The 113982-nt window shown below is 67.0% G+C and carries 103 protein-coding genes (1 of these 103 cut by a window edge); 51 read left to right on the top strand and 52 right to left on the bottom strand.

From position 1 onward, the window contains the following. The 4 genes from lspA to murJ all read right to left on the bottom strand — a co-directional run. A protein-coding gene (gene lspA / locus V9K91_RS12055; protein WP_095363398.1) for a signal peptidase II crosses the window boundary here: on the bottom strand, positions 1 to 142 show its 5' portion. Its footprint begins 377 nt before the window's first position; 142 of the gene's 519 nt are visible here — the first part of the coding sequence; it begins with the start codon at positions 140 to 142; its stop codon lies off the left edge, out of view. Beyond that, positions 142 to 2973: an isoleucine--tRNA ligase gene (ileS, locus tag V9K91_RS12050; protein WP_336442828.1), complete on the bottom strand. Its 2832-nt coding sequence runs from the start codon at positions 2971 to 2973 to the stop codon at positions 142 to 144. The genes lspA and ileS overlap by 1 nt, the downstream gene beginning before the upstream one ends. Then, positions 2970 to 3917: a bifunctional riboflavin kinase/FAD synthetase gene (locus V9K91_RS12045; protein ID WP_093533087.1), complete on the bottom strand. Its 948-nt coding sequence runs from the start codon at positions 3915 to 3917 to the stop codon at positions 2970 to 2972. Before V9K91_RS12045 ends, ileS begins: the two co-directional genes overlap by 4 nt. 75 nt (positions 3918 to 3992) lie before the next feature. Next, entirely contained in the window at positions 3993 to 5597 is a 1605-nt protein-coding gene (gene murJ, locus V9K91_RS12040) for a murein biosynthesis integral membrane protein MurJ (RefSeq protein ID WP_068850200.1), read from the bottom strand. 116 nt (positions 5598 to 5713) lie between these two features. Between murJ and rpsT the strand changes: the two genes are divergently transcribed. Beyond that, entirely contained in the window at positions 5714 to 5983 is a 270-nt protein-coding gene (gene rpsT, locus V9K91_RS12035) for a 30S ribosomal protein S20 (protein ID WP_017354922.1), read from the top strand. 130 nt (positions 5984 to 6113) lie between these two features. Here rpsT and cgtA read toward each other — a convergent pair whose 3' ends face one another. The 3 genes from cgtA to rplU all read right to left on the bottom strand — a co-directional run bounded on the left by cgtA (position 6114) and on the right by rplU (position 7897). Next, positions 6114 to 7163: an Obg family GTPase CgtA gene (gene cgtA / locus V9K91_RS12030; protein WP_070209176.1), complete on the bottom strand. Its 1050-nt coding sequence runs from the start codon at positions 7161 to 7163 to the stop codon at positions 6114 to 6116. Positions 7164 to 7303: 140 nt separating this feature from the next. Further along, entirely contained in the window at positions 7304 to 7564 is a 261-nt protein-coding gene (gene rpmA / locus V9K91_RS12025; protein WP_019184517.1) for a 50S ribosomal protein L27, read from the bottom strand. Between the two features lie 15 nt (positions 7565 to 7579). Then, positions 7580 to 7897, bottom strand: a complete 318-nt coding sequence (rplU, locus tag V9K91_RS12020; protein WP_068850193.1) for a 50S ribosomal protein L21 — start codon at positions 7895 to 7897, stop codon at positions 7580 to 7582. Positions 7898 to 8163: 266 nt separating this feature from the next. On the opposite strand from rplU, the gene uvrA reads away from it, so the two are divergent. Further along, positions 8164 to 11169: an excinuclease ABC subunit UvrA gene (gene uvrA, locus V9K91_RS12015; protein ID WP_306989421.1), complete on the top strand. Its 3006-nt coding sequence runs from the start codon at positions 8164 to 8166 to the stop codon at positions 11167 to 11169. Next, the gene (locus V9K91_RS12010) at positions 11169 to 11576 is read left to right on the top strand and encodes a thioesterase family protein (RefSeq protein ID WP_306989424.1); all 408 of its coding nucleotides are present in this window, start codon (positions 11169 to 11171) and stop codon (positions 11574 to 11576) included. The genes uvrA and V9K91_RS12010 overlap by 1 nt, the downstream gene beginning before the upstream one ends. 245 nt (positions 11577 to 11821) lie before the next feature. Here the strand turns inward: V9K91_RS12010 and V9K91_RS12005 are convergent, their stop codons facing one another. Beyond that, entirely contained in the window at positions 11822 to 12280 is a 459-nt protein-coding gene (locus V9K91_RS12005; protein WP_336442938.1) for a copper chaperone PCu(A)C, read from the bottom strand. Between the two features lie 34 nt (positions 12281 to 12314). Here V9K91_RS12005 and V9K91_RS12000 point away from each other — a divergent pair, with 34 nt between their 5' ends. From V9K91_RS12000 to V9K91_RS11985, 4 genes are all read left to right on the top strand, one after another. Continuing rightward, positions 12315 to 13094, top strand: coding sequence for an enoyl-CoA hydratase/isomerase family protein (locus V9K91_RS12000; protein ID WP_336442829.1), 780 nt, complete (start codon positions 12315 to 12317; stop codon positions 13092 to 13094). 43 nt (positions 13095 to 13137) lie between these two features. Further along, on the top strand, positions 13138 to 14046 hold the full coding sequence (gene tesB / locus V9K91_RS11995) for an acyl-CoA thioesterase II (protein WP_068850178.1): 909 nt from the start codon (positions 13138 to 13140) through the stop codon (positions 14044 to 14046). A gap of 6 nt (positions 14047 to 14052) precedes the next feature. Continuing rightward, a complete protein-coding gene (locus V9K91_RS11990) occupies positions 14053 to 14568 on the top strand; it encodes a pathogenicity-like protein (RefSeq protein ID WP_336442830.1) in 516 nt (171 codons plus the stop codon). Between the two features lie 297 nt (positions 14569 to 14865). Beyond that, positions 14866 to 16080: an RNA polymerase sigma factor gene (locus tag V9K91_RS11985; protein WP_336442831.1), complete on the top strand. Its 1215-nt coding sequence runs from the start codon at positions 14866 to 14868 to the stop codon at positions 16078 to 16080. 68 nt (positions 16081 to 16148) lie between these two features. Here V9K91_RS11985 and V9K91_RS11980 read toward each other — a convergent pair whose 3' ends face one another. After that, a complete protein-coding gene (locus tag V9K91_RS11980; RefSeq protein WP_336442832.1) occupies positions 16149 to 16730 on the bottom strand; it encodes an EF-hand domain-containing protein in 582 nt (193 codons plus the stop codon). Positions 16731 to 16885: 155 nt separating this feature from the next. On the opposite strand from V9K91_RS11980, the gene V9K91_RS11975 reads away from it, so the two are divergent. Together V9K91_RS11975 and V9K91_RS11970 are read left to right on the top strand one after the other, a co-directional pair. Beyond that, positions 16886 to 17641 (top strand): arginyltransferase, encoded by a 756-nt coding sequence (locus V9K91_RS11975; RefSeq protein ID WP_336442833.1) that lies wholly within the window; start codon positions 16886 to 16888, stop codon positions 17639 to 17641. Positions 17642 to 17678: 37 nt separating this feature from the next. Continuing rightward, positions 17679 to 18884, top strand: coding sequence for an endonuclease/exonuclease/phosphatase family protein (locus tag V9K91_RS11970; protein WP_095363406.1), 1206 nt, complete (start codon positions 17679 to 17681; stop codon positions 18882 to 18884). Positions 18885 to 19121: 237 nt separating this feature from the next. Here V9K91_RS11970 and purT read toward each other — a convergent pair whose 3' ends face one another. Continuing rightward, positions 19122 to 20309 carry a formate-dependent phosphoribosylglycinamide formyltransferase gene (gene purT / locus V9K91_RS11965; RefSeq protein WP_336442834.1) on the bottom strand — a complete coding sequence of 396 codons (1188 nt, stop codon included), beginning with the start codon at positions 20307 to 20309 and terminating at the stop codon, positions 19122 to 19124. Between the two features lie 111 nt (positions 20310 to 20420). On the opposite strand from purT, the gene V9K91_RS11960 reads away from it, so the two are divergent. From V9K91_RS11960 to V9K91_RS11940, 5 genes are read left to right on the top strand one after another with little or no spacing between them, the layout of a single operon-like run. Next, positions 20421 to 21290: an SPFH domain-containing protein gene (locus V9K91_RS11960; RefSeq protein ID WP_095363408.1), complete on the top strand. Its 870-nt coding sequence runs from the start codon at positions 20421 to 20423 to the stop codon at positions 21288 to 21290. A 2-nt stretch (positions 21291 to 21292) separates the two neighbouring features. Continuing rightward, on the top strand, positions 21293 to 21472 hold the full coding sequence (locus tag V9K91_RS11955) for an Arc family DNA binding domain-containing protein (protein WP_068850155.1): 180 nt from the start codon (positions 21293 to 21295) through the stop codon (positions 21470 to 21472). Next, a complete protein-coding gene (locus V9K91_RS11950) occupies positions 21469 to 21645 on the top strand; it encodes a DUF4177 domain-containing protein (RefSeq protein ID WP_083214084.1) in 177 nt (58 codons plus the stop codon). Before V9K91_RS11955 ends, V9K91_RS11950 begins: the two co-directional genes overlap by 4 nt. 22 nt (positions 21646 to 21667) lie before the next feature. Then, a complete protein-coding gene (locus V9K91_RS11945; protein ID WP_306989438.1) occupies positions 21668 to 22189 on the top strand; it encodes a PH domain-containing protein in 522 nt (173 codons plus the stop codon). 9 nt (positions 22190 to 22198) lie between these two features. Beyond that, positions 22199 to 23002, top strand: coding sequence for a M15 family metallopeptidase (locus V9K91_RS11940; RefSeq protein WP_210131649.1), 804 nt, complete (start codon positions 22199 to 22201; stop codon positions 23000 to 23002). An 18-nt stretch (positions 23003 to 23020) separates the two neighbouring features. On the opposite strand, the gene V9K91_RS11935 is transcribed toward V9K91_RS11940, so the two are convergent. The 5 genes from V9K91_RS11935 to V9K91_RS11915 form a co-directional block, all read right to left on the bottom strand. Then, a complete protein-coding gene (locus V9K91_RS11935; protein WP_336442836.1) occupies positions 23021 to 23695 on the bottom strand; it encodes a DNA-3-methyladenine glycosylase in 675 nt (224 codons plus the stop codon). 1 nt (position 23696) lies between these two features. Next, complete coding sequence (locus V9K91_RS11930) at positions 23697 to 24068, bottom strand: DUF423 domain-containing protein (RefSeq protein WP_095363411.1); 372 nt, start codon at positions 24066 to 24068, stop codon at positions 23697 to 23699. Positions 24069 to 24151: 83 nt separating this feature from the next. After that, complete coding sequence (locus tag V9K91_RS11925) at positions 24152 to 25231, bottom strand: SRPBCC family protein (protein ID WP_068850143.1); 1080 nt, start codon at positions 25229 to 25231, stop codon at positions 24152 to 24154. A 264-nt stretch (positions 25232 to 25495) separates the two neighbouring features. Further along, positions 25496 to 26137 carry a response regulator transcription factor gene (locus V9K91_RS11920; RefSeq protein WP_068850140.1) on the bottom strand — a complete coding sequence of 214 codons (642 nt, stop codon included), beginning with the start codon at positions 26135 to 26137 and terminating at the stop codon, positions 25496 to 25498. Further along, positions 26137 to 27330 carry a sensor histidine kinase gene (locus V9K91_RS11915; RefSeq protein WP_336442837.1) on the bottom strand — a complete coding sequence of 398 codons (1194 nt, stop codon included), beginning with the start codon at positions 27328 to 27330 and terminating at the stop codon, positions 26137 to 26139. Before V9K91_RS11915 ends, V9K91_RS11920 begins: the two co-directional genes overlap by 1 nt. A gap of 137 nt (positions 27331 to 27467) precedes the next feature. On the opposite strand from V9K91_RS11915, the gene V9K91_RS11910 reads away from it, so the two are divergent. Genes V9K91_RS11910 through V9K91_RS11890 form a run of 5 tightly spaced genes read left to right on the top strand, consistent with a single transcriptional unit; the run spans position 27468 to position 30493 of the window. After that, a complete protein-coding gene (locus V9K91_RS11910) occupies positions 27468 to 28064 on the top strand; it encodes a GNAT family N-acetyltransferase (protein WP_095363412.1) in 597 nt (198 codons plus the stop codon). A gap of 13 nt (positions 28065 to 28077) precedes the next feature. Further along, positions 28078 to 28854, top strand: a complete 777-nt coding sequence (gene minC, locus V9K91_RS11905) for a septum site-determining protein MinC (RefSeq protein ID WP_068854585.1) — start codon at positions 28078 to 28080, stop codon at positions 28852 to 28854. A gap of 35 nt (positions 28855 to 28889) precedes the next feature. Then, complete coding sequence (gene minD, locus V9K91_RS11900) at positions 28890 to 29699, top strand: septum site-determining protein MinD (protein ID WP_068850128.1); 810 nt, start codon at positions 28890 to 28892, stop codon at positions 29697 to 29699. A gap of 2 nt (positions 29700 to 29701) precedes the next feature. Then, the gene (gene minE / locus V9K91_RS11895) at positions 29702 to 29962 is read left to right on the top strand and encodes a cell division topological specificity factor MinE (RefSeq protein ID WP_068850125.1); all 261 of its coding nucleotides are present in this window, start codon (positions 29702 to 29704) and stop codon (positions 29960 to 29962) included. Positions 29963 to 30010: 48 nt separating this feature from the next. Then, positions 30011 to 30493: a hypothetical protein gene (locus tag V9K91_RS11890; RefSeq protein WP_095363413.1), complete on the top strand. Its 483-nt coding sequence runs from the start codon at positions 30011 to 30013 to the stop codon at positions 30491 to 30493. A 257-nt stretch (positions 30494 to 30750) separates the two neighbouring features. On the opposite strand, the gene V9K91_RS11885 is transcribed toward V9K91_RS11890, so the two are convergent. From V9K91_RS11885 to V9K91_RS11875, 3 genes are all read right to left on the bottom strand, one after another. Continuing rightward, on the bottom strand, positions 30751 to 31992 hold the full coding sequence (locus V9K91_RS11885; RefSeq protein ID WP_068854583.1) for a DUF819 family protein: 1242 nt from the start codon (positions 31990 to 31992) through the stop codon (positions 30751 to 30753). An 85-nt stretch (positions 31993 to 32077) separates the two neighbouring features. After that, positions 32078 to 34141, bottom strand: a complete 2064-nt coding sequence (locus tag V9K91_RS11880) for a S9 family peptidase (protein ID WP_336442838.1) — start codon at positions 34139 to 34141, stop codon at positions 32078 to 32080. A gap of 132 nt (positions 34142 to 34273) precedes the next feature. Beyond that, on the bottom strand, positions 34274 to 36244 hold the full coding sequence (locus V9K91_RS11875) for an oligopeptide transporter, OPT family (protein WP_336442839.1): 1971 nt from the start codon (positions 36242 to 36244) through the stop codon (positions 34274 to 34276). Between the two features lie 158 nt (positions 36245 to 36402). On the opposite strand from V9K91_RS11875, the gene V9K91_RS11870 reads away from it, so the two are divergent. The 3 genes from V9K91_RS11870 to V9K91_RS11860 all read left to right on the top strand — a co-directional run bounded on the left by V9K91_RS11870 (position 36403) and on the right by V9K91_RS11860 (position 42403). Then, positions 36403 to 37551, top strand: a complete 1149-nt coding sequence (locus tag V9K91_RS11870; protein WP_306989453.1) for a heparan-alpha-glucosaminide N-acetyltransferase domain-containing protein — start codon at positions 36403 to 36405, stop codon at positions 37549 to 37551. 279 nt (positions 37552 to 37830) lie between these two features. Further along, entirely contained in the window at positions 37831 to 39588 is a 1758-nt protein-coding gene (locus V9K91_RS11865; RefSeq protein ID WP_336442840.1) for an oligopeptide:H+ symporter, read from the top strand. A gap of 139 nt (positions 39589 to 39727) precedes the next feature. Further along, positions 39728 to 42403 (top strand): autotransporter outer membrane beta-barrel domain-containing protein, encoded by a 2676-nt coding sequence (locus tag V9K91_RS11860; RefSeq protein ID WP_095363416.1) that lies wholly within the window; start codon positions 39728 to 39730, stop codon positions 42401 to 42403. A 43-nt stretch (positions 42404 to 42446) separates the two neighbouring features. Here V9K91_RS11860 and V9K91_RS11855 read toward each other — a convergent pair whose 3' ends face one another. From V9K91_RS11855 to V9K91_RS11845, 3 genes are all read right to left on the bottom strand, one after another. After that, positions 42447 to 44396 (bottom strand): S9 family peptidase, encoded by a 1950-nt coding sequence (locus V9K91_RS11855; protein WP_095363417.1) that lies wholly within the window; start codon positions 44394 to 44396, stop codon positions 42447 to 42449. 82 nt (positions 44397 to 44478) lie between these two features. Beyond that, positions 44479 to 46467 (bottom strand): prolyl oligopeptidase family serine peptidase, encoded by a 1989-nt coding sequence (locus V9K91_RS11850; RefSeq protein WP_336442841.1) that lies wholly within the window; start codon positions 46465 to 46467, stop codon positions 44479 to 44481. Positions 46468 to 46629: 162 nt separating this feature from the next. Next, positions 46630 to 47265, bottom strand: a complete 636-nt coding sequence (locus V9K91_RS11845) for a LysE family transporter (protein WP_068850096.1) — start codon at positions 47263 to 47265, stop codon at positions 46630 to 46632. Positions 47266 to 47398: 133 nt separating this feature from the next. On the opposite strand from V9K91_RS11845, the gene V9K91_RS11840 reads away from it, so the two are divergent. The 13 genes from V9K91_RS11840 to V9K91_RS11780 all read left to right on the top strand — a co-directional run bounded on the left by V9K91_RS11840 (position 47399) and on the right by V9K91_RS11780 (position 61822). Continuing rightward, positions 47399 to 48304, top strand: coding sequence for a LysR family transcriptional regulator ArgP (locus V9K91_RS11840; RefSeq protein ID WP_068850092.1), 906 nt, complete (start codon positions 47399 to 47401; stop codon positions 48302 to 48304). 87 nt (positions 48305 to 48391) lie between these two features. Beyond that, positions 48392 to 48979, top strand: a complete 588-nt coding sequence (locus tag V9K91_RS11835) for a hypothetical protein (protein ID WP_095363420.1) — start codon at positions 48392 to 48394, stop codon at positions 48977 to 48979. Positions 48980 to 49117: 138 nt separating this feature from the next. Continuing rightward, positions 49118 to 50815: a malate dehydrogenase (quinone) gene (gene mqo / locus V9K91_RS11830; protein WP_336442842.1), complete on the top strand. Its 1698-nt coding sequence runs from the start codon at positions 49118 to 49120 to the stop codon at positions 50813 to 50815. Between the two features lie 322 nt (positions 50816 to 51137). Then, positions 51138 to 53312, top strand: coding sequence for a TonB-dependent siderophore receptor (locus V9K91_RS11825; protein ID WP_095363422.1), 2175 nt, complete (start codon positions 51138 to 51140; stop codon positions 53310 to 53312). Positions 53313 to 53438: 126 nt separating this feature from the next. Continuing rightward, positions 53439 to 55082: a malonate decarboxylase subunit alpha gene (mdcA, locus tag V9K91_RS11820; protein ID WP_336442843.1), complete on the top strand. Its 1644-nt coding sequence runs from the start codon at positions 53439 to 53441 to the stop codon at positions 55080 to 55082. A gap of 11 nt (positions 55083 to 55093) precedes the next feature. Then, entirely contained in the window at positions 55094 to 55414 is a 321-nt protein-coding gene (mdcC, locus tag V9K91_RS11815; RefSeq protein ID WP_210131669.1) for a malonate decarboxylase acyl carrier protein, read from the top strand. Next, a complete protein-coding gene (locus V9K91_RS11810; protein ID WP_210131671.1) occupies positions 55411 to 56319 on the top strand; it encodes a biotin-independent malonate decarboxylase subunit beta in 909 nt (302 codons plus the stop codon). Before mdcC ends, V9K91_RS11810 begins: the two co-directional genes overlap by 4 nt. Continuing rightward, positions 56316 to 57026, top strand: a complete 711-nt coding sequence (gene mdcE, locus V9K91_RS11805) for a biotin-independent malonate decarboxylase subunit gamma (RefSeq protein ID WP_093533227.1) — start codon at positions 56316 to 56318, stop codon at positions 57024 to 57026. The genes V9K91_RS11810 and mdcE overlap by 4 nt, the downstream gene beginning before the upstream one ends. After that, entirely contained in the window at positions 57019 to 57690 is a 672-nt protein-coding gene (gene mdcG / locus V9K91_RS11800; RefSeq protein ID WP_336442844.1) for a malonate decarboxylase holo-[acyl-carrier-protein] synthase, read from the top strand. The genes mdcE and mdcG overlap by 8 nt, the downstream gene beginning before the upstream one ends. Next, the gene (gene mdcB, locus V9K91_RS11795; protein WP_336442845.1) at positions 57687 to 58532 is read left to right on the top strand and encodes a triphosphoribosyl-dephospho-CoA synthase MdcB; all 846 of its coding nucleotides are present in this window, start codon (positions 57687 to 57689) and stop codon (positions 58530 to 58532) included. Before mdcG ends, mdcB begins: the two co-directional genes overlap by 4 nt. Next, positions 58529 to 59449 carry a malonate decarboxylase subunit epsilon gene (gene mdcH / locus V9K91_RS11790; protein WP_336442846.1) on the top strand — a complete coding sequence of 307 codons (921 nt, stop codon included), beginning with the start codon at positions 58529 to 58531 and terminating at the stop codon, positions 59447 to 59449. Before mdcB ends, mdcH begins: the two co-directional genes overlap by 4 nt. 88 nt (positions 59450 to 59537) lie before the next feature. Beyond that, positions 59538 to 60893: an SLC13 family permease gene (locus V9K91_RS11785; RefSeq protein WP_307107295.1), complete on the top strand. Its 1356-nt coding sequence runs from the start codon at positions 59538 to 59540 to the stop codon at positions 60891 to 60893. Between the two features lie 209 nt (positions 60894 to 61102). Beyond that, a complete protein-coding gene (locus tag V9K91_RS11780) occupies positions 61103 to 61822 on the top strand; it encodes a GntR family transcriptional regulator (protein ID WP_336442847.1) in 720 nt (239 codons plus the stop codon). 42 nt (positions 61823 to 61864) lie between these two features. On the opposite strand, the gene V9K91_RS11775 is transcribed toward V9K91_RS11780, so the two are convergent. The 9 genes from V9K91_RS11775 to V9K91_RS11735 all read right to left on the bottom strand — a co-directional run bounded on the left by V9K91_RS11775 (position 61865) and on the right by V9K91_RS11735 (position 72042). After that, entirely contained in the window at positions 61865 to 63127 is a 1263-nt protein-coding gene (locus tag V9K91_RS11775) for an MFS transporter (RefSeq protein WP_337308190.1), read from the bottom strand. Positions 63128 to 63192: 65 nt separating this feature from the next. After that, on the bottom strand, positions 63193 to 63849 hold the full coding sequence (locus tag V9K91_RS11770; RefSeq protein WP_249833911.1) for a protein N-lysine methyltransferase family protein: 657 nt from the start codon (positions 63847 to 63849) through the stop codon (positions 63193 to 63195). A 151-nt stretch (positions 63850 to 64000) separates the two neighbouring features. After that, positions 64001 to 64729: a DNA-formamidopyrimidine glycosylase family protein gene (locus V9K91_RS11765; RefSeq protein WP_249833910.1), complete on the bottom strand. Its 729-nt coding sequence runs from the start codon at positions 64727 to 64729 to the stop codon at positions 64001 to 64003. Further along, positions 64722 to 65450 carry a DUF72 domain-containing protein gene (locus tag V9K91_RS11760; protein ID WP_336442849.1) on the bottom strand — a complete coding sequence of 243 codons (729 nt, stop codon included), beginning with the start codon at positions 65448 to 65450 and terminating at the stop codon, positions 64722 to 64724. Before V9K91_RS11760 ends, V9K91_RS11765 begins: the two co-directional genes overlap by 8 nt. A gap of 12 nt (positions 65451 to 65462) precedes the next feature. Then, positions 65463 to 65897, bottom strand: coding sequence for a pyridoxamine 5'-phosphate oxidase family protein (locus V9K91_RS11755; protein WP_093533219.1), 435 nt, complete (start codon positions 65895 to 65897; stop codon positions 65463 to 65465). An 82-nt stretch (positions 65898 to 65979) separates the two neighbouring features. Further along, a complete protein-coding gene (locus tag V9K91_RS11750) occupies positions 65980 to 67359 on the bottom strand; it encodes a hypothetical protein (RefSeq protein WP_336442850.1) in 1380 nt (459 codons plus the stop codon). A 2-nt stretch (positions 67360 to 67361) separates the two neighbouring features. Continuing rightward, positions 67362 to 70421 (bottom strand): TonB-dependent receptor, encoded by a 3060-nt coding sequence (locus V9K91_RS11745; RefSeq protein ID WP_336442851.1) that lies wholly within the window; start codon positions 70419 to 70421, stop codon positions 67362 to 67364. 71 nt (positions 70422 to 70492) lie between these two features. Continuing rightward, positions 70493 to 71554, bottom strand: a complete 1062-nt coding sequence (locus V9K91_RS11740; protein ID WP_095363428.1) for a FecR domain-containing protein — start codon at positions 71552 to 71554, stop codon at positions 70493 to 70495. After that, complete coding sequence (locus V9K91_RS11735; protein WP_068850044.1) at positions 71551 to 72042, bottom strand: sigma-70 family RNA polymerase sigma factor; 492 nt, start codon at positions 72040 to 72042, stop codon at positions 71551 to 71553. Before V9K91_RS11735 ends, V9K91_RS11740 begins: the two co-directional genes overlap by 4 nt. Before the next feature lie 173 nt (positions 72043 to 72215). On the opposite strand from V9K91_RS11735, the gene V9K91_RS11730 reads away from it, so the two are divergent. Further along, on the top strand, positions 72216 to 72536 hold the full coding sequence (locus tag V9K91_RS11730) for a metalloregulator ArsR/SmtB family transcription factor (RefSeq protein ID WP_093533216.1): 321 nt from the start codon (positions 72216 to 72218) through the stop codon (positions 72534 to 72536). A gap of 22 nt (positions 72537 to 72558) precedes the next feature. Next, the gene (locus tag V9K91_RS11725) at positions 72559 to 74007 is read left to right on the top strand and encodes a DUF2867 domain-containing protein (protein WP_336442852.1); all 1449 of its coding nucleotides are present in this window, start codon (positions 72559 to 72561) and stop codon (positions 74005 to 74007) included. Here V9K91_RS11725 and V9K91_RS11720 read toward each other — a convergent pair. The 3 genes from V9K91_RS11720 to V9K91_RS11710 all read right to left on the bottom strand — a co-directional run bounded on the left by V9K91_RS11720 (position 73979) and on the right by V9K91_RS11710 (position 76169). After that, positions 73979 to 75103 carry a metallophosphoesterase gene (locus V9K91_RS11720; protein ID WP_336442853.1) on the bottom strand — a complete coding sequence of 375 codons (1125 nt, stop codon included), beginning with the start codon at positions 75101 to 75103 and terminating at the stop codon, positions 73979 to 73981. The two genes, V9K91_RS11725 and V9K91_RS11720, sit on opposite strands and share 29 nt — an antisense overlap. Positions 75104 to 75222: 119 nt before the next feature. Continuing rightward, positions 75223 to 75672, bottom strand: a complete 450-nt coding sequence (locus V9K91_RS11715) for a DUF1801 domain-containing protein (RefSeq protein WP_336442854.1) — start codon at positions 75670 to 75672, stop codon at positions 75223 to 75225. Positions 75673 to 75710: 38 nt separating this feature from the next. After that, positions 75711 to 76169, bottom strand: a complete 459-nt coding sequence (locus V9K91_RS11710) for a DUF1801 domain-containing protein (protein WP_336442855.1) — start codon at positions 76167 to 76169, stop codon at positions 75711 to 75713. Positions 76170 to 76351: 182 nt separating this feature from the next. Here V9K91_RS11710 and V9K91_RS11705 point away from each other — a divergent pair, with 182 nt between their 5' ends. Both V9K91_RS11705 and V9K91_RS11700 read left to right on the top strand, forming a co-directional pair. After that, positions 76352 to 76921, top strand: a complete 570-nt coding sequence (locus V9K91_RS11705) for a TetR/AcrR family transcriptional regulator (RefSeq protein ID WP_320458811.1) — start codon at positions 76352 to 76354, stop codon at positions 76919 to 76921. Between the two features lie 58 nt (positions 76922 to 76979). After that, positions 76980 to 78095, top strand: a complete 1116-nt coding sequence (locus V9K91_RS11700; RefSeq protein WP_336442856.1) for an MBL fold metallo-hydrolase — start codon at positions 76980 to 76982, stop codon at positions 78093 to 78095. A 16-nt stretch (positions 78096 to 78111) separates the two neighbouring features. Here the strand turns inward: V9K91_RS11700 and V9K91_RS11695 are convergent, their stop codons facing one another. Continuing rightward, on the bottom strand, positions 78112 to 78495 hold the full coding sequence (locus tag V9K91_RS11695) for a hypothetical protein (protein WP_157771700.1): 384 nt from the start codon (positions 78493 to 78495) through the stop codon (positions 78112 to 78114). A gap of 87 nt (positions 78496 to 78582) precedes the next feature. Further along, positions 78583 to 79188, bottom strand: a complete 606-nt coding sequence (locus V9K91_RS11690; protein ID WP_068850019.1) for a hypothetical protein — start codon at positions 79186 to 79188, stop codon at positions 78583 to 78585. Between the two features lie 94 nt (positions 79189 to 79282). On the opposite strand from V9K91_RS11690, the gene V9K91_RS11685 reads away from it, so the two are divergent. Then, complete coding sequence (locus V9K91_RS11685) at positions 79283 to 79720, top strand: hypothetical protein (protein WP_336442857.1); 438 nt, start codon at positions 79283 to 79285, stop codon at positions 79718 to 79720. Positions 79721 to 79789: 69 nt separating this feature from the next. On the opposite strand, the gene V9K91_RS11680 is transcribed toward V9K91_RS11685, so the two are convergent. Then, complete coding sequence (locus V9K91_RS11680; RefSeq protein ID WP_336442858.1) at positions 79790 to 80845, bottom strand: LacI family DNA-binding transcriptional regulator; 1056 nt, start codon at positions 80843 to 80845, stop codon at positions 79790 to 79792. A 96-nt stretch (positions 80846 to 80941) separates the two neighbouring features. Here V9K91_RS11680 and V9K91_RS11675 point away from each other — a divergent pair, with 96 nt between their 5' ends. The 5 genes from V9K91_RS11675 to V9K91_RS11655 are packed head-to-tail and all read left to right on the top strand — an operon-like array spanning position 80942 to position 85576. Further along, positions 80942 to 81994 carry a sugar phosphate isomerase/epimerase family protein gene (locus V9K91_RS11675; protein WP_336442859.1) on the top strand — a complete coding sequence of 351 codons (1053 nt, stop codon included), beginning with the start codon at positions 80942 to 80944 and terminating at the stop codon, positions 81992 to 81994. 26 nt (positions 81995 to 82020) lie between these two features. Continuing rightward, complete coding sequence (locus V9K91_RS11670; protein WP_093533204.1) at positions 82021 to 83238, top strand: nucleoside permease; 1218 nt, start codon at positions 82021 to 82023, stop codon at positions 83236 to 83238. 12 nt (positions 83239 to 83250) lie between these two features. Then, positions 83251 to 84375 (top strand): Gfo/Idh/MocA family oxidoreductase, encoded by a 1125-nt coding sequence (locus tag V9K91_RS11665; protein WP_095363436.1) that lies wholly within the window; start codon positions 83251 to 83253, stop codon positions 84373 to 84375. A 19-nt stretch (positions 84376 to 84394) separates the two neighbouring features. Further along, positions 84395 to 85261, top strand: a complete 867-nt coding sequence (locus tag V9K91_RS11660) for a sugar phosphate isomerase/epimerase (protein ID WP_217536729.1) — start codon at positions 84395 to 84397, stop codon at positions 85259 to 85261. A gap of 18 nt (positions 85262 to 85279) precedes the next feature. Next, positions 85280 to 85576 carry a cytochrome c gene (locus V9K91_RS11655; protein ID WP_249833896.1) on the top strand — a complete coding sequence of 99 codons (297 nt, stop codon included), beginning with the start codon at positions 85280 to 85282 and terminating at the stop codon, positions 85574 to 85576. Between the two features lie 7 nt (positions 85577 to 85583). Here the strand turns inward: V9K91_RS11655 and V9K91_RS11650 are convergent, their stop codons facing one another. The 5 genes from V9K91_RS11650 to V9K91_RS11630 all read right to left on the bottom strand — a co-directional run bounded on the left by V9K91_RS11650 (position 85584) and on the right by V9K91_RS11630 (position 90390). Beyond that, entirely contained in the window at positions 85584 to 86324 is a 741-nt protein-coding gene (locus V9K91_RS11650) for a DUF1080 domain-containing protein (RefSeq protein ID WP_336442860.1), read from the bottom strand. Positions 86325 to 86335: 11 nt separating this feature from the next. Then, positions 86336 to 86911 carry a gluconate 2-dehydrogenase subunit 3 family protein gene (locus V9K91_RS11645; protein WP_320458801.1) on the bottom strand — a complete coding sequence of 192 codons (576 nt, stop codon included), beginning with the start codon at positions 86909 to 86911 and terminating at the stop codon, positions 86336 to 86338. Then, the gene (locus tag V9K91_RS11640) at positions 86911 to 88596 is read right to left on the bottom strand and encodes a GMC family oxidoreductase (RefSeq protein WP_210131721.1); all 1686 of its coding nucleotides are present in this window, start codon (positions 88594 to 88596) and stop codon (positions 86911 to 86913) included. The genes V9K91_RS11645 and V9K91_RS11640 overlap by 1 nt, the downstream gene beginning before the upstream one ends. Positions 88597 to 88627: 31 nt before the next feature. Beyond that, positions 88628 to 89422: a TIM barrel protein gene (locus tag V9K91_RS11635; RefSeq protein WP_095363453.1), complete on the bottom strand. Its 795-nt coding sequence runs from the start codon at positions 89420 to 89422 to the stop codon at positions 88628 to 88630. Between the two features lie 359 nt (positions 89423 to 89781). After that, positions 89782 to 90390 (bottom strand): nucleotidyltransferase domain-containing protein, encoded by a 609-nt coding sequence (locus V9K91_RS11630; RefSeq protein WP_249833892.1) that lies wholly within the window; start codon positions 90388 to 90390, stop codon positions 89782 to 89784. Positions 90391 to 90504: 114 nt separating this feature from the next. On the opposite strand from V9K91_RS11630, the gene V9K91_RS11625 reads away from it, so the two are divergent. Beyond that, the gene (locus V9K91_RS11625; protein ID WP_141236230.1) at positions 90505 to 91020 is read left to right on the top strand and encodes a hypothetical protein; all 516 of its coding nucleotides are present in this window, start codon (positions 90505 to 90507) and stop codon (positions 91018 to 91020) included. A gap of 47 nt (positions 91021 to 91067) precedes the next feature. Here the strand turns inward: V9K91_RS11625 and V9K91_RS11620 are convergent, their stop codons facing one another. Next, positions 91068 to 91304: a hypothetical protein gene (locus V9K91_RS11620; protein WP_336442861.1), complete on the bottom strand. Its 237-nt coding sequence runs from the start codon at positions 91302 to 91304 to the stop codon at positions 91068 to 91070. Between the two features lie 223 nt (positions 91305 to 91527). Then, complete coding sequence (locus V9K91_RS11615; protein ID WP_095364659.1) at positions 91528 to 92097, bottom strand: single-stranded DNA-binding protein; 570 nt, start codon at positions 92095 to 92097, stop codon at positions 91528 to 91530. Positions 92098 to 92337: 240 nt separating this feature from the next. Between V9K91_RS11615 and V9K91_RS11610 the strand changes: the two genes are divergently transcribed. Beyond that, positions 92338 to 92895: a hypothetical protein gene (locus V9K91_RS11610; protein WP_336442862.1), complete on the top strand. Its 558-nt coding sequence runs from the start codon at positions 92338 to 92340 to the stop codon at positions 92893 to 92895. Positions 92896 to 92952: 57 nt separating this feature from the next. After that, positions 92953 to 93987, top strand: a complete 1035-nt coding sequence (locus V9K91_RS11605; protein ID WP_176472707.1) for a LacI family DNA-binding transcriptional regulator — start codon at positions 92953 to 92955, stop codon at positions 93985 to 93987. Between the two features lie 5 nt (positions 93988 to 93992). Here V9K91_RS11605 and V9K91_RS11600 read toward each other — a convergent pair whose 3' ends face one another. From V9K91_RS11600 to V9K91_RS11570, 7 genes are all read right to left on the bottom strand, one after another. Beyond that, positions 93993 to 95045 carry a DUF5694 domain-containing protein gene (locus V9K91_RS11600; protein ID WP_320458800.1) on the bottom strand — a complete coding sequence of 351 codons (1053 nt, stop codon included), beginning with the start codon at positions 95043 to 95045 and terminating at the stop codon, positions 93993 to 93995. Between the two features lie 92 nt (positions 95046 to 95137). After that, complete coding sequence (locus V9K91_RS11595; protein WP_336442863.1) at positions 95138 to 96868, bottom strand: ATP-binding protein; 1731 nt, start codon at positions 96866 to 96868, stop codon at positions 95138 to 95140. Next, positions 96858 to 98357, bottom strand: a complete 1500-nt coding sequence (locus V9K91_RS11590; RefSeq protein WP_095364655.1) for an ATPase domain-containing protein — start codon at positions 98355 to 98357, stop codon at positions 96858 to 96860. The genes V9K91_RS11595 and V9K91_RS11590 overlap by 11 nt, the downstream gene beginning before the upstream one ends. A gap of 128 nt (positions 98358 to 98485) precedes the next feature. Next, positions 98486 to 98866, bottom strand: coding sequence for an SseB family protein (locus tag V9K91_RS11585; protein WP_093535608.1), 381 nt, complete (start codon positions 98864 to 98866; stop codon positions 98486 to 98488). A gap of 73 nt (positions 98867 to 98939) precedes the next feature. Further along, the gene (locus V9K91_RS11580; RefSeq protein WP_336442864.1) at positions 98940 to 100661 is read right to left on the bottom strand and encodes an alpha-amylase family glycosyl hydrolase; all 1722 of its coding nucleotides are present in this window, start codon (positions 100659 to 100661) and stop codon (positions 98940 to 98942) included. Next, positions 100661 to 102148: an MFS transporter gene (locus tag V9K91_RS11575; protein WP_336442865.1), complete on the bottom strand. Its 1488-nt coding sequence runs from the start codon at positions 102146 to 102148 to the stop codon at positions 100661 to 100663. Before V9K91_RS11575 ends, V9K91_RS11580 begins: the two co-directional genes overlap by 1 nt. Then, positions 102145 to 104346 (bottom strand): Six-hairpin glycosidase-like protein, encoded by a 2202-nt coding sequence (locus tag V9K91_RS11570; protein WP_336442866.1) that lies wholly within the window; start codon positions 104344 to 104346, stop codon positions 102145 to 102147. The genes V9K91_RS11575 and V9K91_RS11570 overlap by 4 nt, the downstream gene beginning before the upstream one ends. A gap of 256 nt (positions 104347 to 104602) precedes the next feature. Here V9K91_RS11570 and V9K91_RS11565 point away from each other — a divergent pair, with 256 nt between their 5' ends. Together V9K91_RS11565 and V9K91_RS11560 are read left to right on the top strand one after the other, a co-directional pair. Continuing rightward, the gene (locus V9K91_RS11565) at positions 104603 to 106669 is read left to right on the top strand and encodes a glycoside hydrolase family 97 protein (RefSeq protein WP_336442867.1); all 2067 of its coding nucleotides are present in this window, start codon (positions 104603 to 104605) and stop codon (positions 106667 to 106669) included. Between the two features lie 254 nt (positions 106670 to 106923). After that, positions 106924 to 109677, top strand: a complete 2754-nt coding sequence (locus tag V9K91_RS11560; RefSeq protein ID WP_337308189.1) for a TonB-dependent receptor — start codon at positions 106924 to 106926, stop codon at positions 109675 to 109677. A gap of 258 nt (positions 109678 to 109935) precedes the next feature. Here V9K91_RS11560 and V9K91_RS11555 read toward each other — a convergent pair whose 3' ends face one another. Then, positions 109936 to 111549: an alpha-amylase family glycosyl hydrolase gene (locus V9K91_RS11555; protein WP_320458792.1), complete on the bottom strand. Its 1614-nt coding sequence runs from the start codon at positions 111547 to 111549 to the stop codon at positions 109936 to 109938. Positions 111550 to 111743: 194 nt separating this feature from the next. On the opposite strand from V9K91_RS11555, the gene V9K91_RS11550 reads away from it, so the two are divergent. After that, entirely contained in the window at positions 111744 to 112742 is a 999-nt protein-coding gene (locus tag V9K91_RS11550; protein ID WP_093536772.1) for a polyprenyl synthetase family protein, read from the top strand. An 83-nt stretch (positions 112743 to 112825) separates the two neighbouring features. Here the strand turns inward: V9K91_RS11550 and V9K91_RS11545 are convergent, their stop codons facing one another. Beyond that, on the bottom strand, positions 112826 to 113620 hold the full coding sequence (locus V9K91_RS11545; RefSeq protein ID WP_320458790.1) for a dienelactone hydrolase family protein: 795 nt from the start codon (positions 113618 to 113620) through the stop codon (positions 112826 to 112828). Positions 113621 to 113982 lie beyond the last annotated feature (362 nt).

Here is a 113982-nt window from a genome sequence, read left to right as displayed (position 1 = left end):
AGAAGCCGTCGATGACGGCCACTGGCTGGAACTCGGGCAGGCTGGACAGCACCCAGGCCTTGCTCCACTGGTCGAGGATGATGATGGCGGCCGACAGCACCAGCCACACCAGCGCGCTCGGGCGCGGACGCGGGGCGGCCATCAGAACCACTTCCTGTCTTCGCCGGCACCGTCGACGTTGCTTGCGCAACGACCGCACAGTTCCGGATGGGCGGCCACGCTGCCGATGTCGGCACGGTAGTGCCAGCAGCGCACGCACTTCTGCTTGGTGGTCGGTTGGGCGCTGACGAACACCTCGTCGGTGGTCGCCGGGCGCACGCTGACATCGCCACTGATGAACAGGAAGCGCAGTTCCTCGGCCAGCGGCTGCCAGCGCGCAGCGGTTTCCTCGCTGGCGGCGACGGTGATTTCCGCTTCCAGCGCGGCGCCGATGGCACCGTTGGCGCGCATCGGTTCAAGGACCTTGGCCACCTGCTCGCGCAGGGCCAGCAGCTGGTCGAAATCGGCAGCGTTGATCGCGGCATCGGCCGGCAGCGGCACCAGGCTTTCGTACCACGTGGCAAACAGCACGTTTTCCTTGCGCTCGCCCGGCAGGTAGCCCCACAGCTCATCGGCGGTGAAGGTCAGGATCGGGGCGATCCAACGGGTGAACGCTTCGGCGATGTGGTACATCGCGCTCTGCGCCGAACGGCGGCCGCGCGAGTCGGTCGGCATGGTGTACAGCCGGTCCTTGGTGACGTCCAGGTACAGCGAACCAAGGTCCACGCTGCAGAAGTTGAGCAGCAGCTGCACGATTTCGGCCATGTTGTAGCCGGTGTACGCCGCCTTGATCTTCTCCTGCACCTCCCAGGCGCGATGCACGATCCAGCGGTCCAGCGCGACCATGTCGGCCGGGGCCACCAGGTGCTGGGCGGGATCGAAACCGTCCAGGTTGCCGAGCAGGAAGCGCGCGGTGTTGCGCAGACGCCGGTAGGCGTCCGCGTTGCGCTTGAGGATTTCCTGCGACAGCGACATTTCGTTGCTGTAATCGGCCGAGGCGATCCACAGGCGCAGGATGTCCGCGCCCAGGGTCTTCATGATGTCCTGCGGCTCGATGCCGTTGCCCAGCGACTTGGACATCTTGCGGCCCTTCTCATCCACGGTGAAACCATGGGTGAGGGACTGCTTGTAGGGCGCGTGCTTGTCGATGGCCACGCCGGTGAGCAGCGAGGACTGGAACCAGCCGCGGTGCTGGTCGGAACCTTCCAGGTACAGGTCGGCCGGCTTGCCGAAGCCACGCTCCAGCAGCACGCCTTCATGGGTGACGCCCGAGTCGAACCAGACATCGAGGATGTCGGTGACCTTCTCGTACTGCGCCGCTTCATCGCCCAGCAGTTCGGCGGCGTCCAGCGCGTACCAGACGTCGATGCCGCCGGCCTGCACGCGGTCGGCCACCTGCTGCATCAACTCGACGGTGCGCGGGTGCGGCTCGCCGGTTTCGCGGTGGGTGAACAGTGCGATCGGCACGCCCCAGGTGCGCTGGCGGCTGATGCACCAGTCCGGGCGGCCATCGACCATGCTGCCGATGCGCGCCTTGCCCCAGCTCGGGAACCAGCCGACGTTGTCGATGGCGGCCATCGCATCGCTGCGCAGGTTGGCCTTGTCCATCGAGATGAACCACTGCGGGGTGGCGCGGAACACCACCGGCGTCTTGTGGCGCCAGCAGTGCGGGTAGCTGTGCACGATTTCCACGAACGACAGCAGCGCACCGGAGTCGCGCAGCACGTCCACGATCAACGGCTGCGCCTTCCACAGGTGCACGCCTGCCAGCACCACCTCGCCGGCCGGCGGGGTGGACGGCAGGTACACGCCACGGCCATCCACCGGGTTGATCTGGGCGGCGGTGTAGTTGTCCATCAGCCCGTACTGCTGGCTGACCACGAAATCTTCCTGGCCGTGGCCGGGGGCGGTGTGCACCGCACCGGTACCGTCTTCATCGGACACGTGCGCGCCGTTGAGCAGGGGGATGTCGCGCTGCGGGTAGAACGGGTGGGCCAGCAGCAGGTTTTCCAGTGCGGCACCGGCGGCATGGCCGTGCGCGACGACGTCTTCCACGCCATAGCGGCGCAGGGCGCGCTCGGCCAGGCTGGCGGCGATCACCAGCCAGCGACGCTTGCCGGCATGGGCCGGGCCTTCGACCAGGGCGTACTGGATATCCGCGCCCAGCGACACCGCCAGCGAGGCCGGCAGCGTCCACGGGGTGGTGGTCCAGATCGGCACGGCGACCTCGACATCGGCCGGCAGGCTCACGCCGAAGCGCGCGGCCAACTGCGCCGAATCGCGCGCCACGTAGGCCACGTCGATGGCCGGCGAGGTCTTGTCCTGGTACTCGATTTCCGCTTCGGCCAGGGCAGAGCCACAATCGAAGCACCAGTGCACCGGCTTGGCGCCGCGCACGATATGCCCGTTGGCGAAGATCTTGGACAGCGCGCGGATTTCATTGGCTTCGAAATCGAAGCTCAGGGTCTTGTACGGGTTGTCCCAATCGCCGATCACGCCCAGGCGCTTGAAGTCGCGGCGCTGCAGGTCGATCTGCTCTTCGGCGTACTCGCGGCACTTCTGGCGGAACTCGACGGCATCGAGCTTGACGCCGACCTTGCCCCACTTCTTTTCGACCGCGATCTCGATCGGCAGGCCGTGGCAATCCCAACCGGGCACGTAGGGCGCATCGAAGCCGGCCAGGTAGCGCGACTTGACGATGATGTCCTTGAGGATCTTGTTGACCGCATGGCCCAGGTGGATCTGGCCATTGGCGTACGGCGGGCCGTCGTGCAGCACGAACAGCGGGCGACCCTGCGCGTTTTCGCGCAGGCGGGCGTACAGGCCCTCGTCTTCCCAGCGCGACAGAATGCCCGGCTCGCGCTTGGGCAGGTCGCCGCGCATCGGGAATTCGGTGGCCGGCAGATGAAGGGTGGCTTTGTAGTCCTGGCTCACGCAGTGGCTCGCAATCTGTGTTCGGAAAGGATGTGACGGGCCTGATCGGCGTCACGGTGCATCTGGTCGGTCAATGCCGCCAGATCATGGAACTTTTCTTCGTCGCGCAGCTTGGCGACGAACTCAACCTGGATATGCCGACCGTACAGGTCGCCCTGGAAATCGAACAGGTGCGCTTCCAGCAGCGGCTCCACCCCGTCCACGGTCGGCCGGGTGCCGAAGCTGGATACCGACGGCCACGGCTGGTCGAACACGCCGTGCACCCAGGTGGCATAGATGCCCGCCAGCGCCGGCGTTTTCGGGAAGCGCAGGTTGGCGGTGGGGAAGCCGAGGGTGCGGCCGAGCTGGCGCCCGCGCACTACCCTGCCCCCGATCGCATACGGGCGCCCGAGCAGATCGGCCGCATGGGCGAAATCGCCCTCGCGCAGCAGCTGGCGGATGCGGGTGGCGGAAATGCGCTCGCCGTGGAAATCCACCGGGTCGATCTCGCCGGCGCTGAAGCCGCGTTCGGCGCCCATGGCCCGCAGCAGGGCCAGGTCACCGCGGCGGCGGTTGCCGAAGCAGAACTCCGGCCCGATCCACACTTCCCGCGCGCCCAGCCGGTTGACCAGCAGCTGTTCGACGAAGGCTTCGGCGGGCATGGCGGCCATGGCCGCATCGAAACGCAGCAGGCCGATGGCATCCACGCCGAAATCGCGCAGGATCGTGACCTTGTCCCGGGCCAGGGTCAGCCGCGGCGGCGGCTCGCCCTGGGCAAAGTATTCGCGCGGCAGCGGTTCGAACGCGACCGCCACGGCGGGCACGCCCAGCGCGCGGGCACGCGCGGCCGCATGCCGCACCAGCGCACGATGGCCAAGGTGCAGGCCGTCGAATGCGCCGATGCAGACCACGCTTCCGTGCGGGAACAAAGGCCCGCCTTCGATGCTTCTGAACAACCTGGTCATCTACTGGGAATCCGGCCCGTCAGGACCGATGCGTTGCAAGGGATAGCCATGAAGTATAGCCGGGGTGCCCATGGATCAATGCTCGCGCAGGTGACGCGGGCGGAAGCCCATGGCGACCAGGGCCAGCAGGTAGGTCAGGCCACCGCCGCCGACCAGCAGCGCGAGGTTGCCGATCCGGTGCCATTTGTCCATGTCGGTGAAGTCGGTCATCAGCTGCAGCAGGCCCAGCAGGACCGCCACCATGGCCGCGCAGGCCAGGCCCAGGCGGGTCACGTAGCCGCCCCAGCCGGCCTTGGGCTGGTACACGTCGGTCTTGCCCAGCCAGTACCAGAGCAGGCCAAGATTCAGGTAACTGGACAGCGCGCTGGCAATGCCCAGCGCCAGGTGCAGGCCCGGCTGCTTGCCCAGTGCGACCCACACGCCCTGCGCCTTCAGCGCCTCGGGCACCATCACGTGGTACAGCACGGCCAGCAGGATGAAGTTGAAGACCATGTTGGCCACCAGCGCGACCAGGCCGGCGCGCACCGGGGTACGGGTGTCCTGGCGGGCGTAGAACGCCGGCAGCACCACCTTGAGCAGGGCGAAGGCCGGCAGGGCGAAGCTCAGGCCGTACACCGACAGCGCGGTCATGCGGGTATCGAAGGCGGTGAACTGGCCATGCTGGAAGATCGTGGCGATCAGCGGCTCGGCGCACAGCATCAGGCCGAGCATGGCCGGCACGGCGATCAGCAGCGTGGTGCGCAGGCCCCAGTCCAGCGCGCTGGAGAAGCCGGCCTTGTCGGTACTGACATGGTGGCGGGCCAGCGCCGGCAGGATCACCGTCCCCAGCGCTACCCCGAACACGCCCAGCGGCAGCTCCAGGAAGCGGTCGGCCAGCGACAGCCAGGACTGCGAGCCATCGGTCAGCTTGGCCGCGATCACGGTATCCAGCAGCAGGTTGATCTGGGCCACCGAGGAGCCGAACAGGGTCGGCACCATCAGGGTCAGCACCTTGCGCACGCCGGGGTGGGTCCAGCCCCAGCGCGGCAGCGTGAGCAGGTTGATGCCGTGCAGCGATGGCAGCTGGAACAGCAGCTGCAGCACGCCGGCGGCCAGCACCGCCCAACCCAGCGCCAGGATCTGCTTTTCCGGGGTGCCGCCCAGCCGGGGTGCCAGCCACAGCGCGCCGGCGATCATGCACAGGTTGAGGATCACCGGAGTCAGCGCCGGCATGGCGAACCGCTGGAAGCTGTTCAAAGCACCGCCCGCCAAAGCGGTGAGCGAGACGAACAGCAGGAACGGGAAGGTCAGCCGGAACAGGTCCACCAGCAGGCCGTGCTTGGCCGGGTCGGTGTCGACCCCGCTGGAGAACAGGGTGGCCAGCTGCGGGGCGAAGATCAGCGCCAGCGCGGTGACCAGCAGCAGCACCGCGCCCAGGGTGCCGGCCACGCGCGACATCAGCTCGCGCAGCTCCTCATGGGAACGGGTTTCCTTCACTTCCGTGAACACCGGCACGAAGGCGGTCGCGAACGAACCCTCCGCGAACAGGCGGCGCAGGAAGTTGGGCACCCGGAAGGCCACCCAGAAGGCGTCGGTCACCGCATTGGTGCCGAACGTGGTGGTGACGGCCAAGTCGCGGACCAGGCCCAGCACCCGTGAAATCATGGTCATGCTGCTGAAAGACAGCAGCCCGCGCAACATCCTTGGTGAACTCACCCGTGTTTCCTCTTGACAATTGACTTGACGTACATTTTTCGAGCCATCATACTTTCCAGCTTGCTGTTCCCATTACACCGATTTTTCAGGAAACCACCACTGTGGCCAATATCAAGTCCGCCAAGAAGCGCGCCAAGCAGACCGTCGTGCGCAACGCGCGCAATACGGCTCAGCGTTCGATGCTGCGCACCGCTGTCAAGAAGGTGATCAAGGCGCTCGACGCCAACGATGCCGCCGGCGCCGAGGCAGCCTTTGCCGTCGCCCAGCCGATCCTCGACCGTTTCAGCTCGCGTGGTCTGATCCACAAGAACAAGGCCGCTCGCCACAAGAGCCGCCTGACCGCGCGCATCAAGGCCCTCAAGGCCGCCTGATACGGCGCAACGCCGCGCCTGGCGCGGCGTGCGGTACAAAAACCCGGCCCCGGCCGGGTTTTTTGCGTGGCTGGCAGCCCCACAGAAAAACCCGGCCGAAGCCGGGTTTCCCGAGGAAGCAACGTCAGCGTCAGAGCGCGTTGCGCGCATCCGCTTCGTCTTCCTTCTGGCGGTCGAAGAAGGCCATGATGTTGGTCATGATCGGCCAGGTGCCTTCACGGCCCAGCGCCGAGACCAGGTACCACGGCTGGGTCCAGCCCAGCTCGGCGATGATCTTCTCGGCCGCGGCCTTGGCCTCGTCCTCGAACATCAGGTCGGCCTTGTTCAGCACCAGCCAGCGCGGCTTTTCCAGCAGCTCCGGGTCATGCTTGGCCAGCTCGCGCTCGATCGCACGGACCTGCTCGATCGGCGAGATTTCCACGCCGCCTTCCATGGGGGAGATGTCCACCAGGTGCAGCAGCAGGCGGGTGCGCTGCAGGTGGCGCAGGAACTGCGCGCCCAGGCCGGCACCATCGGCGGCACCTTCGATCAGGCCGGGAATGTCGGCAATCACGAAGCTGCGGTAGTTCTCCACGCGCACCACGCCCAGGTTGGGGTAGAGGGTGGTGAACGGGTAATCGGCCACCTTGGGGGTGGCAGCGGACACGGCGCGGATCAGTGTGCTCTTGCCGGCATTGGGGAAGCCCAGCAGGCCGACGTCGGCCAGCAGCTTCAGCTCCAGCTTGAGCAGGCGCTCCTCGCCCTCCTCGCCCGGCAGCGACTGGCGCGGCGAACGGTTGGTGGAGCTCTTGAAGTGCATGTTGCCCAGGCCGCCCTTGCCGCCCTTGGCCACCAGCAGGATGTCGTCGTGCTGGGTCAGGTCGCCGATCACTTCGTCGGTGGCCACGTTCATCACCACGGTGCCGACCGGCACGGTGATGATCAGGTCTTCGCCGCCCTTGCCATAGGCCTGGCGGCCCATGCCGTTCTCGCCGCGCTGCGCCTTGAAGATGCGCTCGTGGCGGAAATCGACCAGGGTATTGAGGTTTTCGTCGGCGCGGATGTACACGCTGCCGCCATTGCCGCCGTCGCCGCCGTCCGGGCCGCCCAGCGGAATGAACTTCTCGCGACGGAAACCGACGCAGCCGTTGCCGCCATTGCCGGCGGTAACCTGGATTTCTGCTTCGTCTACAAGTTTCATGATTCTGGATGCCAACTGGAGGCGGTGGGCAACGGGTGCGCCCGACCGCAGAGTCTAACGTGAAAAACAAAAACCCCGCCGAAGCGGGGCTTTCGTCAGCGGCCCCACGCCGGGGCGGGGGCGCCTGCGTGCCGCGAAGCTCAGGCTTCGGCGACGACGCTGACGGTACGACGCTTCTTCGGGCCCTTCACCGAGAACTCCACCTTGCCGTCGACGAGCGCGAACAGGGTGTGGTCACGGCCGAGGCCGACGCCGGTACCCGGATGGAACTGGGTGCCGCGCTGACGCACGATGATGTTGCCGGCATCGATGGCCTGGCCACCGAAGATCTTGACGCCGAGGTACTTCGGGTTGGAGTCGCGACCGTTGCGCGATGAGCCTACGCCCTTCTTATGTGCCATGACTGCTTCTCCTTATTACTTCTTGCCACCGGCGATGCCGGTGATCTCGATTTCGGTGTAGTACTGACGGTGACCCTGGCGCTTCATGTGGTGCTTACGGCGACGGAACTTGATGATCCGGACCTTGTCGGCACGACCCTGCGACACGACCTTGGCGGTGACCGAAGCGCCGCTCAGAGCGTCGCCCAGCTTGATGCCATCGCTGTCACCCAGCATCAGGATTTCTTCGAACTTGATCTCGTTGCCGACTTCGACTTCGAGCTTTTCAACGCGGAGCGTTTCGCCCTGCGCCACGCGGTATTGCTTACCGCCGGTTACCAGTACTGCGTACATGACCAGACTTCCTCTGTAGTTATTGTGGTCTATGGACTGCCGCCATCGAGGGCGGACAGAAGCGGGATTTTAATGACTCACCCCGGCCCGGGTCAACCCACCCCCTGCTTTGAGCCGTCCTCCCCTGAACCCCGTTCAGGTTCAGGGCCCGCCGGTCTCAATAGATGAGACAAGGGGCTGGCAATGTCGCTGATTGCCCCCAAATCCCAAGCTCGGTAGGCTGACCGATTGCCGTCTCCGCTTGCCCCACTTTCAACGGATCCCCCATGGCGATGGATTTCATCCGCATCCGCGGCGCGCGGACGCACAACCTCAAGAACATCGATCTCGACCTGCCCCGCGACAAGTTGATTGTCATTACCGGCCTGTCCGGCTCGGGCAAGTCCTCGCTGGCCTTCGACACGATCTACGCCGAAGGCCAGCGCCGCTACGTGGAGTCGCTGTCGGCCTATGCCCGCCAGTTCCTGAGCGTGATGGAAAAGCCGGACCTGGATCATATCGAAGGCCTGTCGCCGGCGATCTCCATCGAGCAGAAGTCGACCTCGCACAACCCGCGTTCGACCGTGGGCACCATCACCGAGATCTACGACTACCTGCGCCTGCTATACGCCCGCGTGGGCAGCCCGCGCTGCCCCGACCACGGCTACCCGCTGGAAGCGCAGACCGTGAGCCAGATGGTGGACCACGTGCTGACCCTGGACCCGGAACAGCGCTACATGCTGCTCGCCCCGGTCATCCGCGAGCGCAAGGGCGAGCATGCCCAGGTGTTCGACCAGCTGCGCGCGCAGGGTTTCGTGCGCGTGCGGGTGGACGGTGCGCTGCATGAAATCGATGCGGTGCCGCCGCTGGCGCTGCGCCAGAAGCACACCATCGAAGCGGTGATCGACCGCTTCCGCCCGCGTGAAGACATCAAGCAGCGCCTGGCCGAAAGCTTTGAAACCGCGCTGAAGCTGGGCGACGGCATGGTCTCGGTGCAGTCGCTGGATGTCGAGGATGCCCCGGCCCACCTGTTCTCGTCCAAGTACAGCTGCCCGGTCTGCGATTACTCGCTGCCGGAGCTGGAACCGCGCCTGTTCTCGTTCAATTCGCCGGTGGGCGCCTGCCCGGGCTGCGATGGCTTGGGCATGGCCGAGTTCTTCGATCCCTCGCGCGTGGTGGTGCACCCGGAGCTGTCGCTGTCGGCCGGCGCCGTGCGCGGCTGGGACCGCCGCAATGCTTACTACTTCCAGCTGATCGCCTCGCTGGCCAAGCACTACAAGTTCGACACCGACGCGCCGTGGCAGAGCCTGTCCGAGCCGGTGCGCAAGGCGGTGCTGTACGGCAGCGGCGATGAAACCATCACCTTCACCTACTTCACCGAAGCCGGTGGCCGCACCCAGCGCAAGCACCGCTTCGAGGGCATCATTCCGAACCTCGAGCGCCGCTACAAGGAAACCGAATCGGCGGCGGTGCGCGAAGAGCTGGCCAAGTACATCAGCGAACGCAACTGCCCCGAATGCCAGGGCCAGCGCCTGAACCGTGCCGCGCGCAACGTGTTCGTGGCCGACCGTGCGCTGCCGGAACTGGTGGTGCTGCCGATCGATGAGGCACTGAAGTTCTTCAGCGGCATGACCCTGCCCGGCTGGCGCGGCGAGATCGCCGGCAAGATCGTCAAGGAGATCGGCGAGCGCCTGGGCTTCCTGGTCGACGTGGGCCTGGATTACCTCACGCTGGAGCGCAAGGCCGACACTCTGTCCGGTGGCGAAGCCCAGCGCATCCGCCTGGCCAGCCAGATCGGCGCCGGCCTGGTCGGGGTGATGTACGTGCTCGACGAGCCCTCCATCGGCCTGCACCAGCGCGACAACGAGCGCCTGCTGGGCACCCTCACCCGCCTGCGCGACCTGGGCAATACGGTGATCGTGGTCGAGCATGACGAAGATGCGATCCGCCTGGCCGACTACGTGCTGGACATCGGTCCGGGCGCCGGCGTGCACGGCGGCGAGATCGTCGGCCAGGGCACCCTGCAGGACATCCTGGACGCGCCGCGTTCGCTCACCGGCCAGTACCTGTCGGGCAAGCGCGCGATCGAGATTCCCGCGCGCCGGCACAAGCCGAACCCGAAGATGACGCTGCACCTGCGCGGTGCCAGCGGCAACAACCTCAAGGGCGTGGACCTGGACATTCCGTCGGGCCTGCTGACCTGCATCACCGGCGTGTCCGGTTCGGGCAAGTCGACCCTGATCAACGACACCCTGTTCTCGCTGGCCGCCAACGAGATCAACGGCTCCTCGCATCCGATCGCGCCCTACAAGGACGTGGAAGGCCTGGACCTGTTCGACAAGGTGGTGGACATCGACCAGTCGCCGATCGGCCGCACCCCGCGTTCGAACCCGGCCACCTACACCGGCCTGTTCACCCCGCTGCGCGAGCTGTATGCGCAGGTGCCCGAAGCACGTGCGCGCGGCTATTCGCCGGGCCGTTTCAGCTTCAACGTGCGCGGCGGCCGCTGCGAAGCGTGCCAGGGCGATGGCCTGATCAAGGTGGAAATGCATTTCCTGCCGGACGTGTACGTGCCCTGCGATGTGTGCCACGGCAAGCGCTACAACCGCGAAACGCTGGAGATCCTGTACAAGGGCTACAACATCAACGACGTGCTGCAGATGACCGTCGAAGATGCGCTGAAGCTGTTCGAACCGGTGCCGAGCATCGCGCGCAAGCTGGAAACGCTGGTGGACGTGGGCCTGAGCTACATCAAGCTGGGCCAGAGCGCGACCACGCTGTCCGGTGGTGAAGCGCAGCGTGTGAAGCTGTCCAAGGAGCTGTCGCGCCGCGATACCGGGCGCACGCTGTACATCCTGGACGAGCCGACCACCGGCCTGCACTTCCACGACATCGAAGCGCTGCTGGGCGTGCTGCACAAGCTGCGCGACGAAGGCAACACGGTGGTGGTGATCGAACACAACCTGGACGTGATCAAGACCGCGGACTGGATCGTCGACCTGGGCCCGGAAGGCGGCCACCGCGGCGGCACCATCCTGGTCACCGGCACGCCCGAGGACGTGGCCGCGCACCCGGCGTCGTACACCGGCCAGTTCCTGGCCAAGATGCTGCCCTCGGTCAGCGCGCGCCCGGAACGCCCGGCCGCGGTGGCCAACAAGCCCGACGCCCGCCCGCCGCGCAAGGCCAAGCCGGAAAAGCCGGCCAAGGTGGCCAAGAAGGCGGTGGCCGCCACGCGTGCGGTAACCCCCAGCAAAACCAGCCCTGCCAAGACCACGAAGGCGAAGAAGAAGTAATGAGCAGCGAACACAAGATCCTGGCCCGCGTACCGATCAGCGTGCGCTGGCGCGACATGGACAGCATGGGCCACGTCAACAACGCCAAGTACATCTCCTACCTGGAAGAGGCGCGCGTGCGCTGGATGCTGGGCGTGGAAGGCGTGGCGATGACCGACCGGATCGCGCCGGTGGTGGCCGCCACCAACGTCAACTACCGCCTGCCGATCGTGTGGCCCAACGACATCGTGGTGGAGCTGTTCGTCGAGCGCCTGGGCAACAGCAGCGTGACCATCGGCCACCGCATCGTGGACCAGAAGAACGACAGCACGCTGTATTCGGACGGCAACGTGGTGGTGGTGTGGATGGATACCCAGACCGGCAAGAGCGCCCCGCTTCCGGACGCAATCCGCAACGCGTCTACTTGAATCAGACAGGCCGCCGATGAGGCGGCCTGTTTCGTTCAACAGGCGTCTGCGTTTGTGGTCATGCCCTACCGCTCGTGGACGCTCCGCGTGCAGTCGTCTGGGGAGCGACCCTACCAGCGGGTCCGCGCCCGACCCGCATCACCGACGCAGTGGGGCATGGCGCCGGTAGGGTCGGTTCCCAAACGACTGCACTGAAATCGTCTACGTGCGACGAACGCATGACGTTTCTCCGAGGCTAACGCTGTCTACCGCGCTGCCGACCTAGGGGCGTCGGCACGGACGGCAAGCATCGCGTCCACCTTACGGCCGTCTTCCAAACTCAAACGCAACGGCACCTGGCCGCCCTTCGCAAGCGGCACTTCCGGCTGCATCAACATCAGGTGCAGGCCGCCGGGCTTCAACGTTACGCTCGATCCCGGCGCGATCGGCAGCCGCTCCACCGCACGCATGCGACTGACGCCGTCGACCAGCGTGGTTTCATGCAGGGAGACGTCGCCGAACGCCTTGCTGCCGGCGGCCACCACGGTCACCGGCGTCCTGCAGCCGTTATGGATCTCGCCGTAACCGGCCGCCATCGTTACCCCCGGCGGCGGCAACCGCACCCAGCCCTCGCGCACCGTCACACACGACGGCTCCGCCGCTGTGGCCGATGCTGCGGCCGCACACATCGCCAACAATACGCACACGAATGGTTTGGTTATCATCGCCTCAGTTCCCTGCCCGCAACGAGATCGCAGCATGACGACGCTTATCGAGGTGATCAACCATGGCCCCATCCGCGAGCTGCGGCTGGCCCGCCCGCCGGTCAATGCGCTGGACACCGAGCTGTGCCGTCAGTTGATCCACGACATCAACCAGGCCATGGCCGATGACGTGCACGGCATCGTCCTGTCGGGCAGCGAGCGCATCTTCAGCGCCGGCATGGACGTGCCGCACCTGCTCAGCCATGGCGAGGACCGGCACAAGCTGCTGGACAGCTGGCAGGCGTTCTTCGGCGCGGTGCGCACGCTGGCCGAAAGCCGCGTGCCGGTGGTGGCCGCGCTGACCGGCCACGCCCCTGCCGGCGGCTGCGTGCTGGCGCTGTGCTGCGATTACCGGATCCTGGCGCGCAGCCCGGACCCGGCCCAGCCCACGGTGATCGGCCTGAACGAGGTGCAGGTGGGGCTGGTGGCGCCGGAAGGCATCCAGCGCCTGATGCGCCGGGTGGTCGGCCACCACCGCGCCTCGCAGCTGCTGATCGGCGGTGAAATGGTGCCGGCCGAACGCGCACTGGAGATCGGGCTGGTGGATGAGCTGGCCGCCCCGGCCGACGTGGTGCCGCGCGCGGTGGCCTGGCTGGGTCGCCTGCTCAAGCTGCCGCGCCAGCCGATGCTGCTCACCCGCGCCATTGCCCGCGAAGACCTGCATGAAGCACTGCACGCCGACCTGATCCGGCTGGACCGGTTCGTCGAGGCCTGGTATGCCCCCGATGCGCAGCAGGCATTGAAGACGCTGGTAGCGCGGTTAGGGAAAGCCTGACCACCGGTATAATTCCCGTCCGCCCCAACGCCAGGCCGCCGCCTTGTCCCAGCCGCAAGAACCCGTCGTTTCCGAGCTGATCGACCTGCTCACGCTCGAGCGCCTGGAAGACAACCTGTTCCGGGGCCAGAGCCGCGACATCGGCACCAAATACGTGTTCGGCGGCCAGGTGCTGGGCCAGGCCCTCTCGGCGGCGCAGGCCACGGTCGAGAACGGCCGGCATGTGCATTCGCTGCATGCCTATTTCCTGCGCGCCGGCAACATCGACCACCCGATCGTGTACGACGTGGACCGCACCCGCGATGGCGGCAGTTTCTCCGTGCGCCGGGTCACCGCGATCCAGCACGGCAAGGTGATCTTCTTCTGCGCCGCCTCGTTCCAGCAGGCCGAAAGCGGGGCCGAGCACCAGCACAAGATGCCCGAAGTGCCGCAGCCGGAAGACATCGAACCGAACCGGCCGCTGCCGCCGGAGGTGCTGGAACGGCTGCCGATCAAGGTACAGCGCTGGCTCTCGCGCGGCGGCCCGTTCGAGTTCCGCCACGTGTACCCGCGCGATGAACTGCACCCGCCCAAGCGCCCGCCCTACCACCAGGTGTGGCTGCGACTGAATGAAACGGTGGGCGATGCGCCCGAACTGCACCAGGCGCTGCTGGCCTATGCGTCGGACTTCCACCTCCTCGGCACCGCAACCTTCCCGCACGGCATCAGCTATTACCAGCCTCACGTGCAGATGGCCTCGCTGGACCATGCGATCTGGTTCCATCGCCCGTTCCGCGCCGACGACTGGCTGCTGTATTCGCTGGACAGCCCCAGCGCACAGGATTCGCGCGGGCTGGCCCGTGGCCAGTTCTTCACCCGCAACGGCATACTGGTTGCCAGCACCGCGCAGGAAGGCCTGATCCGCGTGGTGGATGACAGTGCCGCGGCCGCCGCCGTACCGGCCAAGGAATAATTCGATATGCGTCAGATCTTCACCAGCCAGCGCGTGGAAACCGTGGAAGGCGTGGCCAAACTGCTGCGCGATGCCGGCATCGAGGTGCGCATCACCAACGGGCGCTCGTACCACAGCAAGCGCGGCAGCCAGTTCAGTTACCTGGACACCAGCAAGGCCACCACCCACCCCACCCTGTGGGTGGTACACGCCAACGACCAGCCGCGCGCGCGCGAAATCCTGCGCGATGCCCGCCTGCTGGAAACCACCCGCCGCGACCACCCCACCGCCGAATTCGCCTTCCGCGACCAGGCCGACGACGTGGCCCCACGCCGCAACTGGGCCTGGCGCATCCGCATCGGCCTGCTGCTGATCATCGCCGCCGTGGCAATGGTGGTGGTGATGCGCCACCGCAGTGCCCCGACGGCCGCGCCGGTACAGACGCAACAGGCGCAACCCCAGGCCCCGGGGGCCGAACCGGCGCCAGCGCAGGAAGAAGAAGAGGTCCGAGTCCGGATCACACCTCCGACCCAACAACCGTGAGCCGACACGACGTATCCGGATCTCCCTGCGCACGTAAAAATTCGTAGTGCCGACTGTCAGTCGGCAACCGCGCGCCAGCGCGGCCCAAGCGTCCGAAGACCGTAACGCACCACGCCGATGGTGTGGTCGACGTTTACCGCCTGCCGAAGCCACCTGTCAGGCGCTCATGATGCCGGAACGAAGAGCAGTCGACTGACAGTCGGCTCTACCGCGCCCCTCGCGCGACCCCGCCCCGCCCCCCGGTCACATTCCCCGCCCCGCACCGTCATGATGTCACCACCCACAGGGACCGACGCCATGACCACGCTGCCGCTGATCGACACGCTGGACCGCGAACTGCCTGCCGCCGCCGGCGGCTGCCAGCAGTCGTACGGGCGCATCGTGCTGGCCTGCCAGAACACCGTGACCGCGATCGCGCTGGCGATCACCCGCGACGTGCAGGCCAGCGAGGACATCGCGCAGGAAGCCTTCATCAAGGGCTGGCAGCAGCTCAACCAGCTGCACAACCACGGCAGCTTCCTGCCCTGGCTGCGCCAGATCACCCGCAACCTGGCCCGCGACTGGCTGCGCGCCAACCGCGGCCGGCCGCTGTCGGGAGAGGCCGCCGAGATCGCCATCAGCATGGCCGCCGACCCGGGCCCCTCCGCGCCGGAATACCTGCAGCGGGCGGAGGAGGAAGTGGCCGCCGAAGAGATCATCTCCGCGTTGCCCGAGGACAGCCGCGAAACGCTGCTGCTGTACTACCGCGAAGGCCAGAGCTCGCAACAGGTGGCCAACCTGCTGGGGCTGAGTGACGCCGCCGTGCGCAAGCGCCTGTCGCGGGCACGCGCCAGCGTGCGCGAGGAGATGCTGCGGCGCTTCGGCGAGTTCGCGCGCGGCAGCGCGCCCAGCGCGGCCTTCGCGACCGCGGTGGTTTCCATGGTGATGGTGGCCGCACCGGGCACGGCGAGCGCGGCGATCCTGCTGGGCACCAGCGTGGGCGTGGGCAGCAGCAAGCTCGGCCTGGGCGGCGCCAGTCTGTCCGGCGGTGCGGCAATGGGGTCGCTGGGCGCGGCAGCCAGCCAGAGCCACCTGCTCGGCCCGGAGTTCAACTGGACCATCGCCATCGGCGCGATGGCCGGCGGCGTGATCGGCAGCTACCTCGGTGGCCGCTACCTGCTCTGCTACACCCAGACACTGGCCGAGCGCGCGGCGGTGCATCGCTTCGTGCACTACAGCACGTTCACCGCGATGCTGGTCTGCGCGGCGGTGCTGGCGCTGACGGTGCTGCATGCACCGGTGTATCTGTCGCTGGCCGCGATGGTGCTGGGCACCGCCCTGGTGAACTACCAGATCCTGGTGCCGCTGCAACGGATCATGGCGCCGATGATCGCGCGTGATGCCGCGCGCAAGGGACGCACGGGACCCAGCTGGGTGTACCAGTCGATGTACGGACGACCTGCTTTGCTGATCACCAACCTGGTGATCGTCGGCCTGATCCTGACCGTGGCCGGCGAGCGCGGGTTGATCTGACGCATGAAGAAAGCGCCGGTCGGTGACCGGCGCTTTTTTCTGGTTGCCGGGCAGGGCCCGACGCTACGTTACTTTGCCTTCGGCGGCACCGGCGGCTTGTCGCCGCGGTGTTCGCCGCGCGGGCCACCGAACGGGCCCTTGGCCGCGTCGAATTCGGCCTTGCTCAGCTGGCCGTCCTTGTTGGTATCGGCCGCAGCGAACCACGCATCACGGTGCTGCTTCATGCCCAGCTCGCGGTCGGCCTTGTCCAGGTAGCCGTCCTTGTTGAGGTCCATCTGGTCGAAGCGCGCGGCCAGCTTCGGGTCGGCCTTGGCTTCGTCGCGGCTGATCCGGCCGTCCTTGTTCGCGTCCAGCTTTTCCAGGCGCGCATGCCCGCCACCCGGACCACGCCCGTGGCGCTTGCCCTGCCAGCGCGGCAGTTCCTCGCGGGACAGCTTGCCGTCCTTGTTGGTGTCCAGGCTGTCGAACTTCTCGGCCAGGCGCGGCGACTTGGCAGCCTCGGTACGGTCGACGAAACCATCGCCGTTGGTGTCCAGCGTCGCGCGGGCCGGCTTGGCGGGCGTGGCCGGGGTATCGGCGGCCACCGCCAGGCCGGCAGCGCCGGTGGTCATCAGCAGGGCCAGCAGCAGAAGGGGTTTGCGGTTGCGCATGGGTCACTCCGGTGTTTGGGGGATGTTTCGTGCGGTGCGTTGGCACCCACGGGAGAGAAAACGCGCGGGCGCCGGCCGCGTTGACAGCGCCACGGGCCGTGTTCATTCGCCAGACAGTCGCGCCGCCTGCGACGCCCCGGCGCTATGCTGTGGGCATGGCGATCCACACCGACCGCGACGACGAGCTGCGCCTGTTCCAGACCGGGGACCATCCCTGTGGCTACTGGCCGGAGCGGGCTGCGCGCGACCTGGTGCTGGACCCGCACGACCAGCGGCTGGGCACGCTGTACCCGATGGCGCTCAGCTGGGGCTTCCGCCGTTCCGGCGACCTGGTCTACCGCCCGCACTGCGCCAACTGCCATGCCTGCGTGTCGGTGCGGGTGCCGGTGGCCCGTTTCGCACCCGACCGCAGCCAGCGCCGCTGCCTGGCGCGCAACGACGACCTGGAAGTGCGGATCGTGGCTGCCGAGCAGACCGATGAGCAGTTCGCGCTGTACCACCGCTACCTGACCCATCGCCACGCCCAGGGCGGCATGGACGAACACGGCCCGCACGAGTTCGACCAGTTCCTGATCGGGCAGTGGTCGCAGGGTCGCTTCCTGGAAATCCGCGGACCGGCCGTAGATGGCCACCGGGGCCCGCTGCTGGCGGTGGCGGTCACCGATGTCACCCCGCAGGGGCTGTCGGCGGTGTACACCTTCTTCGACCCGGACCACGCCCACCGTGGGCTGGGCACCTTCGCGATCCTGCAGCAGATCGCCTGGGCCCGGCGCGAGCAGCTGCCGCACCTGTACCTGGGCTACTGGATCCGCAACCACCGCAAGATGGACTACAAGCGCCGCTTCCGGCCGCTGGAGGCCTACAACGGCCGCCGCTGGCACGAGTTCGACGAGGCGCTGGACGGCATCTGACCCGCCATTGCAATGCCCGCCCGTGCAGAATAGCGGGATGAAAGCCCATCCCCTGATCCTCGCCCTGGCCCTGCTCTGCGGCGCCTGCGCCCAAACCCCGACCAAGACCGCCGCCATGCCGGAAGCCACCTCCGCGCCGCTGCGGATCGCCACCTACAACACCTCGCTGTACAGCGACGAGACCGGCGGGCTGATCGCCGAACTGGAAGGCGACAGCGCGCACGCGCGCAAGATCGCCGCGGTGCTGCAGCAGGTGCGCCCGGACCTGGTGCTGCTCAACGAATTCGACTACGACGACGCCCACCGCGCCGCCGACCTGTTCCAGCAGCGCTACCTGGAAGTGGCCCAGCCCGGCGGCGGTGAGCCGCTGCACTTCGCCTACCGCTACCTGGCCCCGGTCAACACCGGCGTGCAGAGCGGGCTGGACCTGGACAACAACGGCCAGATCGGCGGCGACGGCCGCAACCGCGGCAACGATGCCTGGGGCTACGGCCTGCACCCGGGCCAGTACGGCATGCTGGTGCTGTCGCGGTACCCGATCGACGAGGCCAAGGTGCGCAGCTTCCAGCTGCTGAAGTGGAGCACGCTGCCCGGCGCGCTGCGCCCGATCGATCCGCGCAGCGGCAAGTCGTTCTACAACGACCACGTGTGGTCGCAGCTTCGGTTGTCGTCCAAGTCGCATTGGGACGTGCCGGTGACCACGCCCAACGGCGTGGTGCACGCACTGGTCTCGCACCCCACCCCGCCGGTGTTCGACGGCCCGGAAAAGCGCAACGCGGCGCGCAACCACGACGAACTGCGGCTGTGGCAGGAATACCTGTCGGCCGGCGACAAGCCCTGGCTGTGCGATGACAAGGGCACCTGCGGCGGGCTCGCACAGGACGCGCGCTTCGTGATCCTGGGCGACCTCAACAACGACCCGGTGGATGGCGATGGCCGCCACGACGCGATCGTGGAGCTGATCGAAAACGCGCGCGTGCTGCGCTACCCGACCCCGCGCAGCGTGGGCGCCGAGCAGACCAGCCAGGCCTATGCCGAAAAGGGCATCGTGCGAAAAGGTGCGCCGTTCCACGCCACCGGCGATTTCGGCCCGAAATCCGGCACGATGCGGCTGGATTACGTGCTGCCGTCAGTGGGCTTCAACTACATCGGCAGCGGCGTGTTCTGGCCGGCCAACGAAAGCCCCGAAGCGAAGATCGCCGATGGCAGCGACCACCACCTGGTGTGGGTGGACGTGCGGTAAGAGCATATCGACCAACGGTCGATACCTACCGGGTTGATGATTGCAATGCGTTACCGGCCATGCTTGCCGTTCGTTCCGCACAACGCCATCTCTCGGGGGCGGCCGGCGGGTAGCCCCCGTAGGGACTGTCAAAAACATGGATGTTTTTGACAAGCCCCCATGGATGGGTTCACGGCGTGTCCCGGAGGGGGCTGCCCGACGGCCGCCCCAGCACGTAGAAACAAAGACGCCAACGCCTTACGCGCGCAACTCGATGGTGATCGCTTCCGCCGCCTCGCGCGCGATCCTCCGCGCCTCGTCGATGGACTCAGCCCGCGCTAGCGTCACCCCAACCCGGCGGTGCCCATGAACGCTCGGCTTGCCGAACAGGCGCAGCGCCGTATCCGGGTTTACCAGTGCCGCCTCTACGTTGCTGAAGACCGGCACGCCTTCGCCGTGCGCCAGCATCGCGCAGGAGGCCGAGGGGCCACTCTGGCGGAGCAGCGGGATCGGCAGGCCCAAAATGGCGCGCGCGTGCAGCGCGAATTCGCTCAGTTCCTGCGAGGCCAGCGTGACCAGACCGGTGTCATGCGGGCGCGGCGAGACTTCGCTGAACCACACCTCGTCGCCCTTCACGAACAGCTCTACGCCGAACAGGCCCCAGCCGCCCAGGTCATCGGTGATCGCCTGCGAGATCTCTTCGGCACGTGCCAGCGCGGCCGGCGACATCGGCTGCGGCTGCCAGCTTTCGCGGTAGTCGCCGTCCTTCTGCCAATGCCCGATCGGCGCGCAGAACGAGGTGCCCCCGGCGTGGCGCACGGTCAGCAGGGTGATCTCGTAATCGAAATCGATGAAGCCTTCCACGATGCAGCGGCCGGCACCGGCACGGCCGCCGGTCTGTGCATATTCCCAGGCCGGCGCGATGTCGGCCTCGTCGCGCAGCGTGCTCTGGCCCTTGCCCGAGGAGGACATCACCGGCTTGACCACGCACGGCAGCCCGATCGCCGCCACGGCGGCGCGGTACTCGGCCTCGGTGTCCACGAAGCGGTACGGCGAGGTCGGCAGGCCCAGGGTTTCGGCGGCCAGGCGGCGGATGCCTTCACGGTCCATGGTCAGGCGCGCCGCGCGCGCGGTCGGCACCACCCGCTGGCCGGTTTCCTGCTCCAGCTGGACCAGGGTTTCGGTGTGGATGGCTTCGATCTCGGGCACGATCAGGTGCGGTTTTTCCTCGGCGATCAGCGCGCGCAGCGCCATCGCATCGAGCATGTCGATCACGTGCGACCGGTGCGCCACCTGCATGGCCGGGGCGTCGGCATAGCGGTCGGCGGCAATCACCTCCACCCCCAGCCGCTGCAGCTCGATGGCGACCTCCTTGCCCAGTTCGCCCGAGCCCAACAGCAGCACACGGGTGGCGGAGGGGGACAGCGGCGTGCCGAGCGTGATCATGGCGATATTCCGGACATCAGAGGCGGGACGCCATTTTATGGGATGGGGCCCTTGCAGGAGTGATATCAATTTGATATCAATATTCCAAACCTACCCGCAAAGGATGCCCCCATGAAAGAAAAGCCCGTCCCCTCCCTCTCCGGCATCCCCTTCCTGCTGGCCGTGCTGGCCCTGCTGGTGGTCTCCGCATGGCTCTTCTTCTCCGGGATCGAGCCCGGCAACGTCAACCTGCTGCTGATGCTCGGCGGCGTGCTGCTGGGCCTGATTGCCCTGTTCAGCCTGACCGGCCTGTACACCGTGCAGCCCAACCAGGCGGCGGTGCTGAGCCTGTTCGGCAAGTACGTCGGCACGGTCAAGGACAACGGCCTGCGCTGGAACAACCCCTTCTTCAGCAAGAAGAAGGTCAGCCAGCGCGTGCGCAACTTCGAAAGCGGCAAGCTCAAGGTCAACGAACTGGACGGCAGCCCGATCGAAATCGCCGCGGTCATCGTCTGGCAGGTCGTGGACGCCTCCGAGGCGGTCTACAACGTGGACGACTACGAAAGCTTCGTGCACATCCAGTCCGAATCCGCCCTGCGTGCGATGGCCACCAGCTACCCCTACGACCAGCACGAGGACGGCCAGCTCTCCCTGCGCAGCCACGCCGCCGAAATCTCCCAGCACCTCAAGGACGAACTGGCCGAACGCCTGGCCGATGCCGGCGTGCAGGTGCTCGACGCCCGCATCAGCCACCTCGCCTACGCCCCGGAGATCGCCCAGGCGATGCTGCAGCGCCAGCAGGCCAATGCGGTGATCGCCGCGCGCACGCGCATCGTCGCCGGTGCCGTGGGCATGGTCGAAATGGCGCTGAACGAACTGCAGAAGAACAACGTGGTGCAGCTTGATGAAGAGCGCAAGGCACAGATGGTGGGCAACCTGCTGACCGTGCTGTGCTCGGACCGCGGCACCCAGCCGATCGTCAACGCCGGTTCGTTGTACTGAGCATGAGCGAAAAGAAAGCCTACCCGCTGCGGATCAATGCCGACGTGCTGGCGGCGGCGCAGCGCTGGGCCGATGACGAGCTGCGCAGTCTCAACGCGCAGATCGAGTACGTGCTGCGCGACGCACTGCGCAAGGCTGGACGCCTTCCCAAACCCCCATCTGATCCGGAGAGCAAGGAATGAGCAAGCGCTGGAGCTATCTCACCGTGGAAGTAAAGCCCTCGTGGACCGGCCTGAAGCCGGAAGACCTGCAGGCCGAACTCAACCGCCAGGGCCAACTTGGCTGGGAGCTGGTGAACGTGATGCAGGGCACCCCGATGGGCGTGGCGTTGCTGTTCTTCAAGAAGGAGCTCTGACGTGGCAGCCCGGACGACGGCCGTGCCCGCCACTGAATTCGCGGTGGCGCCGGCCCCGCTGTGGCGCCTGCTCTGGCTGTGGCTGCCGCTGCTGGGCGTGGCCGTGCTGCTGGTCACCACGCACCTGCAGGAACAACGCACACCGATGGACATGGCCATCACCCTGCCGTTCCTGCTGGTGCTGGGCGGTGTGCTCAGCTGGGCGTTCCTCCGTCGCCGCATCACGCTGGAACATGGCGAGCTGCTGGTGACCTCCACCTTCTACCGCCGTCGCACGGCGGTATCGTCGATGCTGCTGGAGCAGGCGCGCATCGTCGACCTGGCCGAACACAGCCAGTTCAAGCCGGGCATGAAGATCAACGGATTCGGCATGCCGGGGTTCCAGTCCGGCCATTACCGGATGGGCAGGCACAAGGCGTTCTGCCTTGTCACCGATCCCAGCCGCGTGCTGTACCTGCCGCTGCGCGACGACAGCGTGCTGCTGCTCAGCCCCGAGCACCCGCGCGCGCTGCTGGATGCGCTGAACGCGCAGGCTGCGCGCTAAGCTGTACGCATGCGCCGACACCCTGCCCTGCTGATCAACACCGCCGATATCGAACTGTGGCCCGGCGGCCTGCTGCGTGCGCGCAGCAACGCCGATGCACGGGCGCTGGCCCGGGCCCGCTGGGTGCTGCGGCGCAAGCGTGATGGGCAGTACCTGGCCGCCGCCACCGCGCACGGCCTGCTGCCGCTGGTGCCGCACCTGATGCGCGAGCCGGGGATCGAGGAAGCACTCGATGCCCTGGACCTGGCGCTGCATGGCACGCAGCGCGCGCATGCGGCCGATGCCCTGCTGCCGCTGAGCGGGCTGCAGGACCGGCTGGAACAGCTCGGCATCGATGCGGCGCGCTATGAGCAGGACACCGCACTGGCACTGGAAGCCGAACCGGAACGGCTGGCCCTGGCCGGCTTCGACCGTTACCGCCGGCCGCTGTGGCTGCAGCAGGGCGCCGCGCGCGCCTGGCAGCGCATGCAGCAGCAGGCCGCGCGCGAGGGCATCGTGCTGGAGGCCATTTCGGGCTATCGCAGCCACGATTACCAGCTGGGCATCTTCGCGCGCAAACGCGCGCGCGGGCTGGAGGTGGACGCGATCCTGCAGGTCAACGCCGCGCCGGGGTACAGCGAACACCACAGCGGGCGGGCGCTGGATATCAGCAGCCCGGCGGAACCGCCGGCCGAGGAGAGCTTCGAGGCAACTCCGGCATTCGCGTGGCTGCTGGAGCACGCGGGCGACTACGGCTTCCACCTGAGTTATCCGCGAGACAACCCCCACGGCATCGTGTACGAGCCGTGGCATTGGCGCTGGTCTGGACCGTAACGCCACGCCCTGCGTGGCTCAGTCCTGGGAGCGGTTGGTGGCGGCCTTCGGGCTTTCGGTGAAATCGGCGATGCGCCACAGATACAGGCTGGCGTAGGTCCGGAACGGGCCCCACTTTTCGCCGCGGGCGGCCAGCTCCTTCGGGGTCGGCATTGCTTCTGCCTTGTCCACCCGCTGGGCGCCCTTGCGCACGCCGAGGTCGTCGATGGGCAGGATGTCGGGGCGACCGAGCCGGAACATCAGCATCATTTCCACGGTCCAGCGGCCGATGCCTCGGATCGGCACCAGTGCGTCGATGATCGCGTCGTGCGGCATCACCGACATCCGCCGCAGGTCGGGAATCTCGCCGGCCGCCTCGCGCCGGGCCAGGTCACGCAGGGCCAACGCTTTGTTGCCGGAGACTCCGCAGCTGCGCAGGCCCGGGTCGTCGATGCGTGCCAGGGTGTCGGCGTGCAGACGGGTGCTGCCGATGGCGGCCTCCACCCGGCCCACGATGGTGGAGGCGGCCTTGCCGCTGAGCTGCTGGAACAGGATCGCGCGGGCCAGGGCATCGACGGGGTCGAAACTGCGCGCCCAGCCGGGCGGCGCCGCCACCGGCCCAAGCCGCTTCATCCAGCTGCCCAGCCGACGGTCGCGGCGCGACAGCCAGTCGTGCGCCTCGTCTACATCAAAGCCCCGGCGGAAGCGCGGCACGTCAGCGCCTCAGGGCATTGAGCGCGTACACCACCCACCCGATCATCAAGGCCGTGCCACCCACCGGGGCCAGCCCGGTGCGCAACTGCCACAACGCGCCGGCCACCAGGCTGCCGGAGAACAACAGCGTGCCCAACAGCAGCACGTACAACGCCAGCTTGCCCACGCTGTTCTGCTGGGTGGGGCCCAGCACGGCCAACGCCACGCCATGCCCGAAGGCGAACAGCGCAGCAGTACTCACATGCGACTGCGCCAGCGGTTCGGCGATTCCGTGCGAGGCATAGGCCGACAGGCCCACGGCCGTGGCCGCCAACAGGCCCCCCAGGCAGGCCAGCAGCGAAGGTTTACGCGCGCGTCGTTCCAGGTTGAGCATGGCTGCATCTTCCTCCAAAAAAAAACGCGCCGCAGGAAGCGGCGCGTTTTCTGTTCTACGTTACATCCGTGGCAACCGTCGGTTTACTTGACGGCCCAGTAGATGTCGTACGTACCTTCCTGCGTGAACGACTTCTCCAGACCGCCGTTCCAGGTTTCGTACGGACGATCGATCACTTCGTTGCCGCCGGTCACAGCCCAGGCACGCAGTGCGTTGCGGGCGATGTCCAGGCCAGCCATGTGGCCGGTGTACTTGGCGTGGGCGGTACGGTGCGGGGCAACGTGCACGTACTTGACCGGGGCACCACCATCGATCTTCACCGTCAGGGCTTCAGCCGAAGCGCCTGCAGTACCCTTCTTCTTGACCGGCTGGGCCACGTCGAAGGCGTACTTCTCCTGACCGAAGTCAGTGGTGATGATGCGGAACGGACCGGCGGCTTCGAGGTCATTGGCCTCCATCACGCGCTTGATCCACTCCTGGTTGTCCTTGATGGACTTGGTGATGGTCGCTTCGCCGCGATCAACGTTACCGGCGGTGACGACCAGCAGGTCTTCGGCCGGGGCATCGACGATGGCCAGGTCGACCAGCGGGGCTTCGGCGGTGCGGTAGTCGATGTTCGGCACGGTAGCCAGCATGTTGGCCATGCGCGACAGACCCAGCTTCAGGTCGTCACCGACGTGGCGGCTGACGTACAGACCGGCGTAACGACCAAACAGGTTCCAGCCGTACTTGATGCTGTAGTCCTGGGTGATCTTGACGTTGCGGCCACCCTTGCCGGTCGGCTCAAGCGTGAAGCTGGTCTTCTTGTCGTGGCCCTTGGTCTGGTCCTCGATGGCGATGGCCACGCGCTTGTTCGGCTCGGACTCGGTGATCGTCCAGCTGCCCTGGCCCAGCGACGATTCCTTGGAGGAATAGTCCAGGCGGGCACCCACGCCGGCGGCGGGGCCGGAGTGCTTCAGTTCAACGGCGGGATCGCGCAGGACGAGCGGGTTCCAGTCCTTGAAGCGGCGCAGGCTGTTGACCGTGTCGTACACGATCGTCATCTTGCGGTTGGTCTCGATGCTTTCGGTAATGTGACGCTCGCCCGGCAGCACAACGCCAATGATGACGAACAGGCCAGCCACGATCCCCAAGGCGATCAGGAACTCGATAATACGGGTCATTCAGGAGTCTCCGGGGCCGATCCCACGGCCGGGTTGATTGAAGCGAAGCGCCAATCCTAGCAGGCTTCGCGGGTGTTGTTGATCAGGATTGGCGCACCGGTTTCCATACCAGCAGCGGTTTTGAATAGACAAGGAGCGGAAAGATAGCGCATCGCGCGGGCCAGCATGTGGCCGTTGGCCATATTTATTTGCCGGTTTCGGCAACGAGGCCTGCGACGACCGCCGCAGGCCTTGCCACACAAGGCTTTCAACTGGCGTTCATGTTCACACCAGTTGCAGCTCGAATGCCTTCAGCACGGCCCGGGTGCGGTCGCGCACGCCCAGCTTGGACAGGATGTTGGACACATGGTTCTTGATGGTGCCTTCGGCCACGCCCAGCGAATTGGCGATCTCCTTGTTGGAGAACCCGCTGGCCATCAGCCGCAGGATCTCGGTCTCGCGGTCGGTGAGCGGGTCGGGCCGGTCCAGGCTCACGAACTCGTTGCGCATGTGCTCCAGCCCGGACAGCAGGCGCTGGGTGACCGCCGGCTGCACCAGCGAACCGCCATCGGCCACGGTGCGGATGGCACCGACCAGCTGTTCCAGGGTCACGTCCTTGAGCAGGTAGCCCTTGGCGCCGGCCTTGAGCCCGGCCAGGACCAGCTGGTCATCGTCGAAGGTGGTGAGGATGATGGTCGGCGGCAGCTGGCCCAGCCGCGACAGCGACTGCAGCGCCTCCAGCCCGGACATCACCGGCATGCGCATGTCCATCAGCACCACGTCGGGGCGGATCTGCGGCACCACCTCGACGGCCTGGCGGCCATCGGCGGCTTCGGCCACTACTTCGATCCCGTCATCCAGGGCGAGCAGCGAGCGGATTCCCTGCCGCACCAGGGTTTGGTCGTCGACCAGGCAGACGCGAATCATCAACGCACTCCTTCCAGGATGGCACCCAGCATCAGCACTGGCACGCCGGGAACCGAGGCGCGCAGGCGGAAGCCCTGACCCCGGTGGGTTTCAATCTGCAGCTCACCGCCGCATTGTTGCAGGCGTTCCCGCATGCCACGCAAGCCGTTGCCGATCACGATGCCATCGGCGCCCACGCCATCGTCGTGCGCCTGCACCACCACCTGCCCCGGCGGCTCGCGGAATACCTGGATCCACAGGTTGCGGGCGCGGGCATGGCGCACCGCGTTGGTGATGATCTCCTGGGTGCAGCGCAGCAGGACGTGGGCCTGTTCGGGGTCTTCCACGCTCAGTGGTTCTTCGATGTCCAGGTGGATGTCCAGCGAGGGCACCTGTTCGGTCAGCGGGCGCAGCGCAGCGGCCAGGTCGATGGCGCCGCTGTCGCGCAGCTGGCTGACCGCTTCGCGCACGTCGGTGAGCAGCAGCTTGGCCAGGGTATGGGCCTGGTGCACATGCTCCTGGGCCTGGCCGTCGGTGATGTGGCCGGCCACTTCCAGGTTCAGGCTCAGCGCGGTGAGGTGGTGGCCGAGCAGGTCATGCAGCTCGCGCGAGATCCGGGTGCGCTCGTTCACCCGCGCGCTTTCGGCCAGCAGCACGCGGGTGGCGCGCAGCTCGGTATTAAGCCGGCGCTGCTCTTCGCGGGCGTCGGTCTGCTGGCGGGCGACCAGGCTGGTCACGAAGATGAACATGGAGAAGCCGCCATACAGCAGCGACTGCATCACCGCCTCGAACAGCGAGAACGGCAGGAACAGGTAATAGACCGGGGCGACCGCCAGCTGGCTGACCAGCAGCCAGATCACCCCGACCCGGGCCGGCAGCATCCACGGGATGACCCCGGCGGCGACCATCATCAGGATGCTGCCCAGGCCCGAGCCGCTCAGGAAGCTCACGGCCAGGGCGGAAATGGTCAGCAGGACCAGGATGGCGCGGTCGTACCAGGCCGAATGGCCGCCGTTGCGCAGGCCGCGGGTCAGCCACAGGTAGCCGCCGCCGAAGGCCAGGTAGGACACGAACAGCAGCAGGGGCGGCACGTCGATGCCGCCGCTGCGGCGGACCGCTTCGTACTGGGAATAGACCAGCGGCAGGCCAAGCATGACCCAGGTGAACAGGCCGGCCAGTCGCAGTACTCGGGTTTGGCTGAGGTATCCCAACATGGACGCATCTTAGGCTGAACCTGCGCCGCTGCACCCGGACATAAGTCATGGCTGGCCTGTGCCCTGCCCGGCCACCCATGCAATAATCACCGGCAGGGCCCCTAGACGGGCCAACCGCGTTACCCCACGGAGTCACAATGTCGATTGTCATCCGCGACGTGCGCGAGCACGAGCTCGATTCCGTCCTGGCCCTGAACAACAACGCCGGCCTGGCCATCCTTCCGCTGGATGCCGCCCGCCTGCGCCTGTTCTATGAAACCGCTGAATACTTCCGCGTCGCCGAGCGCGACGGCAACCTGGCCGGCTTCCTGATCGGTTTCGGCAGCGACAGCCAGCACGACAGCAGCAACTTCGCCTGGTTCAAGCAGCACCTGACCAGCAAATTCTTCTACATCGACCGCATCGTGGTGGCCAGCCGCCGCCGTGGCGGTGGTGTGGGCCGGGCGTTCTACGCCGATGCCCAGAGCTACGCCGAGCTGCGCTACCCGCAGCTGACCTGCGAGGTGTTCCTGGACCACGGCGCCGATGCGGCGCTGCTGTTCCACGGCAGCTTCGGCTTCCGCGAGGTCGGGCAGAACAACATGCCGCACGTGGATGTGCGGGCCAGCATGCTGCTCAAGGACCTGTGCAGTTACCAGTGGGTGCACGACACCTACGGCGACGCGCTGCCGGACGTGCCCTGGGTGGGCCATCGTCGCGAGCCGCTGCGCGCGCATCGACCGACGGGGACCTGAGGTGGCGGCGAACATGGATTTTGAACAGGCCGGTGAACTGAAGATCGGCCAGGTGGGCATCGCCAACCTGCGCATCCGCACCCTGGACGTGGAACGCCTCACCCGCGAAATGCACGACCGCGTGGCCCGCGCGCCGAAGCTGTTCGGCCGCGCTGCGGTGATCCTGGACTTCGGCGGCCTGAGCCAGATGCCCGACGTGGCCACGGCCCAGGCGCTGCTGGATGGCCTGCGCAGTGCCGGCGTGCTGCCGGTGGCGCTGGCCTACGGGAGCAACGAAACCGACCTGCTCTCGCAGCAGCTGGGGCTGCCGCTGCTGGCCAAGTTCCGCGCGCAGTACGAGCGCGCCGAGGCTGAGCCGGCACCTGCGCCGGTTGCAGCCGCACCGGCCCCGGAACCGGCACGCCGCGCGCGTGCCGCCGCACCGGCCCCTGCCGCGGCGGTGGACGCGGGCAATGCGCCCAAGCCCGGCCGCATGCAGACCAGCAACGTGCGTTCGGGCCAGCAGCTGTACGCGGAGAACTGCGACCTGACGGTGATGGCCACGGTCGGCGCGGGCGCCGAAGTGATCGCCGATGGCAGCATCCATATTTACGGTACGCTGCGGGGCCGTGCCCTGGCAGGTGCCCAGGGCAACACCACGGCGCGCATTTTCTGCCGTGACTTCCACGCTGAACTGGTCGCCATTGCCGGCCATTACAAGGTACTGGACGATGTCCCGGACAACCTGCGCGGCAAGGCCGTGCAGGTGTGGCTGGAACAGGACCAGATCAAGATCGCTGCGCTGGACTGACGCGGCAACCCAACAGAATCATCAGGAGAAGTCCTTTGGCTGAAATCATCGTAGTCACCTCCGGCAAGGGCGGCGTCGGCAAGACCACTTCCAGCGCAAGCCTTGCCTGCGGCCTTGCGCGCAGGGGCAAGAAGGTGGCGGTGATCGACTTCGACGTCGGCCTGCGCAACCTCGACCTGATCATGGGCTGCGAGCGGCGCGTGGTGTACGACTTCGTGAATGTCGTGCACGGCGAGGCCACGCTCAAGCAGGCCCTGATCAAGGACAAGCGTTTCGACAACCTGTACGTGCTGGCGGCATCGCAGACGCGCGACAAGGATGCGCTGACCCAGGAAGGCGTGGGCAAGGTGCTGAAGGACCTGGCCGCTGACGGTTTCGATTACATCATCTGCGATTCGCCGGCGGGTATCGAAAAGGGTGCGTTCCTGGCGATGTATTTCGCCGACCGCGCGGTGGTGGTGGTGAACCCGGAAGTGTCGTCGGTACGCGACTCGGACCGCATCATCGGCCTGCTGGATTCGAAGACGCACAAGGCCGAATCGGGCCAGGCCGTGCCGGCCTTCCTGCTGCTGACCCGTTACAGCCCGGTCCGGGTGGAGTCGGGCGAGATGCTGAGCATCACGGACGTGGAAGAGGTGCTGGGGCTGAAGGCGATCGGCGTGATCCCGGAGTCGGGGGATGTGCTGAACGCGTCCAACAAGGGCGAGCCGGTGATCCTGGATGCAGAATCGCCCGCAGGCCAGGCATACGATGATGCGGTGGCCCGCATCCTCGGCGAAGAGCGCCCGATGCGCTTCACCGTTGTTGAGAAGAAGGGCTTCTTCAGCAAGCTGTTCGGAGGGTAAGCATGGGCCTGTTCGATTTCCTCAAGACGAAGAAGACCACCGCCGAAACGGCCAAGAACCGCCTGCAGATCATCATCGCGCAGGAACGCAGCCACCGTGGCGGCCCGGATTACCTGCCGCTGCTGCAGCGTGAGCTGCTGGAAGTGATCAAGAAGTACGTGAACATCGACGCGGACGCGGTCAAGGTAGACCTGGTCAAGGACGGCGAGCACGACGTGCTGGACATTTCGGTGGCGCTGCCGGAAGGCCCGCAGCAGCCCTGACCGTAAAGGCCCCTTCCCCACCGGGAAGGGGCGCAGGACGCACACGCCATGAACACCGCCGCCGAAGCAGAACCGCAGGTCACCCGGGTGGGCGACATCGCCTTCGAGGATGCGGCGGCGTTGCTGGCCCGCCACGCGCTGCAGCTGCACCACGTGGCCGATGGCGCACCGATTCCGGGCAGTTACTGGGGCGAGCCCGAGGCGGGCATCATCGCCAGCGACGTCTATGTGCGTAACGACACGCCGGTGCACTCGATGCTGCACGAGGCCTGCCACCTGATCGTGCTGCCGCCCGAACGCCGCGCGCTGGTGCACACCGACGCGACCGATTCGGTCCCCGAAGAAGACGCCACCTGCTACCTGCAGATCGTGCTGGCCGGGCAGTTGCCAGGCGTAGGCAGCGCGCAGCTGATGGCCGACATGGATGCGTGGGGCTACACCTATCGCCTCGGCTCCACGCGCGCCTGGTTCGAGCAGGACGCCGAAGACGCCAAAGCCTGGCTGATCGAACGCGGCCTCCTCGCCGCGTAGAGCGGTGCATGAGCGCACGCGTGCATGAGCGCGGTAGGGTCGGTCGTCAGACGACTGCCGATACGAACGATCGGCACGGCGACGCATTGCGCCTCGGCGGAGAAACGCTTCCGGCGGCTTCTTATCCGCGCGTAAAGCGCTGGCTGTTCGGTTCTTCCCGCGCGGTGCGAGGACGGGGGTGCCCTGGCCGGACACGCGTGAACCCCGCGCCCCCGCGCGCAGAGAATGAAAACGCCAGCGCTTCTACGCGGGAGAACTCAGCCCCCCGCCAAAGCTCGCAGCGTGATGCCCACGATGTAAGCTAGGTACGTGCCCGTCGCATACCCCATGGTGCCAAGCAGGACGCCCACCGGAGCCAGCGAGGGATGGAACGCAGCCGCAACCACGGGAGCAGAAGCCGGCCCGCCGATGTTGGATTGCGAGCCGATGGCGAAGTAGAAGAACGGCACCTTGAGCGCCATGGCCAGTGCGAGCAGCAGCAGGATGTGCACGGCGATCCAGATCAGGCCCAGTGCGAACAGCCAGGGGCGTTCCAGCAGGGCCAGCAGGTCCATCTGCATGCCGATGCAGGCGATCAGGAAGTACAGCAGCAGCGAGCCCAGCTTCGAAGCGCCCGCGCCTTCCAGGTTGCGCGCGCGGGTGAAGCTCAGCGCCAGGCCACAGGTGGTGGAGATCACCACTACCCACACGAACGGCGCGTCGAGGCTGAACTGCGAAGCCCAGGCCACGTGCCCCTTGAACCAGGCCGATACCGGGCCGGCGATGGCGTGCGACAGGCCCACCGTGCCAAACGCTACCGCCACGATCAGCATCAGGTCGGTCAGGCTGGCCACGCGTTCGTGCTCGGCTTGGAATTTTTCGATGCGCAGTTTCAGTTCATCGATCGCGGATGTATCCGCGCCGGTGCGCGCGTCGATCTTCGCCGCGCGGCCGGCCATGAAGATCAGCACCGCCATCCATACGTACCCTACGCCCACGTCCACTACCGCGAACTGGCCGAAGGTGGTGGCGTTGACGTCGAAGACCTCGCGCATGGCCAGCATGTTGGCGCCGCCGCCGATCCAGCTGCCGGCCAACGCGGCCATGCCCGCCCAGGTATCGCCGGCGACCGTTTCCGGGTGCGCCCACTTCATCAGCATGAAGGCCACCACCGCACCGATCATGATGCTGAAGGACGCGCCCAGGTACATCACGATCAGCTTCGGGCCCAGCCGCAGGATGCCCTTGATGTCCACCGCCAGCGTCAGCAGTACCAGCGCGGCCGGCAGCAGGATGTCGCGCGCGATCGGGTTGTACAGGCTGGTGTTCTGCCCGTCGATCAGGCCCACCGTGTTGTAGATGCCGGGAATCATGTAGCACAGCAGCAGTGCCGGCACGAAGGTGTAGAAGCGCTTCCACAACCCCGTCTCGCGTGACGCGGTCCAGAACACGGCACCCAGGGTGGCGGCGATGAGGCCGAAAACTACGATGTCGTTCTGTATCAGAGCGGGTGCTTTCACGGAATGGAGCGCCTGGAAAGGGGTGCGCGCGTGCGCGTTGGGTAACCACATATGAAAGCGCCGCCTTTCGGCGGCGCTTTCGACATCACTCGCCGATGTGCTGCTTCAGCCAGCCGTTCACGGTGTCGTGCCACTGCACGCTGTTCTGCGGCTTGAGCACCCAGTGGTTCTCGTCCGGGAAGTACAGGAACTTCGACTCGATGCCCTGGCGCTGCGCGGCCGTGAACGCGCCCAGGCCCTGTTCGACCGGAATGCGGAAGTCGAGCTGGCCGTGGATGATCAGGATCGGCTTTTTCCAGTCCGCCACGTGATTGACCGGGTTGAACTTCTCGTAGTTCTGCGGCTTGGCGAACGGCGTGCCGCCCTGCTCCCATTCCGTGAACCACAGCTCTTCGGTGGCGTAGCCCATCATGCGCTGGTCGAACACGCCGTCATGGTTGACCAGGCACTTCCACGGCTCGTTCCAGTTGCCGGCGATCCAGTTGACCATGAAGCCGCCGTAGCTGGCGCCCAGCGCGCAGGCCTTGTCGCCGTTGAGGAACGGGTACTGCTTCTGCGCCGCCGCCCAGCCCTTCTGCAGGTCTTCGAGCGGGCGGTCGCCCCAGTGCTGGCTGATCGCATCGGTGAACGCCTGGCCGTATCCGGTGGAACCGTGGAAATCGATCATCACCACCGCGTAGCCCTGGCCCGCGTAGGTCTGCGGGTTCCAGCGGTAGCTCCAGCCATTGCCGAAGCTGCCCTGCGGGCCGCCGTGGATCAGGAACGCCACCGGGTAGGTCTTGCCTTCCTGGTAGTTGTACGGCTTGACCACGTAACCGTGCACGGTTTCGTTGTTCCAGCCCTTGAACTGGAACTGCTCGTAATCGCCGAAGGCCACGTCGGGCAGCATCTGGCCGGCGCTCGGGGTGATCTCGCGCGGGCTGCTGCCGTCGGCCTGGGCCACCACGATCTGGTCGCCGCTCTTCAGGCTGTTCTTCGTGTAGGCCAGCGTGCTGCCGGCGATCACCGGCGAGCCGACGCTGCCGCCTTCGGCGACCACCGTGGCCTTGCCGGTGGCGATGTCGATGTTGAACAGGCGGTGTTCGCCCAGGTCATCGGCCGCGGTGTAGAAGCTCTTTTCGTCCTGCGACAGCACCACTTCACCGGCCGAACGGTCCCAGTCCGGGGCGATTTCGCGGGTCTTGCCCGAGGCCAGGTCGAGTGCGATCACGCCGAAACGGTCCGCCTCGAAGCCCGGGCGCTTCATCGCGCGGTAGTACAGGGTGTTGCCGTCGGCGCTGAACACCGGGCCGGCATCCCAGGCCGGGTTGGCCGCGGTCAGGTTGACCGGCGCCTGCTTGCCCTCGGCATCCAGGCGGTAAAGGTCGAAGTTGGTCGACCACGCTTCTTCGCGGCCGGCCACGCGGATGCTGGCCACCACGCTTTTGCCATCCGGCGCCCAGGTGAAGTCATCATTGCCGCCGAACGGCTTGGACGGCGCATCGCCGGCCAGCGTTGCGCTGATCGCCGAGGCGCCCTTGACCGCAGCGGCCTTGGCGGCCGGCAGCGGGGCCACGAACAGGGTGTTGCGGCGGCCGTCGTTCCAGGTGTCCCAATGGCGCACGAACAGGCTGTCGAATACTTCACCGGTGTTCTTGCGCGCCTTGTGCGCGTCCAGCTTCTTGCTGGTGCAGGCCAGGTCCGAACCGCAGTCCTGGAAACCGCCGGCGCTGAAGGCCACGCGGTCGCCCTGCGGCGAGATCTGGAAGCTGTCCACGTCCACCGCGAAATCGGTCAGCTGGCGCGGGGTGCCGCCGGCCAGCGGCATCGAATACAGCTGCTGGCTGCCGCCCTTGGCGCTGAGGAAGTACACCGTCTGGCCGTCGGCCGATAGCGCGGCCGAATTGACGTTCCAGCCGGCCGGGGTGAGCGGCTTGGGCGGGGCCGCATCGCGGGTGCGCAGGTTGCGGATGAACAGGCCGGTGCTGGCCTTGCTGTCGGTGCCGACCACGCGCTTGGCGAACACCACGTTGCCGCCATCGGCGGTCAGCAGCGGGGCCGAAACCCGATCCAGCGCGATCATGTCGCGCACATCCAGGCCACGCGTGGCGGCCAGCGACGGCAGCGCGGTCAGCAGGCACAACGGCAACAGGGCGTAACGAAGCTTCATCGGGTTCTCCGCGGAACGGCAAAACGCCGATGGTAGGGGGCGGGAGCCTCCCAGCGCAAAGGCCACACGTCATGCCCCGGAAACAACAAACCCCGCCGTGGCGGGGTTTGTCGGGTTCACATTGGCTCTCGATCAGACCGCGGTGGCTTTTTTGCCGGTGCGGTAGATCAGCCAGCCCACCACGAACAGCACCGCCAGACCGATCCACTGCGCGGCCGGCAGGTGGAACGGCACGGCCAGCACGTCGGCGCGGCTGCTGACCACGATCGGCACGGCGATGGCGATGCCCATCAGCGCTTCACCGGTGATCAGGCCGGCAGCGAACAGCACGCCCGGCTTGTGCACGCGGTCGCGGCCTTCTTCATCGTCGGCGCGCACCTTGTGGAAACGCTCGACCAGGTAGGCGATCAGGCCGCCCAGGAAGATCGGCACCATCAGTTCCAGCGGCAGGTAGATACCAATCGCAGCGGCCAGCACCGGCACGCGGAAGCGGGCGTTGCGCGACTTCAGCCAGCTGTCGAAGGCGATGATCGCCGCACCGACCACGGCACCAATGCCGATGAAGGTCCACGGCAGTTCGCCACCGAACAGGCCCTTGGCCACCGACGCCATCAGGTTGGCCTGCGGTGCGGCCAGCGCGTTCGGGTGCAGCTCGGACTTGACGCCGATGCCGTACGCGGTAGCCAGCAGGTTCAGCACCGGCGCCATGATCAGCGCACATGAGAATGCACCGATGCCCAGCATCAGCTGCTGCTTCCACGGCGTGGCACCGACGATGTAGCCGGCCTTGAGGTCCTGCAGGTTGTCGCCGCCGACGGCAGCGGCGCAGCACACCACCGCGCCGATCATGATCGCGGCCACCGCACCCAGCGGCGCGCCGCCGACGCCCACCGGCGTCAGCCCATCCTTGCCCAGCAGCAGCACCAGCACCGCCGAGGCGAACAGGATGGTGGAGATGGTGATGCCCGAGACCGGGTTGTTGGACGAGCCGATCAGGCCGGCCAGGTAGGCCGAGACCGAGACGAACAGGAAGCCGGCGACGATCATGATGATGGTCATCGGGATCGACACATGCCACTGGCCCACGATGGCCTGGTACAGCGCCAGCAGCGGCAGGGTGAAGGCCACCAGCGCCACCAGCATCCACTTCATCGGCAGGTCGCGTTCGGTGTGCGCCAGCGCCGGGCCGCCGCTCTTGCGCGCGGCGGCAAAGCCGCTCTTGACGCCGTTGAGCAGCGACTTGCGCAGCGAGATCAGGGTCCACACGCCGCCGATCAGCATCGCGCCCACGCCCAGGTAGCGCATCTTCGCGCCCCAGATGGCGAACGCCGCCTCGGTGGACGAGGCGGTGGCGATCGACGCGGCCAGGGCCGGATCAGTGTTCATGAAGAGCGCCTGGTACAGCGGGATGGCGATGTGCCAGGTCAGGATCGAGCCGGACACCACCACGATGCCGACGTTGAGGCCGACGATGTAGCCCACGCCCAGCAGCGCCGGCGACAGGTTGGTGCCGATGAACGCGGTGATCTTGGAGCTGCCGACGTAGGCCGAGGTCGCCCAGGCATCGGGAATCAGGCGCATGCCGCTTTCCGCGGCCAGCTTCACCACCGCACCGATCACCGCCGACAGGCCGAGGATCTTCAGGCCCGGGCCCGGGTTCTCACCGGCCTTGAGCACTTCGGCCGCGGCCTTGCCTTCCGGGAACGGAAGCGGGTCTTCGACGATCATCGAACGGCGCAGCGGCACCGAGAACAGCACGCCCAGCAGGCCACCCAGGCCGGCGATGCCCAGCACCCACCAGTACTTGAAGTCCGGCCAGTAGCCCATGATCACCAGCGCCGGGATCGTGAAGATCACACCGGCGGCGATCGACGAACCGGCCGAAGCGCCAGTCTGCACGATGTTGTTTTCCAGGATCGTGCCGCCGCCCAGCAGGCGCAGCACCCCCATGGAGATCACCGCCGCCGGAATGGCCGTGGCGATGGTCAGGCCTGCGAACAGACCCAGGTAGGCGTTGGCCGCCGACAGGATCACCGCCAGCACGATGGCAAGCACCACCGCGCGGAATGTGAGCTGTCTGGGCGCAGCGTCGTCGTTGTTCATGGAAGCCCCTGCTGGCAAAAAATCCTGTCAAACCTAGCCTTCATGCCTTGGTAACGCAAGGCGGGTAGCGCCGGTCGCCGTAATCGGTAAACCCCTGGAAATGGCCGCGCACCCTGATTTGTAATGTTATATCCTGTCACGCCACCACCGGCGCAACCGTGGCCCCAGCCTCCCCCCGCCTGACCTCCATCGACCAGTTGCGCGGCACCGTGATCGTGCTGATGCTGCTGGACCACGTGCGCGAAACCTTCTACCTGCACCAGCAGGTACCCGACCCGATGGTCGTGGACCAGGTCGAGCCCGCCCTGTTCCTCAGCCGGCTGCTCGCCCACCTGTGCGCCCCCGTGTTCGTGCTGCTCACCGGCCTGTCCGCCTGGCTGTACGGCAGCAGCCAGGCCGCCCCCCGCCGCGCCGCCTCCGCCTTCCTGCTCAAGCGCGGCCTGTTCCTGATCCTGCTTGAACTGCTGGTGGTGAATTTCGCCTGGACCCTGCAGTTCCCGCCCAGCGTTATCTACCTGCAGGTGATCTGGGCGATCGGGATCAGCATGGTCGCCCTGGCCGGCCTGCTCTGGCTGCCCCGCCCCGCCCTCGCCGCCCTGGCCCTGGTGGTGATCGCCGGCCACAACCTGCTCGACGGCATCCACGTCAGCGGCGACGGCCCGCTCGCCGTGCTCTGGAAGATCCTGCACCAGCGCGACTGGATCGCCGCCGGCGACGCCCTGCGCCTGCGCACCTCCTACCCCGTGCTGCCCTGGATCGCCGTCATCGCCCTCGGCTACACCCTCGGCCCCTGGTTCGCCCGAACCGGTGATCCCGCCCTGCGCCAACGCCGCCTGCTCTGGGCCGGCGGCGGCGCCCTGCTCGCCTTCGCCCTGCTGCGCACCGCCAACGTCTACGGCGACGCCCCCTGGCAGGCCATGGCCAGCGCCGGCCAGACCCTGATGAGCCTGTTCAACGTCACCAAGTACCCGCCGTCCCTGCTGTTCCTGCTGCTCACCCTCGGCATCGGCCTGCTTCTCCTGCGCCTCTACGAAAACCCGCGGATCGCCCGCGCCCTGGCCCCGCTGGCCAGCATCGGCGCCGCCCCGATGTTCTTCTACCTGCTGCACCTGTATGTGCTGAAGCTGCTCTACGTCGCCGCCGAAGCGCGCTGGGGCCAGACCCATGGCGCCTATTTCGCCGTGGACCATGTGTGGATGCTGTGGCTGATCACCGCCGCGCTGGCGCTGGCCCTTTATTGGCCAACGCGCGCGTTCGCGCGCCTGAAGGCACGCCGCAAAGATCTTGTCTGGTTGCGGTACCTGTAGAGCCACCCCATGGGTGGCTGCCGGGTACGTCGCTAAGAGCAGCCACGCATGGCGTGGCTCTACCGGTCCGCCATCATGAAAGCCTGAGGGGTCGAGGGCGGGGGTACCCTGGCCGGACCTTGAGCAGCATGGATGCTGCGATGAGCCCCATGGATGGGTTCACGCGCGTCCGGCCAGGGTACCCCCGCCCTCGACCCGCATCGTAACAACCGAAACGCCGCGCTCTTGGCGCGGACCCTGTGGGTGATAATCGCGACCTGTTTTGTCGCTTATCGCCTAATGACCGCCACCGCCCTTTCCGCTTCCGACGACTTCCTTGGCCACCCCAAAGGCGTTTACGTCTGCTTCTTCACCGAGATGTGGGAGCGCTTCTCGTTCTATGGCATGAAGGCGCTGCTGCTGCTGTACCTCACCAAGTACCACCTGTTCGGCGACAAGGCAGGCCTTGACCTGCTCGGCGCCTACGGCGGCCTGGTCTACTGCATTCCCGTGTTCGGCGGCCTGCTCGCCGACCGCTGGCTGGGCATGCGCAAAGCCGTTGTGTTCGGCGGCATCCTGCTCGTCCTCGGCCACCTCGGCATGGCCTTCGAAGGCCACGCCGCCACCCGCATCGACGGCCAGATCGTGCGCGACGATGCCGCCCTCGGCATCACCTACCTCTCCCTTGCCCTCATCATCATGGGCGTCGGCTTCCTCAAGCCCAACATCTCCACCATCGTCGGCAAGCTCTACCCCGAAGGCGACCCCCGCCGCGATTCCGGCTTCTCCCTGTTCTACGCCGGCATCAACCTCGGCGCCCTGTTCGCCTCCCTCGTCTGCGGCTTCCTCGGCGAAGCCTACGGCTGGAAATACGGCTTCGGCGCCGCCGGCATCGGCATGGTCATCGGCCTGGCCATGTTCCTGTGGGGCCAGAAGTACCTGCAGGGCCACGCCGAACCCACCAACGTCGCCGCCCTGCGCCAGCGCATTGCCGGCGTCCCCCGCGAATGGTTGATCTACGGCATCGCCGTGCTCGGCGTCATTCCCGTGGCCGCCCTCATGTGGTCCGCCGCCAACGGCGCCTTCGCCATCGGCGGCGAAATCAGCCTCGCCCTGCTGCTCATGGTGGTCGTGCTCGGCGGCGTCCTGCTCTGGTTCGCCTGGTTCACCGGCACCCGCTGCACCCAAGTGCAGCGCCAGCAGATGATCGCCCTCATGGCATTGATCTTCATGGCCCTGGTGTTCTTCACCCTGTACGAGCAGACCTACGGCTCCTGGGTCACCTTCACCGACCGCATGCTCACCAAAGACCTTGTCCCCGCGCTGGTGATCCAGGGCGGCACCCCGATCCCGTGGTCGATCGCCTCCCTGCTGCTGGCGCCGCTCGGTTTCGTGGTCGCCGCACGCCTGTCCGAACGCCGCCCGGGTTCCACCGCCCCGCGGAACCTGTTCATCGCCATCGTCGCCCTGATGCTGGTGCTGCTGATCCGCGACTGCCTGGTGATTCCACAGACCGCCGGCTCCCTCACCTACCTGGGCGGCCTGTTCCTGGTCGTGCTCGCCCCGCTGTTCGCCGTGCTGTGGGCGTGGCTCGACAAGCGCCGCCTGGACCCGTCCAAGCCGGTCAAATCCTCGCTAGGCCTGGTGTTTGCCGCGCTTTCCTTCATCCCGCTCGCCCTCGCTGCCCAGCAGGTCGGCAGCACCGGCCAGATGGCCAGCGTGTGGTGGCTGGTGCTGGCCTACCTGGTGCTGGAGATCGGCGAGATGTGCTTGTCGCCTGTCGGCCTGTCCGCCGTCACCCAGCTGGCCGCGCCGCGCGTGGTGAGCCTCATGATGGGCACCTGGTTCCTGGCCACCGCGTTCTCCGAAACCCTCGCCGCGCTGTTCGGCAAGCTCGCCGCCATTGAAGTGGCCGAAGGCGAAACCATGAACATCGCCGCGGCCGCCGCCAGCTACGAACACCTGTTCTGGCTGCTGATGTGGATCGGCCTGGGCTGTGCTGCCGTGGCGTTGGCCGGTTCGCCGCTGCTGAAGCGGATGATGCACGGAGTCAAGTAAGCCGCCGCACGCCATGCACATAAACACTTCCTAACACCATTCGATCCGGTCACAGTCCGACGGGATTGGAATAAGTTGTAGATACTCGGTTTGTATCGCTCCCCACCATGGCGCTCCCTGCGTTCATGGAACTTTCCCAATGCGTCACGCTGCTCCGCCCCACCACCGCCCGCTCGCCGTACTCATCGCGCTGGCATTGTGCACCTCGCTTTCGTTGCCCGCATATGCGGTCAACGCCGATGCAGAAGCTGTCGATTGCGACATCGATCCTGACCACAGCGTGTGTGAGTCGCAGGTCGAAGCATCATCCAGCACCACCCCGTGGCTGATTGGCGGCGTGGCGCTGGCAGCTGCGGCCGCAGCGGCGGCAGGTGGTGGAGGCGGCGGCGGTGGCAGTGACGGCGGCGGTGATGGAGGCGGCGTCCCGCCGGGCTCGGAAGGCGGCCAGTACGGGGGCAACCAGTTCCTGGCCGGACCGGGCAGCGAGATCAGCTGGGACCGCAACGTGGAAACCCGCGTCACCGGCGCGGCCCGCAACGAAGGCAGCCTGCGCATCAACGCCGGCACCCTCAGCGTGCGCAATAACGGCCACCTGCGCAACACCGGCACCCTGCGCATCGGCCAGGCGGCCAGCCTGGTGGTGGAGAACGATGGTGACCTGGACAACCATGGCACCCTCGAACTGCACGGCCAGCTCCAGCTGCGCCGCGATGGCAGCCTGGAAAACCACGGCAGCCTGCAGGCGCAGGGTACGACGATCCAGCTGGATGGCGAGTCCGACATCGAGAACCTCGGCGACATGCAGCTGCGCGACACCGTGGTCAGCATGGGCGGCGAGAGCGAATTCGACAACGGCGAACGCCGCCGCAACGCCACGCTCGGCGTCCAGGGCGGCGGCTTCGCGCTGACCGGCATGGCCGAGTTCGAGAACCACGGCACCGTCCACGCCGGCGGCACGCTCAACCAGGGTTCGCTGGTGCATGCGGTGACCACGCGCGTCGGCAACGAGCGCGACATCATCGAAGCCTTCGACAACCATGGCCTGATCACCCTGCAGGGCAACGCGCGCGTGCTGACCCTGCTGGCCGACAGCCATGCCAGTGCCGGCATCAACCGCGCCGGCGCGCAGATCATCAGCCACGCCCAGCGGCAATCGGCGATGCATGGCGAAGGCGCGCAGGCGACGCTGATCAACCAGGGCACGCTGACCGTAACCGGTGACGGTGCGGTGGCGATGGCCGGTGCGCGCGGCGCCACGCTGATCAACGACGGGGTGATCAACCTCGGCGTGGCCGGCGGCTACAACGGCCAGAACATGGTGGCCATGCACTCCGACGGCTCGGCCACGCTCAACAACCGCCGCGGCGGGGTGATCAACATCCATGCCGACAACTCGCACGCGTTCCAGATGGGCGCCAGCGGCGGCGGCCGCCTGATCAACAACGGCCAGGTCAATGTGTATGGCAATGGCAGCGGCGTGCATGCCGACCAGCCGACACAGGATGCCGATCGCCCCGCCCCCGACCTGGGCTGGGAGGCACCGCGCGGCGTGTCGGGCTACACGGTGGGTACCCATGCCGATGGCAGCGCCGGGCAGATGGTGCTGCATGAAGGCGGTGAGCTGGTCGACGTCCGTGTTGATACCGGGTTCACCCGCGGCACCGACGATTCGCAGATCCGCCTGGAGGACGTCTTCGTCGGCGCCGACGGCGGCGATGAGAACATCGCCAGCGCCACGGTGGTGTGGCAGGCGCAGGCCGAGCGCGACGCGGCCGGCAATGTCGACGTGGTGATGACCCGCAACGACTACCGCGATATCGCCGATGCCGACACCCAGAGCGTCGCCGCAGCGCTGGAGGCGGGCTACGCCAACAATGCGCTGTACCACAGCCTGGAAGTGGCTGACGCCGCTGAGTTCAACCACGCTCTGCAGCAGTTGTCCGGCAACGGCCTGGCGGCCGCCAGCATGCGCCTGGCCGCCAACGGCGACGCGTTCTGGTCGAGCCTGGCCCGCGCCAGGCCCGGCAACGGCACCCACATGGTCGCGTTCGGACCGGGCACGGCCACGGCGTCGGGCGTGCAGGGTACCGGCACCGGCGTGCAGGTCGCGATGGCGCTGGGTGGCGGTCGGCAGCTGCTGCTGCGCACCGGCCTGCTGGGCTCGGATTTCTCCACCGATGGCGGCCAGACGCGTTCGCAATCGCGGTTTGCCGGGGTGGGCATGGCCCAGGCGCTGGGCGCGTTCACCCTGCAGCACACGCTGGGCAACGAATGGCACCAGACCGATGGCCAGCGCCAGTTGCACTGGGGCAGCACGCGCATGAGCGCGCACAGCCAGCGCACGCTGTCGCGTACCCGCGTGGGCAGCACGCTGGGCATGGAACTGGCCGGCGGCGGGCTGCGCTGGCAGCCGCGCCTGGGGGCAATGGCGTATCACGCGCGCGAGGGTGCCTTCCATGAGTATGGTGCCGGCGCATTGGGATTGTCGGTCGGCGCAGGAACGCGCAGTGGTGTGCAGCTGGAGCTGGGCACCGCCTTCAGTGGGCGCCTCGGCCATGGGTGGACCCTGCGCGGTGATGCATCCGCATTCCGGTCGGTGGCGTATCGCGCCGACGCGCGCACGGCCACGCTCCACGGTGCAGGCGATCACGCGTTCACCGTTCCAGGGTTGGCGCCGTCCGGACTGGATTACCGGGTGATGCTGGGCGCCGACTATCGCTACCTGCGCGCCGACCTTGGCGGTGCGGTGATGGCGGAACGGCTGATGGGCGTTCGCGATATGCAGGCGCAGATGCAGGTACGCATGGCGTTCTGATGCGGCCTGCGGAAGGCGGGGCGGCAATACCGCCCCGCCTTTGTCATGGTTGCGCTGCGGTCGAGGCTGAAGCGGTCTGCCCGCCGAGGCTGCGCGACAGGAAGGCCAGCAGGCGGGTGTAGTACTCGCGCCGGTGTTGTGGGGTGTAGAAGCCGTGGCCTTCGCTCTTGTAGTACAGGCTTTCAACCGGCGTGCCGGCGCGGCGCAACGCGGCTTCCATTTTCTTCGTGTGCTGGATCGGGGCACGCTTGTCTTCGCCACCGGCGGCCAGGAACACCGGCACTTTCACCTGCGCGGCCAGGTTCACCGGCGAACGCTCCGCCAATGCTTCCGGTGCGCCGAGCCAGTCGCGCAGGTAGGTCATCCCGGAGCGATCGCTCTGGATGTCACCACGCTCGAACATCAGCGGCAGATCGTAGATGCCCACGTACCCGGCCGCGCACTGGTACAGCCCCGGCTCGCGCACGGTGCCCATCAACGCGGCGTAGGCCCCGTAGCTGGCACCGTAGATGCAGATGCGCTGCTCATCGGCAATGCCCTGCTCGATCGCCCAGCGCGTGGCATCGGTCACGTCGTCCTGCATGCGCAGGCCCCACTGGTTCCTGGCCGCTGCGGTGTGCGCGCGCCCGTAGTTGGACGAGCCGCGGAAGTTGATCTGCAGCACCGCATACCCGGCCGCCGCGAGCAGCTGGGTTTCATGCTCATAGCTGCCGTCGTCGAACACACCGATCGGCCCGCCGTGCGGTACCACCACCATCGGCAGCCGGCGCGCCTCCTTGCCATTGGGTACGGTCAGGAAGCCGTGCAGCGGCAGGCCATCGCGCGCCTTCAGTGCCACCGGTCGCACCTGTGCGCTCTGTGACGGGTCGATCCAGCTGCTGCGGCTGGCCAGCAGCCTGGCCTTCTTCTCCACCGTGTCGTAGCGGTAGAAGTCGCCCGGGTTGCTGCCCGACCAGGTCTGCGCCAGCACGATGCGTCCATCGCGGGTGCTGGAGGTGATGTACACCGGGCTGCGCAGTGCGGCCTGCAGGCTGCGATACAGCCGCGCGGTGCTGGAGGTGTCGTCGAAAAAGCGCGCCTTCGGCACGTCGCCGTAGTAGAGCGCGCCCACCGGAATGCGGGTGCCCGGCTGGTAGATCACCCGGCCCGGGTCCACCACGTCGTCGCGCAACAGGGTGCGGCGCTCGTTGGTCTGCGGATTCCAGCTGACGATGGCATCGGGGCCCTCGGACTGCTCGATCCACAGGTAGGCCAGGCTGCCGTCGGCGGAGAAGCCCAACGGCTTCTCGACACGCCGGCTGACTGCTTCGTCGTTGAGCAGCACCCAGTCGTCGCCGCGCTGCGCGCGGTAGTACAGCTTCTGCACGTTGTCCGAGCCCGAACCCAGTGCAAACCGCACTTCGCCGGTGTTGTCAGTGGCGAAGTACGCGCTCTGCACGGGCGAGCGCGCCACGACGATCCGCCGCCCGGTGACCGCGTCCATGCGTTCGATGCGGGTGTAGGGATTCTCGGCGAACGGCCACACGGCAATCAGCACGTTGCGCTCGTCGTCGGCGAGCTCGTCGGTCAGGAACGCCGACACCTGGCTGTCGTTGAGCCCACCGACCCGATAGCCGACCAGCAGCTCGCCGCTCCTTCCATCGGCGTTGATGCCGTACAGCTCGCCGGTCGGGCGAGGTTTGTCCAGGCGGCCCCACTTCTGCGCCAGTCCGATCACCAGGCGCTCGTTGCTGACCCAGTCGAAGCTGCCGGCGTGGTTGTCGCGCGGCGGACGGAACGAGCCGACCATCGCCATGTCGGACGTGCGCAGGATTGCGATGGCGGTCGCGTCCTGGAGCGGAACGCTGGCGGCAACATAGGTGCCGTCCGGCGAAATCTTGATGTTGGTGAACGCATCGTCGCGCAGGTAGCGCTCCAGGTCGACCGCGCCGGCCGTCGCCGACAGCAACGCACAGCCGGCGCCCAGCAGCGCGGCCATCAGTGTCTTGCGCATCCTTCCCCCTTGGTCCGGACCCCCTGTCCGGGTCGCCGATTCTAGACAGAACCGCGCGTGCGGCGCCATCCGCCCATGGCGCTCAGGGCGAGGCGGCGGCCGCCGCGCCCGCGGTCTTGCCACCCAGGCTGCGCGACAGGAACGCCAGCAGCTTGCCGTAATACTCGCGGCGATGCGGGTCGGTGTAGAAGCCATGGCCTTCGGTGGAGTAGTACAGCGATTCCACCGGCACCCCGGCCTTCTGCAGCGCCGCCTCCATGCGCTTGGTGTGCTGGATCGGGGCGCGCTCGTCTTCGCCGCCCGCCGCCAGGAACACCGGCACTTTGATGCGGTCGGCAAGGTTGACCGTCGAAACCGCGGCCACGTCGTTGGGGCTGCCCAGCCATTCCTTCAGGTAGGTGCTGCCGGAACCGCTGCGCTGGACATCGCCGGTGGTGTGCATCATCGGCAGGTCGTACACGCCGACGTAGCCGGCGGCGCAACGGTACATGCCCGGTTCGCGGGCCGCGCCCATCATCGCCGCGTAAGCGCCGTAGCTGGCGCCATAGATGCAGACCCGGGCGGGATCGGCGTGGCCCTGGCTGATCGCCCAGCGGGTCGCATCGGTCACGTCGTCCTGCATGGCGGCGCCCCACTGCTTGGCGCCGGCGTGCCGGTAGGCACGGCCGAAGTTGCCCGAACCACGGAAGTTGACCTGCAGCACTGCGTAGCCTGCCGCGGCCAGCATCTGAGCTTCGGAATCGTAGCTGCCGTCGTCGAACACGCCGAACGGGCCGCCATGCGGCATCACCACCATCGGCGGCTTCGCCCCTGCCGACGCGGCCGGCAGGGTGAGGTAGCCGTGCAGCTCCATGCCGTCGCGCGCCTTGAAGGCATACGGCTGCACCTTGGCGGCGGTGTCCGGGTCGATCCAGGCGCCGCGGCTGATCAGGTGGTCGGCCTTCTTGGCGACCGTGTCGAAGATGTAGAAGTCACCTGGATTGCTTCCCGACCAGGTTTCCACCAGCACACTGCGGCCATCGCGCGTGCTGGAGGCGATGAACACCGCATCACCGCCGAACGCGGCTTCCAGGCTGCGGTACAGGCGCGCGTCGGCCGAGGTTTCGTCGAAGAAGCGGGTGCGCGGCTTGTCGCCCAGGTAGAGCGCGCCGACCGGAACACGGGTGCCGGGGCGGTAGATCAGACGGTCCGGGTCCACGACGGGATCGCGCAGCAACGGGCTGCGGGTGCCGGTGACCGGGTCCCAGGTCACGATGGCATCGGGGCCGTTGGCCTGCTGCACCTGCAGGTAGGAGGTCTTGCCGTCTTCGGAGAAACCAAGCGCGGTTTCGATGCGGCCGGTATCGGCCTCATCGTTCACCAGCTTCCAGGTATCGCCGATGGCATCGCGGTAATAGAGCTTGTTGACGTTGTCGATACCGGCACCGTGGGCGAAGCGGATCTGCCCGCTCGGGTCGCTGGTGAAATCGGCGCGGCGTACCGGCGACCGGGCCACGGTCACACGGCGGCCGCTGGCGATATCCATGCGATCGACACGGGTGTAGGGATCTTCGGAGAACGGCCACACCGAGACCAGCACGTTGCGCTCGTCCTGCGGCATCGAATCGATCAGGAAGGCGGCGACCGCTTCGACCTTCTTCGGTTGGATGCGGGTGCCCGGACCGTTGCCTTCCACGCGATAGCCGACCAGCAGTTCGCCACGGCCGCCATTGGCGTTCATGGCGTACAGCTCACCGGTGAGCTGCGGCTGGTCGAGGCTGCCGAACTTTTCGGCCAGGCCGATCAGCACGCGCTCGTTGTTGACCCAGTAAAAACTGGTGGCGTGGTTGTTGCGCGGCGGCACGAACGAACCGGTGACCTTGCCGGTGGCGCGGCTGAGGATGGCCAGTGCGGTTCGGTCTTCCATCGGCACGGTGGCAGCGTAGTAGTCCCCGCCCGGCGACAGCTTGATGTCGGTAAACGTGTCGCGCTTGAGATAGCGCTCAAGATCCAGCTCCGCAGCGGAACCCTGCGCCACCGGCCCGCACAGCAGGGCCAAGACGGCCAGGGCCGCCCATTTCGAGTAGTTCATCCTTCCCCCTCCTGCCAGACACCTTGTCCGTGATCGGCGATTCTAGACAGATCGGCGCAGCACAGGCCAGTGGCGACCTTCTTGGACGCATCCGGGCCCGGAAAGAAAAATGGCACCGCGAACGGTGCCATTTGGACGTGCATTGACGGAGAGAGAGAGAGATCAATGCACGCCGCGGAACGCCAGGCTGAGGGCCAGGATGGACAGGATCACGGCGATGGTGCCGTCGAGGATCCGCCAGGTACGCGGTTTGGTGAACAACGGGGCCAGCAGGCGGGCACCGAGGCCCTGGGCGGTCAGCCACAGGCAGCTGGCGGTGACCACGCCGGCGGCGAACGCCATGCGGGCATTGCCGAAGTTTTCGGCAATGGAGCCGATCACCATCATGTCCAGCCAGAAGTGCGGGTTGATCAGCGAGAAACCGACCGCAGCGGTCAGCACGGCGCGGCGCGAGGTGTTGTCGCCGTCATCGACCTGCATGCCGCCGCCGCCGGCCAGCGCGCGCCGGGCCGACTGCCAGGCGTACCAGCTGAGGAACGCCACGCCGCCCCACAGCACCACGGTGGTCAGCCAGGGCAATGCCTGGGTCAGGGTGCGCAGGCCGGCCACGCTGGCGAAGATGAAGATGGCATCGATCGCCGCGCAGGTCGCCACGACCGGCACGATGTGCTTGCGCAGGATGCCCTGGCGCAGGATGAAGGCGCTCTGGGCCCCGACCACGGCGAACAGGCCGATGCCGGCTGCGGCACCACTGAGCCACGCGGCCAGACCGGGGCCGCCGGAAATGAAGGAGAACATGGGATACCACCTGTGTTGCTGGGGGGCGGTGCCTCGCCAAGGCGTACAGCACCGTGATGGCGCGTATTGTCGCGCCGCAACATGGAAAAGTAGAGCTAAACTTACTTAACCATCTTTAGCGGAACTTAAGACGATGCGCATCGACCATGCCCAGCTCCGCGCCCTGGCGGCGGTGATCCGCGAAGGCAGTTTCGACCGGGCGGCGCAGTCACTAAATGTCACCGCCTCGGCGGTGTCGCAGCGGGTAAAAGCGCTGGAAGACCGGGTCGGGCGGCTGCTGGTCAAGCGCTCTTCGCCGGCGGTGGCCACGCCGGAAGGCCAGGTGCTGGTGCAGCTGGCCGAGCAGACGGCGCTGCTGGAGCACGATGCGCTGCACCGGATGGGTATTGCCGATGAGGACCTGCCGCACGCCAGCATCCCGGTGGCGGTGAATCACGACAGCCTGGAAACCTGGTTCCCGGAGGCGGCGCTGAGTTTCGCGCGGCAGACCGGGACGACGCTGGACCTGCGCTCGGAGGACCAGGACCACACGGTGGCGCTGCTGCGCCAGGGCGCGGTGCTGGGCGCGGTGACCACGCTGGACGAGCCGGTACAGGGCTGCCAGATCCACGCGCTGGGCAGCATCCGCTACGCGGCCACGTGCACGCAGGCCTTCCACGACCGCTACTTTGCCAAGGGGGTGAACGCGCAGTCCCTCGCCCAGGCACCGGTGCTGGTGTTCAACCGCAAGGACGACATGCAGGCACGGTTCGCGCGGCGGCTGGCCGGCGACGACCTGCCGATGACGGCGCCGACCTGGTGGATTCCGTCAACGCGGGCGTTCGTGCAGGCCAACGTGGGCGGGCTGGGCTGGACGATGAACCCGCTGCCGCTGGTCAAGCGCCACCTGGATGCGGGGCGGCTGGTGCTGATGAAGCCGCGTGCGTGGGAAGACGTGCCGCTGTACTGGCAGCACTGGAAGGGCGACGTGCAGACGATGGCGCTGCTGACCAGGGCCGTGCTGGCGGCGTCGGCGACGCTGGTGCGCCGCAGGCGGTAGGTACCCACCGTTGGTGGGTACGCCTTCACGTGCCGACCAGCGGTCGGCACCTACCGTGGCCTCCAAGCATCCAGCGCGGGGCGTTCGATGGAATCGGATCCGGTCTATCTGCATATCCGGGTGGTGCTGAGCATCATCCTGGGGTTGAGCATCACCACGCTGGTGAAGGGCCTGGCCTCGATCATCGAGCATCCGGCCCGGCGCGGCGGGTGGTCCGGCATCCACCTGTGCTGGGTGCTGTGGATGCTGGTGTCGGTGGTTACCTTCTGGTGGTGGGAGTTCCGTCTGGGCGAAGTGCGCCAGTGGACCTTCGGCCTGTACCTGTTCGTGATCGGCTACTGCGCCAGCTGGTACATGCTGTGCGTGCTGCTGTTCCCCGATGACCTGCGCGAGTACGGCAGCTACGAGCAGTACCTGCTGCAGCGGCGCGGCGGCTTCTTCGGCATGCTCGCCCTGGTGACCGTGCTCGACCTGGGCGACACGGCGATCAAGGGTCACAGCCGCTGGCAGATGCTCGGCGAGGCGTACCCGGTGCATACCGGGATCATGCTGGTGATTGCCGGGGTGGGCATCGCAAGCCGTTCGCGACGGGTCCACCTGGGTCTGGCCGTGCTGGCGCTTGTTTACCAGTGCGGGTATTTCCTCGCTGAATATTTCACCTTGGGGTCCGATTGATCCTTGCGATGCTGCGTTGCACCAAATCCGTACCGGTTCGGGCTAAAATTGGGCCCTGGATGCGCCAAGAGCTTGTTTCTTCACGCTTCTTCCACGAAGCGCCGTCATCCTGCCCTCATCTCCCCACATGAGATATCCATGAAAAAGTTAGCGAAGGTCGTCCTCGGCCTGTTCGTGCTGTTGCTGATCGCAGCGGCGGTATTCCTGTACTGGCCCCTCCACCAGCGTTCGGTTCCGGCCGCCGGCAACGACAAGCCGGTCGACGTCGTGCTGGTCGGCGGCGGCATCATGAGCATCACCCTGGCCACCTTCCTGCAGGAACTGCAGCCAGACTGGAACATCCAGGTGTTCGAACGCCTCGACGGCGTGGCCCTGGAAAGCTCCGATGGCTGGAACAACGCCGGCACCGGGCATTCGGCCTTCGCCGAACTGAACTACACCCCGGAACTGCCCGATGGCAGCATCGAGACCAAGCGCGCGGTCGGCATCGCCGAGCAGTTCGAGATCTCCCGCCAGTTCTGGTCGCACCAGGTCAAGGAAGGCCGGCTCAGCCAGCCGTCCGACTTCATCAACCCCACCCCGCACATGAGCTTCGTGTGGGGCGATGACAACATCGCCTACCTGCACAAGCGCCAGCAGGCGCTGGTCAGGAACCCGCTGTTCTACGGCATGCAGTACTCCGAAGACCCGGCGCAGATCAAGGCCTGGGCCCCGCTGCTGATGGAAGGCCGCGACCCGAAACAGAAGGTCGCCGCCACCTGGATGCCGCTGGGCACCGACGTCAACTTCGGCGTGATCACCCGCCAGCTCACCGCCGGCCTGCAGCGCAACCCGAACTTCAGCCTGCACCTGGAACATGAAGTCCGCGCCCTGCGCCAGAACGACGACAAGACCTGGAACGTCACGGTCAAGGACCTCAACGCCGGCACCGAGTCCGCCCTCAAGTCGCGCTTCGTGTTCATCGGCGCCGGCGGCGCCGCGCTCAAGCTGCTGCAGCTCTCCAACATCCCCGAAGCCAAGAACTACGCCGGCTTCCCGGTCGGCGGCCAGTTCCTGGCCTTCAAGTCCCCGGCCATCGCCGGCCGCCACGGCGTCAAGGCCTACGGCATGGCCGAGACCGGCTCGCCGCCGATGTCCGTGCCGCACCTGGATTCGCGCAAGCTCGATGGCAAGCCGGTGGTCCTGTTCGGCCCGTTCGCCCTGTACAGCACCAAGTTCCTCAAGCACGGCTCCTGGTTCGACCTTTACTCCTCGGTCAACCACAACAACGTGGCCGGCATGCTCGACGTCGGCGCGGAGAACCTGGACCTGGTGAAGTACCTGATGGGCCAGGCCCGCCTCAACGACGACGACCGCCAGGCCGAACTGGTCAAGTACTTCCCCAACGCCAAGCGCGAGGACTGGGAACTGGTCACCGCCGGCCAGCGCGTGCAGATCATCAAGCACGACCCGGAAAAGGGCGCCGTCCTGCAGTTCGGCACCGAAATCGTGACCGACAAGGACCACACCCTGGCCGCCCTGCTCGGCGCCTCCCCGGGGGCCTCGACCTCCCCGCCGATCATGCTGGACCTGCTCAAGAAGGCCTTCCCCGAGCAGATGGCCGCCGGCTGGGAAGCCCGCCTGGCCCAGATCGTGCCGTCCTACGGGCGCAAGCTCAACGACAGCCCGGCCCTGACCAACGAGATCCGCCGCCAGACCAGCGACACCCTGCGCCTGCCGTACCTGGACGTGCCGGTGGAGACGAGCCCGGCAGTGATGATGACCCCGCCGCCCGCGGCGCCGGTGGCGCCGGCGAAAGAAAAGCGGAATGCGAACGAGGAGCTGCAGGCCCTGTAGGTCCGCAGCGGAAAGCAGCGGGGCAGAGCCCCGCTATACAAAAACCGGCTTCGGCCGGTTTTTTTTTGCTGTTCCGACCGCCCCAAGCCATTCGTCAGGGGTGCGGGGCGGCAGGGGGTAGCGGGACCTTGAGCAGCATGGATGCTGCGATGAGCCCCATGGAAGGGTTTACGCGCGTCCCGCTGCCCCCTGCCGCCCCGCACCCCAACACGTAGAAAGGAGACGCCCGCGCTTTCGGCTCGTTAAATTATTGTAATTAGAATGCGAACGATTTACATTTGCGTCCCGTTGTGCACCCACCTGCCTCTGCTGAGACCCCCGCATGTCCTTCCGTTCCCACCCCTCTGCTTCCGTCCGCCGTGCCCCGCTGGGCCTGGCCCTGCTGTCCGTGCTGTCGCTGGCCTCGCCCTTGGCCCTGGCTGACACCGTCGATGCCGGCAGCAGTGCCGCCGATGCCAAGACCCTGGACCAGGTGAACGTCGTCGGCTCCCAGCGCGCGCCGTCCAGCACCACCCGCCTGCCCATCACCCTGCAGGAAACCCCGCAGTCCACCAGCGTCCTTGCCCTCGACCGCATCCAGAACGAATCGCTGTTCTCGATCAACGACGTCATGCGCAACATCACCGGCGTCAACGTCTCCTTCTACGACACCCAGCGCCCCCTGTACTACGCGCGCGGCTTCACCATCACCGACTTCCAGGTCGACAGCCTGCCCACCTACAGCGGCTCCACCAACCAGGAATACGACACCGCCTTCTACGACCGCATCGAAGTCATCCGCGGCGCCAACGGCCTGCTCAGCGGCGCCGGCATTCCCTCGGCCACCGTCAACCTGCTGCGCAAGCGTCCCGGCAAGGAGTTCGACGCCTCCTTCGCCATCAGCGCCGGCAGCTGGGACTTCCGCCGCATGGAAGCCGACGTCAACGCCCCGCTCACCCGCGATGGCCGCTTCCGCAGCCGCGTCGTTGCCGCCTATACCGATCGCGAGCTGTATTACGACCGCTACAAAGAAGACAAGATGGCCGGCATGGCCGTGCTGGAAGGCGACCTGACCGATTCCACCACCGTCACCGTCGGCTACCAGCGCCAGGACAACAACCCGGTCGGCTCCACCTGGGGCACCGTGCCCTTCTTCAACAGCGACGGCACCTTCGCCCACCTCCCCCGCGAAACCAACATGGCCCCCAAGTGGAGCTACTGGCAGCGCGAAACCAGCACCGCCTTCGCCAACCTCGAACAGCGCTTCGGTGAAAACTGGCTGCTCAAGCTCAACACCGCCTACACCCGCGGCAACGTCCAGAACGTGCGCGTCTACGGCAGCGGCTACCCCGATCCCGTGAGCGGTGCCGGCACTTACCTGCTGGCCGGTGCCGGCGATGCCGAAGACACCCGCAAGGGCGCCGACCTGTTCCTGTCCGGCACCTTCCCCGCCTTCGGCCGCGAACACGATGTCGTCGTCGGTGGCAGCTGGTCCGACCTCGAAGCCACCACCTGGACCCTTACCTCGGTGGCCAACTGGCGCTACAACATCCCCGACATCCGCAACTGGAACGGCGACATTCCCGAGCTGACCGCCAGCCGCACCGGCGCCCGCCGCATCGCCCGCACCCGGCAGAGCGGCGTGTACGCCTCCACCCGCCTGCGCCTGGCCGATCCGCTGTCGCTGATCGCCGGCGCGCGCCTCAGCCGCTGGGAAACCCTGACCCGCGCCTACAACGCCGCCGGCACCTACACCGGCACCAGCGGCCAGTACAAAGTCACCGACGAAGTCACTCCCTACGTCGGCCTGGTCTACGACATCGTGCCCGACTTCTCGGTGTACGCCAGCTACACCGAAATCTTCAACCCGCAGAACTACAAGGACCGCAACGAGAACCTGCTAGCCCCGGTGGAAGGCTCCAACCTGGAAGCCGGCATCAAGTCGCAGTGGTTCGACGGCCGGCTGACCGCCAACGCCGCCATCTTCGAAGCCAAGCAGGACAACTACGCCGTGCGCGACATGAGCCTGCCGGACGGCTCACTCAGCGATGGCACCTCGGCCTACATCGGCGTCAACGGCACCAAGTCGCGCGGCTGGGAAATGGACATCAACGGCGAGATCCGCCCGGGCTGGACCGTCAATGCCGGCTACACCCACGTCAAGGTGACCCGCGCCAGCACCGACCTGATCTACGCCAACCTGCCCGAGGATTTCCTGCAGCTCAACACCAGCGTGCGCCTGCCCGGCGTGCTGGACCGCCTGACCGTGGGCGGCGGCTTCTCCTGGCAGAGCGAAGTGGAGGGCTACAACATCCCCTACCCGCTGGGCGGCACCCGCACCGTGCGCCAGCCGGCCTACATGCTGGTCAACCTGCACGCCAACTACCAGATCAGCGACAGCTGGACCGCCACCCTGAGCGTGCGCAACGCGCTGGACAAGACCTACTGGGCCAACCTGGACTACAACAACTACGGCGAACCGCGCTTCATTTCCGCGAGCCTGCGCTGGAAATACTGAATCCGCCTCGCGGCTGGAACCTGAATAGGCCCGCCTCCTGGCGGGCCTTTCTTTTGCTGCGCTGCGGGTTGCACCACCGTCCGTAATTATGGCGTAATTACCAAAACGCCATTCGGATGCCCGTCGATGAACCCCAGTTGGGACACCTTGGAGCGTGGCCGCCAGGCCCGGCTTGAACGCGCCGCCCCCTGGGCGCGCGGCCGCAACGTCGCCGCCAACGATGCCATCGCCCTGCTGCACGCCCTGCTGGAGCCGGGCGACAAGGTCTGCCTGGAGGGCAACAACCAGAAACAGGCCGATTTCCTCGCCCAGTGCCTGGCCGACCTGGACCCGGCCCGGGTCCATGACCTGCACATGGTGCAGTCGGTGCTGTCACTGCCCTCGCACCTGGATGTGTTCGAACGCGGCATCGCCTCCAGGCTCGACTTCTCCTTCTCCGGCCCGCAGTCGGTGCGGCTGGCCAACCTTGTCGCCGAAGGGCGCATCCAGATCGGTGCGATCCATACCTACCTGGAACTGTTCGGCCGCTACTTCATCGACCTCACCCCGCGCGTCGCACTCGTTGCCGCCCAGGCCGCCGACCGCCACGGCAACCTCTACACCGGCCCCAACACCGAAGACACCCCGGTGATCGTCGAGGCCACCGCGTTCGGCGGTGGCATCGTCATCGCCCAGGTCAACGAGATCGTCGACACCCTGCCCCGCGTGGACATCCCCGCCGACTGGGTCAACTTCGTGGTGCAGGCGCCACGCCCGAACCACATCGAACCGCTGTTCACCCGCGACCCGGCGCAGATCTCGGAAATCCAGGTACTGATGGCGATGATGGCCATCAAGGGCATCTACGCCGAATACGGGGTCAACCGGCTCAACCACGGCATCGGGTTCGATACCGCCGCCATTGAACTGCTGCTGCCCACCTACGCCGAATCGCTCGGGCTGAAGGGAAAAATCTGCCAGCACTGGGCGCTCAACCCGCACCCGGCGTTGATCCCGGCGATCGAATCGGGCTTCGTCAAATCCGTGCACTCGTTCGGCTCCGAACTGGGCATGGAGAAGTACATCGCCGCGCGCGGGGATGTGTTCTTCACCGGCGCCGACGGCTCGATGCGCTCCAACCGCGCGTTCTCGCAGACCGCCGGGCTGTATGCCTGTGACATGTTCATCGGTTCCACCCTGCAGATCGACCTGCAGGGCAACAGCTCCACCGCCACCCGCGACCGCATCGCCGGCTTCGGCGGCGCGCCCAACATGGGCTCGGACGCACGCGGCCGCCGCCATGCCAGCGACGCCTGGTTGAAGGCTGGCCAGCAGGCCGCGCGCCCCGGTGAAATGCCACGTGGGCGAAAACTGGTGGTGCAGATGGTGGAAACCTTCCGCGAGCACATGGCGCCGGCGTTCGTTGATCGGCTGGATGCGTGGGAACTGGCCGAACGTGCGGCCATGCCGCTGCCGCCGGTGATGATCTATGGCGACGACGTCAGCCATGTGCTTACCGAAGAGGGCATCGCCAACCTGCTGCTGTGCCGCACCCCGGAGGAACGCGAACAGGCGATCCGCGGCGTGGCCGGCTACACCGCCGTGGGCCTGGGCCGCGACCGCGCGATGGTCGAGAACCTGCGCGACCGTGGCGTGATCCAGCGCCCGGCCGACCTGGGCATCCACGTGCGCGATGCCAGCCGCGACCTGCTGGCCGCGCGTTCGGTGAAAGACCTCGTGCGCTGGTCCGGCGGCCTGTACGACCCGCCCAAGCGCTTCCGCAACTGGTAAGGGAACCTGCCATGGAAACCCTCGACTACTGTTTCACCGGCACCCAGCCCGTGCACTTCCCCACCGATGCGGTGCTGGTCGGCGTGCTGGCCTCGGGCAACCTGGAAATCCTGCTGGAGCCTGCCGCGCTGGACGGCGCGATGGCGGTGCGCATCATCACCGCCGCGCGCGGTTTCGGCACGATCTGGGAAGCGGTGATCACCGATTTCGCCCGCCGCCACCCGCTGCGCGATGTGCAGGTGTCGATCAACGACGCCGGCGCCACCCCCGCCGTGGTCAGCCTGCGGCTGGACCAGGCGGTGGAAACCCTGCACGCCGGAGACAGCGCATGAGCCTGGCCCACCGCCACAGCTATTACGAAGCCGACGCGCGCGAGCGCATCGCCGGCGTGCTGGATACCGGCTCGTTCAAGGAACTGCTCGGGCCTGCACAGCGCGCGATCAGTCCGCACCTGGCCCAGCTGGACCAGCCCGCCGCGTTCGACGACGGCATCGTGGTGGGCGAAGGCCAGCTGCGCGGCAGGCGCGTGCTGGTGGCCGCACAGCAGGGCCAGTTCATGGGGGGCGGCGTGGGAGAAGTGCACGGCGCCAAGCTCACCGGCCTGCTGCAACGCGCCGGGCAGACCCGCCCCGAAGGCGTGCTGCTGCTGCTCGATACCGGCGGCGTGCGCCTGCACGAGGCCAACGCCGGGCTGATCGCCATTTCCGAAATCATGCGCGCGGTGCTCGCAACGCGTGCCGCCGGGGTACCGGTGTTGGCGCTGATCGGCAGCGGCAACGGCGCGTTCGGGGGCATGGGCATCGTGGCCCGCTGCTGCACCACGGTGATCATGTCCGAGGAAGGCCGGCTGTCGCTGTCCGGCCCGGAGGTGATCGAAACAGTGCGCGGCGTGGAAGAGTTCGATGCGCGCGACCGCGCACTGGTCTGGCGGGTTACCGGCGGCAAGCACCGCTACCTGATCGACCAGGCCCAGGTGCTGGTGCCCGATGCGATCGAGGCGTTCGCGCAGGCGGCATTCGATGCCCTGCAGCCGGATGCCGCCAGCACCGGCACCGATACCGCCCTTGCCGCGCTGCAGGCCCGCCACGCCGCCCTCAAGGCGCGCGCGCAGGCTTGGGGCGATTGCCGCGATGGCGTGGAGATCTGGGCACGGCTCGGCATCGACGATCCGCAACGGCTGCCGTTGCTGGATACCGATGACTTCCTGGCCGCCACCGCTGACCGGAGCCTGCCATGACCGCGCCACTGAACACCCTGCTCGACGCGCTGTTTCCGCGCGGGCACACCATCGCCGTCGCCGATTCGGTACTGACCGGGACCGCCACCACCGACGACGGCGGGGTGACCGTGATCGGCACCACCGACAAGATCGAAGTGGGCGTGGATCACGCGCTGGTGCTGGCCGAAACGGTATTGGCGAGCACCGCTGCGTTCCCGCAGCGCCCGATCGTGATGCTGGTCGATACCGCCGGCCAACGACTGGCGCGCCGCGATGAACTGCTGGGCATCAATGGCTACTTCGCGCACCTGGCGCAGACGTTGGACCTGGCCCGGCGCCGCGGCGCGCGCCTGGTCACGCTGGTGTACGGCGAATCGGTCAGCGGTGGCTTCCTGTCGTTCGGGCTGATGGCTGACCACATCCACGCCCTGCCCGATGCGCAGGTGCGGGTGATGGACCTGCGCGCGATGGCACGGGTGACCAAGCAGCCGCTGGAGAAACTGCAGGCGCTGAGCCAGAGCTCGCCGGTGTTCGCGCCGGGCGTTGAGAACTACGTTGCGATGGGCGCAGTGCAGTCGGTATGGCACGGCGATCTGGCGCAGGCTTTGCTGGACGCGCTGCGCACGCCGGCAGAAGGTGACCGCCGCGCGCAACGCGGTGCCGAGCGTGGTGGCCGTACCCTGGCCGCGCGCGTGGCTGCACAGGTGGCCGCTGGCGATGCCTGACCGGCCTGCCCGCCACACGCTGGTCTGGCTGTCGGCGCACGCCGATTGGCGGGCTGACGTGGCCGCGCATGACGCGCGCCTGGCGGCGTGGTTTGCCCAGGGCTGGCCCGCCGTGGCGGCGCGCCGCGCTGCCGATGATCCCGATCCCCGCGTGCGCCTCGGCATTCCCCTCCCCCCCGCCGAGGGCAAGCAGCGATTGGGTCTGCGGGTGCCGCTGGGCGACATCGTGCGCCAGCAGCCGCCGCTGGAACTGGCCGGGGTGCGGGTGCACGCGCGCACGCCGGAGGACTGGCGCGGACCGCTGCAGGCGCTTGATCGGCTGGCGCCGGCCCGGGTGTTCGGGGCGTTTGCCTGGCAGGCGTTGACCGGGTTGGCGTACGTGCATGCGCGGTCGGATATCGACCTGCTGTGGGACGTCGAAACCGCGCAGGATGCCGACGCGCTGGTCGCTGCCCTGCAGGCATGGGAGCTGCGCTTTGGCCGGCGCGTGGATGGTGAGCTGTGCCTGCCCGATGGTGGGGCGGTGAACTGGCGCGAGTTTGGTGGTGAGTCGCGGCAGGTGCTGGTGAAGCGGGTGGATGGGGCCGCGTTGGAGTTGCGGTCGAATCTGTTTGGGGTTGCTGGGTTGCCACGCAGGGCGTGGCACTACGGTATCGCCCGATGAACGCCGTTGCGAACGTTCTGCGGCCTTGCGTCGATTCGGCGCGGTTGGGGCGGCTGGCGGTGGGCGCGCTGCATGCGGAGCTGGCATTGGCGCCGAAGCCTGGGCTGGTGACGCCGTTCGATCCGGGCAGCCATGACGACATGGATGCCGGCACCTTCCTGCGCAGCCTGTTTGCGTTGCGCCATTACTTCCGCGATATGGCGCTGGCCGGCGCGGAGGATGCACCGTTCTCCGCGTTGCGCACGCTGGGTATTCAAGCCGAAGCGGCGATGTTGCGCGCCACCGGCGGAATCAATACGCACCGGGGTGCGGTCTTCAGTATTGGATTGCTGGTGGCGGCCGCTGCGCGTTGCCGCAGCATGCGGCAGCCGGTGTCGGGCGAGCAGGTCTGCCTCGGCGTCCAGCACTGGTCGCCTGGGCTGCTGGCCGCGCCGCTGGATCCGGACAGCCCGGGACAGCGTGTGCGCGCCCGGCACCGCATTGCCGGTGTGCGCGAACAGGCAGCCGCGGGGTATCCCATGCTGCGCACGTTGGCGCTGCCGACCCTGCGCGATGCGCTGGCGGCAGGTCTTCCGCGCGAGGCCGCGCTGTGCCACACGCTGATGGCACTGGTCGCCGAACTGGACGACATCAACCTGCTGCACCGGGGCGGCGACGAGGGCCTGCACTGGGCCCGCGCCCAGGCGGCCGCGTTCATGGCCGATGGCGGTGCCTTCGCCGCCGGTTGGCGCGCGCGCCTGCAGCAGTTGGGCGAGGCGTTCGTGGCGCGCCGGCTCAGCCCGGGGGGCAGTGCCGACCTGCTGGCCTGCAGCGTTTTCCTGCTGCAGCAGGAGGCGGTATGAGCCTTGCACTGCTCTGCCCCGGCCAAGGCGCGCAGCACCCGGCGATGTTCGACCGGGTGCGCGACAACGCGGCGGCGCGTGATGTGCTTGACGGGGTGGGTGCGGTGCTGGGCCAGGACGTGTTCGCTGCGGCAGGCGCGGAGGCGCGCTTCGAGAACGCGCTGGCGCAGCCGCTGCTGTGCGCGGCAAGCCTGGCGCACTGGCAGGCGCTTCGCACTGAACTGCCGGTGCCGGGCATGGTGGCGGGTTACAGCATCGGTGAGCTGGCGGCACATGCCGTAGCCGGCACTCTCGACACACCGTCCTGCCTGGCCTTGGCGGCGCAGCGTGCGCGGTACATGGATGCCGCCAGCCCTGCCGGCGCAGGGATGCAGGCGTTGCTGGGACTGGATCGCACGCGGGTGCAGTCGCTGTGCGCGCTGCATGGCGCCTATATCGCCATCGTCAATGGACGTGATCATTTCATCGTGGGCGGTGGACTGGAGGGCCTGGAAGCGCTGGCCGGGGACGCGCGTGCGGCCGGTGCGGATATCCGTCCGTTGCCGGTGCACGTGCCTTCGCACACGCCGTTGCTGCAGGCGGCAGTTCCCCGCTTTGCCGCTGCGCTGGAGGCGGTCGCGTGGCAGCAACCGGGCCTGCCGGTGCTGGCCGGCATCGATGCGCGCGTGGTGCGCGACCACGCCGGCAAGGTGCACACGTTGTCGGCGCAGCTGGCGCAGACGATCGAATGGGCGCAGGTGATGCGCCAGCTGTTCGAGCGCGGTGCGCGGGTGTTCCTGCAACTGGGCCCGGGCACCGCGCTGGCGCGCATGGTGGCCAGCGCTTATCCGTGCTGCGAGGTCCGCGCGGTCGAAGAATTCCAGCACCTGGATGGTGCGGTGGACTGGGTGCAACGCGCACTCGTTCGCCTGCAATGAGCGGTTGGCTCCACCTGTAGCACGCCACACCCCGTGGATGGCGGGTTTCCATCCGTGCGGTACGCGAATCACGTGTCTGGGAGGGCGCATGAGTCCACAAATTGCAACGATCATCGGTCTGGTGATCATGTTCATCATCGCCACTGCCCTGCCGATCAACATGGGTGCGGTGGCCTTCGCGCTGGCCTTCATCATCGGCGGCATCTTCGTGGGGATGGAGGGCAAGGAGGTGCTGGGCGGCTTCCCGGGCGATCTGTTCCTGACCCTGGTCGGGATCACGTATCTGTTTGCGATCGCGCAGAAGAACGGCACGATCGATCTGCTGGTGCACTGGGCGGTTCGGGCGGTGCGCGGGCGGATCGTGGCCATTCCGTGGGTGATGTTCGTGGTCACGGCGGTGCTGACTGCATTCGGTGCGCTGGGTCCGGCGGCGGTGGCGATCATCGGGCCGGTGGCGCTGCGCTTTGCGAAGCAGTACAGGATCAACCCGCTGATGATGGGCCTGCTGGTGATCCATGGCGCGCAGGCAGGTGGGTTCTCGCCGATCAGTGTGTACGGCAGCATCACCAACGGGGTGGTGCAGAAGGCGGGGCTGGAAGTGACGGAGATGGCGGTGTTCCTGACCAGCCTGGGCTTCAACTTCATGATGGCGACGATCTGTTTCTTCGCGTTCGGCGGGGTGGCGTTGATGCGGCGCGGTGCGGTGGCGATGGGCGGCGGCGAGCTGGCGCTGGCCGGTGGGCCGCAGGCGTCGTCGCGGCAGTTCGCGATCGAGGGCCACGGGGCGCTGGTGTCGGCGGGCGGCGGGACGTTGTCGAACGATCCGGACGCGCTGGAAGCGGTGGGCATCACGCGCGAGCGGTTGTTCACGCTGGTGGGGTTGATCGGGTTGGGCGTGGCGGCGTTGATCTACAACCTCAATGTGGGACTGGTGTCGATCACGGTGGCGGTGGTGCTGGCGCTGTTGTCGCCGGCCAGCCAGAAGGGTGCGGTGGACGGGATCAGCTGGTCGACGGTGCTGTTGATCTGCGGTGTGGTGACGTATGTGGGGGTGCTGGAGAAGGCCGGTTCGGTGGACTTCATCGGCAACGGGGTGTCGAACATCGGCATTCCGCTGCTGGGGGCGCTGCTGGTCTGTTATGTGGGCGGGATCGTGTCGGCGTTTGCGTCGTCGGCGGCGGTATTGGGCGCGACGATTCCGTTGGCGGTGCCGTTCCTGCTGCAGGGGCATCTGGGCGCGGCGGGCGTGATCTGCGCGCTGGCGGTGTCGTCGACGATCGTGGATGTGAGTCCGTTCTCGACCAACGGTGCGCTGGTGGTGGCATCGGCGGCCAAGGAAGAGCGCGAGTCGCTGTTCCGCCGGTTCCTGGTGTACAGCGGGCTGGTGGTGGTGTTCGGGCCGCTGTTGGCTTGGCTGCTGTTTGTTGTTCCGGGTTGGATGTAAGGCTGAAGCAACGGCCAAAGCAACAGCAAAAGCCTATCGCCAAGGCCTCCGCGGCTTGGCGGGACGGTGCGGGTTTGCGGGGGACGCCGTGAACCCGTCCATGGGGGCTTGGTCGCGGCATCCATGCCGCTCACACCCCCGCAAACCCGCCCCGACCCGCCTTTGACGGTGTTTTGGTGGCCTTGGGGAAGAGCGAATACAATTCATTCATGGCCATTGCTCCTGCTCCGCGTTCACCCAAAAGGCGTGCTCCCTTGTATGAGGAGGTGGCCGAGCATGTGCGTGAGCGCATCTATGACTACCGCTTGCCGCCTGGGGAGTGGATTGATGAGCCGGGGCTTTGCGAGGAGCTGGGGATCAGCCGTACGCCGTTGCGCGAGGCGCTGAAGCTGCTGGCGGCTGAGGGGTTGGTGCAGATCGATGCGGGGCGTGGGGCGCGGGTGACGCGGCTGACGCTGGAGGATCTCAACCAGCTGTTTCCGGTGATGGCGATGCTGGAGGGGCGGTGTGCGCATGAGGCGGTGAAGCACATCGACGATGCGGGGGTAGAGCAGTTGGAAGCGCTGCATGCGGCGATGGAGGCGGCGGCGGCGGAGGGCAATATTGCCGACTACTACCGCAACAATTATCTGATCCATGAGACGGTGCAGCACTACGCCGGTAATCCGTGGTTGATCCGGATCACGCATGATCTGCATCGCATTCTGAAGATGCATCGTGGCCGGCAGCTGTTGACGCCGGGGCGTACGGCGCAGTCACTGGCGGAGCATCGCGAGTTGATGGAGTGTTTCCGCCGGCGCGATGCGGAGGCGGCCGAGCGCACGATGGAACGGCACCTGCTGAGCCAGGGCCAGGCGTTGGCGGCGTACGTGGCAGCCGGGGGCCTGTTGAACGTCCCCGCCCCGCTGCCCACCGAAGGCGGCACGTAACCCCGCGCCCCGTATAGAGCCACGCCCTGCGTGGCTGCGCAATCAGGTCGGGCGCGTTTCCCTCAGGCCCCACAGAACGGGCAGCACCAGCAGCGCGACGGCGGCGATCATCGCGCCGGGCGCTGCCGCCCAGCCGGTGTGGCGCACCAGCAGCTCGGCCAACAACGGGGTGGCGCCGCCGAAGAAGGCGGTGGCCATGGTCACGCCCAGCGCCAGGCCGCTGAGCCGGCCTTCGCCGGGGAATTGTTCGGCGGTGGCCGGCGCGGCGACGGCGCTGACGCCGCCGGCCAGGCAGGCCAGTACCACGGCGGCCAGCGCGATCTGCACCGCGCTGCCGGTGGCCATCACGCCGAACATCGTCAACGGCAGCAGCGCTGACAGCAGTGCCAACCCGATCAACACCGGGCGTCGCCCCAGCTTGTCGGACAACGCGCCCACCAGCGGGGTCACGCCGATCACGGCGACGGCGGCGATGGTGGACAGCCACAGTGCCTGGGATTCGCCGACGTCACTGGCCGAGCCGAGAAACGCTGGCACGTAGGTGATGCCCACGTAGTAGGTGATCGAACCCAGCGCGGAGATGGCGAAGGTGCGCGCGACCGCGCCGCGATGGTAGCGCCAGGTATCGCGGATCGGCGAGGTCGGTACCGTGCCGGCGGCCACCTGGCGTTCGAATTCGGGCGATTCGTGCATGGTCGAGCGCGCGAGGAGGATCGCGCCGGCCAGAGCCGCACCGATGAAGAAGGGAATGCGCCAGCCCCAGCCATCGAGCTGGGCGCTGCTGAGCAGCGCCACGGTCAGTGCCGAGAGTGCCACGGCAAGCAATGCACCCACTTCGCTTGCGGCGGAGGCGAGAGAGGTCACCAGCCCGCGCCGGCGGATGGGGGCGCTTTCCAGCAGGTAAGCCACCACGCCGGTGTATTCGCCGCCTACCGAAAACGCCATGACGCAGCGGAGCAGCAGCAACAGCACGCCGGCGGTGGCGCCGATGCTGTCGAAGGTCGGCAGCAGCGCGGTGGCCAGCATCGCCAGCGTCATCAGAGCCATGGACGCCAGCAGCATGTAGCGGCGGCCGAAGCGGTCACCGAAGTGGCCGAAGCAGAGCGCGCCGAGGGGACGCATCAGGTAGCTCACCGCGAAGCCGGCCAGGGTGGCCAGCAGGGCGTTGTCGCCCCCGCCGAAGAACACCCGCGACAGCACCGTGGCCAGGTAGAGGTACAGGGTGAAGTCGTACCACTCCACCACGGTGGACAGACCAGCGACGATCATGGAGCGGGTGGGTGTGGCAGGCGGTGGGTTGGTCATGGGTTCGGAGCCTACGACAAACGATCTGCAGACCGTGTCGTCGCAGCGCCACGCCCTGCGTGGCCCTACGCGGTACGGGCGTAACGCAGGAGGCGTCCGCGCCCTGGCGAACTGCTTTCATCCTCGCCAAAGCCCCCCTCTTCGCTCGCTTCATACCCCTGCAGGGCCATGGCGCGCGAGAAGCCACCGAGGTTGCCGCGACCGGGATCGGTCAGCAGCAGTTCGGCAGTGGGCTTGGCGTGGCGCTCCATCATCGCGGCGATCTGCACGCCGTGACCCCGCTCGTACAGCACATCGCTGCCGATGATCAGATCGAACCGACCCAGTGACGTATCTGGCATCTCCCAGGGCAGGTCGCGGTAATGCACGGCCGGCAGGTCGTTGAGCCCGGCGTTGTAGGCCAGGAACGATTCGGCCAGCGGATGGTGGTCACTGGCCACCACGTTGGCGCCACGATGCGCCAGCACCAGGCTGGACAGGCCCAGCCCGCAACCCAGTTCCAGGATGCGTTTGCCGGCCACGTCGTACTGGCTCATGGTCTCGGCCAGCACCCGGCCGGCGGGCCAGACCTGGCCGAACAGGCTCCACAGCGAGGAATGGATGCCGGCGCGTTCGGCGCGGCCGGTGGGATCGGCGAACTGCTGCAGGTCGCTCAGGGCACGAATACGGAACTCGTGGCCGTTGACGGCAACCGTGAGAATGCGGGTGGTATAGCCCGGCATGTGCGCTCCATGAAACACGGAGAGCCGGCCCACCCCGGTGGCGGACGGCTCGAAAGGGGAGCGAAGCGGGCGACCGGAAGGGGCCGCGCAGGACGCGCGAAACGGCGTGGGACGCACCCATCCTACAGGACGGGCGGTTTCCGCCCTTCACTCAGTATCGGATCTGGCAATTGGGACAGAAGAAGGTGCGCCGCCGGCTCTTGCCGGGGTAGGTCTTGGAAACCGGGCCGCCGCAGGTCGGGCAGGTCCGCTTGGTATGGATCTGCCAGTGCTTCTTGAGCTCGAAGGCGCGCTTCCATTCCAGGAACAGGAAGCTGTAGGCGCGGGCGTCGGCAATGACCCGGCCGAGTACCCGCGGCGGCAACGCTCCCACCGTGCTTTCCGGGTGCACCCGCTGGCGGAACAGCACTTCGTTCTTGATGATGTTGCCGACGCCGGCAAACAGCTCCTGGTCCAGCAGTGCATCGCAGATCAGGGTGTCTGGCTGCTGCTTCAGCCGGCGCCGGGCCAGGCGGGGGTCCCACGCGTCGTTCATCACGTCGGTGCGCCAATCGTAGGTTTCGTCCAGCTTGCCTTCGATGTACTTCAGCGATGAGGCGTAGATGTTCAGCTCGCCGTGGTCGAACTGCAGCGAAACGCGCGGGGGCGATGGCTTGCGTTCGTCGATGCGGTAGCTGCCGAACATCAGCATGTGCACGCGTAGGCTGAAGCCGCTGAACTCGATCAGGAAGTGTTTGCCCCAGCTGCGCAGCGCGATCACGCGCCGCCCCTCCATGCGGGTGAGATCCAGGGAGCTGTTGCCCAGCGCCCGGCGCACGGTCTTGCCACGGAACTTCGCCGCCGCCTCGCGCAGGATGACGATGGAAGGACCTTCAGGCATGCAACCGCTCCTGCAGGCGCGCCGCGTTGGCAACGGCAAAGCCGTGCGCGGTGTTGTCGAAGATGACCCAGCGGGGTCCCCGTGCATGGCGCACCTGGGCGGCCAGCGCGTCCAATGCCGCGTCGTCGTAGTCGCTGTAGTACATGCGCGGTGCGCCGTGCCAGCGCCAATAGCGCCACGTCGGTGCACCGCCCGGTTGGGCCGCCGCCGGCACGCGCGCTGGATCGGCCCCCAGCCGCGAGACCCCGTGGCGCAGCAGCAACGCGTCGGCCGTGTCGGTGAACCAGCTGGCATGGCGCGGCTCGCACACCAGCGGCACCCCGCTGCGCCGGCGCAGCGCGCGGAAGAAGCTCGAGGCGCGGCGGGTATCCAGCGCCAATGAGGGCGGCAACTGCAGCAGCAGGCCACCCAGCTTGGTGCCGAGCGCGCTGGAGTCATCGAGGAAGCGGTCAAGCAACGGCCCCACGCCGACCAACGCCGAATCGTGGGAGATCGTGCGCGGGATCTTGACCGAGAAGCGGAAGCCGGTCGGCACACTGGCCGCCCAACGCTCGTAGGTGCCGGGCTTGTGCGGGCGGTAGAACGAGGAGTTGATCTCCACTACGGGAAACCGGGTGGCGTACCGCGCGAGCATGCTCTCCCCGGGGCCGAACAGGTCAGCGTAGCGGCCCGGAATGGACCAGCCTGCGCAGCCGACCAGCGGCCCGGTGGAGGCAGGCATGTCCGGCGTTCCTCAGACCTGGATCTCGCCCTGGTCTTCACCGTCCCAGTAATGGATACGGTGCGCGTGGACGTGGATCAGGACCAGGCCGGGGGTGTCCACACCCTGTTCGAACCAGCGCTCCAGGCTCTTCTGCCAGTGCTCGCGCATCACTTCCTTGTCGCGGATGATCCGGCCCTTGCCCTGCACGAACACGAACAACGGCGGCTTGCCGAGCAGGCCCTTGCTGCCGACGAAGCTGAGCGCGGCCTTGGGCTCGGCCTGCAGCTCGCGCACCATGTCGGTGCTGTCCAGAGAGAAGAACCAGCTGTCACCGTCGTAATCGACATCACCGTTGTTGCTCATCGGGCGGCCGGCGATTTCGCCGTTATCGGCGAAGGTCTGCAGCATGGTGAAGTCGATGCCGGCCATCTTCTTGGCCAGGTCGTGCAGGGTGAGCGTGGTCATGGCGGTATCCGTGCGGGAATCGGGTACTGCCAGACTCGGTGAGGGGCCGTGACCGGATCGTGCACGTGCCATGTCGTGGCGTTCACGGCGGTGGGCTGTTGCCGATGAACACCGGGTTGGAATGGAACCACAGGTCCTGCCAGGGATCTTCGCCTTTGATGTCGGCCAGTGGCGTCGGCTCATCCGTGTTGCTGCCGCGTGCACGTACAAATCCGCCGCCGGGTGGCGCCGGCAACTCCCACGTCACCTCGTACCACGGACCTTCCTGCTTCCACTCCTTGGCGGTAAAGCGCTGGGTCTGCATCCTGGGCGCCTGGCCGGTGCCACTGCCGACGATCAGCTGCAGCTGGCGCAGCGCCGGATGTCGCCCGATCGCATTGGCGCTGTCCGGCGTTCGCACCCGCAACTGCACGCGCATCGGCGTACCCGCTGCCACGGTCACGGCCTCGCCCATGCGCCCCACCCCACCGCTGCCATCTGCCGCCTGCACGGTCAGCTCCAATGCGTCGATCAGGTCGCCGGTCACCGCGAACATGCGCCCGGCGCGCACGCCGCCGAGGATGTCATCGGCCTCCGGGCGTGCCCAGACATAGGTCTTGCTGTACTCACCCGGATCGAAGTCGCTGCCCCCGTCGCGCTGGTTCACGTGCGAATCGGAACTGGCGGTGATCCAGAAGCGGCTACCGTCGGCCAGCATCTGGTCCCAGACGCCGCCAACCTGCGTGGTCATCTGGTCGAAGCCGCCGAAGGTCGGCGCCGCCGCATTCCGGTACAGGCCACGCTCGGAGCGGGTGGCCTGGTGCCCGGGCGCGCCTTCCATGCCGACCAGCACCTGCGGCGCAGCGGCATGCCACGCCTTCAGCTCAGCGGGCTCCACTTCGCCCCACTGCCCCGCCCCGGTGGCGGTTCGCGAGGGGTGGTTGATCAGCATCAGCGGCAGCGGACGCAGCCCGCGCATGTGGACCAACGCGTCCAGCATGTGCTGGTGGGTATCGCGGCTACCCGCTTCCAGCGGTTCACCGCGACTGTAGTGGCGCTCGATCGTCACCAGCTGTTCGGCTTCGCGCGCGCCCGGCGCGATGATCAGCGAGGCGTGTTCGCCGGCCGGCACATCGAACTCCATGCCGTTGAACTGGATGACCTCGGGCACGTCCTTCCGGGCCTGCAGCAGCGCCGGATAGGCGTGATCGCGGGTCACCGCCGAGTGGCCCGGGCCGCCGTGGTCGGTGTGCACCACCCAGCGCAGCCCGAAGTGCCGCGCCCGTTCGGCGTTGTGGCTGCGGGTGTAGGACGAGTCGCCGCCACGGATCGGCGTGGGCGGCGTGGTGCTGCGGTCCCAGTCCACGCTCCATTCGCTGTGCACGTGGTGGTCGCCAGGCTGCCAGTCGCGACCGGCATCAGATTCGGCAGGCGACGCCGTGGCCGGCGCCGCAAGCAGCGCCAGCAGGAGAAGTGTCTGCATGATCAGAACTCGGCGCGCAGGCCCAGGCTGATGCGGCGGCCCGAGGCTTCGTACATGGTCGGGAAGGATGGATCCATGGTGTAACCGCTGGTGATCTCGTTGGTCAGGTTGATGCCCTTCAGGCTGACCTTGATGTTGTCGGTGATCCGGTAGCCGATCGACACATCCATCTGGCCATAGGCATCGCGCCAGATCGGGTACATGTCATAGCCGATCGATTCCACGTATTCGTCCTTGTGGTTGTAGGACACGCGGGCATCGAACCGGTCTTTTTCGTAGTACGCAGTTAGGTTCCAGGTCTTCTCGGCCAGGCCCGGCATCGGCGTGCGGATGCCCAGGTCGGACTCACCGGCAAGCGAGCTGTCCAGCACGGTGTAGTTGGCATTCACGCCGAAGCCTTCCAGCATGGGGTGGAACATGCCCAGTGGCAGCTGCGCCACCAGCTCCACGCCGTCCACCTGGTAGGAACCCTTGGCGTTCACCGGCTGGTACACGTCGAAATCGAAGATGCCGTTGAGGGTGCCGTTGGCGTTGTACACGGCCACATCCTCGACCACGCCGGTCAGCGAGTTGATCACCACGCCGTCGATGTTCTTGCGGAAGTAGGAAGCGGCAAACAGCGCGCCGTTGTCCAGGTACTTCTCCAGGCCCACTTCCCACTGCTTGGCGTAGGTGGGCTTCAGTTCCGGGTTGCCATCGGTGAAGCGGTACGAGCTCCAGCTGGCGGTACGCTTGTAGGCGATGTCGGTCAGCGCCGGGCGCATCATGGTCTTGGACGCGGCCGCACGCAGCAGCAGGCCCTGGGCCAGTTCTGCGGTCATGTTAAAGCTGGGCAGCAGGTCGTCGTAGCTGCCATCCTTGGACACCGGGGTATCGGTGTAGCCGGTGCTGCCATCGGGCCGCTGGATCGGGTGGTAGCCGAACGAGGTGACGCTGGTATCGACATAGCGCGCGCCGGCGTTGATGTTGACCGGCACGTGGCCGATATCGAAGGCGAAATCCGCCATCGCGTACACGCTCGTCACCTTCTCATCGACCTGGTAGAACTGGCCGGCGTCGAAGGGGGTGTAGAAGCCGTCATAGCGGAAGGCGCGGCGTGCGTAGTCGTTGGACACCTGCTGCCAGTCCAGGTCCTTGATGGTGTAGTCGCCGCCGGGAACGATGTCGCCGATCCACTGCAGCGGGCTGTCGGCCAGGGTGCGGGTGTTGACCCAGGCGCTGCTGCCGGCGGTCGGCCCGGTGATCTTGAGCTCGCCGTACTGGCGCTGCTTGGAGCGGTCGGTGTAGCGCGCACCGAACTTCACGTCACGCAGGGCCGGCAGGAAGGCCAGGTCCAGCATGCGGGTCACGTTGACCTGGGCGGCGTACTTGTCGTCGTCCACCGTCTCCAGCGTGGTTTCGTAGGCTTCGAACAGGTACTTGTCCGAGGCGTTGTACATGTCGAAGCCGCCCGGCGTGTTGGGGATGGTTTCGCCGCTGCGGCCGGTCCAGCGGGTGCGCGAGGGCGCGTAGGCGACGTGCTTGAGGTTGGAGAAGTCCGAGGTCTTCTCCGCGCCGGAATAGCCGGCCATGGCATCGATGTACCAGTCCTGGCCCTTCCAGTCGAGCGCAACGCTGTACTGGCTGTAATCGGTCTTGTTGATCCGCTCCTTGCTCAGCATCTCGTGCTGGGTGGCGGTGTAGGACACATCGCGCAGCACCACCATGCCGTACTCGGACAGGGTGCTGGCGTCGTATTCGTGGATGGTGTCGAGGGTGCTGCGGCTGGAGGCCGAATAGGCCGCCGCGTCGTACTCGTCCTCGGTCGAATCGTAGCCGCCCAGCATCGCGTCGAAAGTCAGGCTGAAGCTGCTGCTGGGCTTGTACTGCAGCGACGCGGTGGCGCCCCACTTGTCCTGCTCGTTGAGGTAGACGCGGTCGCCGACCTTGTCCTGGAAGACAACCCGATTGGTTTCACCGGTGTCGGTGCGGTTGACGATGTTCACCCCGGCGTCGCGGGCCAGCACGGCCTGGGCCTGGGTACCGCGCGTGCCGGACGCCCCCAGGAAGCGCGACATCGGGCGGAAGTTGATGCCCGAGGTGGAGTCGGTACGGTTGGTGCGCTTGGACTGCGAGTACGACACCAGGCCACCCCAGTCGCCCCAGGTATCGGCGGCCAGGAAGGCGAAGCGCGGGTCGACTTCTTCGGAGATGCTGTTGTGTGCGCCTTCGGCCGACAGCACCAGTTTGCGCTCGTTGTAGTCGAACGGTCGCGCGGTGGTGATCTTCACCGAGCCGGCGATGCCGCCCTCTTCGTCGGCGGCGGTGGGCGACTTCTGCACCGTGACCTGCTGGATGATCTCCGAGGCGAACATGTCGAATTCCACGTCACGCCCACCACTGCCCGAAGCAGTGGCCAGGTCGTTGATCGACACGTACGTGTATTCCGACGGCAGGCCGCGCACGTTGACCTTGGTGCCCAGGCCCTTGCTGCGCTCGATGGTCACGCCCGGAACGCGCTGCAGCGCTTCGGCCAGGTTCTGTTCCGGAAAGTCGGCCACGTCGGTGGCGACGATGGAATCGGAAAAGCCGATGTTGCTGCGCTTCAGGTCGACCGCCTGTTCCAGGCTGCGGCTGTAGCTTCCGGTCACCTGGATGGTTTCCAGGTTCTGCGCGCCGGGCGCGGCGCCTTCGCCCGCAGAAGCCTGCAGCGGGGCGGCCCCGGCCTCGGCTGCCGCCATCGGCGCGACCACGCCGGAGGTGGGCGCGTTGCCCGCCGTCGCGGCTTCAATGGTAACCGTACCGGCATTGAGGTAGCGGTAGCGCAGCCCGGTGCCGGCAAGCAGACGGTCAAGCGCCGCCTCCGCGCTCAGGCCCGCCGGCACCGCCGGGGTGCGCGGATTCCCCGCCACCTGCGCGTTGTAGACGAACTGCAGGCCGGTCTGGCGCGACAGCGCGTTGAGTGCCATGTCCAGCGGCTGCGAGGCGATGGCATCGGCGGCAAGCCGGGTCGGTTCTGCGGCGGTGGCCGTCGCGGTGACCTGCAGGGCAAGGGCGATCGAAAGGAACAGAGTGCAGCGCATCGTGGGATCCAGTGAGGGAATGGCGGTGGCGTTCCCCAACTACGACGCGGCAAGGCGTGGATCGGGCACCGCTAGTTCGATGAATTTTTTTTGACAACGCTTTCGGCCACGTCGCGCATGCGTACGTGGATGCCATCGGCACGTTGCTGGATGACCAGCGCCGGCTGCTGGTCCAGGAACGCACGCAGCGAACCCAGGTCATCGGCGCGCAGGTTGCCGGTCAGGCGAAGCGCGCCGGCGTCATCGCCCACGCGCAGGTGCAGGGTGTTGCTGCGGTTGAAGCGGTCGGCCACTTCGCGCAGGGGCTCGTCGCGGAACACGATGCGGCCCTGCCACCACGCGATCATGCTGGCCGCGTCCTCATCGCGCAGCTGCACGCGCTGGTCGCGATAGTCCACCTGGGCCACCTTGCCCGCCGACAGATCGGCCAGCAGGCGCCCGCGGCCGCCATCACCGTGTACCTGTACGCGGCCCTCGCTGACCGCGATCCGCGCCTGCTCGCGCAGCAGCGAGACATCAAAGGTGGTGCCGATGTCGGTCACCAGCAGGCCGCCGGCATGCACGGCGAACGGCCGGCGGTCCGGCGCGACCACGAAGCTGGCCTGGCCTCGCTCCAGTTCAACGCGTCGACCGAACAGGCTCATCCGCACCGAGACTTCGCTCTCTGCATTGAGATGAAGCATGCTGTGGTCGGACAGCTCGATCTGGCGCGGCGCGCCATGGGCGGCCACATAGCGGGTGGTATGCGGCCACGCCAGCGGCGTGCCGACACCCACCGCCAGCAGCAGCGCGGCTGCGGCAGCGATACCGGGAAGCCACCGACGTCGGGCCGGCGCGGGCGCGGCTGCACGCGGCGCGCGCGCCGGCAACTGCACGACGTTATCGCCCGTGCCCTGCGCTGCCGGCGCCGCCAGCAGTGCGTCCAGGTCGATCGGCATCGCGCGCAGCGCCTCCCCCAGCGCGCCCGCGGTTTCGCTGATCACCAGGTACTCGCGCAGGTGCTCGGGCGAGACCAGCAGCCAGTCCATGAAGGCGCGCTGCTGCGCGGGCGTCACATCGCCCTGGCGTTGCAGCGCATGCCAGTGCGCGGCGGCCTGGGTCAGCGCGGAGGGGTGCAGCGACGGTGCGCTCATCGCAGCACCTCGCGGTCGGCCATCGCACGCCGGCACACGGCAAGCCCGCGCACGACGTGCTTCTTCACCATGTGCGGGGAAACACCCAGGCGCTCGGCGATCTGCTTGTAGCTCAGCCCGTCGCGGTACTGCATCACCAGCACGGCGCGGGTGTGTTCGGGCAGCGTGGCCAGCAGCGCCTGCAGGCGCTGGCTGCGTTGTTCGCGTTCGGCGGCATCTTCCACGCATTCCCCGCTGGCCAGGCCCTGGCCCAGCTGTTCGATGTCCTCGATCGGCAGGGTCGACCAGCGCCTGCGGCTGGCCTGCTCACGCGCCAGGTTCAGCGCTACGGTGAACAGATACGCCTCGGGGTTGGCGATGGACTCGCCCGGCCCCGCATGCGCACGCAGCAGACGCAGGTACGTCTCCTGCACCAGGTCTTCGGCATCCTGTCGCGCCCCCCGGCGCACGAAGAACCCCCGAAGCACCGGCGCGTGTTCCACGAACATCCGCGCCAGCCGCCCTCTTGCCTGCTCGGCCACTGTGCCGCCCCAACCCCAGAAGTGCGGCGCAAGGTAAGCGCTGCGTATTACGCGGTGGTGACGGTGCGATGCGGCACCCGGCACTTGACAGACCCAGGGCCACGACGCACGATTAGTTAACGAATTAATTAACTACCGGAATGGACCGCATCTTCGAGGCCCTGGCCTCCACCGCCCGCCGCCAGATCCTGGCCTACCTCAACGGTGGCGAGCTCACCGCGGGCGAACTGGGCGAACGCTTTGATTTCAGCAAGCCGGCGCTGTCCAGCCACCTGCGCATCCTGGAGGATGCCGGCCTGATCGAACGCGAGAAGCGCGGCCAGTTCGTGTATTTCCGCCAGGTGCCCGACCGCCTGGCCAACACCCTGTTCGCCTGGGCCGCCGAAGTCTGCCCGGTTGGCGGCCCACTGCAGCGCGAGAGCCGCGCACGCGCCAAGCGCAAACCCACCCCTTCGACCTGAGCCCTGCCACCAGGAGACCGGCATGCTGGACACCCACCGCGTGAGTCGTTCGTTCCCCAGCATCAGCCTGCCTTCGTACGGGGATGGCAGCCCGGTTGAAGTGGCCTTGATCACCCAGCTCGGGATCGGTGCCGGCGACCAGCTGCTGCGTGATGCCGGGCTTCGCCAGGCCGCGCATCCGGCCTTCGTGGATGCGCTGGACGAGCCCTCCGCACGGCTCGGCGGCATGCACCTGGCCCACGACGATGCGTCGTCGCTGTACTCGTTCTCGGTCGGGCGCCAGGGGCATCCGTTCCACCGCCATGCCGGGCCCCGCATGTTCACCGCCATCGCCGGCAGCGGCGGTGCGCAGCTGCGTTTTTCCACCGCGTCCGATGCCCAGCTGCAGCGCGACCCCGCTGCGTTCCTGCATGCGCTGCGCTGCGTGGACATCCCGCCTGATTGCCTGTTCACGGTGCGCTTCGGCAGCGGCACCTGGCACCAGTTCGCGTCGCGCCACCCGCGCCACCCCGCGCTGTTCGCGCTCTCCTGCCATGCCAACGAACGCAGCGGCGCGCTGACCGAGGCGCAGCGCGCCCAGATAGAGGCCGACAACGCCGACATCCCCAGCCTTACCGATACCTTGCCGCCTGCCCTGCAGCAGTTGCTTGCGCAGGCCGATCTCGCGCGCGTGCCGGTGGTGAGCCTGTCGCTGCAGGCGCCGTCGCGTTCGTTGCTGGCGGGGTTGTGCGCGCGCACCCGCGACCTGGTTGGCCCGCTGCGTGTGCTGCTGGCCCGGTTACGCCCGGCCCACGGCTACATCGGACGCAGCGCGGCGCGCCATCCGGTGCAGGCACTGGCGGGGTCGCCGGCCGACTCGCTGCTGCAGCAGACACTGGTGGAAGGCACCCACCACGAGGACTACAACACGCTTGCCCTGCCCGCGCACAGCGTGGCCAGCCGCTCGGCAAGCGCGGTGCTGGAAGCGGTGCTGGACGGTTTCCTGCTTAATCCGCCGCCAAGCGTGGGGCGCCTTATGGCGTTGCGCAACGTGCTGGTGACCCCGCTGCAGCTGCGTACCTCACCGCTGGGCTGCCCAGTCTCCTCGCTGCTGTCCACTGATCGCAGCATGCTGTTCGCCGGGCGCTTCCCGGTGCATGCGCAGCGCGTGGACGCCGGCGACCGCAGCGCCGAAGTGCTGCTGGGTGCCGACGACCGCCACCTGCGGTTCCGCTCCTGCGTAAGGGTGCAGCTGTTGGACGATGGCGCTGCGGTCATCGCGCTGGGCACGCGGGTGCAAACCCGTAACCGTTTCGGTCGCCTGTACATGGCCGCCATCGAACACGTGCACCGCCGCCACATCAGCCCGGCCATGCTGCGCATGGCCGTGGCCCACGCGCTGGCGCCCGAACTGGTGCAGGCCACCACGCACGCCAGGTGCCGACCGGTGGTCGGCACGGTGACTACCGCGCCCGCAACGTCACCAGGGTGATCTCCGACGGCACGCCGATGCGCGCTGCGAACCCCGGCCACAACCCGGCGCCGTTGCTCACGTACAGCGTCATGCCGTTCACCTCGTAACGGCCGGAGACATAACCGCCGTTGGCGCGCTTGACCAGCTGGTCCATGCCGACGATGTGGCCCCCATGGGTATGACCGGACAGCTGCAGCTTCACGCCCTTGGCCGCATTGGCCAGGGCCTCGCGAGGGCGGTGGTCGAGCAGGATCACCGGGGCGGCGGGATCGGCACCTGCCAGTGCGGCAGTCAGATCCGGCATTGGCAGGCCATAGCGCGCCGCCACCGGGTCGGTGACCCCGGCGATGGTCAGCACCGCGCCAACGCGCGTCACCTGGGTGTGGCTGTTCTCCAGCACCTGCATGTGCAGCGAGCGGAACGCCTGCATCCATTGCGCGTACTGGCCGTAGTATTCGTGGTTGCCGGTGATGGCGATGACACCGTCCGGCGCCTGCAGCTGGCCCAGGCTGCGCACATCATTGGCACGGGCGCTGACACTGCCATCGACCAGGTCGCCCGTGATCACCACCAGGTCCGGCTTCAGCGCGTTGCTTTCAGCCACCACCTTGGCCACCCAGTCGCCGGTGAGCAGGCGGCTGGCGTGGATGTCGGTGAGCTGCAGCACGCGATAGCCATCAAACGCTTGCGGAAGGCCGGCAATGGTCACCTCGATCTGGCGGGTCTGCGGCACGGCAATGCCCTGCTGTACGCCCCAGATGCCCAGTACCAGCGCCAGTCCGCCCACCGCTGGCCGCAACCAGCTGAGGCGCAGGGCATCGGCAGCGCGCGGCAGCTTCAGCAGGCGCGCGCCCAGCAGCAGGACGTCCAGCACCAGCAGGAACACCGCCACCAGCAGCAGCGCGGTGAAACCGCTGGCCAGCACCACCAGGGCCGCCTTGGGAATCTCCGGCGAAGCCATCGTGCCGGCAAACCGCGCCACGATCCGGTGGTGCAGCGCCAGCGCCAGCACCAGCAGGCCAAGCGGGCCACGTACCGAGACCGGCACGCGCAGCGGCCAGATCAAGCGCCACACCACATACAACGCAAGCACTACTCCAACAACACTCAGCACAGGCAATTCCAGGTTACGGGGGGATGCGCGCGCGCCAGCGGCGATCGTGCAGCGCACCATCTTTGCCGATGTTGACGACAGGTGCCACCGCGAGGGGGTGGAATTCTGGGTTGCGCGGTTCAGCGCGAGGGTGATTTCTTCGCTTTTGCCTTGGCCGTATTGAAGGCCACCGCCGCCCGGATCAAGGCCTTCAACGCCGCCTCGTTGATCTTCTCGCCTTCATGCACGTCGATGGCACGGCGGGTGTTGCCCTCCAGGCTGGAATTGAACAGTCCCTTCGGATCGTCCAGTTTGGCCCCATGGGCGAAGGTCATCTTCACCGCGGCTTTGTAGGTTTCGCCGGTACAGAGGATGCCATCGTGCTCCCAGACCGGCACCCCGCGCCACTTCACGGTTTCCACCACGTCAGGGTCGGCCTTGCGGATGATGCTGCGAAGCTGCGCCAGGGTTTTGCCGCGCCAGTCGTCCAGCGCGGCGATCTTTGCATCGATCTGCTGCGCGGCGTCGTCCGGTGCAGCGGTGGCGGTGGCGGTGGCAATCGGCTTGCTGCGGGTGCTGGCACGGGGCATGGCCGGGTCCTGATCAACGTTGAATGGAAGGGGAACTGTTACATCCGTTCGCCGGGAAGCCGGCTGGCCTGCTTCACCCAGCGGGTGAACTGTTTCCCATCCAGTGGAACGTCCTCGACAACGTGCAGGTAGCGCGTGTCCTGGCTTTTGGATGCCTCCGGCGGCACCGGATCCAGCGCCTTGCCACGAAAGAACGCCACTTTGATGTAGCGCGCGTAGCAATGCATGCTCAGGAACCAGCCGTCATCGCCGGCGGCATACAGCGGCGAGTTCCATTTAACCGCCTTGCGCACGCCCGGCACCGCTGCCACGACCAGCGCATCGAGCTGCCGGGCCGCTTCGCGCTTCCAGTCGGGTATTGCCGCGATCCACGCCTGCACGGGGGCATCGCCCTCGCCTTTGGGAATCTGCGGATTGCCACCGGCCAGCAGGCGCGGCGTGCCGGTGGATGGGTCGGGGACTGCTTTGCGTCGGGTGGTCGCCACGTCGATGCCCATGCAGGTGCCTGACCGCCTTATAGACCGCCCTCCCATCAATTTCAACGCGCGCGTGCCGAGTCAGCAGCGTGCCGAGCACGGCGATGGGGCGAGCTGAACGGCCGCCCCATCCTGACCGGCAGCCCCTTGCATCCTCGCGTCCCGCGCCCTATAAATGAGTGGTCACTCACTTATAGCCCGTCATGGCCCGCCCCCTCAGCGAAGCGAAACGCGATGCGATCCTGGCTGCTGCCGCCCAACTGGTGGCGGCACAGGGCGTGGGCGCGTCCACCGCGCAGATCGCCAAGGCGGCCAAGGTCGCCGAGGGCACGGTGTTCACCTACTTCGAAACCAAGGACGCGCTGCTCAATGCGCTGTTCGTGCGCCTTGAAGAGCGCCTGGCGCTGGCAGTCGGTGGCACCTTCCCGGCGAATGCCGAGGTCCGCGAACAGCTGCACCATGTATGGAACGCGCTGCTGGTCTGGGGTGCGGCGCATCCGATCGACCGCATGGCACTGCGCCAGCTGAAGGTGTCCGAACGCATCACTGACTGCACCCGCACCCACTGCGCCGGGCTGTTCGGCACCACGCTGCAGACCCTGGAAGCCAGCCTTGCCCGCCATATCGACCCGGAGCGCATTCCGTTCTACCTGGGCCGGGTGCTGATCAGCCTGCTGGAAACCACGCTGGAGGCCATGGCCGCCCAGCCCGGGCAACGCGACACCCTGCAGCAGGCCGGTTTCGACCTGTTCTGGAAGGGCATTCAACGTTGATTTTTCCTCCGCCAATGAATGAGTGCCTGCGCACTCATCTACAAGACCAAGGAGACGCATGCGCATCCTGCCTGTACTCGCTGTCGCCTTCTCCCTCACCGTTCTGATCGGGATGACCTTCACCGTGCCTATCGCCTCTTACGACACTTCGCCGCAACGCGCCGATGACCAGTTCACCAACGTGGCCGCCAGACCGAAGGAATCCTTCGGCGCCACGCTCAAGCTGTTCTGGGAGTTCATGTTCAACCGCCCGCCGGGCACCACCCCGCCCAAGGCGCCGCCGGTGCGCGCGCTTACCGCGCAGGCGCTGGCCGAAGCGCCGGACCGCAGCATGTACCGGCTGGGCCACTCCACCCTGCTGATCAAACTGCGCGGTGGCTGGTGGCTGACCGATCCGGTGTTCTCCGAGCGCGCCTCGCCCGTGCAATGGATGGGCCCGAAGCGTTTCCACGCCCCGCCGATCGCGCTGCAGGAACTGCCGCCCATCCGTGGCGTGCTGCTCTCGCATGACCATTACGACCACCTGGACCGCGCGACCATCAAGTACCTCGCAACGCGTGCACAGGTGTTCCTGGCTCCGCTGGGCGTGGGCGACCGCCTGATCGACTGGGGCGTGCCGCAGGACCGCGTGGTGCAGCTGGACTGGTGGGAAGAAACCCAGGTCGATGGCCTGCGTTTCGCCGCCACCCCGGCCCAGCACTTCTCCGGCCGCGGGCTGCGCGATGGCAACCGCACGCTGTGGGCCTCGTGGGTGATCCTGGACGATGAGCTGCGCGTGTTCTTCAGCGGCGATACCGGCTACTTCAACGGCTTCAAGCGCATCGGCGAGCGTTACGGGCCGTTCGATGTCGCTTTCGTTGAAACCGGTGCGTATGACGCCAAGTGGCCGTTCGTGCACATGCAGCCGGAACAGACCGTGCAGGCGCACCAGGACCTGCGCGGCAAGTGGCTGGTGCCCATCCACAACGGCACCTTCGACCTGGCGATGCACCGCTGGGAAGAACCGTTCGAGCGGGTCAGCGCGCTGGCCGCGCAGCGCGGCATCGCGCTTTCCACGCCGGAAATGGGCGAACGCCTGGATCTTTCCGCGCCGCATGCCGGCACGCCCTGGTGGCGTGCACTGGCCGCGACGGAAAGCGAAGGCAGCGGCGTGGTGGCGGGCAGCACGCGCTGAGTGGACTCTGCCTTGCTCAGGCTTCGGGCAGGACGCGCTCACGGGCGCGTCGCCGGCCACTACCGATGAACACACCGACACAGGCGCCCAGCATGCCGCCCAGAACGTAGGCCACGCTGTTCCAGCCGTTCAACAGGAACGCGCCGAGAAAGCCGTCGTCCATGAACCGGCTGACGAAGTACACCGCCATGCAGCACACCAGGAGGTACATGGCGGCTACGGCAAGGGCGAATCGGTAGCGCCTTGAGATGAGCCCACCCAGCAGCGCTATCCACACTCCGACCATGACCCCCGTTACATCTCCCGCCTCGAAGGAGAACGAGGCCTTGGCGACGAAGGAAATCCTGAAAAAATGCGTGATCCCGGTCACCAGTCCCATCACCACCAGCACCGCTGCCATCTGTCGCCACATACGCTCCACTCCCTTGGAATCTGTCCCGCGCAGCCTACCCGTTCAAAGGCAGGCTGGCGATGACCCGCCGCGTTACTACCGATCAACAGCGTCGGCGCGCTCCAGGGTCAGCTCGGCATGCTCGGCTGGCGTCTTGGCCAGCCAGCTGGCCCAGCCCAGCTCACGGGCCTTTGCCAGTTGCGGAAGGGCCCTCGCCGGCATCGGCGGCTCGCTGCCTAATGCCTCCACGCGCCGGCTCTGCCGGACCCAGTTGATGAAATCCGGGTTGTCCATGCTGTAGTCGCTGCCCCCATCACGGCGGATCGGCCGCAGCTGGTAGCCATTGCCATACACGGGACGGACCAGTACGTAGTAGCGCCGGCCGGCCTCCAGGTCGGCGTCCATGAAATGCACGCGCATGCCATCGTTGGAGACGAACATCTTCCTGCCGGGGGCCGTGGAATACACCACCTTGTCTTTTCCACCGATGGCCGAGATGAAACGGTCACCCTCGGGGGTTACTTCACTCAACATGGTGTACATGCCGCCGAACAGCGAGGACGGGCGCAGGAAGATCAGCTGCGCCTTGTCGGGCTCCGGGAGAGCGACCGACTGCGTGGCACTTTTCTTGACGAAATCCCGGGCCCCGACGGGGGCAACGAACGCAAACAGCGAAAGCACGCACAAGACGAATCGCATCATGGTGGATTCCAGAGGTTGGCAGGAGGAACTGCAAGCGAGGTACCCCAGCACAGGGGCGCGGTATCATCGCGCGTTCCCGCCATGGAGTCACCGCATGCCCAACCTTTCGACCCGCTGGACCGGCCGCGCGGCGGCGGTACTCCTGCTGCTGGCGCTGGGCCCGGTGGTGTCTGCCGCCGATGACACGACCACCGCGCCCAGCGCCCGCGACCGCGCGGTGGCCGATGCGGACCAGATTGCCCGGCAGCTGCTCCAGGTGCGCGAGGGCGAGAACGAACTGAACTGCGCCAAGGCCGTCGAGAACGCCCGGTACGGCGTGGAAACCATGCTGGAAGTGGGCGAAAAGAACGTCCGCGGCGGTTACCTCGAGCCGGAGCAGTTCAATACCTCCGCGGCCCCATTGCGTGCGTTGCTGCCGCAGCTCACCACGGCCGACTGCGAAGCGGCCGACGGCAACAAGCGTGCCTTCTACCAGTGCATGTCCAGCGATTACAACCACGTGCTGGCCTGCGGAAAAGCGCATCCTTACTGAGCCGCGTTACGGATCAAGGGAATACGAGGGCAGCCGTTGCAGAGCGATCGTCTACCGTGAAACAGATGATCAGCGTGTCGGTCTGGCCTTCGAGCCCAGCGTGGGGCAACCAGGCACTGCCTGCTTGCAATAGGCAGCAGTGGAACCCCGCACCATCAGGCTGAACTCAAGCGTCTGCTGCAGCGGTACATCCACGCCTTCGATGATGGCGAGCAGCAGGTTGACCGCGCGCTCGCCGATCTCCCGCATGGGCTGCCGGACGGTGGTCAATGCAGGCGTGAGGTAGCTGGACGATGCCAGATCGTCGAAGCCGACCACCGACAGCGCCTCGGGCACGCGGATGCCCAGGTCCCGGCAGGCTGCCAGCACACCCAGCGCCATCTGGTCGCTGAAGCAGAAGATCGCGGTGGGCACGGTCGCGCCCGCCAGCAGCGCCATGGCTGCCGCATGGCCGGATTCCACGGAGAAGTCGCCCGGCACCACGCTCAGGCTGCGCAGGCGACCTCGTGCCTTGCTGGCGGCCCGGACCCCTTCGAGACGCTGCTGGTGCAGGGGATTGTCGGGCGGCCCGCCGACCACGGCGATGCGCTCGTGGCCCAGACCGTACAGGTGATCCATCACCGCGCGCGCGGCGGCGGCGTTATCGATGTGCACGCTGGGGATGCCCAGTGCGGGGTCGAACTCGCAGCCATTGACCACCGGCGCGGTGCTGCCCTGCTGCTGCACGATCGCGCGTGCGGTCGGCGGCAGGCGATGGCCCAGCACGATCATGCCGTCGGCTTCGTTGCGGCGGAGCATCTGCGCGTAGCGTTCTTCGCGCTCGGGTCGATGCTGGGTATCACCCAGCAGCACCGCGTAGCCCACCGCCTGCGCCGCTTCCTCCGCGCCCTGCAGGATCTGGGCGAAGAAGGGATTGGCGATGTCCGGCACGGTCACCAGGATCTTGCCGCTGCGCTGGGTCTTGAGCGTCCGGGCTACCGTGTTGGGCACATAGCCCAGCGCGGCGGCGGCCTGCTCGATGCGCGTGCGCGTGGCCGGCAGGACTTTGTCCGGCCGCGAAAGCGCCCGCGACACCGTGCCTGCGGAAACGCCGACGTGCTTTGCGATGTCGTAGATGGTTGCCATGGGTGTTGGGTTCTTCTTGTCGCTGTGCAGTGCACAACAGGTTTTGCGGAACGTCCTGCTAGGGTAATGCAATCGATTGCATCAGGGTGAATCACGTTGAAGACGCTCAAGGGTCCGGCGCTGTTCCTGGCACAGTTCATCGGCGACACACCGCCCTTCAACCGGCTGGACACGCTGGCCGAGTGGGCGGCCGGCCTGGGCTATTCTGGCGTACAGGTCCCCACCAGCGCGCCGCACCTGTTTGATCTGGCCGAGGCAGCCCGCAGCCAGGCGTACTGCGACGACATCGCCGGCATGCTGGCCGGGCATGGCGTGCAGATCACCGAGCTGTCCACGCACCTGCAGGGGCAGCTGGTAGCCGTCCACCCCGCCTACGACAGCCTGTTCGACGGCTTCGCGCCAGCGGACAAGCGCGGCGATCCGGCCGCCCGCCAGGCCTGGGCCGTGGAGCAGCTGCTGCTGGCTGCCAAAGCCAGCGAGCGACTGGGGCTGACCGCGCATGCCACCTTCTCCGGCGCGCTGGCCTGGCCTTATTTCTACCCTTGGCCGCAGCGCCCGCCGGGCCTCGTGGAAGCGGCCTTCGCCGAACTCGGGCGGCGCTGGCGCCCGATCCTGGATGCCTTCGACGCCTGCGGCGTGGACCTGTGCTTCGAGATCCACCCGGGCGAGGACCTGCACGACGGCGCAACCTTCGAGCGCTTCCTCGACGTGGTGGACCACCATCCCCGCGCGAAGATGCTGTACGACCCCAGCCACCTGCTCCTGCAGCACGTCGACTACCTGGGCTTCATCGACCGCTATCACCCGCGCATCGGCATCTTCCACGTCAAGGACGCGGAGTTCCGCGCCAGTGCGAGTAGTGGCGTGTATGGCGGCTACCAGGACTGGATCGATCGCCCGGGGCGGTTCCGTTCGCTCGGGGACGGCCAGATCGACTTCAAGGCGATCTTCTCCAAGTTCGCGCAATACGATTTCCCGGGCTGGGCGGTGCTGGAGTGGGAGTGCTGCCTGAAGCACCCGGAAGACGGCGCACGCGAGGGCGCCGCCATCATCCGCGACCACATCATCCGGGTGACCGAACGTTCCTTCGACGACTTTGCCGACAGCGGTGCGGATCCTGCATCGCTGCGCCGCATGCTGGGTATCTGAGCCATTACCGCCTGGGAGGGCAAGCCATGAGGCACGCCATGTCGCGCTTGGGCGCGATGATGTTTCTGCAGTTCTTCATCTGGGGCGCATGGTTCGTGACCCTGGGCACGTACCTGGTGCAGGGCCCGCTCCAGGCCAGCGCCAGCCAGGTGGCCACGGCCTTCCTCAGCCAGTCCATCGGCGCCATCGTGGCGCCGTTCCTGGTCGGGCTGATCGCGGACCGCTACTTCGCGGCGCAGCGCATTCTCGGGGTCCTGCACCTGGCCGGTGCGGTGCTGATGTGGCTGGCGTCTACGGCGACGGACTTCAACACGTTCTTCGCCTGCGTGATGGGCTACATGTTGCTGTTCATGCCGACGCTGGCGCTGGCCAACAGCGTGGCGATGCGGCACATGCAGTCGCCGGAGAAGCAGTTCCCGCCCGTGCGCGTGGCCGGCAGCGTCGGCTGGATCGTGGCCGGCGTGCTGATCGGCTGGCTCGGCTGGGAACAGGCGCATACGCTTGAACTGACCTTCCGGATGGCAGCGATGGCATCGCTGGCGTTGGGCCTGTATGCGTTCACCCTGCCGCACACGCCGCCGCTGGCGCAGCAGCGCGACGCCGGGCTGGGCCAGGTGCTGGGGCTGGATTCGCTGCGGCTGCTGAAGTCGCGCTCCTACCTGGTGTTCTTCCTGGCCTCCATCGCCATCTGCATTCCGCTGGCGTTCTACTACAACTTCACCAACCCCTATCTCAACGACCTGGGCGTGCGCGGCGCGGCCGGCCTGCAGTCACTGGGCCAGGTGTCCGAAGTGCTGCTGATGCTGGCCATGCCGTTCCTGTTCGTGCGGCTGGGGGTCAAGACCATGCTGGCGGTGGGCATGGCCGCATGGGTGGTGCGCTACGTGATGTTCGCCTTCGGCGATGCCGGCGGCGGCTTCTCCCTGCTGGTGATCGGCATCGTGCTGCACGGCATCTGCTACGACTTCTTCTTCGTCACTGGCCAGATCTACACCGATGCACATGCCGGCCCCGCCGCGCGCAGCAGCGCGCAGGGGTTCATCACCCTGGCCACGTACGGCGTGGGAATGCTGATCGGCACGTTCCTGTCCGGCGCGGTGGTGGAGCACTACACCACGGCGGCGGGCCCGGACTGGCAGCGGATCTGGTTGTTCCCGGCCGGCGTGGCGCTGGTGGTGCTGGTCGCCTTCCTGTTGTTGTTCCGCGACCGGCCGGCGCTTGCCGCCGCGCCCAGCTCGAACTGAGGAGCCGACACGATGCGCAAGCTTGGAATCGCCATTGTAGGCACCGGCATGATCGCCGCCGTGCATCGTCGCGCGGCGCTGCTGGCCGGCGCGGAGGTCCGCGGCGTGGTCGCCTCGTCGCCGCAACGCGCGGAGGAAGTGGCGCGCTCATGGAATGTTCCGCGCGGCTATCGTGACATCGAAGACGTGGTCGCCGATCCGCAGGTACAGGTGGTGCATGTGTGCACGCCCAACCACCTTCACCGCGCCATGGCGCAGGCGGCACTGGAAGCCGGCAAGCACGTGATCTGCGAGAAACCGCTGGCCACCACGCTGGAAGACGCCCAGGCCCTGGCGGCATTGGCAGCCTCGACCGGGCTGGTCGCCACGGTGCCGTTCGTCTACCGCTACCACCCGGTGGTGCGCGAGGCACGCGCACGCATCGCGCAGGGCGAGCTGGGGCCATTGCACCTGATCCACGGCAGCTACCTGCAGGACTGGCTGCTGGACCCGGCCAGCAACAACTGGCGCGTGGACCCGGCGCTGGGCGGCGCCTCGCGCGTGTTCGCCGACATCGGCTCGCACTGGTGCGACCTGGTGGAATGGGTCAGCGGCGAGCGCTTCGTTGATGTCAGCGCGGCGTTCGCCACCGTGGTTGCCGAGCGGGGTGCGGTGGGCGGGCAGAGCTTCACCACGCCGGCGGCGGGCGGCGCGATGCAGGCGGTAACCAGTGAGGACGTCGCCGCAGCGATGTTCAAGACCGGCGCAGGTACGCTCGCCTCGTTGACGGTCAGCCAGGTCTCGGCAGGGCGCCACAACCGGCTCTGGTTCGAGATCGACGGCGCCACGGCCAGCGTGGCATTCAACCAGGAAGACCCGGAGCGGCTGTGGATTGGCCAGCCCGACCAGCGCGAGGAAACCTTCGTGCGCGGACCTGGCGCCGGCAGTGCCGAACAACGCCGGCTGGCGGTGCTGCCACCCGGCCACGCGCAGGGCTACGCCCAGTGCTTCGAGGCGTTCGTCGCCGACACCTATCACGCCATCGACGGCGAGCGGCCGCAGGGCCTGCCTACCTTCGAGGACGGCCTGCGTTCGGCGCTGATCGTCGACCGCGTCATTGCATCGGCCAGGTCGCGCGCCTGGACCGCCATCGGTTGAACTCCACGAGGATTTCTTGATGAAGACTGCTGCACGCCGGACCACCACCCTCGCATTGCTGCTGCTCGCCGCCCTGCCCGCCTTCGCCGGGGACGCGGCCGGTCCACAGCAGCCCATCGCGGTGCAGATGTACACGCTGCGCAACGCCGGCACGCTCGACCAGCAGTTGAAGATCGTGCACGACGCGGGCGTGGGCGCGGTGGAAACGGTCGGCACCCAGAACGTCAGTGCCGCTGAACTCAAGCAGCTGCTGGACCGCTATTCGATCAAGGCGGTTTCGTCGCACGTGCAGCTGGCCGATCTGCGCAAGGACCTGGTTGGCGTGGTGGCCTTCAACCGCGCGATCGGCAACACCACGCTGGTGGTGCCGTATCTCGACAAGAACGATCGGCCGACCGATGCCGCCGGCTGGACCGCCCTGGGCCAGGAACTGGGCCGGATCGCGGCGCAGGTGAAAGCCCAGGGCATGCACCTGGCCTACCACAACCATGACTTCGAGCTGGTCGACTTCGGCGGCAAGACCGGCCTGGAACTGCTGTTCGCCGCAGCCGGCCCCGACCTGCAGACCGAGCTGGACCTGGCCTGGGTGGCGCGTGCCGGCCATGACCCGGTGGTGATGCTGGGCAAGTTCCGCGGCCACGTGTTCGCGGTGCACGCCAAGGACAATGCCCCCAAGGGCCAGGCCGAAGACGAGGGCGGCTTTGCCGCCGTCGGCCAGGGTGTGCTGGACTGGAACGCGATCCTGCCTGCCGCCGCCGCTGCCGGGGTGCAGTGGTACATCGTCGAACACGACCAGCCGCGCGATCCGGCCACCGTCATCAAGACCGGCGCAGACTACCTGCGCCACCACCTCACCGCCCGCCTGCCCGCCAGCGCACAGCGCTAGCCAGCCAAGGAGCCCTGCTTGAAAACGATCCTGACAATGGCCGTGGTTCTGTGTGGGACCACGTTTGCAACGGCCGCGTGGTCCAAGGACGATCCCGCTGCCGGCGCGCAGCTCTACGCGACCCACTGCGTTGCCTGCCATGGCGCGAACCGCGCCGGCGTTCCGCCGACGTTCCCCGCGCTCACCGATGTCGCCAAGCGGCTGGACTCGGCTCAGATCAAGGACAAGATCAAGAAGGGCGGCGGCTTGATGCCGCCCTTCTCCCAACTCTCCGAACAGGACATCGGCAACCTCGCCAGCTACCTGGCGAAGTAGCTTCCCACTACAGCTTCCGCACCCAGATGTTGCGGTAGCTGACCTTGGAATCGTGTTCCTGCAGGTACAGCGGCGCGCACCCATGCGGTGCATACGAGGGCGCGCCGATGTACTCGGTCTTGCCCGACAGCACGGTGTCGTCCTGTACCAGCACGCCGTTGTGCAGCACGGTGATGCGCGCCGGTGACGTGAGCCCACCGCCCGGCGAGAAGCGCGGCGCCTTCCAGATGATGTCGTAGGCCTGCCATTCACCCGGCCTGCGCGAGGCGTTCACCAGCGGCATGGCCTGCTTGTAGAGCGAGCCGGCCTGGCCGTTGGCATAGGTGGGGTTGTTGTAACTGTCGAGCACCTGCAGCTCATACAGCTCCTGCAGGAAGATACCGCTGTTGCCGCGATGCTGGCCGTCGAAGCCTTTGGTCGCGGTGGGCGCGCGCCACTCGACGTGCAGCTGGATGTCGCAGAAATCCTGTCTGGTGCGAATGCCCTTGCTGCCTGGCACCACGGTCAGCGCGCCGTTGGCGACGCTCCAGGGCACGGGCCCGCCCTGCTCCGACTCCCACGCGAAGACATCCTTGCCGTTGAACAGCACGATCGCATCGGACGGCGCGGCGTTCACGGGGGTGGCCACGGTCGCGGGCACCGGCTTCCACACCTCGGTCCTGGTCGGATCGCGTGCGGGGTCATCGGCCTGCGCGAATGCAGGCGTTGCAGCCAGCACGCATATGGCCATCAGCAGGGGCTTGCTCATCGTGTTCCTCATCAGCTGGTGCCCCACGCGGGGGTACCGGGGACATAGGCCAGGTCGCCGTCGTAGCGGCCCGGCACGGCGACGTACTGCAGCGTTTCGGTTGCCCCCACCTTCGAGGTGAAGAAACCGAAGATGGCCAGCTGCTTGATCATCGTGAAGTAGTGCGGCGTCGCTTCACCGCCTTCGGCGGTACCGGTCTCGCTCACCTCGGTGGCGCGTTTCCGGGCCTGCGCATCCAGCGTGCGCAGCAGCTCGGTGCGGGCCTGCGGCGCGAGCGCCACGAAGCGTCCGCCGGCACGTTTGTCGATGTCAGCCAGGCCGGCATGGAATGCCGCCTGCTGTTGGGCGGTGTAGCAGTCGGTGACGAACCGCGCCATGAACGCACCGGCACCGGCGTCCTTCGCCCCCGGCGTCTTCGTGCGCGGCAGGATGGTTTCTGCGATCTCGTCCAGCGTGCCGATATCGGCGGCGGAGAAGGCGGTCTTCGCCCCCGCCACCGGCGCCTGGCCACTGGCGAGCGCGGGCAGGCCGACCAGGGCTGCGCCCGTGGCGGCGACGATCATCTTCAACAGGTCGCGACGTTCCATTACAGGTTCCCCGCTTTCAGCTCGCGCACCGCATGGTCGGCCGCGCGTGCGGTCAGCGCCATGTAGGTCAGCGAGGGATTCACGCAGGCGCTGGAGGTCATGCAGGCACCGTCGGTCACGTACACGTTGGGCGCATCCCAGACCTGGTTGTGCTGGTTCAGCACGGAGTTCTTCCGGTCACGGCCCATGCGTGCGGTGCCCATTTCATGGATACCCTTGCCCGGCGCGTAGTCGTTGTCGTGCATCTCCACGTCCTTGACCCCGGCGGCCTCCAGCATTTCGGCGGCATCGGCGGCCATGTCCTTGCGCATGGCCTTCTCGTTCGCACGCATGGACACGTCCATCGCCAACACCGGCAGCCCCCACTTGTCTTTGCGGTCAGGGTCGAGGCGGATCGTGTTGTCGTGGTGCGGCAGCATTTCGCCGAAGCCGGTCATGCCGATGCGCCAGTCGCCCGGCACGGTCAACGCCTCCTTCAGGTCGGCGCCGATGTTGAGTTCGGCGATCTCGCGCGACCAGCCGTTGCGGCTGGCGCCGCCCTGGTAGCCGAACCCGCGCGTGTAGCCGCGCCTGTCGCCGCCGACGTTGCGGAAACGCGGAATGTAGAAGCCACAGGGGCGCCGGCCGAAGTAGTACTTGTCATCGTACCCTTCGACCCGGCCGGAGGCACCGGCGCCGAAATGATGGTCCATCACGTTGTGGCCCAGCTCGCCGGACGACGAGCCCAGCCCGCCTTCCCACACGTCGGTGGCCGAGTTCATCAGCAGCCAGGTCGAGTTGAAGGAGGAGGCGTTGAGGAAGATCACCTTGGCTGTGTACGTGTAGGTCTGCCCGGTCTCGGCATCGATCACCTCCACGCCACGTGCACGCTTGCGGTCCTTGTCGTAGAGCACTTCTTTGACGATCGAGAACGGCCGCAGGGTGAGGTTGCCGGTCTTCATGGCCGCAGGCAACGTGGCCGACTGGGTGGAGAAGTAGGCGCCGAACGGGCAGCCCAGGATGCACTTGTTGCGGTACTGGCAGTTGACGCGGCCCTGCTCGGGCTTGGGCTGGGTGATGTTGGCGGTGCGCGAATGGATCATGTGCCGGGTGCCACCGAAGGCCTGCTTGATCCGCGCGGCCACGTCCTTCTCGACGATGTTCAGCGGGACCGGCGGCAGGAATTCGCCATCCGGCAATACGTCCAGCCCTTCGCGCGTACCGGCGATGCCGGCGAACTTCTCCACGTGGTCGTACCAGGGCGCGATGTCGGCGTAACGGATCGGCCAATCGGTGGCGATGCCATCCTTGAGGTTGGCCTGAAAATCCAGGTCCGACAAACGATAGCTCTGCCGCCCCCACATCAACGAACGTCCGCCGACGTGATACCCACGGAACCAGTCGAAGCGCTTGGTCTCGATGTAGGGCGAGTCCTGTTCGTCGGCCCACATTCCCTCGAGGTTCTCGGCCAGCGCGTAGTCGCGCATCAGTACCGGAAAGGCGGCCTTCATCGCCTGGGTGGGCCGGTTGCGGTGCGGGAAGTCCCACGGTTCCTTCATCGCATTGACGTAGTCCTTCACGTGTTCGATGTTGCGACCGCGTTCCAGCATGAGGACCTTGAGGCCTTTCTCGGTCAGTTCCTTCGCCGCCCAACCGCCACTGATGCCGGAGCCGACGACGATTGCGTCGTAATGATTGTCTGCCATGGGTTCTACTTCACCTGGGTGGATATCAATTTCAGACGTCGCAGAGGCGGATCGCCTCGCGCAGCGAACCGATGGGATCGGGTGCCGCAGGCATGAACTCCTGCGCCAGATACCCATCGAAACCGGTGTCGCGGATCGCGCGACAGATGGCGGGATACTGGAGCTCCTGCTGGTCTCCGATCTCGTGCCGGCCCGGCACGCCCGCGGTGTGGTAATGCTTGAAATGCGCGTGATGCCGGCCGATGGTGGCGATGATGTCGCCCTCCATGATCTGCATGTGGTAGATGTCGTACAGCAGGCCGAAATGATCCGAGCCGAGCCGTTGGCACAGTTCGACGCCCCATGCAGAGTGGTCGCACAGGTAATCCGGGTGATCGACCCGGGAATTCAGCAGCTCCATCACCAGCACCACGCCGCGCTTCTCGGCATGCCCGAGGATGCGCTTGAGCCCGGCTTCGGCATTGGCCATGCCTTCCTGCGGGTCCATGCCGTTGCGGTTGCCGGAAAAACAGATGAGATTGCGATAGCCGGCATCGGCGACCAGGTCGATGTGCCGGGTGTAGCGCTCCACCAATTGGTCGTGGAACTGGCGACCAGCAAAGCCCTTGGTCAGGCCCAGCTCCGCGCCGTTGCACATCGAGCTGTACACGCCGTGTGCCTTCAGCGTGGGCCAGTCCTCCGGCCCCACCAGGTCGATGGCGGCGAACCCGATGCCCTTTACCGTCTGGCAGAGCTGGGCCACCGATAACTTGGGGAAGGTCCAGCGGGCGACCGAATGCTTCAGGTTGCCCTTGAGCGGCGCGATGGCGGCCATCGAGGGCGTCACGCCTGCGGTTGCCAGGCCAATACTTCCGGCGAACGCAATACGCAGCGCATCGCGCCGCGTGACGCGCGCACCTTGGATCGATCCAATCGAATGGTCGGGCATCCGCTTTCCGGCCTCCCAACCGGTATCAAACGCAACTATTCACTGCAATGCAATCGATTGCACCATAGAGGAGTAGTTCGTTTTTTTGCAAGACGCACTGCACGAAAATGGATGCTGCAGGGCACAATGAAATTCAGTGCCCGTAACTACTGGCAGTCTGCCGGTGTCGTATGCCGCCGAGTGAATTCTGCAGCCGCAAGCTACTGCGTGACGCTCACGCAGCCATTGATCTCTTTGGATTGCGCAGCGAGATGGGTTCAGCGTTGTGCGCTTGTAGCTGCCGGATTGCCAGCAAGTTTTCCAAGGTCATCCCTGTTTCCTGTTACCAGCAGCTTGGGCGTTGCCAATAATTCGCTGGCAAACGCATCACCGTTCTGCACGCGCCGCATGAACTCTTCCATTGAGTACAGCACAGGATTGATCTCCCGGCGCAACACTTCCTGCGCGGGGTGGATGGCACGCACCAGGTCAGCGAACCCCAGATCGCCCAGAACCAGCAGATCCACGTCGCTTCCGTCGACCTCGGTGCCCTTCGCCACCGAGCCGAAGACCCACGCCAACGAGACGTGATCGGCCACTGGAACCAAGGCGTCGCGCAGGACAGGCACCACGCCATGGGTCTTGCGGAACATCGCAGCCAGGTCATCGAACAGCAAACACGCGCGATTTGCCCGGTAGTGGACCTGATTACCCTGTTCGCTTCGCAGCAATAGTCCGGATCCGGTGAGCTTGTCCAGTTCGCGTGCAAGGGTACCGGCGTGGGTGCCGGTGATCCTGGCCAGCTCCCGCAGGTGGAAGCTGGCATCCGGCTGCAAAAGAAGCGCTGCCAGCACCCGTTGGCGGGTGGCCGGGAACAGGATGTCCATCGGTGGCGACGTGTTGCTCATCAGGCGACAAATGTTGCTTATTCGGCAACACATTGCAAGTGGGGCCATTCTCATGCGGTCTTCGAGCCCGTTGGACTGTGGGAAAGTAAGCGCATGACCCTCCGAACCTATCCGCTGGCGCTGGCACTCCTGACAGCGCCCGCTTTTGCCCACGCCTCGGAGGCCTGGCAGACAAGCTCACCGGTAAGTGCCGCCTACAAGTGCGGGAGCGAAGGGGGCATGACCATCATCGCAGCGACAGCCGATTTCTCCACGTCCGCACCGGGACCGGACAAAGACGGCTATCAGCGTGCGCGAACAGGCAGGCAGACGTTCCGATGCAAGGGTGGGCCAAGCGTTTCAGTCGTGGTGTTGCCACCGCAGGCAACCGGAGAATGCGGCGCTGATGGACGGGTGGTCATCACCGACATCACACCTCCCGGTGGGCGCAAGGGCACCGAACTGATCGAGTTCAACAGACGGTGCTTCTTCAATGATTACATTACGAGAATACGCATTTTCAAGCAGGATTCGCACTACTCGATAGAGCGTTGTTCGGAGACGAACAGGTTCAACAAACAGGCATTCGTCGGCTGCACGACCGCGCCCATCGCTCCTGAAAGAACGTAATCACTTCCGGCCCGAAATGCACGAAGCCCCAGTGATAGCTCATGCATTCAGTGACCGATCAAAACATCCAGCCCTTCCCGAGCCATGCGGAACTCGATGGCCTCAATCGGATCGGGGGCCTCGAGGCGGAAATGGGTGCTTTGGTAGTTGGCGACCAGTATCAGCAGGACTTCAAACAGATCACCTTGCTCGGTACCCGGCTCAGGCAGGGCATCGAACCAGGCGGCAAGCTTCTGCTTGGCCTCGTGATAGTCGTGCTCGGAATGGAGAGGTCGAGTGTTCATCAGGATTTGTCCACCTTGGCGGCGTTGATCTTGTCGTACTCTGCGTGAGTACCTACTCCTAGTCCCATCTTGGGACCTGGTCAATCATGCTGCCAGCCGCAGGTAGTGTCGGCTGGCGGACGCATGACAGCATGACACGCCCGGCGTGTCACTACGTAAAGGTGTGGAAAGCAAAAGGCCCGCTATCGGCGGGCCTTTTGGTCGTCCAGGAAACAACCTGCGCTTAGAACGGAATGTCGTCGTCCGCGAAGTCGTCCATCGGCGGAGCCGACTGCTGCGGCTGCTGCTGCGGGCGCTGCTGCTGGCCGTAGCCACCACCGCCACCACCGCGCTGACCGCCGCCGCCACCACCACCGCCGTATTCCTGGCGCGGGGCCTGCTGGCGCTGCGGACGCTCGCCGCCGCCGTAATTGCCACCACCACCACCACCGCCGCCGCCGCCACCGCCACCGCCTTCACCGCGGCCGCCCAGCATCTGCATTTCGTCGGCGATGATGTCGGTGGAGTACTTCTCCACGCCATCCTGGCCGGTGTACTTGTCGTAGCGAAGGCTGCCTTCGACGTAGACCGAGCTGCCCTTGCGCAGGTATTCACCGGCAATTTCGCCAAGCTTGCCGAAGAACACCACGCGGTGCCATTCGGTGCGCTCCTGCTGGTTGCCATCCTTGTCCTTGCGGACGCTGGTGGTGGCCAGGCTGATGCGGGTGATCGCCATGCCGCCTTGGGTGTACTTCACGTCCGGGTCGTTGCCGAGGTTGCCGACCAGGATGACTTTATTGATGCCGCGCGCCATAGGGTTTGCTCTTCCGTTGTCCGAGGGCAGGCCCGACAGATATCACACTCTGTTCGGTGCCGATACGGGGGCTGCCCTGCGTGTGATCTGGGTAGGATTGCAGAACGGGGCATTCTACCATCCCTGCCCGCCCGGGCTCTGTCGGGGATGCCCCCGACCGCCTTCGGAATTTGGCTGGGCCACTGCGGGACAAGGGCTCCCGGCCTACGTCCCAGCGCTCACCCACGCTAGACTCCGGCCATGTCCACTCCCGAAATCTACGTCAGCACCGATGTGGAGGCCGATGGCCCCATTCCCGGCCCGCATTCCATGCTGAGCTTCGGGTCGGCGGCGTATCTGGCCGACAAGACCCTGCTCACGACCTTTTCGGCCAATCTGAACACGCTCCCGGAGGCGCAGGGCCATCCCGATACCATGGCGTGGTGGGCGACCCAACCAGTGGCGTGGGCGGCCTGCCGGAGCGATTGCGAGGCGCCGGAGGCGGCGATGCACCGCTACGTCGCGTGGCTGAAGGCGTTGCCAGGCAAGCCGGTGTTCGTGGCGTATCCGGCGGGGTACGACTTCCTGTTCGTGTACTGGTACCTGATGCGGTTCGCCGGGGAGAGCCCGTTTTCGCATTCAGCGCTGGATATCAAGACCTTTTCCATGGCGATGCTGAAGAAGGACTACCGCAGCGTCACCAAACGGAGCATGCCCAAGCGCTGGTTCGACCGGCTGCCGCATACCCACGTGGCGCTGGATGATGCGATTGAACAGGGTGCGCTGTTCTGCAACATGCTGGCCGAAAACCGGGGGTAAAACCACGGTCCCACGTCCCGTGGCATCATGGCTTCCGTCGTCCCAGCCCTGCCCTTCATGACCATCCGCGGCAAAGCCACTTCCCTGGATATCGCCCACCTGGCCGGGGTTTCCCAGCCCACGGTGTCGCGGGCGCTGCGTGGCAGCCCGATGGTGAACCAGGAAACCCGCGAGCGGATCCTTAAGATCGCCCGGGAGCTGAACTACAAGGTGGACAAGAACGCCTCCAGCCTGCGCCTTCGCAATGCCGGCACGCTGGCGCTGCTGTTCTTCGAGGATCCCACCAACGACGATTCCCTGATCAACCCGTTCTTCCACGCCATGCTGGGCTCGATCACCCGCGCCTGCGCGCTGCGCGGCTACGACCTGCTGGTGTCGTTCCAGCAGCTGTCCACCGACTGGCAGGCCGATTACGAAGACAGCAACAAGGCCGATGGCATCATCCTGCTCGGCTATGGTGACTACCACGAGTCACGCGAGCGGTTGCAGCGGCTGGTGGAACAAGGCACCCATTTCGTGCGCTGGGGCGCGGCCCTGCCGGACCAACCCGGGGTGTCGATCGGCTGCGACAACTTCCAGGGCGGCTTCGACATCACCACCCACCTGCTCGACCAGGGCTGCCGGCGCATCGCCTTTGTTGGCCATGCGTCGAGCCACTACCCCGAGTTCGAGGAACGCTACCGCGGCTATGTGGCCGCGATGACCGAACGCGGCGTGCCGGTGGACCCGGCATTGCAGTTCGATGCGATTACGACCGAGCTTTCCGGCTACGACGCCTGCCAGGCGCTGCTGGGCGATGGACAGGCCATCGATGCGGTGTTCGCGGCCAGCGACCTGATCGCCATCGGCGCGATGCGGGCATTGCGCGAGCATGGCCTGCGTATTCCGCAGGATGTGGCGCTGGCCGGGTTCGACGATATTCCGCTGGCAGCGTCGGTATCACCCACCCTGTCCACCGTGCAGCAGGACACCAAGCAGGCCGGCCAGCTGCTGGTGGAACGCCTGCTCGCGCTGATCCAGGGCGAGCCGGTGGAAAGCCAGACCATTCCGGTAAAGCTGGTACTGCGGGAATCGTCGCTGGCCGGGCGCTGAGCCTGTTACCGGAGCGCCTGCTCCGCATCCACGATGTCCACTCCCTGCATCTGGCCCAGCCACTGGTCGAACCACGGCTTGTGCGAAGCACCGACCACCGACAGCACGCGCACGCCCGGGCGTTCGCGGAACGTCTGCTGGATGTTGGCCACCATGCGCAGGTTGCGGATCTCCCAGCCGCTGACCCATATCTGCGGGTAATGCTCGGCTGATGTTGCACGCAGCGTGGCGCCGACGTTGACATCGGTCAGTACATTCAGCCGTTCTGGCGCATTGATGAAGCGGTACAGCGGCAGCAGGTCGCGCGCTTTCGCCAGCCTGTCCTCGATGGCGGTGTTCTTGTCCAGCTCTGCCTTGCCAGCGTTCCACGCCTGTTCCAGCGAGGTGCCGAACGCCTTGGGATCCTTGACCTGGATGTTGTCGCCGGTGTGGTCGTCGATGGCGTACACGCGCGGCAGGCCCAGTCGCGCGGCCAGCTGCGCGGCGATCAGGTAGCTCTCGTTCTGGCGGCTGGCGATGGTGTTCAGCAGGGCAACCAGCGTGGCATCCAATCCATCGCCAGCGCGGCGCTCCGCCGGTGGCAGCTGCAGCCATTGGGTGTAGGCCGAGGCCCGCTCGTTGGCGGCCAGCATCCATGCGGCCAACTGGCGGCGCTGGGCTGGCGTGGGTGCCTTCGGCCACGTGTCGAGGGCGGCGTTGATCTTCTCAACCGCGGCCGGGATCTGCAGGCCGGTGGCCGTGCGCGCCACGTCGGTGCTGGCGCAGTAGTCCGGTCCGTAGACGCTGGCATGGCGCTCGGCAAGATCGCACTGCTCACCGCTGATGGCTTCCACGGTGATGATGTCCGGCTTGTAGGCGGCCAACTTGTCCAGCAGGGGACCGAGCGCACCGGGCTGGATGCCGCCTTCCACCTCGCTCAGGTGCACGCTGCCCAGCACGAGCACCTGGGTGCGCGGGCCGGTCATTTCCCGGTCGAGCGTCGCCAGATCGACCGGCGCGGCGGCCAGCGATGGAAAGGCGGAAACCAACAGCGTTGCGATCCATAACCTGCGTTGCATGCCACCACCCTCAATCCATCGATGCAGACAGTGTGGGTCACCGTGGACCCTGCCGACGCGTGACGGTGGTCAGGGTGCCGTTGGTCAGGGTCTCAGGCGCTGGCGTCGCTGACGGCATCGGCCAGCGCGCTGCGCACCGCGTCGCTGAAGGCCTCGAGCAGGAACGGTTTGGCGATCATGCTCATGCCGGGCTCGAGGAAGGCCGAGCGCTCCTGTGCCTTCTCGGCATAGCCGGTCATGAACAGCACCGGGAGCTCGCGCCGCGACTGGCGGGCGATCTCGGCCAGCTGGCGGCCGTTCATGCCCGGCAGGCCGACGTCAGTGACCAGCAGGTCCAGCCGCCGCGTTGACGCCAGCACCGGCAGCGCGCCGTCGGCATCGCCTACCACCTCCACCGTGTAACCCAGGTCTTCCAGCACCACCGTCACCAGCATCCGTACCTGCGGATCGTCTTCGACCACCAGGATCGACTGTCCCGCACCCAGTGCCACCGGTGCCGCGTCCGCGGCCGGCTCCGGCTCGGCGTCGGCTTCCACCTGCGGAATGAACAACGAGATCGTGGTGCCCTGCCCTGGCGTTGAATCGATGGCGATATGGCCGCCGGACTGCTGCATGAAGCCATACACCATGGACATGCCCAGGCCGGTGCCCTTGCCGATCGGCTTGGTGGTGAAGAACGGCTCGAAGGCGCGCTCCACCACTTCCGGCGGCATGCCGGTGCCGGTATCGGAAACCGCCACTACGGCGTAATCGCCGGCGGGCACGCTGGCGCGCTCGCCATCGGCCAGCCGCAGCGGGAAGGTACGCAGCGCCAGCTCACCGCCGTTGGGCATCGCATCGCGTGCATTGATGGCCAGGTTCAACAGCGCGCTTTCGAACTGGTTGGTGTCCAGCGCCGCGTGCAGCGGTGCCGTCGCCTCTTCGGTACGGATACGAACGCTTTCGCCCAGCGTGCTGCGTAGCAGGTGCTGCATCGCGCCGACCAGTGCGTTGAGTTCGACCGGCCGCGCGTCCAGCGACTGCCGGCGAGAGAATGCCAGCAGGCGCTGGGTCAAGGCGGCGGCGCGCTGGCTGGAGGTGGTGGCCGCATCCAGGAAGCGCTCCAGATCATCCGTGCGCCCCAGCTCCAGCCGCATCCGCACGATATCCAGCGCCGACAGGATGCCGGTCAGCATGTTGTTGAAGTCGTGCGCGATGCCGCCGGTCAGCTGGCCGATGGCCTCCATCTTCTGCGACTGCCGCAGTGCCGCTTCGCTGGCCTCGCGCGCGGCCATCTGTGCTTCGAGCTCACGGGTACGCTCGGCGACCACCGTTTCAAGCTCGAGTGCATGCTGGCGGCTGGCTTCCAGTGCCGCTTTCGCGCTGCGCTCCAGCGCACTGCGGCTGTCGGCCAGCGCACGCATCTGGTCGCGCACCAGGAACTGCTTCTCGCGCGCACGCAGCGCGCCCTGCACGGCGCTGAGCAGCGACATGCCACCCAGCGGCCGATCCAGTTCCACCACGTTGACCGTGCGCGGCAGCAGGCTGTCGAACGGCGAACGACGGTGCGCACGCGGGGAGCGCAGCAGGATGACGGGCAGGTCCGACCAGGCGGGCTGGGCGGAGAGGCGTTGCAGCAGGCAATCGGTACCACGGGCGATGGCTTCTTCGGTGATCAGCACCACGCCGGCCTGATCGTCGAGCGCAGCGGCCAGGTCGTCCAGGGTATCGGCCGGACGGGTGGCCAGCCCTGCGCCATCCAGTACCGACGCAATGCTGGCCGCATCGCGGCCGAACGGGGCGACGATATGGACAACGCCGCCGCGCCCGGGGTCATCCTGCATAGGGATGGGCCAGCAGGGATGCCGTATCGCCCACGAACTCCGGCGTGCCGGTGAGGATGCCCTTGAATTCGTTCAGCGGCGCGCTGAGTGCCAGGCCCTTGCCATTGATCTTGAGCTCGCGGATGGTGTCTTCGTGCGCGCCGCCGCGGTTCTTGATCACCGAGATCGCCTTGCGGATGCGCCCCTGTGCTTCGAAGAAGCGGAACAGGATCACCGCATCGGCGATGTAGGACACGTTGAGGTTGCCGGTGGACATCGTACCCACCAGGCCGTGCTGCGGGTTGATCAGGAACGTGGCCACGCCCTTCTGGTTGAGGTAGGACAGCATTTCATGCAGCTGCAGCATCAGCTGCTTCTCCTGCGGCATTGCGGCCACGTAGCCGTTGAGGCTGTCGATCACCAGCACGCTGCAGCCGCGCTGCTCCACGGCCTTGCGCACGTTCCAGGAGAACTCACCGGGCGAGATCTCGGCCGGGTCGATCTGCACGATCTCCAGCAAGCCCGAGGCCAGGTGCGACCCCAGGTCGATATCCAGCGCCTTGGCGCGGGCCAGCAACGTGCCCACCCGCTCGTCGAATTCGAAGATGCAGCACCTCTCGCCGCGCTCGCAGGCGGCCCACACATACTGCAGCGCCACGTTGGTCTTGCCGCTGCCGGCCGGACCGGTCAACAAGGTGCTGGTGCCCCGCAACGGGCCGCCGCCGAGCAGGTTGTCGATTTCCGCCACACCGCTGCCGAGGGTCTCCCCGCCGAAGTCGTCATGGTGGTGCGAAGCAATCAGCCGCGGAAACACTTCCAGCCCGCCGGTGCGGATGGCAATGTCATGGTAGCCGGCGACGAAATCCACGCCGCGCAGCTTCTGCACCTGCATCCGGCGCCTCGCTGCGCCGAAGTCCAGGGTCAGCCGTTCCAGCGAAATCACGCCGTGGCAGAGGCTGTGCAGCTGGCCGTCGCGGTCATCGGCGCCCGAGGTCAGGTCGTCCACCAGCAGCACGGTGGCGCTCTTGGGCGCGAAGAACTGCTTCAGGGCCAGGATCTGGCGGCGGTAGCGCAGCGAGTCCTGGGCCAGCAGGCGCAGCTCGGACAGCGAATCGAACACCACCCGATTGGGCCGGATGCGATCCACTTCGCCGAGCACCAGCTTGACCGTTTCATCCAGCTCGACTTCCCACGAATGCAGCACTGACTGCAGCCGGCCATTGCCCAGCGCATCTTCGGCCGAGCCGAGCTCGAACAGGTGCAGGCCGTCCAGCGACCAGCCATGCGCACTGGCCACCTCGCGCAGCTCCTCCGCCGTTTCCGAGAGGGTCACGTACAGGCAGCGTTCGCCCTGTTTCAGGCCCTGCAGCAGGAACTGCAGGGAGAGCGTGGTCTTGCCCGAGCCGGGCGGGCCTTCCAACAGGTAGAGGCGCCCCTGCGGCAAGCCGCCACTGAGGATGGTATCCAGGCCCTGTACACCGGTGGTGACGCGCGACGACTCTGTCTGCATGAAAGACCCCTGTTTTGCGGCGGAGTCTAGCAACCAGCACTGTGTAGAGATTGTGTGATCGACATCTCTACATTAAGTCCACTTCAGCAATGTGCAAACCGCGTGGAGCGGGCACTGCAGGCCATCCCTCAGGCGAAATCCTTCAGGATCTCGCCGATGCCTGCCGGGGACAGTTCCAAGCCGAGCGAGGTGCCCGGATTGACCACCACGCCATAGCCGCCGGGTACGCGCTTGAGCACCTCCAGCATCTGCATGCGGATCGTGTGCGGCGCCTGCTGGCTGTGGAAGCCGACCCGCTCCATGTGGGTGAACACCGCCACGTGCAGGGTGCCCTGCTTGTCGAACAGCAGCGGGTCGAAGCCGCTGCCGTCGGGGGTGACCAGGCTGCCGGTGAGCAGCACCACGTCCGAGGCGACGAAGGCCTTCATGAAGGCGCCGATCGGGGTCTTCCCGTCCATGGCGGATTGCAGAAGGGCTTCGATCGGGGTCAGTGGGGTGAGGTCGGTCATGGAGCGATTCTACCCGGTCGGCAGCCGCCGACCGTTGGTCGGTGGCCATGGCGTACCCACCAACGGTGGGTACCTACCGCGAGAGGCGCTGAGTCCTTTCCTGCTGGTCGGCCACTGCCTTGGCCAGCTCGGCCTGCAGTTCCTTCTGGTTCACCGCCGCATCCAGCAGGTACACCTTCACCCCGTGCGCGGGGACGTCGGCTTTCAGACTGCGCTTGACCGCCTGGCTGCCGCCGCCCAGCGCATCACGCCAGGTGCCCGGCTGCAGGTAGCGGCTGACCTCGAAGGTGCTGGCGGTGTCGCCCTTGTTGAGCAGCACCAGCGCGGTCTGCGCGGTATCGCCGTGCTGCAGTACGCGATAGAACACCGCCTGGTTGCGCTGCAGGCGTTCGTTGACCTGCAGCCCGCGCTGCAGGGCCGGGGTGGCCTCGCGCAGCTTGGCGATCCGCTGCAGGGGCCCGAAGATCGGGCTCTGCGGGGCGGCGTCCACCCGCGGCTGGCCGAAGTACGCACGGTTGCCGGCGTGTTCGGCGCGGCTGCGCATGAAGCCGGTTTCCGAGCCGTAATACAGCACCGGAATGCCGCGCGCGGTGAACAGCCAGTTGTGCGCGTCAATGAAGCCGTCGTCGGTGGCATCCAGCCGCGCCATGTCGTGGTTGTCGTAGAAGCTCATCAGCTCGTACGGGTTGGCGTATGGCCCCCCCACCAGGTGCAGCGGCTCGGCCAGCGCTTCGAAGCCCTTCTGCTCCTTGCCGAACACGCTGGACATCGCGCCACGCAGCGGGAAGTCCAGCACGCTCACGTTGGCGTTGGTCGGCCAGGTGTGCTCGGCGATTTTGCTTGCGTCGTAGTCGAACGCCTCCCCGAACATGAACATGTCCGGATGCTTGGCGCGGATCCGGTTGACGAACTCATGCCACCACGGGTGCGGCAGCCAGCCGATGGTGTCGATGCGCAGCGCATCCACGCCCTGCGCGGTCCACTGCAGGTAGGCGCCTACCAGGTACTCCATCACTGCCGGGTTGTCCTGGTTGAAGTCGCCCAGCTCGGCCAGGTTGCCGTCGAAGATCGAGCCCTTGTCCGCGTCGACCGGGCCGATGTTGTTGTAGAACGCGTGCAGCGGGTTGTGCTTGGGGTCCAGCTGCTGCGGCGGCAGGTTCTGGTGGTCGGCGATCAGCTTGCCGTCCTTGTCGAAAATCTGTCCGAACTGCGGCTGCTTCACCGGCATGGTCCAGGCCGGCGAACCGTGATTGCCGACGATGTCCAGCACCACCTTCAGCTTGGCGTCGTGCAGGCCACGGGTGAGCCCGGCGAAATCCAGGTCCGCGCTGGGCAGGTGCTCGTCCAGCTTGTAGAAGTTGATGCCCCAGTAACCGTGGTACCCGGTCTTGCCGCGGTCGGTCAGGGTGCTGGTGCAGCTGATCGACTTGCTGCCGGTGAAGGCCTCATCCGGGTTGTCGATGATCGGGGTGATCCACACCGCACCGAAACCGAGGTTGCGGATGTAGTCGGCATTGTCGAGCACGCCCTTGAAGTCGCCGCCGAGATAGCCGATGTTGCCGTCGACCTTGTCCGGGCACGGCACCGGGATGTCGAAGGTGCGGTGCTTGCCGCCCTGGTCGCGGTGGTCGTTGGACGGGTCACCGTTGACGAAGCGGTCGGTGACCACGAAATACACCGCATCGCTGGCGAACGGCTCCAACGTGCCCACGTACTCGGGGCGCGGGGAGGCAACGGCAGTGCCGGCCAGCAGCGCGAACGAAAGGCCCAGCGACAAACGCGAACGAGACAGCATCAGACAACCTCCTGGTGGGACGGCACCCGCAGCACGCACAACCCGGCGATCAACAGGCTGACGCCACCCAGCGCCAGCACGTGCATCGGGTTGCCGCCCAGCCACAGGCGCAGCATGAAGCCCAGCGCGCTGGCCGCGACCAGCTGCGGGATGACGATGAAGAAATTGAACAGGCCCATGTACACGCCCATCTTGGCCGCCGGCACGCTGTCAGACAGCAGTGCATACGGCAGCGACAGGATCGAGGCCCAGGCAAAGCCGACCCCGACCATCGACAGCAGCAGCCACTTCGGGTCGTCGATCAGCATCAGCGAGATCAACCCGAGGCCGCCCAGCCACAGGTTGACCAGGTGGCTCAGGCGCAGGCCCATCAGCCGCACCATCAGCGGAATCAACAGCGCGGCGAGTGCGGCAAAGCCGTTGTACGCGCCGAACAGCACGCCTACCCAGTTGGCGCCCTCGTTATAGGCGGCCGACGCCGGATCGGTAGAGCCGAAATGGGTACCGGCCACCGCGGCAGTGGTGTAGATCCACATGGCGAAGAGCGCGAACCACGAGAAGAACTGCACCCACGCCAGGCGGCGCATGGTGCGCGGCATGCTGCGCAGGTCATCGACGATGGTGGCCAGCATGTGCGGACCCGGCAGCAGCCGCGCCACGCCAAGCAGCAAGCCGTAGGCGATGCACAGCCCGGCCAGCACGTAGAGCATCTTGTCGCCGTTGCGCCAGGCGATCGCCGCAGCCAGCGCCAGGCCGAGCGCGATCCAGCCACCGATCTGCAGCATCGGCGGCGGCCCGGCGACAGGCGCGGACTGGTGCACGGCCGGCGGCTCGGCATCATCGAAGCTGGCCAGCTCGGTCGGGGAGTATTCGCGGGTGCTGAACACCGTCCAGGCGATCGAGGCCAGCAGCACCACCGCGCCGAAGTAGAACGCATAGCGCACGGTCGGCGGCACTTCGCCGGCGGCAGCGGTATTGGCCACGCCGAAGTGCGCCAGGATGAACGGCAGGAAGCTGGCCACGATGGCGCCTACGCCAATGAAGAAGCTCTGCATTGCGTAGCCGGTCGGGCGCTGGCGCGGGGCCAGCTTGTCGCCGACGAACGCGCGGAACGGCTCCATCGAGACGTTGATCGAGGCATCCAGCACCCACAGCGTGCCCGCCGCGATCCACAGCGTGGGCGAGTTCGGCATCATCAGCAGGGCCAGCGTGGTGAACACCGCGCCGATCATGAAGTACGGGCGGCGGCGACCCCAGCGGGTCCAGGTGCGGTCGGACAGGTAGCCGATGATCGGCTGCACCAGCAGCCCGGTCAGCGGTGCGGCGATCCACAGCCCGGGCACGGCGTCCATCGGCGCGCCCAGCGTTTCGAAGATGCGGCTGGCGTTGGCGTTCTGCAGGGCAAACCCGAACTGGATGCCGAGGAAGCCGAAGCACATGTTCCAGATCTGCCAGAACGACAGGGTCGGCTTGGCGGTGCGGCTCATCGGGTGGACTCCGCGTCGCCGGCCACCGGTGCGACCAGCAGCGCTCGGACGTTGGCCGCGTTGAGCACGCCGTCGCGGCCGCCCTTGCCACCGTTGTACTGGGCGAAGTGTTCCAGTGCGCTCATGTTGAAGCCAGGTTCCAGGGTGAAACGGCAGCTGCCTTTGGGCAGGTCGAATTCGGCGGCGGTGGAATCCTGCGGGCCGATGCTGTGCGGCATCACGATCGTGGCGCGCTGGACCGGTTGCCCCTTACAGTGCACGGCCAGCTGCTTCACGGCAGCGGTGACGCCGGTGTTGATTGGGCCATTGGCGTTTTCGTAGTGGAGGCGGATCCGGACGCGGGTGGGCTTTGCGGCGGTCCAGGCCCACTGGGTTGCGCCGGGCAGGCGTTGCTGCGGGCCGATGCAGGTCATCGGGCTGTGCAGCGATTCGAGGGCGCCTTCGCGACGGGTGAGGCTCAGGCAGTGCTGGTGGCCGTCGTCGGTGACGGTGTGGGTGGCCGAGCTGCCCACCGCGATGCCGTCCTGCCAGAGCTGGTGGTTGGCGGGGATGGCGATGGTCCAGGTGTTGCCGCGCTTCTGCGCTGCCGGGGCGGCGGGGGTGGCCGGGGCGAAGGCGTTGGGGTTTGCCGGGTCTGCGCGGAAAGCGGACACGCGTGGCGTGTCCGTACGCGGTTCGAGCTGGACGGTTACGGTGTTGCCCTTGCGCTCGATCTTCTTTGCTACGAGCAGGTCGCCGTCGAGGGTGCGTGGGCGCTTGAGGATGTAGCGGGTGCTGCCGGTGTCGAGCTCGATGCTGTCGCGCTTGCCGAACAGCTGCGGCACCAGCGCCACCGGCAGCTTGGGCGCGACGGTGCCGTTGGCCTCCACCCCGAACACGCCTTCAAGCACCATCGAGAGGTAGCCGGCCACCGACCACAGCTGGCGCGGTGAGTTGACCACCGGGCCGCTCAACGGACCCTCGTCGACGTGCACGGCGAGCGTGCGCATCTCGTAGTTTTCCATGTTCGAACCCGCCAGCGCGCTGCCGCGCATCAGCGATTCGATCTCGCGATGGATGCGGGTGGCATCCTCCACCTTGCGTGCCGCACGCAGCGAGTAGGCGCTGACGAACGGCCACACCGCCCGGTTGTGGTAGATCGGCTGCTGCGCTTCCTGCGGCCACACGACCGGGCTGCCGCCTTCCACGTACGGGTAATTAGCCAGCGAGCGGCGCGCACGCTCGGCCGGGAACACCTCGGCCAGCACGCCCAGCGAGATGCCCAGCAGGTCGTACTTGGCGTAGGGCACCGGGTGTGCCGCTTCGCCGATGTAGCTCATGTACATGCCGGCGTCTTCGCGCCAGAAGCGCGCGTCGATCTGCGTGGCCAGCGCGTCCGCCCAGGCCGCGTACTCGCTGGCGCGGTCGTCGCCGAGCTCACGGGCGTACTTCTCGGCCAGGCGCAGCGCCTGGTAGTGCAGCACGTTGGTGGACAACGCGAAGGAGTCGCCGATGAAGCGCACGTCGTTGCGGGTCCAGTCCGGGTAGGTCTGCTCGCGCCAGTCCAGGAACGAGGTCTCGCCGCGGTACAGCCCGGTGCGCGAATCGAACACCATCGCACGGTCCTGCGCCAGGGTGGCCTGTAGAGCCTGCCAGGTCTCGGTCATGAAGCTGGAATTGTCGTGCAGGTCGCGTGCGGCCAGGAACCACACCACGCGGTCGCTGCTGATCGGCCAGCTGCCGCCGGACCCGGTGTCCTGGGCCACGAACAGGCCGGGGGTGACGCCGTCGCGCGCCTTGGACAGCTTGAACTGCAGGGACTGGCGGGTGCGGATCGGCTCCAGCCGGGCCAGCGCCAGGTCGGCGGCGAAACTCACATCCCGCGTCCACACGTACGGCCAGCGCTCGCCGGTCTGGAAGCACTCGCAGTCCACCGGGCTGCCGAAATTGAAGGCCGGGTCGCGGATCGCGTCCACGCGGTCGGCGGCCATGTCCTGCTGGGCCAGCGCGAACAGCGCATCGAACATCACGCTGTCGGTGCGGCTGCGCATCGGCTGGGCGGCAATCGCCACCGGTTTGCCATCGGCCAGCAGCTGGAAGCTGCCGTCGGCAGCGGCGTTGGCGCGCGCGGTGCGGCCATCGAAAGTCAGGTCCGCCGCCGCAGCGGTGGACACCAGCGCCGCCCCGAGGGCAGCGGTCAGGCAAATCGTTTTCAGCATCGAAAAGCGGCGGACCGGCTTGCGCCCGTCGGCCTTCCTCCCTTCTTGCACGCGGTATGGTTCGCCAGCGCCGGGGCGCTGTCGTCGCGGCCCCCTCCCAGGGTGCCTGCCTGCATGGTAGGCGACGACCGTCGCCCGTCGCACTGCACAGGCGATATACGTGCCCGCTTGCATACGTATTCATGGCGTGGCGCGGTGAGGCCGCGGCAGGCGTGGCTATAGTCCGGGGCAGATATGCGCTGCCCTGGGAGGGGAAATGCCACTGGAGTTGCCGTTGTTGCGCGCTGTTGCCGCGCCCCGCCCGCTGGCCTGGCTGGCACTGTCGTTGCTGGTCTGCACCACCGCCGCACACGCTGAACCGGTCACGGTGGCCAGCGCCAGCTCACCGGGCGACATTCTGAAGGTCTCGCTGCAGCTGGATGGCGGCAACCCGAGTTACCGGGTCGAGCGCCTCGGCCAGACCGTGGTGGCCGAATCAAAACTGGGCTTCCAGCTGCGCGACGCCCGCCTGGACCGCGACCTGGCGGTGCTCGGGCAGGACACGCGCAGCGTCGATGACACCTGGGAACAGCCCTGGGGCGAGCGCCGCAGCGTGCGCAACCACTACAACGAAGTCACTGTGCACCTGGGCGAGCGCAGCGGTGCCAAGCGCCGGCTGGACGTGGTGTTCCGCGTCTACGACGACGGCCTGGGCTTCCGCTACCACTTCCCGCAGCAGCCGGGCCTGCGCGAGGCGATCATCGATGACGAGCTGACCGAGTTCGCGATCGCCCCGCCATCCACCGCCTGGTGGATCCCCGCTGGCGAGCCCATCCATTACGAGTACCTGTACCAGCGCACGCCGTTGGACCAGGTGCCGCTGGCCCATACCCCGCTCACCCTGCGCAGCCACGACGGCCTGCACGTGGCGATCCACGAGGCGGCGCTGGTCGACTACGCCGGCATGTGGCTGCGGCGCACCGAGGGACAGCGCCTGCGCGCCCAGCTGTCGCCGTCGGCCGAAGGCTGGAAGGTGCGCCGCACCCTGCCCTTCGATACGCCCTGGCGCACGCTGCAGATCAGCGACACCGCCGGCGGGCTGGTGGAATCCAACCTGATCCTCAACCTCAACGAACCCAACGCACTGGGCGATGTGAGCTGGGTGAAACCGTCCAAATACCTGGGCGTGTGGTGGTCGATGCACCTGGACCAGGAAAGCTGGGCGACCGGCCCGAAGCATGCGGCAACCACGGCAAAGACCAGGAAGGTGATCGACTTCGCCGCCAGACACGGTTTCCGGGGCGTGCTGGTGGAAGGCTGGAACCCGGGCTGGGATGGCAACTGGGTCGGCAACGGCTACGACTTCGATTTCACCCGCGCCACCCCGGACTTCGACATCGAGGCGCTGTCGGCCTACGGCGCGAAGAAAGGCGTGCACCTGATCGGCCACCACGAAACCGGCTGCGCGATAGAGCACTACGAAGACCAGCTGGGCGCGGCCCTGGACCTGTATGCGCGGCTGGGCGTGGATTCGTTCAAGAGCGGCTATGTCTGCGACGACGGCCAGGTAGACCGGCGCAATCCGGCGGGCGGCCCGCTGTGGCGCGAGTGGCACGACGGCCAGTTCATGGCCCGCCATCACCTGAAGGTGGTGCAGGAAGCAGCCAAGCGCCATATCGCGGTGAATCCGCACGAGCCGATCAAGGACACCGGGCTGCGCCGCACCTACCCGAACTGGATCTCGCGCGAAGGCGCGCGCGGCATGGAGTACAACGCCTGGGGCCAGCCGCCGAACCCGCCCGAGCACGAGGTCAACCTGGTGTTCACCCGGCTGCTGTCCGGGCCGATGGATTACACCCCCGGCATCCTCAGCCTGAAGGGCCGCCACGGCCAGCCCATTCCCAGCACGCTGGCCCGCCAGCTGGCGCTGTACGTGGTGATCTACAGCCCGATCCAGATGGCCGCCGACCTGCCCGAGCATTATGAACAGCACCGCGAGGCATTCCGCTTCATCGAGGATGTGGCCGTGGACTGGGACGACACCCGCGTGCTGGATGGCGAGGTGGGCGACTACGTGACCATCGCGCGCAAGGATCGCCACAGCCGCGACTGGTTCCTGGGCAGCATCACCGATGAGCATGGGCGTTCGCTGCCGGTACCGCTGTCGTTCCTGGAGCCCGGCGTGCGCTACCGCGCCGAGATCTACCGCGATGGCGACGGGGCGGACTATCAGTCCAATCCGTTCGCGTTCACGCGCGAAACCCGCCAGGTCACCAGCGCGGACACCCTGACTATCGTGCTGGCGCCCGGTGGCGGCCAAGCCATCCGGTTTACCCCGTTGTGAAGCCGTAACGACCAACGGTCGTTACCTACACCGGGCGGCGAATGCCCCGGTAGGGCACGACCGTTGGTCGTGCCGCCGGTGAAACCGGTTCCATAATCCCGCATTTTCATTGAATACGTATGCAGGGTGATTCACGCCGAAGGCGCGCTGCCTACCATAGCCACGCAGTCAACGGCCACCGCGCCATGACACCTGCGGCAACGCATCGCCGTTGATCACAACATGAGTTTGGCAACATTGCCTGGGAGGGGAAAATGTTGAATCGCAAGCGCAGCGCGCTGAGTATCGCGCTGGCCGTCGCCCTGACGCCGTCATTGGCGTTGGCGCAGTCCACCACCACCGCACCGCCGGCGGGTAACGCCGCCACCGACCTGGATACCGTCCAGGTCACCGGCATCCGCCGCGGCATCGAAAACGCCATTGCGATCAAGCAGGACGCCACCTCGGTGGTCGAGGTGATCTCGGCCGAAGACATCGGCAAGCTGCCGGATGTGAGCATCGCCGAATCGCTGGCCCGCCTGCCCGGCCTGGCCGCCCAACGCGTGGCCGCCCAACGCGTGGCCGGCCGTGCGCAGGTGATCAGCGTGCGCGGCCTGTCGCCCGACTTCGCCACCACCCTGCTCAACGGGCGTGAAGTGGTCAGCACCGGCGACAACCGCAGCGTGGAGTTCGACCAGTACCCGTCCGAACTGGTCAACGGCGTGACCGTGTACAAGACCCCGGACGCGGCGCTGGTCGGCCAGGGCCTGTCGGGCACCATCGACATGCAGACCGTGCGCCCGCTGGCGTTCGGCGAGCGCGTGATCGCGCTCAGCGGCCGCTATTCGAAGAACTCGCTGGGCAAGGCCGCCAACGTGGATGCGTTCGGCAACCGCTTCAGCGCCAGCTACATCGACCAGTTCGCCGACAACACCTGGGGCATCGCGCTGGGCTACGCGCACAGCGACAACCCGATCCAGGAAAACCAGGTGGGCCTGTACGAGCCGTGGACCACCGAGCAGACCGACCAGGGCAACCGTCCCGGCGTGGCGCCGGGCACCGCGTTCTCCGACGGCATCAAGGCGCTGCGCCGTACCGGCAACGCCAAGCGTGACGGCTACATGGCCACCGTGCAGTTCCGCCCGTCGAACGTGTGGACCAGCACCCTGGACATGTTCCACACCAAGGCCGAGCAGATCGACACCGCCAACCAGTTCGAGGTCAACCTCAGCAACTACAACGGCGGCTATACCCCGGGCCTGTTGATCACCAATCCGCAGGTGAACGGCAACGGCACCTTCACCGGCGGCACCGCCAGCGGCGTGTACCCGCTGGTGCGCGGCATGTACAACAAGCGCGAAGACAAGATCGACGCGTTCGGCTGGAACAACGAGCTGACCTTCGACAGCTTCAAGCTCACCGCCGATGTGAACTACTCCAAGGCCACCCGCGATGAGCTGAACCTGGAGAACAACCTGCAGCTCACCCCGATGCCGCAGCTGGACACCATCGGGCTGACCATCAACCCGGATGGCTTCTCGCAGATCCGTCCGGGCCTGGACTACTCCAATCCTGAAGCGCTTTACCTGACCAACACCATCTATGGCTCCGGCTACGGCAAGGTGCCGCAGGTGGAAGACCGCCTGAAGGGCGCGCGCCTGCAGGGCACGTTCAACATGCCCGAAGCGCTGTCGTGGTTCCAGGACGTGGACGTGGGCGTCAACTACGCCGACCGCCGCAAGGAAAAGACCCAGGCCGAAGGCAACATCCTGCTCGGCGCGCAGGGCGACGCCAACGTCGCCGGCGACCTGCAGTACGCCCCGGTCAACCTGGGCTTTGCCGGCATCGGCTACATCCCGGCGTGGAACGTGCCGGCCGCGGTCGACCGCTACATGACGTTCAACCCGGTCACCAACCTGGATTACCTGATTCCCAAGTCGTGGGTGGTGCAGGAAAAGACCACCACTGCCTGGGTGCGCGCCAACATCAACACCGACATCGGTGACGTGGGCGTGCGCGGCAACATCGGTGTGCAGATGATCACCACCGACCAGAGCTCGCAGTCGAACTACTTCGACCGCTCGCGCCCGGTCGGCCAGGAAGTGCTGCCGATCGATGAAGGCAAGAAGTACACCGACTGGCTGCCGAGCCTGAACCTGGCCTTCCTGTTCCCGCACCAGCAGACCCTGCGCTTCGCCGTGGCCAAGCAGGTCGCGCGCCCGCGCGTGGACCAGATGCGCGCCGGCGTGGATACGGCCACCGGCAAGCCGGGCGGCAGCGGCGGCAACCCGCTGCTGGATCCGTGGCGTGCCAATGCCATCGACCTGTCGTACGAGAAGTACTTCGGTGAGAAGGCATACGTGGCGGCGGCGATCTTCTACAAGGACCTGAAGAGCTACGTCTACACCCAGTCGGTGGACGACTACGACTTCAGCGACCTGCTGGCCAGCTACGTCATCCCGCCGGGCATGACCGCCCCGCTGCAGACCACGGGCACCTTCTCCGCACCGCAGAACGGCGAAGGCGGCACCCTGCGTGGCCTGGAGCTGACTGCCTCGTTCCCGCTGGAAATGCTGGCCGAACCGCTGCGTGGCTTCGGCGTGCAGGCCAGCGCGACCTTCAATGACAGCGACATCAAGATCCTGGACCCGGAAAGCGCGTCCAGCGTGGGCACCGATCCGATCAGCCTGCCTGGCCTGTCCGAGCGCGTGTACAACTTCACCGCCTATTACGAGCGCAACGGCTTCGAAGCGCGCGTGAGCCAGCGCCGTCGTTCGGACTTCATCGGTGAAATCGGCAACTTCAACGGCAACCGCACGCTGCGTTACGTGGTGGGTGAGAACGTCACCGACGCGCAGATCAGCTACACCTTCGCCGACGACAGCGCGCTGCACGGCCTGACCCTGCTGCTGCAGGGAAGCAACCTGACCAACGAGCCGTACCGCACCTACGCCGGCACCAAGGATCGCCCGCTGGAGTACATCGAGTGGGGCCGTACCTACATGCTGGGTGTGAACTACAAGTTCTGATCCAGGCGTAGTAGCACGAACGAAGAACCCGCTGCGCGAGCAGCGGGTTTTTTCTTGCCGCAAGCCGAGCCCCGTCGCGGCCGGCAGGCTCCTGGCAAAGTAAAGGAGGAGGCCGTCGCCGCAGGGCGACCGCCGGGGGACATTTGCACAGGGGCCTGCCGGCCGCGGCGGGGCCCTCAACGCTCGCGATGAACCTGATCGAAGAAAAAAGGGCGGAACCTTGCGGCTCCGCCCATCAATACCACCGGAAATCGTGTATCAGGCGCGGCGTGCGCAGTACATTGCCTGTGCCGGCAGATGCAGAAGGCCACCGTCGGCCTGTCCCGCATCCGGGCCGGGCACATGCAGCGCGTGCCACTGCCCTTCGGGCAACGTCAAATGGGTCGCCTCGGCCGACAGGTTGAACGCCAGCAGCAGCGTCTCATCGCCGTGCGTGCGTTCAAACATCAGCACCGGCTCGGCCGTCTCCAGGAACCGGATGTCGCCCAGCAGCAGCGTCGGCATCGTCCGCCGCCACGCCAGGAACTGGCGGAACGCGTTCAACACCGAGTGCGGATCGTGCTCCTGCACCGCCACTGCACTGGCCTGGTGCTCCTGCGGGATCGGCAGCCAAGGCGCACCGCTGGTGAACCCGGCCAGCGGCGCGTCCAGCCACGGCATCGGCGTGCGGCACCCGTCGCGGCCCTTGAAGTTCGGCCAGAAGGTGATGCCGTACGGATCCTGCAGCGCCTCGAACGGCACGTCCGCTTCGCCCAGGCCCAGTTCCTCGCCCTGGTACAGACAGATCGAACCGCGCAGCGAACACAGCACCGCCACCAGCAGCCGCGCCAGCCGCGGCTGCGCCGGGTGCCCGCCCCAACGGGTCACCGCGCGCTCCACGTCGTGGTTGGAGATCGCCCAGCACGGCCAGCCTTCGGTCATGGTCGCTTCCAGCCGCGACACCGTGTCGCGGATGTAGGCCGCGCTGTAATCCTTGACCAGCAGTTCGAAGCTGTAGCCCATGTGCAGGCGACCCGGCGCGGTGTACTCGGCCGTGGTCGCCAGCGAATCCTCGGCGGAGATCTCGCCCAGGCTGACCGCGCCCGGGTACTCGTCCAGCAGCCCGCGCAGGCGCTCGATGAACGGCAGGTTCTCCGGCTGGGTGTTGTTGTAGTAGTGGTACTGGTAGGCGTACGGGTTGTCGGTGCTGAAGCCCCGGCCCAGGCGCTTTTCCAGCGGCTTGGCCGGGTTGTCGCGCAGCTGCTTGTCGTGGAAGCAGAAGTTGATCGAATCCAGGCGGAAGCCATCCACGCCGCGGTCCAGCCAGAACCGCACGTAGTCCAGCGTGGCCTGCTGCACGGCCGGATTGTGGAAATCCAGGTCCGGCTGGTCGGCCAGGAAATTGTGCAGGAAGTACTGCTCGCGCCGCGGCTCCCACTGCCATGCCACGCCACCGAAGATGGACATCCAGTTGTTGGGCGGGGTGCCGTCCTCGCGCGGGTCGGCCCACACGTACCAGTCCGCCTTGGGATTGGTGCGGTCCTGGCGGCTCTCGCGGAACCAGGCGTGCTCGATCGAGGTGTGGCTGAACACCTGGTCGATCATCACCTTCAGGCCCAGCGCGTGCGCCTTGGCCAGCAACCGGTCGAAATCGGCCAGGGTGCCGAACAGCGGATCCACATCGCGGTGGTCGGCGATGTCGTAGCCGAAGTCGGCCATGGGCGAGGTGAAGAACGGCGAAATCCAGATCGCGTCCACCCCCAGCGAGGCCACGTAGTCCAGCCGTTCGATGATGCCGGGCAGGTCGCCCACGCCATCACCGTTGGCATCCAGGAAACTGCGCGGGTAAATCTGATAGATGACGGCACCGCGCCACCATGGAATCTGCGTCATCAAGGGCCCCCCTCCGGGCTTCCAGGGCGCCCTCCCACGGGCGCCAGAACGTACCCGACAAGCTTAGCGGCGCACCCTCGGCGGTGGCGCCGCTTGCATACGTATTCACGCCCTGCCCGGCCCCCGGACCGCCTTCGCGGGCGGAATACGTCCCCACCGCCTATAATTCCGCCCAAGCCTGAAAGTCAGACCGCATGACCATCACCGAAGACACCCGCCCCGCGCTGGGCCTGCCCCAGATCCAGTCGCTCGCCGCGCCCGACATGGCCGCCGTGGATGCGCTGATTCGCCGCCGACTGTCCTCGGATGTCGTGCTGATCAACCAGATCGCCGACCACATCATCTCTGCCGGCGGCAAGCGCCTGCGGCCGATGCTGGTCATGCTGGCCGGCCACGCGGTCGGCCAGGCTGGTCCGGAGCACCACCAGCTGGCGGCGATCATCGAGTTCATCCACACCTCGACCCTGCTGCACGACGACGTGGTGGACGAATCCAGCCTGCGGCGCGGCCGCAGCACCGCCAATGCGCTGTGGGGCAACGCCCCGAGCGTGCTGGTCGGCGACTTCCTGTACTCGCGCAGCTTCCAGCTGATGGTCGAACTGGACCGCATGCCGGTCATGCAGATCCTGGCCGATACCACCAACCGCATCGCAGAAGGCGAAGTGCTGCAGTTGCTGCACGTGCATAACCCGGATACCGACGAGGCCGCCTACCTGCGGGTGATCGAGCGTAAGACCGCGGTGCTGTTCGCCGCCGGTACCCGGCTGGGGGCACTGGCCAGCGGCGTGGACGAGGCGACCCAGCAGGCGCTGTACGACTACGGCATGCACCTGGGCTACGCCTTCCAGATCGCAGACGACGTGCTGGATTACTCGGCCAACGCAGACGAGCTGGGCAAGAACCTGGGCGACGACCTGGCCGAAGGCAAGGCGACCCTGCCGCTGATCCACGCCATGGCCCATTCCGACGCCACCACCCGCGAGCGTCTGCGCGCCATCGTGCAGAACGGCGATGCGGATGCGATGCCGGAAGTGCTGGCCGCCATCCACGCCACCGGCGGGCTGGAATACAGCCGCCGCCGCGCCGAGGAATACGCCGACGCCGCCGAGCGCGCGCTCGACGGCCTGGCCGACAACGATGCGGTCGCCGCCCTGCGCGGCCTGGCCCGTTACGCGGTACAGCGTTCGCATTGATCCCCGCGGGTGACGACCAACGGTCGTCGCCTACCGGGGTAGCGCCCGACCGTTGGTCGGGCGGCGCCGCAACGCGGCGTGCGTCAGCGCTTGTCGAACAACCCGTCGAAGAATGTATCCAGGCTCTTCCACGCCCGCTTCGCCGCCCGCTCGTTGTACAGGCAGCCCGGCGGGTTGTTGGCATCGGCTTCGGCGAAGCAGTGCACCGCACCGCTGTAGTTGGTGAACTCCCAATCGACCTTGGCCGCGTTCATCTCCTGCTCGAAGCTGGCGATGTCGTCCTTGCTGATGCCCTTGTCGTCGGCGCCATTGAGCACCAGCACCGACGGATGAGTACCGCCGGCCTTGGCCGGCAACGGCGAGCCCAGCCCGCCATGCAGGCTGACCACACCGGCCAGCGGCGCCCCGGCACGGGCCAGCTCCAGCACCGTGGTGCCGCCGAAGCAGAACCCGACCGCGCCGATCTTCGTGGCATCCAGCGGCGCGTTGCCGGCCTGGGCCTTGAGCACTTCCAGCGCCTTCAGCGCGCGGGCGCGCAGCACCGGGCGGTCATTGCGCAGCTTGGTCGCCACCGGGCCGGCTTCCGCGTCGGTCTTCGGGCGCACGCCCTTGCCGTACACGTCGGCCACCAGCACCACGTAGTCATCGCCGGCCAGCTGCTTGGCCTTGGCGATGGCTGAGTCGTTCACGCCCCTCCAGTTCGGCACCATCACCAGGCCGGGGCGCTTGTCGTTGTCTTCGTCGTCGTAGACCAGCACCCCGCTGAAGGTGGTGCCTTCGTGCTTCCACTCCACCGGCTTGGCCTGCATCGCCGCCACCGCCGGCAACGCCGTCATGCCCAGTACCAGTGCCGCACCCCACTGCCATTGCTGCTTCATGCGCCTGCTCCTTCCGGGAAAGAGCCCAGAGTGTATGTCGGGACATGTGACGGGCCGCAGGGGGCGGGTGGTTACGTGGCGGGGGGCGCGTGGTCGCGTGGCGGGGGATCAAACGGCGGGCGGTCGCGTGGCGGGGAATCAAACGGCGCGTGGTCGCGTGGCGGGGGATCAAACGGAGGGCGGTCGCGTGGCGGGTGGTAGAGCCGACTGTTAGTCGGCTGCGCCGTTGGCGCTATGCCATGGTGGGCCGCGAAGAGCAGCGGACTAACAGTCCGCTCTACCGTCCGGCTGCGCCGTTGGCGCTATGCCATGGTGGGCCGCGAAGAGCAGCGGACTAACAGTCCGCTCTACCGTCCGGCTGC

It is taken from the genome of Stenotrophomonas sp. CCNWLW57 (genome assembly GCF_037203925.1).
GTDB classification, from domain to species: domain Bacteria; phylum Pseudomonadota; class Gammaproteobacteria; order Xanthomonadales; family Xanthomonadaceae; genus Stenotrophomonas; species Stenotrophomonas rhizophila_A.
The sequence above is the reverse complement of the archived record's forward strand: the minus strand, read 5'-3'. Positions and strand labels throughout refer to the sequence as shown.

Excerpts from the sequence above, each read along its gene's own strand:
- V9K91_RS11920 (WP_068850140.1), bottom strand. The coding sequence starts at position 26,137 with ATGATTCGCGTCTGCCTGGTCGACGACCAAACCCTGGTGCGGCAGGGA.
- V9K91_RS11695 (WP_157771700.1), bottom strand. The coding sequence starts at position 78,495 with ATGGCAGCGGTGCTGGTGGTGATGGGACTGGTGACCGGGATCACGCAT.
- V9K91_RS11865 (WP_336442840.1), top strand. The coding sequence starts at position 37,831 with ATGACCGCCACCGCCCTTTCCGCTTCCGACGACTTCCTTGGCCACCCC.
- V9K91_RS11780 (WP_336442847.1), top strand. The coding sequence starts at position 61,103 with ATGGCCATTGCTCCTGCTCCGCGTTCACCCAAAAGGCGTGCTCCCTTG.
- V9K91_RS11855 (WP_095363417.1), bottom strand. The coding sequence starts at position 44,396 with ATGCGCAAGACACTGATGGCCGCGCTGCTGGGCGCCGGCTGTGCGTTG.
- minC (WP_068854585.1), top strand. The coding sequence starts at position 28,078 with ATGGATTTTGAACAGGCCGGTGAACTGAAGATCGGCCAGGTGGGCATC.
- V9K91_RS11665 (WP_095363436.1), top strand. The coding sequence starts at position 83,251 with ATGCGCAAGCTTGGAATCGCCATTGTAGGCACCGGCATGATCGCCGCC.
- V9K91_RS11770 (WP_249833911.1), bottom strand. The coding sequence starts at position 63,849 with ATGCCGGGCTATACCACCCGCATTCTCACGGTTGCCGTCAACGGCCAC.
- mdcG (WP_336442844.1), top strand. The coding sequence starts at position 57,019 with ATGCCTGACCGGCCTGCCCGCCACACGCTGGTCTGGCTGTCGGCGCAC.
- V9K91_RS11775 (WP_337308190.1), bottom strand. The coding sequence starts at position 63,127 with ATGACCAACCCACCGCCTGCCACACCCACCCGCTCCATGATCGTCGCT.
- V9K91_RS11925 (WP_068850143.1), bottom strand. The coding sequence starts at position 25,231 with ATGACCCGTATTATCGAGTTCCTGATCGCCTTGGGGATCGTGGCTGGC.
- V9K91_RS11690 (WP_068850019.1), bottom strand. The coding sequence starts at position 79,188 with ATGATGCGATTCGTCTTGTGCGTGCTTTCGCTGTTTGCGTTCGTTGCC.
- cgtA (WP_070209176.1), bottom strand. The coding sequence starts at position 7,163 with ATGAAACTTGTAGACGAAGCAGAAATCCAGGTTACCGCCGGCAATGGC.
- V9K91_RS12005 (WP_336442938.1), bottom strand. The coding sequence starts at position 12,280 with ATGATAACCAAACCATTCGTGTGCGTATTGTTGGCGATGTGTGCGGCC.
- V9K91_RS11740 (WP_095363428.1), bottom strand. The coding sequence starts at position 71,554 with ATGAGCGCACCGTCGCTGCACCCCTCCGCGCTGACCCAGGCCGCCGCG.
- V9K91_RS11620 (WP_336442861.1), bottom strand. The coding sequence starts at position 91,304 with ATGAACACTCGACCTCTCCATTCCGAGCACGACTATCACGAGGCCAAG.
- V9K91_RS11585 (WP_093535608.1), bottom strand. The coding sequence starts at position 98,866 with ATGACCGACCTCACCCCACTGACCCCGATCGAAGCCCTTCTGCAATCC.
- V9K91_RS12045 (WP_093533087.1), bottom strand. The coding sequence starts at position 3,917 with ATGACCAGGTTGTTCAGAAGCATCGAAGGCGGGCCTTTGTTCCCGCAC.
- V9K91_RS11845 (WP_068850096.1), bottom strand. The coding sequence starts at position 47,265 with ATGTTCTCCTTCATTTCCGGCGGCCCCGGTCTGGCCGCGTGGCTCAGT.
- V9K91_RS11555 (WP_320458792.1), bottom strand. The coding sequence starts at position 111,549 with ATGACGCAGATTCCATGGTGGCGCGGTGCCGTCATCTATCAGATTTAC.
- V9K91_RS11860 (WP_095363416.1), top strand. The coding sequence starts at position 39,728 with ATGCGTCACGCTGCTCCGCCCCACCACCGCCCGCTCGCCGTACTCATC.
- mdcB (WP_336442845.1), top strand. The coding sequence starts at position 57,687 with ATGAACGCCGTTGCGAACGTTCTGCGGCCTTGCGTCGATTCGGCGCGG.
- rpmA (WP_019184517.1), bottom strand. The coding sequence starts at position 7,564 with ATGGCACATAAGAAGGGCGTAGGCTCATCGCGCAACGGTCGCGACTCC.
- V9K91_RS11960 (WP_095363408.1), top strand. The coding sequence starts at position 20,421 with ATGAAAGAAAAGCCCGTCCCCTCCCTCTCCGGCATCCCCTTCCTGCTG.
- V9K91_RS11785 (WP_307107295.1), top strand. The coding sequence starts at position 59,538 with ATGAGTCCACAAATTGCAACGATCATCGGTCTGGTGATCATGTTCATC.
- V9K91_RS11825 (WP_095363422.1), top strand. The coding sequence starts at position 51,138 with ATGTCCTTCCGTTCCCACCCCTCTGCTTCCGTCCGCCGTGCCCCGCTG.
- mdcE (WP_093533227.1), top strand. The coding sequence starts at position 56,316 with ATGACCGCGCCACTGAACACCCTGCTCGACGCGCTGTTTCCGCGCGGG.
- V9K91_RS11950 (WP_083214084.1), top strand. The coding sequence starts at position 21,469 with ATGAGCAAGCGCTGGAGCTATCTCACCGTGGAAGTAAAGCCCTCGTGG.
- V9K91_RS11560 (WP_337308189.1), top strand. The coding sequence starts at position 106,924 with ATGTTGAATCGCAAGCGCAGCGCGCTGAGTATCGCGCTGGCCGTCGCC.
- V9K91_RS11670 (WP_093533204.1), top strand. The coding sequence starts at position 82,021 with ATGAGGCACGCCATGTCGCGCTTGGGCGCGATGATGTTTCTGCAGTTC.
- V9K91_RS11755 (WP_093533219.1), bottom strand. The coding sequence starts at position 65,897 with ATGACCACGCTCACCCTGCACGACCTGGCCAAGAAGATGGCCGGCATC.
- V9K91_RS11910 (WP_095363412.1), top strand. The coding sequence starts at position 27,468 with ATGTCGATTGTCATCCGCGACGTGCGCGAGCACGAGCTCGATTCCGTC.
- V9K91_RS11545 (WP_320458790.1), bottom strand. The coding sequence starts at position 113,620 with ATGAAGCAGCAATGGCAGTGGGGTGCGGCACTGGTACTGGGCATGACG.
- V9K91_RS11715 (WP_336442854.1), bottom strand. The coding sequence starts at position 75,672 with ATGCCCCGTGCCAGCACCCGCAGCAAGCCGATTGCCACCGCCACCGCC.
- mdcH (WP_336442846.1), top strand. The coding sequence starts at position 58,529 with ATGAGCCTTGCACTGCTCTGCCCCGGCCAAGGCGCGCAGCACCCGGCG.
- V9K91_RS11630 (WP_249833892.1), bottom strand. The coding sequence starts at position 90,390 with ATGGACATCCTGTTCCCGGCCACCCGCCAACGGGTGCTGGCAGCGCTT.
- V9K91_RS11640 (WP_210131721.1), bottom strand. The coding sequence starts at position 88,596 with ATGGCAGACAATCATTACGACGCAATCGTCGTCGGCTCCGGCATCAGT.
- V9K91_RS11980 (WP_336442832.1), bottom strand. The coding sequence starts at position 16,730 with ATGCGCAACCGCAAACCCCTTCTGCTGCTGGCCCTGCTGATGACCACC.
- mdcC (WP_210131669.1), top strand. The coding sequence starts at position 55,094 with ATGGAAACCCTCGACTACTGTTTCACCGGCACCCAGCCCGTGCACTTC.
- murJ (WP_068850200.1), bottom strand. The coding sequence starts at position 5,597 with ATGTTGCGCGGGCTGCTGTCTTTCAGCAGCATGACCATGATTTCACGG.
- V9K91_RS11850 (WP_336442841.1), bottom strand. The coding sequence starts at position 46,467 with ATGAACTACTCGAAATGGGCGGCCCTGGCCGTCTTGGCCCTGCTGTGC.
- V9K91_RS11680 (WP_336442858.1), bottom strand. The coding sequence starts at position 80,845 with ATGGCAACCATCTACGACATCGCAAAGCACGTCGGCGTTTCCGCAGGC.
- V9K91_RS11975 (WP_336442833.1), top strand. The coding sequence starts at position 16,886 with ATGGCGATCCACACCGACCGCGACGACGAGCTGCGCCTGTTCCAGACC.
- mqo (WP_336442842.1), top strand. The coding sequence starts at position 49,118 with ATGAAAAAGTTAGCGAAGGTCGTCCTCGGCCTGTTCGTGCTGTTGCTG.
- V9K91_RS11685 (WP_336442857.1), top strand. The coding sequence starts at position 79,283 with ATGCCCAACCTTTCGACCCGCTGGACCGGCCGCGCGGCGGCGGTACTC.
- V9K91_RS11710 (WP_336442855.1), bottom strand. The coding sequence starts at position 76,169 with ATGGGCATCGACGTGGCGACCACCCGACGCAAAGCAGTCCCCGACCCA.
- V9K91_RS11595 (WP_336442863.1), bottom strand. The coding sequence starts at position 96,868 with ATGCAGGATGACCCCGGGCGCGGCGGCGTTGTCCATATCGTCGCCCCG.
- V9K91_RS11605 (WP_176472707.1), top strand. The coding sequence starts at position 92,953 with ATGACCATCCGCGGCAAAGCCACTTCCCTGGATATCGCCCACCTGGCC.
- uvrA (WP_306989421.1), top strand. The coding sequence starts at position 8,164 with ATGGCGATGGATTTCATCCGCATCCGCGGCGCGCGGACGCACAACCTC.
- V9K91_RS11875 (WP_336442839.1), bottom strand. The coding sequence starts at position 36,244 with ATGAACAACGACGACGCTGCGCCCAGACAGCTCACATTCCGCGCGGTG.
- V9K91_RS11590 (WP_095364655.1), bottom strand. The coding sequence starts at position 98,357 with ATGCAGACAGAGTCGTCGCGCGTCACCACCGGTGTACAGGGCCTGGAT.
- V9K91_RS11990 (WP_336442830.1), top strand. The coding sequence starts at position 14,053 with ATGCGTCAGATCTTCACCAGCCAGCGCGTGGAAACCGTGGAAGGCGTG.
- V9K91_RS11625 (WP_141236230.1), top strand. The coding sequence starts at position 90,505 with ATGACCCTCCGAACCTATCCGCTGGCGCTGGCACTCCTGACAGCGCCC.
- purT (WP_336442834.1), bottom strand. The coding sequence starts at position 20,309 with ATGATCACGCTCGGCACGCCGCTGTCCCCCTCCGCCACCCGTGTGCTG.
- V9K91_RS11730 (WP_093533216.1), top strand. The coding sequence starts at position 72,216 with ATGGACCGCATCTTCGAGGCCCTGGCCTCCACCGCCCGCCGCCAGATC.
- V9K91_RS12000 (WP_336442829.1), top strand. The coding sequence starts at position 12,315 with ATGACGACGCTTATCGAGGTGATCAACCATGGCCCCATCCGCGAGCTG.
- V9K91_RS11955 (WP_068850155.1), top strand. The coding sequence starts at position 21,293 with ATGAGCGAAAAGAAAGCCTACCCGCTGCGGATCAATGCCGACGTGCTG.
- V9K91_RS11940 (WP_210131649.1), top strand. The coding sequence starts at position 22,199 with ATGCGCCGACACCCTGCCCTGCTGATCAACACCGCCGATATCGAACTG.
- V9K91_RS11645 (WP_320458801.1), bottom strand. The coding sequence starts at position 86,911 with ATGGAACGTCGCGACCTGTTGAAGATGATCGTCGCCGCCACGGGCGCA.
- V9K91_RS11700 (WP_336442856.1), top strand. The coding sequence starts at position 76,980 with ATGCGCATCCTGCCTGTACTCGCTGTCGCCTTCTCCCTCACCGTTCTG.
- V9K91_RS11915 (WP_336442837.1), bottom strand. The coding sequence starts at position 27,330 with ATGTTGGGATACCTCAGCCAAACCCGAGTACTGCGACTGGCCGGCCTG.
- V9K91_RS11705 (WP_320458811.1), top strand. The coding sequence starts at position 76,352 with ATGGCCCGCCCCCTCAGCGAAGCGAAACGCGATGCGATCCTGGCTGCT.
- V9K91_RS11750 (WP_336442850.1), bottom strand. The coding sequence starts at position 67,359 with ATGCAGACACTTCTCCTGCTGGCGCTGCTTGCGGCGCCGGCCACGGCG.
- V9K91_RS11615 (WP_095364659.1), bottom strand. The coding sequence starts at position 92,097 with ATGGCGCGCGGCATCAATAAAGTCATCCTGGTCGGCAACCTCGGCAAC.
- V9K91_RS11985 (WP_336442831.1), top strand. The coding sequence starts at position 14,866 with ATGACCACGCTGCCGCTGATCGACACGCTGGACCGCGAACTGCCTGCC.
- V9K91_RS11970 (WP_095363406.1), top strand. The coding sequence starts at position 17,679 with ATGAAAGCCCATCCCCTGATCCTCGCCCTGGCCCTGCTCTGCGGCGCC.
- rplU (WP_068850193.1), bottom strand. The coding sequence starts at position 7,897 with ATGTACGCAGTACTGGTAACCGGCGGTAAGCAATACCGCGTGGCGCAG.
- V9K91_RS11610 (WP_336442862.1), top strand. The coding sequence starts at position 92,338 with ATGTCCACTCCCGAAATCTACGTCAGCACCGATGTGGAGGCCGATGGC.
- V9K91_RS11650 (WP_336442860.1), bottom strand. The coding sequence starts at position 86,324 with ATGAGCAAGCCCCTGCTGATGGCCATATGCGTGCTGGCTGCAACGCCT.
- V9K91_RS11810 (WP_210131671.1), top strand. The coding sequence starts at position 55,411 with ATGAGCCTGGCCCACCGCCACAGCTATTACGAAGCCGACGCGCGCGAG.
- V9K91_RS11930 (WP_095363411.1), bottom strand. The coding sequence starts at position 24,068 with ATGCTCAACCTGGAACGACGCGCGCGTAAACCTTCGCTGCTGGCCTGC.
- V9K91_RS11565 (WP_336442867.1), top strand. The coding sequence starts at position 104,603 with ATGCCACTGGAGTTGCCGTTGTTGCGCGCTGTTGCCGCGCCCCGCCCG.
- V9K91_RS11765 (WP_249833910.1), bottom strand. The coding sequence starts at position 64,729 with ATGCCTGAAGGTCCTTCCATCGTCATCCTGCGCGAGGCGGCGGCGAAG.
- V9K91_RS11660 (WP_217536729.1), top strand. The coding sequence starts at position 84,395 with ATGAAGACTGCTGCACGCCGGACCACCACCCTCGCATTGCTGCTGCTC.
- V9K91_RS11725 (WP_336442852.1), top strand. The coding sequence starts at position 72,559 with ATGCTGGACACCCACCGCGTGAGTCGTTCGTTCCCCAGCATCAGCCTG.
- mdcA (WP_336442843.1), top strand. The coding sequence starts at position 53,439 with ATGAACCCCAGTTGGGACACCTTGGAGCGTGGCCGCCAGGCCCGGCTT.
- V9K91_RS11760 (WP_336442849.1), bottom strand. The coding sequence starts at position 65,450 with ATGCCTGCCTCCACCGGGCCGCTGGTCGGCTGCGCAGGCTGGTCCATT.
- V9K91_RS11580 (WP_336442864.1), bottom strand. The coding sequence starts at position 100,661 with ATGCTGTCTCGTTCGCGTTTGTCGCTGGGCCTTTCGTTCGCGCTGCTG.
- V9K91_RS11570 (WP_336442866.1), bottom strand. The coding sequence starts at position 104,346 with ATGCTGAAAACGATTTGCCTGACCGCTGCCCTCGGGGCGGCGCTGGTG.
- V9K91_RS11575 (WP_336442865.1), bottom strand. The coding sequence starts at position 102,148 with ATGAGCCGCACCGCCAAGCCGACCCTGTCGTTCTGGCAGATCTGGAAC.
- V9K91_RS11600 (WP_320458800.1), bottom strand. The coding sequence starts at position 95,045 with ATGCAACGCAGGTTATGGATCGCAACGCTGTTGGTTTCCGCCTTTCCA.
- V9K91_RS11840 (WP_068850092.1), top strand. The coding sequence starts at position 47,399 with ATGCGCATCGACCATGCCCAGCTCCGCGCCCTGGCGGCGGTGATCCGC.
- V9K91_RS11835 (WP_095363420.1), top strand. The coding sequence starts at position 48,392 with ATGGAATCGGATCCGGTCTATCTGCATATCCGGGTGGTGCTGAGCATC.
- V9K91_RS11550 (WP_093536772.1), top strand. The coding sequence starts at position 111,744 with ATGACCATCACCGAAGACACCCGCCCCGCGCTGGGCCTGCCCCAGATC.
- V9K91_RS11735 (WP_068850044.1), bottom strand. The coding sequence starts at position 72,042 with ATGTTCGTGGAACACGCGCCGGTGCTTCGGGGGTTCTTCGTGCGCCGG.
- V9K91_RS11890 (WP_095363413.1), top strand. The coding sequence starts at position 30,011 with ATGAACACCGCCGCCGAAGCAGAACCGCAGGTCACCCGGGTGGGCGAC.
- V9K91_RS11880 (WP_336442838.1), bottom strand. The coding sequence starts at position 34,141 with ATGAAGCTTCGTTACGCCCTGTTGCCGTTGTGCCTGCTGACCGCGCTG.
- minE (WP_068850125.1), top strand. The coding sequence starts at position 29,702 with ATGGGCCTGTTCGATTTCCTCAAGACGAAGAAGACCACCGCCGAAACG.
- V9K91_RS11745 (WP_336442851.1), bottom strand. The coding sequence starts at position 70,421 with ATGCGCTGCACTCTGTTCCTTTCGATCGCCCTTGCCCTGCAGGTCACC.
- V9K91_RS12010 (WP_306989424.1), top strand. The coding sequence starts at position 11,169 with ATGAGCAGCGAACACAAGATCCTGGCCCGCGTACCGATCAGCGTGCGC.